We start from the raw sequence: 115,343 nt of genomic DNA on the forward strand, positions 1-115,343 counted from the left end.
ATGGCAGGGATTTTCTTAGCTTTAGGCTATGAGGCAACAGATTCAGTCGATGACGCCAATGTTATTCTTCTTAATACTTGTGCGATTCGTGAAAATGCAGAAAATAAAGTATTTGGTGAATTAGGACATTTAAAGCATTTAAAAACGGAAAAGCCAGACCTTTTAATAGGTGTTTGTGGATGTATGTCACAAGAAGAATCTGTCGTAAACAAAATCTTAAAAACATACACACAAGTAGATATGATTTTCGGTACACATAATATTCACCGTTTACCAAATATTCTTCACGAAGCATATATGTCAAAAGAAATGGTCGTAGAAGTTTGGTCTAAAGAAGGGGATGTGATCGAGAACCTTCCTAAAGTACGTAATGGAAAAATTAAAGCATGGGTAAACATTATGTATGGCTGTGATAAGTTTTGTACCTATTGTATTGTTCCATATACTCGCGGAAAAGAGCGAAGCCGCCGTCCAGAAGATATTATCCAAGAAGTGCGTCATTTAGCAGCACAAGGGTATAAAGAAATTACATTGCTTGGTCAAAACGTAAACGCCTATGGAAAAGACTTTACAGATATTGATTTCCGTTTCGGAGATTTAATGGAAGAAATGCGCAAAATTGATATTCCGCGTGTTCGTTTCACAACAAGTCACCCACGTGATTTCGATGATCATTTAATTGAGGTGCTTGCTAAAGGCGGTAACTTAGTGGAACATATCCATTTACCAGTTCAGTCGGGTTCATCTGATGTGTTGAAAATTATGGCACGTAAATATACAAGAGAGCAGTATTTAGAATTAGTTCGCAAAATGAAAGCGGCTATTCCTAATTTAACTCTTACAACAGATATTATTGTTGGTTATCCAAATGAAACAGATGAGCAATTTGAAGAAACATTATCTCTTTATAAAGAGGTTGGTTTTGAAGCTGCTTATACATTCATCTATTCTCCACGTGAAGGAACACCTGCAGCACGAATGAAAGATAATGTTCCGATGGAAGTCAAAAAGGAACGCTTACAGCGCCTAAATGCTTTAGTTAATGAGTATTCTGCTAATTCCATGAAGAATTATCAAGGCCAAACGGTAGAGGTTCTTGTAGAAGGAGAAAGCAAGAATAACCCAGATGTGCTTGCTGGTTATACACGTAAAAACAAGCTAGTAAACTTTGTCGGACCAAAATCGGCTATTGGCAAACTTGTTTCTGTGAAAATTACCGATGCAAAAACATGGTCATTAAACGGAGAAATGATTGAGGTATTAGAAGCAGAAGCTGTTGAGGCAAACTAATGGCGAAATTCACACGAGAAGAAATTATCGAACGAACAGAGCAGCTTGCCAAAATGATTCGTGAGACAGAAGAAGTGGAATTTTACCAACGAGCAGAAAAACAAATCAATCAAAACCAAAAAGTAAATGATCGAATTGCCCAGATTAAAAAGCTTCAAAAACAAGCAGTTAATCTTCAGCACTATGGCAAAATTGCTGCTTTAAAAGATACTGAAGCAAAAATTGATGCCTTACAAAAAGAAATCGATGAACTGCCAATTGTCAGTGAATTTAAAGAATCACAAGAAATTGTTAACGATATGCTGCAAATGGTAACAAAAACGATCGCAGACACAGTAGAAACAGAAATCCTTTCTTCCGTTGAGAAGAAGAAAGAACAATAAGAGGCTGAGATCCAAGAACGAGCGATCGTAAAGATTCCTTGTGGTGTAATGCAATGGGTAGCATACTTTTTAAATAGAATGTTAACAAGTAAAACCAAGCATATCTTTGCTTGGTTTTACTTGTTTTGATTATTTAAAATATTGATCGCTCGTAAGAATGCTTTCCGATATTCTTGCTGTTCCTTCATAGCTGTTTGCAAGGTTGAAAGCAATGCTTTATTAAGCTGCTTTGTTTCTTTATCTTTGGCATTTCCGTTATTAACTGTTTGCAATAGAAATGTATAAACAAGAAATAAGACAGAGTAATTGTCTACATAAGTTAAGCTGACGGCACTTCCACCATTTCCTCCTTCTGCATGGGTGTTAACAGAAGGACCTCCTGTTTCTAGAATTTTATCAATAAGCTCCTCTGGTACCCCAAGCTCTTTTAGTTTCTCAGCAGTTAACCCAATATTTTTATCTTTTGCCATTCTTTAGCCTCCTTCTATTAGGTATGTAAAAGAAAAGGGCAATCATCAAGAAGATGTTGCCCTTTATTATATGCTTATCACTTATAGGAGTGCTTATTTTAAAGGTGATTAACCTTCGTTCACCATTTCAGGGCTATTTTGGTTGAAAGATACAGCAGTAGCAGCACCAGCAACGTTAGCATTAACTAAAATACCACCAACAAAGAAGTTTAATAAGTTAACACCTACAGCAGCACCACCAGCAGCACCAGAAGCAGAAAATTGGTTAGCTAGGTTACCGTTACCTTGAGTAGCATTAGTAAATCCGCGAAGTTCTGCTCCTTTGTTTCCAATGCCTTTACCTTTAGCAGTAACATCAGTACCAGCAACGCCAGAACCGTTACCTTTGTGACAATCAGATGTGCATTTAGACAACATTTGACTTCACCTCCTTTCAAAGAAAAGATTGATTACTTATTTTTTGATAAAATCTGAAAGATCTAGTGAAAAAATAGGCTTGCCGTTAACATTTAATTTAAGGTTCCCATCATCATTTGAAGCATCAATGACAGGTAATTTCTCTTGTAGCTTGCTTAGGGTGTCTTCACTTACAATGCTTTTTAGCGTTTCAGGATTAAGATGTGGTTTTACTTTTTCTTTAATTGAATCTAAATCAACCGTACTTGCAACTTTCTCCTTCATTGCATCCATTGTAGTTCCAGCTACATTCTCAGAAACACCTTTGGTTAACTTTTGGACTAATCCACCCATCTCTGAAGATAATTTAGTAATTAATTCTTGTGCGTATTTAGCTCTGTCCTCGCCAGTAACCTCTTTACCATTAACATTGAATTTAAAATCAAACTGATCGTTTTTATTAAATAACCCTGCCAACTTCCTCACCCCCTTACCGTATACTACAGTATATAGAGATTAGAACAAGCTGTATCCGCGAATGTATTAATACAAACGCATATTTTTTTAAAAGCAAAAAAAAGAGCTGAATAGATTGGACTTACCCCTGTCAAGTAGACAGCTTTAAAAAGACTAAGCAGCCATCTGGTGTCGATATTCTATCGGTGCCAGGTGGTTGAGTCGTTTTTGGAAGCGTTGGAAGTTATAGAAATAGATGTATTGTTCAACAGCTTTTCTCACTGCTACTTCCGAATTATCGTGTAACAGATACAAGCACTCACTTTTAAAGTGAGAGAAGAATGACTCTATACAAGCATTATCGTGGCAGTTTCCTTTACGAGAATGACTGCCTATCATGCCAAGTTGTTCTACTGTTTGATGATATTTAATTGATGTGTATTGAAAGCCTTGGTCCGAGTGAATGATGCTTCGATACACATTTCTTTTTGCCGTCAATTCCTGTAGCGTATCCATAACTAGTTCTAAATCGTTACGTTCACTAATCTTCCAAGCAACAATTTCGTTGTTATATAAATCTTGCACAGCCGATAAGTAGAGAAAACAACCTTTCGTTGGTAGATACGTAATATCTGTCACGAGTACCTCATTTTCTACACGCTCTTTAAATTGACGCTCTAACACATTATCAAATACACGCGATGTACGATTTCGCCATACTCTACGCTTTTTACGGATAATCGATTGAATACCAAGCTCAGTCATTAACCGATAAACTTTCTTATGATTTACATGAAATCCTTTATCTCGTAAAGCGATTTTCATACGTGGGTAACCATACATTTTATGCGTTTGATGAATCGCTAAAATGTGCTCCTTTAAAAGGATATCATCCTGTTTACGTAATGATACCTTGCCATTTTTGAGCCACTTATAATAGCCTGAACGTTCTACTTTTGCCATTTCAGTGAGCCAAGTAATTGGATAACGATCTTTCATTTCTTCGATAATGTGATAACGATCTGGGAAAGTAGGCATTCCTCCGTTTACAGATTTGGATACTGCTTTTTTAGGTATTCAACCTGAGCCTTATAATAATCACGTTCTTCTTCTACATGCTTAAAATGAATTCTTTTACCTTTTAGTGGATTCTTCACACCTTTTGCGCCAGAACCTACCGATGGTAGGCGTTCAAAGGCTTCAATGGAGCCTACTTCTTTGAATTTCTTAACCCAAGCCTTCACTTGAGAAACATTACGAATTTCATAACGATCCGCAATTTTTTGCATACTCTCATTGCCTGTTAAATAGGCTTGTACAATTTCTAATTTCAAATCATTTGAATACGTATTATTTTTTCTAGACATAGAAAAATCCCCTTTAAGTAAATGTTTATCTACAGCGTACTGTAGTTTTTTTAACATTGTCTACTTAAAGGGGATAATATCAGATAAGGTTTTTTTCATTAATAAAGAAATAAGGAAAGTGCTTTTTAGAATTGATAAAAAGAAGGATAGATGTCTAGAAAAATGGCTAATATCGGCACACTTACCCAAGTTTTACATACAATGAAGTAGATTTAAGCATTACTTATCGTCTTTAAAAATTGTCGCACACTAGACTCCTATCCCGCATAGGATGAAATGAAAATGAATGAGGAGGTTTCGCTCGAACATGGGAGAATATAGAGAGATTATTACAAAGGCAGTCGTAGCGAAAGGACGTAAATTTACAAAATCCAATCATACTATCTGCCCAGACAACAGCCCATCAAGTATCTTGGGCTGCTGGATTATCAACCATACGTATGAAGCAGAAAAGGTTGGTAAAACAGTAGAAATTTGTGGATACTTTGATATTAACGTTTGGTATTCTTATAATGATAATACACAAACGGAAGTAGTAACAGAGCGTGTGAAATATACAGATGTCATTAAATTAAAATATCGTGATCCTGACTGCTTAGAAGACCATGATGTTATTGCACGCGTTTTGCAACAACCAAACTGCATTGAAGCAGTGATTTCGCCAAATGGCAATAAAATCATTGTCCATGTAGAAAAAGAATTTATCGTGGAAGTTATCGGAGAAACAAAAATCTGTGTGGAGGTTTGCACAGACGAATGTGGCAAGGAAGATGACGATGCCTGGTTTAAAGATGAAGTAGAAGATGAAGAATTTGAGGAATTAAATCCAGACTTCCTTGTAGGCGGGGAAGAAGAGTAAAGGCTAGGAGCTTTTCCTAGTCTTTTTTTCTATTAATGATTCATTAATAATCAATAATAGAAAAGCCTTTTTCCAATTCGCATAAGAAAAAGGCAGGAAGATTATCTTTCACAAGCAATTCCGTCTTTATCACGGTCCATTTTTTTGTTTGCGTTATATAAGGCTTTAGATACATACGGTTTGTACTTTGTTTTTCCACCCTTATTTTTGGTGCTTTTGGATTTAGCAACGCCACCCTTATAATCTTTGTTTAGGGCTGTACAATTTTTATACGTTTTAACCTTCGTTTTTGCTTCAGCACTTGAATGTGGCATAAAACTGACCATAAGAACAATTGTTAAAAGAATAGATAGAATACGTTTCAAGATAATTGCTCCTTTTCCTAAAATTAACTTTTATTGCAAGCTAAATTATAAAAGATTTGCTCGCGAATTACTAGTATTATTTTTAAAAATAATACTGGAATGGAGCACAATGGAATGAACTAGTTATCACATCTAACTTCATACAAAAAAGCAAGTGTTTTTTCAGAGATATTCATAGTCTTTTCCCAATACCACCCACTGAAATATTCTATTTCTTTATGTTATAATGGGAGAATAATAGATTTGGACAGGATTTTGGAGGAAGTTATGACAACATATACGCCCATGATACAACAATACTTACAAGTGAAGGCAGATTATCAGGATGCCTTTTTATTTTTTCGTTTAGGAGACTTTTATGAAATGTTCTTTGATGACGCCATCAAAGCATCACAGGAGCTTGAAATCACTTTAACAAGCAGAGAAGGCGGAGGAGCAGAGCGAATTCCCATGTGCGGTGTTCCGCATCATTCTGCTGCCAACTATATTGAACAGCTAGTCGAACGCGGCTATAAAGTGGCTATTTGTGAACAAACAGAAGACCCGAAACAAGCAAAGGGAGTTGTGAAAAGAGAGGTCGTTCAGCTGATTACCCCTGGAACGATGATGGAAGGAAAGAACCTTTCCGATAAAGAAAATAACTATATTGCCACTATCTCTTTATTTGCAGAAGAGCAATTTGGCTTTGCTTATAGCGATTTATCGACAGGGGAAAGCAAAGCAACTCTTCTTAAGGGAATAGACTCTTTATTAAATGAACTATCCTTATCGGGAGCAAAAGAAGTAGTAATTTCTGACGATTTCTCGAAAGAGTATCAGAAACGGTTACAGGAAAGAGGTACATTAACCCTTTCGATTGAAAATGAGCTGGATGAAAAAGATGTGCATCTGCCATTATTGCAAGGTATTCAAGAACAGCAGTTAAGAAATACGGTTGTCCGCTTGTTTAATTATCTATATCGTACACAAAAGAGAAGCTTGGATCACTTACAACCGGTTTCGACCTATGTGATTGATCAATTTATGAAGATTGATTATTTTTCTAAGCGGAACTTAGAATTAACGGAAACGATTCGCTCAAAAGGAAAAAAAGGATCACTTCTTTGGTTATTGGATGAAACGAAAACCGCGATGGGCGGACGACTTTTAAAACAGTGGATTGATCGTCCACTCTTAAATAAGGAAGAGATTGAATATCGTCAAAATCTCGTCGAGACGATGATCGGACATTACTTTGAACGCCAAGATTTGCGGGAAAAATTAAAAGAAGTATATGATTTAGAACGTTTAGCAGGACGAGTTGCTTTTGGAAATGTTAATGCGAGAGATCTTGTCCAGCTAAAAAAATCGTTACAACAAGTACCGATTATTCAGCAAATTGTTGCATCGTTTGGTTCAAAGGAAGCTATAAAATTGGCTGAAGACCTAGATCCTTGTGAAGATATCACTGATTTACTGGAGCGAGCTATTGTTGAAAATCCACCGTTGTCTATTAAAGAAGGAAATATTATTTTAGACGGCTACCATCCTGAATTAGACAGTTACCGCGATGCAAGTCGAAACGGCAAAACATGGATTGCTCAGCTAGAAAGAGAAGAACGGGAAAAAACAGGCATTAAATCGCTGAAAATCGGCTATAATCGTGTATTCGGCTACTATATAGAAGTAACAAGAGCAAACGTCCATCTTTTACAAGAAGGACAGTATGAGCGTAAACAAACCCTTGCTAATGCGGAGCGTTATATCACGCCAGAATTAAAAGAAAAAGAAAGTCTAATTCTGCAAGCTGAAGAAAAAATGGTTGAATTAGAATACGAGATTTTTACAACCATCCGGGAGACCATTAAAGAGTATATTCCACGCTTACAAAACCTTGCAAAAACTGTAAGCACACTAGATGTGCTCCAATGTTTCGCAACAGTAAGTGAGGACCGCCGCTATGTGAAGCCTGTCTTTTCAAATGATCGTACGCTCTCTGTCAAAAATGGCCGACACCCTGTAGTAGAAAAGGTAATGAACGCGCAAAGCTATGTAGCAAATGACTGCACCATGCATAAAGATAGAGAATTGCTGTTAATTACTGGACCAAATATGTCTGGTAAAAGTACGTATATGCGCCAAATTGCCTTAACAAGCATTTTAGCGCAAATCGGCTGCTTTGTACCAGCAGATGATGCAGTGCTGCCGTTATTTGACCAAGTATTTACGAGAATAGGAGCGGCAGATGATCTTATTTCTGGCCAAAGTACGTTTATGGTGGAGATGCTGGAAGCAAGAAACGCACTCCTGCATGCTACTAATAATAGTTTAATTTTATTCGATGAAATTGGTCGGGGCACAAGCACATATGATGGAATGGCACTGGCCCAAGCGATTATCGAGTACATTCATCATGAAGTTGGCGCAAAGACTTTATTCTCTACTCACTATCATGAGCTGACTGTGCTTGCAGACGAACTTCCATCATTAAGCAATGTTCACGTCAGTGCAATGGAGCAAAACGGAAAAGTTGTTTTCCTGCATAAAATAAAAGAGGGCGCAGCAGACAAGAGTTACGGGATTCACGTTGCACAGCTTGCTGAATTGCCAGAAGCATTGATTGAACGAGCACAAGAGCTATTAACAAGCCTTGAGCAAAAGGATCAATTTGCTGGAGAAACAGCAGTGGCAGTAATCGAAAAATCGGTTGTGAAAGCTGAAATAGCCGAAGAAGAGGCACAATTATCCTTCTTTGAAACAGAAGAGAAAAAACCGCAAAAGGCGATTTCTACGAAAGAAAAGCAAATCGTCAATAAACTAAAAGACTTAGATATATTAGAAATGACGCCAATGCAGGCATTAAATACATTATATGAACTTCATAAAAAAGTCCGAAATGATCGATAAAGTGGGTTAGGGTGATAGAGTGTACAGTCAGTGGTATGAACGCATAGAAATGGAAATACGTTGGGGGAAAATGGTGTTCATAAGGAGAATGAAAGTCGAAAAATCTAGGAACATTGGAAAAAGTGGTGTTCATAAAGAGAGTGAAAGCCATGAAACCAAGGAACGTTGGAAAAAACGGTGTTCATAGGCAAGAAGATAGCTACAAATTCGACCATTTCAGCTGATACACTGCCCAACACATGAAAACAGAAAAAAGTAAGAAAGAAAAGAGGAGAAAAAATGGCAAAGATTATTCAACTGGATGATGCACTTTCGAATAAAATTGCTGCAGGTGAAGTTGTTGAGCGGCCAGCCTCTGTTGTAAAAGAATTAGTAGAAAATAGTATCGATGCAAAAAGTACTTCAATTGAAATTTTTATCGAAGAAGCTGGTTTACAAAGCATTCGTATTCTTGATAATGGACAAGGAATTGACGAAGAGGATGTTTTAACTGCTTTTTCCAGACATGCAACAAGTAAAATAAAAGACGAAAATGACTTATTTCGAATCCGTACCCTTGGATTTAGAGGCGAGGCACTACCGAGTATTGCCTCTGTCTCTCAAGTCACCTTGACCACTTCTACCGGAGAAAAAGGGACAACAGTAGAGCTTAAAGGCGGACATTTAGTGAAACAGGAAGGAGCGCCGGGAAGAAGGGGAACAGAGATCATTGTCAGCGATTTGTTCTTCAATACGCCAGCAAGATTGAAATATATGAAATCGATTCATACAGAGCTAGGTAATATTACCGATATCGTCAACCGCCTTGCCCTTGCGCATCCTGATATTAGTTTTCGCTTAGTGCATAACGACCGCAAGCTCCTTCATACAAATGGTAATGGGGATGTAAGACAAGTACTTGCGGGTATTTATGGCTTAAATATAGCCAAAAAAATGATACCAATTTCAGCAAGTACTCTTGATTTTAAACTAAGCGGCTATATGGCGCTGCCAGAAATTACGCGGGCATCACGGAACTATATTTCCACAATGATTAATGGTCGCTTTATTAAGAACTATTCTCTTGTCCGCAGTATTCAGGAAGGCTATCATACGTTATTGCCTATTGGCAGATATCCGATTGTTCTTTTAAATGTTGAAATGGATCCAATCCTTGTTGATGTTAACGTTCATCCATCGAAAATGGAAGTGCGCTTTAGCAAAGAACAAGAATTATACGAACTTGTCAGTAATACGATTAAATCGGCATTTAAGAAAAAGGAGCTTATTCCAGCAGGACTTATCCGCGAGAAAAAGCCAGCTCCGAAAGAAGAGCAAGCGGCCTTTAGCTTTGATACGATTCGCGAATCGGCAATGCCAGTATCTGTTCCCAAAATGGAGCCTACTTTTTCCAATCCAACAACAGAACAGGGAGAAAAGCCGAGTTGGAGCGAACCTCTTGAAGACACACCAAGCAGTTGGCCATCTGGAGAAAGTGAAGAAGAATCAACCATAACAGATGGCACAGCCTTTTTCTTTGGACAGGAAGGGAATAGTAGTATCCCTCCTGCAACAGAAGAAGAGATAGAGGAAACATGGGAAGAGGAAGAAATAGCTGACGTGGCAGAGGGTCCGAGAGTTCCGCCCCTTTATCCAATTGGGCAAATGCATGGAACTTATATTTTTGCACAAAACGAAAGAGGCCTATATATTATCGACCAGCATGCAGCTCAAGAACGAATCAAATACGAATTTTTCCGGGAAAAGGTTGGCGAAGTCCATAAGGAATTACAAGAAATGCTTATCCCATTAACATTAGATTATTCCTTAGATGAATGGATGAAAATAGAAGAAAATAAAGCTGAGCTCGAAAAAGTCGGCGTATTTCTCGAACCATTTGGCCAGCAAAGCTACTTAGTACGCTCCCATCCACAATGGTTCCCTAAAGGAGAAGAAAAAGAAACAATCGAAGAAATGATTGAACAAGTACTCTCGATGCGAAAAGTAGATATCAAGCTTTTACGAGAAGAAGCTGCCATCATGATGAGCTGCAAGGGATCCATTAAAGCAAATCGCCATTTGCGAAATGATGAGATTCAAAGTTTATTGGACGAACTTCGAACAACATCCGATCCATTTACCTGTCCGCATGGTAGACCGATTATTGTGCATTATTCTACTTATGAAATGGAGAAAATGTTTAAGCGTGTGATGTAATTTATTTAGTAGAAAAACCCTTTGTTTATAAGGGTTTATAGTTTGGCTAAGTTGAATTTGACCACATTTTGACCACTTTTACTTGTCAGAACTAGATTTAAGGAATGCTTTCGTGAAATTTTCCACTGATGAGTCTTGCATATTAGGTGACAGAGATTTGTTATCATAATTAGTCTAACAAAATGTTTACCTCCAAATCTTATCTTTCAGAATAAGCTATACCAAAATCATTATCAGAAATTATAAAGCGAGAACAAATTAATAATACTATTACTGTCCCCCGCTCATTTAAGTGGGGGTTTTTTAATTTCTATGTGTATAAAATGAATAATTGTAAGTTAAACTATTCAAAAAAAGTGGTGATTGTTTTGAGCAAAATTATTGAAAATCTTGACATTCATGCTAAAGGGATTTGGGTTCCTATTGTTTGGGCAGTATTATTATTAATTATGGTATTATTTATGCCAAAGGAAAAAATGAATGGGCTGCAAATTTATTGTACTTATGGCGTAATTAGTGCTATTACCTGGATTGCCAATAGTGTATTTGCAATATATTTAGATTGGGTAGATTTTGGGAGAGGGGAATCTACTGGAATTGGGGAGCTGCTAACATACGCACTTATTCCATCGTCATTAGCAATATGGTTTCTAAATAAATTGCACAGAGATAAACGTATGAAACGAACACTATTATTTGCATTATTGTCTTTGTTCATTGAGTGGACATGCCATATATCAGGATTCATGGAATATAAAGGATGGAATTTGCTTTATAGCATACCTGTATATATAATCATTTATTACTTTTTCTTACCTTTCCACTATAGGTTAATAAAAGATATAAAAGTCAGCTGAATCTAGTATTGTGATGATAAGCCCTATTCTTTGGAGTAGGGTATTATTATTTGTGGGTTCTTTAGTGGTTTCCGATGTTATTAAGGATTCCCAAACTATAAGGGGACCTTTAGTTGAGAAAAAAAGGTGTTTAAGGCTAGGAAATATCTAAAGAATTTAATGTGATTGTTGCGGAATAATTATGAGAAATAGTTTTAACAGATTGCTTCATTGACAATAAGTATTTAATGGCACTACTCGTATTCTTCTTACAAAAGAGAAAAAACAGATGATATGCAATATGGTTCAAAATTCCTATAAAATGGTCAAACTTAAAGTCGAACCTTATTTTCACTTGTGCATAAACTACAGTGAATTTAAATGGGGAGGCTAATGCCGTGGAAAATAATAGAGATATAATGGAATCATCTTCAAGTCATCATGAACATCACCATCATCATCATAAAAAGGATCATGATCATTATAAACACAAATTTCATCCGAAATGTCACAAGCACTTATTTGAATTTATTCAAATAGAAACAAGAGATGGTGAAGTTCACCAAGGGATTCTCCATAGTTATGATGATGAAAACGTATACTTATTGGTAACGGGTCATAATCAAAGCGAAGATAGTCGATTAATATTTCCGTTCAGAAGATTTGGACTTTTTGCATTCCCATTCTTTGGAATAAGAAGATTCGGTCCATTTTTCCCTCTTTGGTGGTAAAATTGAGTTTATAACAAATAATTATGAATATGGAGATACAATAATTGCTCGTTATAAAGAGGGGAAGGAATGATCAGTTTCTTCCCTCACTTTCTCCCTGCTTATTGAGCAGGGCATTTTTATGCCTGTGATTTTCGGCTTTTCTCAAATCGAAATAGGATAATTATGAAGTATGATTCCTCTGTTCTCTTAATGTGGGTATAGGTGATATCCGTAAGAGAAGTAGATGGAGTTTTTAAAATAGAGTAAAATGTGTTAAGCTGCTTAAAAGCTATTCTATGCTAAAAATATAAATAAGCATAAAATTACTAAAGAGAGTATACATAAAACGAGCAATAGCAAGGAGAAGTTCTCTATTTTTAGATTCCATGTTCTGCTTAATAAGCTTAAGATATAGGATCCTAAAAGGAGATATACAAGGATTAATGGCGCAAGATCAATAAAAGTTTTCAATAAGAGATAAAAATAATAATAAAAACGTTAAAAAAGCTTACTAATAACACTTTGAATTGACTAAATATAACATGAAAATGACATCCAAGGGAGTGAAACATATATCTTCAGTAGTTATCTTGATCTGTTCTGCTATTATCTACTAATTTTTGTTGTAACATTTAACATTACTGTCTCTTCTCACATTAGGAGACAGATTTTTTTCTTCATTCTATCTGATTGATTTGTTCCATACAAGTTTATTATCCATAGTGGAATGGCCAGGTCTATTCCAAAAACAACAAAGTCTGTTTTTGTATAGTCCTTTTATTTTCGATTGAAACTTTTTGATTATTCAAACGTATTCCTATAGAGAGAGGAGAGGGGAAAGCGAATAAATTCTTTAGTAAATGTCCTTCTATTTTACTAATTGGCATGGTGACAGGAGTAGTGACTGTTCGGCTGAAGCGGATTCAAAAGACAAAAACATTACTACACTTGAAACTGTATTGAATGAAATATTTACAGTGCCTAATAAAGAACTTCACGATATTTTAGAAGATCTAAATAATTACACGATGATTGAGGATGGCAAAATTCAAATTCATCAAGTGACGCGTATTCTTACATAAAGAGGAAGTATAAGGAATCTTTTACCGAAGAAATGCATGATACAAGAGCCTACGCATTCAGCTATATAGCAACTAGTCCAAAAAACAGTGAAATGAAGATAAAGGACTTTAAAGTAGCCCAAAAAGAAAAACAGCAAAATATCTATGATGACACGGCTATTATTGGTTATAAAAAGGACGATGGCTCTCCAATAGAAAAATATGAGGTTAAGGGACAATTGAATTTTTCGGAAAGCGGAAAGATTGCGGATAGTAATTTATCTATGGATATAAGAAAATAATTAGGAAAAGGCAGGTACAACCTTATGATTCAAACAAAAGTTATTTCGGAGAAAAATAAAAAATTCGAGAAACATTTAAATAAAGTGTTAAAGGAATTGGAAAATCATGAAGTAATGGATATTAAGTTCGCTGTGAACAATGACCCTATAACAGAAGAGGGAATTTATACAGCCGTTATATTATATAAAGCATAAGTTTACGAAGAATGTATCCTGTCTAGGATGCTTTTCTTGTCGGAGAAAAGTTGGGAAGTGTTATTCTGCCTTTTTAGCATCAATAATAATGCCTATATTTTATTTAATTTTCTTGTAAAAATAACCAAATTTAAAAGAGGACTTAAGAGGAATGTTTGGAGTGAGGAAGAGAGCAGCTATACGTTAAGTAATTTAACTAATAGAGATATAGAAGTGGCAGAAAACCACTTCCAAGTGAAATTACCGAAAGCATAAATTATAATTCTAAAGAAGAACGGAGGAGAGTTGCAATACAATGCATTACCGATATCCCTAAATCGAATGGAAAGGTGATGATAATATTTTAATAGAGCATCTATTAGGGATAATCTGTTACGCTTACGATGCCAACAGGAAATACAACTGTCAAAGAGGTAAATGTGCTGGGGGAATCTGCCAAAGCAGTAACCTATTTAGAGCATTTTACTGATGATTTTTCAAGAGAATATAGATATTGAAGTGATTACGGAATAGAGAATACCAAAGAAGAGGAAAAGGAAGTTAATTAGAATTGGATGATCGCCTTGCACAAAAGCAATGTGAATGATTTAGAATACTTGCATAACAGGCCAGCTTATTAATTGCAAGGCTTTTTATTGTTTATTTTGCATAAGTGTTTATTTAAATAAATAAAAAATAGCTTTTAAAAGCTGAGGATAATATGTTCCTATGTAAATAATAGGCATTATTTTTATATGTAGGCCATTCCCTATATGCGTTAGCATTATTGATTCATACAGTGAACAACACACTCCCTAGTAAGATAGAAAAGTGCATGGTCATCGAGTAGAAGAACACTCTTTTTAATGAATCTTTTTTATATGAAAACTCGTATAAATGATTATCTTAAAAATCGAGTGAAATCAAATCTCGTCATTTCAATTCATTATGCATTTAAAGATAATTCAAAAAATGGGAGAATAGAATGGAACAGTTAAACAAAAATAAAGAAATGGAAAATCAAAAACTGCTTAGAAAAAAATTAAAGAATATTGAAAAATGGGAGAAAAACCAAAAAGGTTTGTTCTTTTGGGAAAAAATCGGAAGACTCCCATTTGTGCTGTTAGATAAATTGACACCGACATACATCCAAGAGAAAATACATATACTATTAGATGAAATTGCCGTATATATTGATAATGGCGGACAGTATCTAGTGGATAATGAGAAAACATTGTATAAAGTTAAAAAAGAATTATCGTTAAAGGAAGATGTGAAATTGGAAGATATAAAACATTTTCCGATTGATTCTATGGAACAGACAGCAGAAGCCTTTATCAAAAATCGTGCGAAAAATGCCCAAATTCAAGGGGCTACAACTGGTTTTGGCGGTATTTTTACACTTGCTGTTGATATCCCCCTTATCTTTGGAATTACGTTAAAAACCATCCAAGAAGTAGCAGTAGCATATGGTTATGACCCTTCAAATAAGGAAGAGCGAATATTTATGATTAAATGTATGCAATTTACGTCTTCTGATATAGTTGGAAAAAGAGCCATTTTAAATGAATTGACCAATGCCTCTAAGGAGGAAGGTTTCGCACAGCTGCAAGGGTGGAGAGAGGTGTTTGCTTCTTATCGGGATAATTTCGGATGGAAAAAACTCTTTCAAATGATACCAGTAGCGGGAATGATTTTTGGTGCCTATATGAATAAAGCGGCCATAAAAGAGGTAGGGGAAGTTGCTAATATGCTTTATCAAAAACGGAGAATATTGGAAAGATTAGGGTGAATTGCTGAACAGTTAGAAATCCAACCATATGATAGGGGAGGAAAGGGCAAAAGAAGAGCCCCCTTGATGGAACTAGAGGGCAGCTTTTAAATTATTTTCTTTTCGATTCCTGGATGGATACATGCTTTGGCCTTTTTGGATAGGATGCTTTTCCTGAATCATCTGGACCAGTAAGATCATTTCGCTGATCGAGAACCTTTCCCGTAAACTTAACTGGAATTTCCTTTTTCATCTTAACCACCTCCATTTAATAGGATGGGTAAAAACAAAAATCCAATGACAGGTAAATTTTCCATTTTCGATTTTAACAATAATCTTGATAGCGGGGTGAGCCCGATTTATGTTGAAGGAAGCCAAGAGGTATTGCTATAATTCACTTAATCTATAATACAGGAAAAAGAAACTAGCTCCATTATGTTTTAAATACACGCCGGAGCTAGTCCCTGTTTAACTATTGTACCTTCACCTTTTTTCTTTTTACAATGAGCCAAATAATGAATAGTGCGATAGGGATTAACAAATAGTTGGCATATTGACTAAATACTTCACCAGCTTTTTCCCATTGCGGGCCCAATTTATAGCCTAAATAGACATAAATGGCCGTAACAGGAAGCATAGCTAAATAAGTATAAATGATAAATTTCCATACATTCATTTTGGCCATTCCACAAGGAATCGAAATCGCTGTCCGAACTCCAGGAACAAAGCGGCCTAAAAAGGCAATACTCCCACCATATTTTTCGAAAAATTGATCTGATTTACTAATATGTTCATCTTTTATGAAAAAATATTTCCCGAACTTTATAATGGCTGCTCTTCCACCATAACGACCTATTGCATATAAAGTGAGTGGTCCCAATACACCGCCAATAGAACCTGCAAAAATAGCGCCATATAGATTCATATCTCCCTCAAATACCCAATAGCCAGCTAACGGTAGTACCAGTTCTGCTGGAACAAATTCAAAAGTTAATGCAAGCATAATACCAAAATATGAAAGTCCTTTAAAGGCCTCTATCATTTGTAAAATCAAATCTTCTATGGAAATCTCCTCCTATTATTTATGATAACGCAGAATTCAAACTACATCTTTATATGTAAGGCGAAAGTAAGTCTTTTACGTTATAGGTTATGTATTATTGCTTTAATATCAATAAAGGAAAATTATACTATACAATTGTAAACCTGTCGAATAGGATTTAGCATAGCAAAGAAGAGTGAGGAACAGTTATCTCAAAATTGCTATTGTTATATGTCGAAAAATATAGTTTTGACGAAAGGTCTCGAAGACAGAAGTATGGTGAAAGGAAAGATTTACAGCAAAATACGTCATTAAGAAAGGGGATTTATATTAGCGATAGCCTGTTCAGGAGCATAGATTTGGAATGGAAAAGATGATGTAAATGAGAAGTATTAAAAAGCCTCCTTTTTAATGGTTAATAATACAAATATGGCTCATATTAAATAGATAACATACCTAATAAAAGGAGCTAGATGGATGCAAAGTGTAAGAGCAAATCTAATCAAGTTTTTTACGCAACTGCCTATATTTTTACAAGCATTATTGAATAGCTGTTTGTTTCTTATAGGGATAACATTGAGTTTTCTTCTTATAAAAGAAACTTGGTTTATCTTTTCCTATGTCGCTTTTGTAACAGAGGATGAAAGAGATTATTATTTATTTACTGAGGAACTGCTTACTTTCTTTTTATACTTTGAATTTATAGCTTTAATAATCAAGTATTTTGATTCACATTTTCATTTTCCATTACGCTATCTCATTTATATTGGTATTACAGCTATAGTAAGATTAATTATTGTGGAGCATGATGCGCCCATTAATGCCTTCTGGTGGGCATTGGCTATTCTTATTTTGATTATTTCATTATTATTAACGAATTTAAGAATTCTCAAGAGGGATTATTAGTAATACTTTTGAAAGAAGAAAAGAAGAGATCTTTTACCAATAAATAGTGATGGATATAGGCTAAGCCTTTTTGAACCACAATACCTTTGCAAAAAGATTAGGGCCAGCATTTTTACTCATAAATAGGAGAGAACACTATCTGAAGTTATTTATAAGAATATCCATAGAATAGAAGTTAGGATTGATGGGAAACTCTCTCTATCCTAACTACAAGATAGGATAGAGAGAGGAATAGTTATTTTCCTTCGTGGTACTTTTTTAAATATTCTTTTACTTTATCAGCATCAGCGTTTAATTCATTGCCAGTCTCTACTAATGGACTTACGGTCGAAACTGCTTTAATTTTATTGCCTTGATAATAGTTAATAAAGTCGTCTTGATTAATAGAATACAATACTGCTTTTCTTAACTCATCACTATTCGCTACTTCTCTATTTTTCGTATTGAATAATAAGTAGGTTACAGCGTTACTTTCTTGACGTTGCAGAGTAAGCTTGCTATCTTCTTCCACTAAATTATATTTCGTTTCAGGTACTCCGTTGAAAAGGTGAATTTCTCCATTTCGTAAAGAAGAAAGGGCGCTATCAGCATCTGCTATAAAGCGTACTTGAACAGTAGAAATTTTCGGCTCAACATCGGTACCTTTTTGGTATGCTGGATTCTTTAAGAATACTGCTTCGTAATCATTTTTATAAGAAAGAATATAGGGGCCGCTAGCAAATAATGTATTATTATATTTGTCGCCTTCAGTTACTGTATTTTGATCCCCATAAGGAATGTCTTTATTGATGTCAAAGGAAGCTACATCATACGTATTAATGCTTTCTACTTGTTTCTTAGAAACGATACCTGCCGATTGATGGGCTAAATAATTTAAAACTTGTGGGAATGGCTCAGTAGTAATGACTTTAACTACTTGATACTTGCCTTCCTTATTATTTGCATCTTTTTTATCAGAGACTAATTCTGTAATTTCCTTGTCAAGATTTTTTTCTAGTGCGGCTTTTATGGTTGTGCCGCTTCCAGCTTCTTTCGCATTTAATTCTGCTAAATCTGTCACAAGCTCCGTTGTTTTAATATGTTCATGAAGGCTGTAAGTACGGTGATCCGGAACAGAATTTTTGTCTTTGGCGCGGTCAAGCGAGAAGATAACATCGTCTGCACCAACTCTTTCTCCAGTATCAACAGCTTTCTTGTCTTTGATTTGTGCAAAATTAATATCATCTCTTAGTAAGAAGTAATATTCAGAATTTCCATCAGCGATACTGTAATTATGAGATAGAGATCCTTCCGCAGTGACTTGGTCATCATCTGTTAAATTAATTAAACGGACATACATATTTGTATTTAATGTATTAATAGATCCATCATTTCCTTTAATCGGATCAAGAGAAGTTAGTGTAGAAATAGCTTGTTGAACAATTAATGGATCTGTATTTCTTTTGGAAGTATCTTTAAAGTCAATTGTTTCCCAAGCGATTGCTCTAGATTTTGCAAGTCGAACAGTTGCTGGATTCAAGACTTCTTTATTTACTCCTTGGGCTTTATAAGAAATGTATAAAGGAGCGATATAAGCTTTATCATATACTAGTTTTTGTTCTAATTCCTTATATGTTTCTTTATATTCATCCGGTGATTGCGTACTTGCCTTATCAATTAAAGTATCAATTTCTTCATCTGCTAAAATACTATAATCTCCGCCTGTTTTAAAGAGGGAGCGTACTGCATAATCTGGGTTACCTGTTACAGTCGTCCAGCTAGATACCGCAACATCATAATTTCCAGCATCTTGTTGTGCTTTGAAGCTCGCATAGTCTGGTTGAAGATTTAATTTAACGTCAAATCCATTTTTTATTAATTGATCTCTTAAAATATTGATGTCAGACTCACTTGTGCTGCTACCCAAGATTTCAATAGTAGGTTTGGCACTTGTTTTCCCATCATTCCCTTTGTCTTCCTCAACACTTGATTTCGTATTGACACATCCTGCCGCGACTAAAACAAAGACAAGCAAAAAGGCTAATAAACTCTTTTTCATGCAAAATTCCCCCTAAATAATATGTTTTAATTAATCTAACTTAGGATCTAATGCATCTCGAAGACCGTCTCCCAAAAAATTGAAGGAAAGGACTAAGGCTATGATGCATAATCCAGGATAAATGGCAAGATAGGAATGGGATTCAAGATAGGCACTTCCGATTTTTAGAATATTCCCCCATTCTGGAATATGCGGTTCAACCCCTAATCCAAGATAGCTTAAACTGCTTGTAGCTATCACAGCACTGCCAATAGTAAGAGTTGACTTAACAATCATCGGTGCAAGCGAGTTTGGAACTGCGTGCCTAAACAAGATGGTAAAATTATTTGCTCCCAATGCTCTTGCAGATTCAATATATTCGAGATTCGTAATCATGAGAATATTTGCTCTCATCGTTCGCGCATATGTTGGGATAGAGCCAACACTTAAAGCGATAATGAGAGTGATTGTATTCGAACCGAATGCGGCAATAATGACAATTGCAAGTAAAATACCAGGAATAGCATACAATACATCCAATAGCCTCATGATTACGTTATCTGCTCGATTACCATAATAACCAGCTAAGGCACCTAAGAACCCACCGATAAATAATGGAATAATAGTAGAAAGAAACCCTACAGTTAATGAAATTCTTGCTCCGAAAATAATTCTAGAAAAAAGGTCTCTACCAAAATCATCTGTACCTAAAGGATAGGCAAGACTGGGTGTCTGAAGGATGGCAGCGTAATTATTCTCCATTGCCATATCTTTATCGAATGTTAGATAACTGCATATAGATAAAGCAAACAGAAAAATAATAAAGAATAGGCCAAGCATGGCAGAAGCATTGTTGGTTATTTTCCTCCACGTTGTATTCCATCCAGCTTTCCCAGACAGTTTTTCTTTTCTTAAATCACGCAAGAAATTTATTCCTAAAAAAAGGGCAAATAAGTTCCCTGATAGTCCAGTAAGGAACAAGATTATTGAAAGTACGATAATTTTTGTAGCGTTTAAAGTACTTCTGTCTTTTTTGGATAGAAAATAAAAGACGTAAAGATAAAAAAAAGAAATCGCAATGAGAATATACATGCCTAGTAAAAACGTGTCTGCTACATATGGTTTAAACAAATTTAAAGCAGAAACAGCAATCACAAAAAACTGTGTTAATAGCATGTAAACAGCAAATATATAGTCAATTGATTTTTTTTCTTTAATCAGTAAAAGTCCAGATGAAGCAGTAAATACATTTCCAAACAGTACACTTAATAACTGAATATATCCCCATTTTCTTGTTGATTTTTGAATAGAGCCAAACTGCTTCAGGTTTTGTTTAATCTTCCATGTAATCAATACCTGTATAATCGATACGAATAGATAGGCAGCAAACGCACTAAAGAAAAATGGCTTAATCGCAGCCGATGAATAATCAAAGCCATTGATTAAGAAAATGACGGTCAGAATAAGAGAAACGATTAAGGAAAAAACTGCTTGTGAATATTCTAAAGATACTTTCTGTGCTTGTTTTCTTCGGTAATGTGGTGTATCTACCGTATTATTGGACATCGTAACACCTGCTTTAATATTGTTTCATTTTCGTACGTATACGTGGGTCAAAGAATGCATACAATACGTCAATTAATAAATTTACTAGGGAAATCGTTATGGCAATATAAACCACTCCGCCCAAAATGCTCGGAATATCAGGTATGAATTGCTTGTCAACAATAAAGCTTCCTATTCCGCTAATATTAAAAACTTTCTCTGTCACAGCTGCTCCACCAAGCATTCCGCCAAACAATAGACCGATAACAGTAATGACGGGAATCATGGCATTAGTGACAGCGTGCCTCCATATTACAGTTGACTTACTTAAGCCCTTTGCCTTTGCCGTAATAATGTAATCTTCATTAATGATTTCAAGTGTAGAAGAACGCATCATCCTGGCAATAGAAGCAGTAAGACCTGTTCCAAGAACGACTGCAGGCATGATAATGGAAATCCAATTATCAGGTACGTATGTAGCTGGAAACCATTTTAATTTAATCGAAAAATTAAGAATAAAGATTAACCCTTGCCAAAAATTTGGAATAGATAAACCGATTAAAGCAATAAACATAAAACTATAATCAAAAATAGAGTTAGGTTTAGTTGCTGAAATAATGCCTATAGGAATCGCAATAAGGATTGCCATAATAAGCGAAATAAAAGCAAGTGTAAATGTGATTGGAAACTTTCTTGCAATACTGTTTACGACTTCCTCATTTCCTGTGTAGGAATTACCTAAATCAAAGGTTAAAATTCCTTTAAAGGCTTGTATCAATTGGTGAAAATAAGACTGATCAAGACCATAGATATGATTAAAGTTGGCAATCTGATCTTTCGTTGCTGTTTCCCCAAGGATATTAACTGCCGGATCAAATGGTGAAAAATATAAAATAGTAAAGACAAGAAGTGTTACGCCAAAAATGACGAAAATGCTCATTATTAATCGCTCTAGGATGAACTTTAGATAGGGATTGATACAGATCAGCATAAATACATACATCAGTAAACCAGGTAAAAACAAAAGGGAAATTATCTTTTTGTTTGTAATGAAAGCTAGGAAGGTTTCTGAAAAGGTTACCTTCTTGTTTCCTAACGCAAGCATTTTTTCCTTGCTTCTTTCCATTATGTCCGTTTGAAATTGCTCATTTGCCCATTTTCTCGCTTCTTTATCTAGTTCAGAGGGTGTATGTGCTTGATTGAAAAATTGTATCTTCTTTTCTAGTTGTAAGCGAAATTTTTTATGTAAGCTTTCCCAATGCCCCTCTTTACGTAATTGCTCTTCTATTTCTTCCATAAATTTTTTTGAAGGATCATTCTGTTTCTTGAACAAATACAGGAACAAGGCGAAGAGTGTGACAGGCAAGCCCAAAATATAGATTGCCCAGTGATAAACAGGTCTTTTTTGAAGCTTAATAAAGCTTTCTTGTACAAGATTACGGACTGATCTAGTACGATTTCTGACTTTGCTGCTTTTTACATGAACAGGTTCCAAAATATTGTTTCCCCCCTTTTTCTTTAAATTGCATTATTCCGACCTGTATAGTATATTTTATTTGTAGATATCAGAAAAATCAATACATAGTTTGAAAGAAAAAGAGAAATAAGAAAAAAGATAGTGGGGGAGATTATGGAAGTAGTATTAAAGGTTGATAATCTGAGAGTCTCATTTACTTCAAATGAACAAGAGCTTGAAGCGGTAAGGGGAGTTAGTTTTGATATTAAAAAGGGAGAGACATTAGGTATAGTTGGGGAGTCCGGTAGTGGAAAGAGCGTAACAGCTCGTTCTATTATGCGACTACTTCCATCCCCGTCATCTCACTTGAAAAGTGGCGATATAACATTTTTGGGAGAAAATCTAGCAGAAAAAACGGAAAAGGAAATGGAAGGAATTCGCGGGAAGGATATTGGAATGATATTTCAAGATCCAATGACTTCATTAAATCCTACGATTAAAGTTGGGAAGCAAATTGCAGAAGGGATTTCTAAGCATCAACGTCTGTCAAAATCACAAGCGAAAAATCAGGCGATGGAATTACTGCGGCTTGTTGGCATAAGGCATCCCGAAGAAAGATTTAATCAGTATCCACATGAATTTTCAGGTGGAATGAGGCAAAGAGTAGTAATCGCAATGGCATTGGCTTGCCGTCCAACTTTACTTATTGCAGATGAGCCAACTACGGCATTAGATGTTACTATTCAGGCTCAGATTCTTGCTTTAATGAAGGAGATGCAGCAACGATTTGGCACTTCTATCATTCTAATTACACACGATCTCGGTGTAGTGGCAGGAATGTGTGATCGTGTAGTAGTGATGAAAGAAGGAGAAATAGTAGAGACTGGCACAACAGAGGACATATTTGAGCAGCCAAAGCATGTCTATACAAAAAAGCTGTTAAATGCTTTACCAAGACTTGATGAGAAAAAGAAGGTGAAACGAAAAGTCAGTATAACTTCAGAAGCCCTTGTTCACCCAATCCTTGAGGTTAATTCATTAAACAAGCATTTTGATCTTGGCAAGGGGAAGATAGTAAAAGCAGTAGATGACATTAGTTTTCATATCCAGGCTGGTGAAACATTAGGGCTTGTGGGAGAATCAGGATCTGGTAAATCAACGACAGGAAGATCGATTTTACGCTTGCATGAGCCAACTAGCGGTGAAACCCTATTTCAGGGAATTCCTGTTAATCGACTAACTAAGAAAGAGTTGAAAATGCTTCGACGTCATATGCAAATTATTTTTCAAGATCCTTATGCAAGTCTTAATCCAAGGTTTAAAGTTCTTGATATTATTGGCCAGGCGCTAGATATCCATCAGCTATATAAAGATACTCATCTCCGTTTAAAAAGGGTAGAAGAGTTATTAGAACTGGTAGGATTGGAAGCAAGTCACGCTTACCGTTATCCACATGAATTTTCAGGCGGACAAAGGCAAAGAATTGGCATTGCAAGAGCACTGGCAGTGGAGCCATCTTTCATCGTTTGTGATGAACCGTTATCTGCGTTGGATGTATCTATTCAAGCACAGATAGTAAAGCTTCTAGAAGAACTGCAACAAAAACTGGGTCTTACGTATTTATTTATTGCTCATGACTTAGCTATGGTGAAACATATTTGTGACAGAGTTGCCGTCATGTATGCGGGGAAAATAGTAGAAATTGCCGAAAGCGAAGAACTTTATTCCAATCCTTTACACGATTATACAAAGGCATTACTTTCCGCCATCCCAATCCCTGACCCTAAGATAGAGAAAAATAAGAAGATAATGAATCCAATAGATAATCGACAAATAAAATATGAGGTGGAGAATACACAACTTAAAGAGGTTTCAACTGGACATTGGGTAGCGATGCCTGTTTAGCATTGCTGCTCTGATAGGAAAATTCATAATATTATACACTTTGAGGTACTCCTAATTCATTAGATAGCTTTCATAATTTTTAATTTAAAAAAATAATCCATAAAGGTAATAGACGTTTTTGTTACATTATAATTCCGCAAACGCTTCTAACTATAAAGGACAGTTTACCTAAACAAAAGATAGAACTTAAAAACATTTAGAAAAAATGGTATTCTTAATAAGTGATATAAATTCTTTAGAAGAAGGTTGAAAAGTAGTGAGAATAGGATTTTTTGATTCTGGGATTGGTGGAATGAGTGTTCTTCACCAAGCAGTGCGGTTGCTTCCAAATGAAGATTACATATTTTATGCAGATACCTTACATGTTCCGTATGGTGAAAAATCAAAAGAAGAAGTACGAGATTATATTTTTAGTGCAGCAGATTTTTTAGCTGATCAAGGTATTAAAGCATTAGTGATTGCCTGTAATACGGCAACTAGTATCGCTGTAGACGATCTTCGCCAGAAATATGATTTTCCTATTTTGGGAATTGAACCTGCAGTAAAACCAGCAATTCAAAGCTGTGAAGGGAAACAAAAAAAGGTATTAGTATTGGCGACTAATTTAACACTTAAGGAAGAAAAGTTTCATAATCTTGTCAGAAGTTTGGACCAGCATGATATTGTGGACAGTTTAGCTCTTCCAGGTATTGTCCAATTTGCCGAGAACTTTGAATTCAGGGAAGAGAAAGTAATCCCTTATTTAGAAGAACAATTGGCTTCGTTCGATCTTAGGCAATATGGAACAATAGTGCTTGGATGTACCCATTTCCCATATTTCGAAAACAGCTTAAGAGCAATATTCCCTGGGAATACGAATATCATTTCTGGAAGTATTGGAACGGCAAAGAACCTGAAAAGAACTCTTGAAGAAAAGAATCTAATTAATATAGAGGGAACTGGCGATATTACATTTTTCCAATCAGATATTAAGATAGAAGCTCAAGAAACATTAGCAAAGTATAAAAAATTATTAGGAATATTAGATAAAGTAATATCTTGATGCATTTCGAAGGTTGTCTTTATTAATTTAGTCAATATAATAGGGTAAGGTAAATAGAAAGGTAAGCCTGTTTATTCGGCTTACCTTTAATCTTGTAGTTATTTTTGCTATTTTTCTTTTTGCGTAATTTTATGAGGTTCAGGGAGGAATATGTTTAAGATGGCTGCTCCTACAAGGATTATAATGGAAAAATAAAAAGAAATAGTATAACTACCTGTTTCATTATAAAAGAAGCCTGGTAAATAAGCGCCCAATGCTGATCCTATTTGATGACTAAGAAATAGCCACCCTAAAATGAATCCAATGGAATATTCCTCAAAATACTGTGTTGCCAGCAATTGCGTTGGAGCAACAGTAGCAAAGTCGACCAATCCAAAGATTACTGCAAAAATAAGTAATAAAGTGGAATTGTGACTAGACAAGAGAATCGCAATAGATAATGCCCTTATTCCATATAAAAGGAATAACATTTTGCGACTGCTCCAGCGGTCAGCAATTATACCTGATAGTAAGATACCAATAATATTAAACCCAGCTAGTATACTTACGGCAGCACTAGTAACACTTGTTGAAAAACCATGATCATGCGAAAATGGTATAAGATGTGTATCCATTAATCCTGTGGTAGTAAAACCACAGATCGCAAAAGGTAAAATTAAAAACCAAAACTGTCTTTTTAGAAAGACATTCCATATGGAAGTGTTTGTATCTAGAGTCTTTTTTGGAACTGAATCGTCTTCGGCAATTTCGCCGCCAATAGGAACTAACCCTTTCTCTTTAGGATGATTTCGTAAAAATAAAAGGACGATAGGAAAGACAAAAAGCACTAAAAAGGCGCCTAAGATAACAACGGTCATTTTCCAATTTAGTAAGTGGATCAGCAAAAGGGATCCAGGGACGAGAAGCATTTGTCCCGCACCAAAGCCAGCCTCCATAATTCCAAACGCTAGTCCACGTTTTTCATTAAACCAATTGGTTACAACTACTGTTGCAGCTACATTAGAGGCTCCTCCCACACCGAGAGAAACCATAATTCCATAGAGAAAGAATAACTGCCAGGGATGTGTTACAAAAGCCGTGAGAAAAATACTTATACCTACTAAGAAAGTGCTAAAAGATAAAATGAGCCGAGCCCCCAATTTATCTACTAGTCTCCCAATAAGTGGTTGAGACAGTCCATAGATGATAAAACTCAACGTGGAGATAAGTGAAATGGTTCCTCTATTCATGGAAAATTCTGTTTCCCACGGCTCAACAAAAGCTCCAAATGAAAGACGAACACCTTGGACGGCTAGAAAAGTCAAAAATGTAACAAAAACAATAATCCATGCGTAATGAAATGTTCTTTTCATATTTACCCCTCAAATAATAGTAATTAGCTTTTTTTTAGATCTAAATCCCAGCGTTCTTCTATTAAATCGGCTCCCCACAAAGATTTTTCCTCTTGTATTTCCGTTATTTCAAACCCAAATTTTTTATATAGTGGTCTAGCTGTAACCATTTCACTAACGGTCCAAAGAAAAATTTGCTCATAATCATGTTCTTTACAATATTGGATAAGAGCGTTAATAAGTTGAGTGCCGATTCCTTTTTTGTGAAAGGATGGATTTACTAAGAACCATCTTAACTGTCCTATGTTATTGCCATCATTCACTAAGCCAATACAGCCTGCAAATTCGCGATTTATTTCTGCAATCCAGATTCTTTCGATATCAGCACGAAATGTCTCCTCCAGATAGGCTAAAAAACTGTTATCCCATTTATGGACTTGATTATAAAATAACCATTGATGTTCAATCATGTTGTTAATATCTTCTAAAGTATAATAACTTCTAATAGAAACGGTCTCCTCGTTTTTTTCGTTAAATGAGGCAGAAAGAATTTCTTGGATTGTACACATGGAGGCTATTAGCTTTTGCTGCTGCTCAGGGTTCAAAGATTCACGTATGTATTCTACTTGCTGATTAGCTTTTTTCTCCAACTCTTTGTAAATCAATTCCCCATGACTGGTAACATATAAAAGATGATTACGGCCATCATCTTTACACTTTTGCTTATAAACCATTTTCTCTTTTTCGAATTTTTTGACAATTCTACTTACATAACCGCCATCTAAATCTAATCTTTCTTGAATATTTTTGGCTGTACAATTTTCTGTGTTATAAATTTCAAAGAGAATACGAGTTTCTGTTAATGAAAAAGGGCTATTATAAATATGTTCATTTAGAAAGCCTAACACATCTGTGTAAAACCTATTGAATTTTCTGAATTCAAACCCAAACTTACTCTGCACATCTATCATTTTTAACACCTCAATTAATAGTATAATGTCATTATTTTCTTATTCTAGTCAAAATACTTGCTGAAGTCAACTATTTATTGAGCGTTATTTTTTAAAAGATAAATAGGTTAGTTTGCATGTAAAGTAGGAAAAAACGTTCCTGCAGGGATAGGAACGTTTTTGTTAAAGGGAGACTAATAAGTTTTCGATCAGCCGTCAAGTTCTTTCGACTTTCATTTTTCACTTTTCATGCTAGTACTTATGCTGCTCAGTGATAGATTAGTATGGTGAATGTTATTTTTATAGGTGGCATTGGTATTTTCCACGTGATGGTAGTACTTTAAAACATCCGTGTCTTTGAGAATATTTCCAGTCAGAATACATAAGGCGGATTCTTCTTTATCAATTACCTGTTTAGAAACTAAATTGCGCAGTCCGGCAATGGTTGCTGCTGAAGCAGGCTCACAGCCAATTCCGCTTTTATCAATCATAGCTTTAGCATCAAGAATCTCCTCATCTGTTACAGATATAGTAACTCCCTGTGTTTGGAATAGAGTATGCAATGCTTTTTTCCAGCTTGGTGGATTACCGATATTCAACGCAGAAGCACGAGTGTATGGAACAGGCTCAGGAATAAGTTCCTTTTTTTGTTGGGATACCATTTTATGAAATGGGCTAGCGCCTTCTGCTTGAACAACTGCCACTCGCGGCATTTTCTTAATTAATCCCAGCGTATATAAATCAGATAAGCCTTTTCCTAATGCTGTTGCATTGCTTAAAGCACCACCAGGAACGATTATCCATTCAGGTAATTCCCAGTTTAAATACTGTGCGATTTCATAAATAATACTTTTTTGACCTTCAATTCTAAATGGATTGATAGAATTACAAACATATAATTCAAGCTCATGGCTATATTTTTCTAAAAATTGAATGCCGTCGTCATAAGTCCCTGGAAAACTAAACACTTTTGCACCATAAGAAACTGTCTGTAGAACTTTATTTAAAGAGATATCTTTATCTGGGACGAATACATAAGAATTTGCGCTAGCAATGGATGCGTACATCGCTAAAGAAGAAGAAGTATTTCCGGTCGACGTACAAGTGAACTTCTTATATCCTAAGGAGTTTCCATGAGAAACAGCAACAGTCATGCCGTTATCCTTAAATGAACCACTAGGGTTCTCACTTTGTGCCTTGACAAAAACTTGTTTAAGCCCTGTATAAGTTTGTAGTAATTCTGAAGCATATAATCCTGTATTCCCTTCATATTTTGTGACAATAAAGTTATCAGGCAACTCAGGAAAGATTAACTCTTTGTATCTCCATACTCCACTTGCATAAGGTGTCATCCGTTCTGAAAGTCGTTCTTTAAATAAATGCTTTAAAAAATCAGCATCGTAATGTTGGAAATCATGCACGATATCAAGCAGACCGCCGCATGAACAATGATAGGCAAATTCACTTGAAGTAAATACTTTCTTACAGTCAATACATATAAATTTCATCGTTGTGGGTATCTTCTAGATCCCATTCACCTCTTTAAAAGAAAATTTTTATTGCGAATTAGCTTTTGTAATTTTAGAATAAAAGAAAATAATAAATAAATCTAATATATATTTATTTGACATTGATAACTTTTATCTATGAATCTAGAGGTGTAATATGAATCTTCACGCATTGAAGCTATTTCACATCGTGGCTGAAAAAGGAAATGTTACTCGCGCTGCAGAGGAGCTGAATATAAGTCAACCCGCTGTAACAGCGCAAATAAAAAAATTAGAACAAGAGATAGGGATGACTTTATTAGCACCGAAAGGAAGAGGGATTTTATTAACGGAAGTAGGAATAGAACTTGCCAAACACTCTAAAAGAGTATTTTCCCTTGAAGGAGAAATGGAAGCATATCTTGACCAATATAAAAATGGTTCGATTGGAAAGCTGCGTATTGTTGCAACCTATCTTCCAGCAAATTTTCTGTTGCCTAAATGGCTTGCAAAATATAAGCGAAGATATCCTGAGGTTGAAGTAGAATTAACTACTACTAATTCGCTTAAAGCGATGGATCAAATAATTAATTATCAGGCAGAAATAGCTTTCATTGGTGGGAAAAGAGAGTCCCATCCATTTCTAAACACAAGCGAATTATTTGAGGATGAAATGTGGTTTGTAGTGCACAAAAACCATAAGTTTGCTGCAAAAAAGGTTACATTAGGACAAGTTATGTGCGAGCCATTTGTATTTAGAGAAAAGGGTAGTTCTGCGCGGGAAAAGTTGGTTTCGCTATGTACAATAAACAGCATTAATCAACCAACCGTCGGCTTACAAATTAATGGATTAAATGAAGCGATTAGGGTTGTCATGGAAGGTTATGGGGTTACTTTTGTCTCATCTCTAGAAGTTAAAGAATATATTGCTCGCGGAGATTTAGCTATAGTGGATGTAGAAGGGGTTGAGTTAAAAAACCCTATCTCCATCTGCAGGAGAAGAGAAGATGAACTTTCAATGCCTGCCCAACATTTCATACAAATGGTTATGAATGACGAGAATAATTAACTCGCAGTTAAAGAGGAAGAAGGATGGATGGAGTTATGTTATTAATACAAGGGGGAGAGAAAAAGAATGAAAAAAAATAAAAGCAATGCGGAACATTACCTATGGGGAGATAATTGTGATGGATGGCATTTAGTGAAGAATCAAGATTTGAGTATAATTCATGAACGTATGCCTGCTCATACATCAGAAGTAAGACATTATCATCAACACGCGCGCCAGTTTTTCTATGTTTTATCAGGAGTAGCAACGATTGAAGTTGACGGCAAAGAAATAACTTTAAAACCGCACGAGGGAATAGAGGTTCCACCTTTAGTGCCACACCAAATGTTTAATAAATCAAATAATGAAGTAGAGTTTTTGGTGACTTCTCAACCGACAAGTAAAGGAGATAGGGTTTTAGTGGATTAAAAAGATTCATGAATTCAAGAAGAATTCATGTTATTTTGTTAGAGTAGGATTGCTAAGAAGGAAAGATGCGCTTTTGTAAATGGGGGGGTACTGAATTATATGGAGAACAACTTATCAAAAATAGAACAGGTTGAAAAAGCTCTGTATAAATCTTGGTCTTTAGAATCAAGTTCAAAATGGAGGGAGGACAATCCAGCTAAGGGACATTGCGGTGTAACTACATTAGTAGTAAATGATATATTAGGTGGAGAAATTAAAAAAACTAAACTTCCTGATGGATGGCATTTTTATAATGTTTTGGATGGGAAACGATACGATTTTACAGCATCTCAATTTAGAGAAGCTATCGTATACATGGATTTTCCTTCAAACAGAGAAGAAGCATATATGGATACAAATGAGAAACAGTATAATTATTTAAAACAAAGAGTTTTGAAAAACTTGGATATTACTTGAATTAATGATTCTTTCCTTTAGAGTTTGGATGGCATTTTCTTATGGTGTACAACGAAGTATGTCAGTTTCACAGGAAAAATTTTACAGGAAATATAATTGTGGATTATATTGGTAAATGAAGAGGGGAATTAATATGCTATTAGATTTAAAGGGCGATTCGCAAATGGATCCAATTTTCGGAATGCTATATTCCATGGTAGAAAATAATTATCAAAGACTCAAATCGATTGTGGCTGGTATGAATCAAGAGGAGCTAGAATACAAAGGTCCTAGTAAAAATGACAATAGTACTGCGCAATTACTGAGACATTTAATGTATGTTGACTTAAATTGGGTCTACCGAATAAGAGGAAAGCTAATTCCCAAAGAACTTGAAGATAGATATGGACCAATGTTAGATAAAAATAATCAATTACCGCAAGTTACAGATATTTCATTAGAAGTACTTCTAAACGAATATGATTATGTTTTATCTTTGCTTAAATCTTTATGCTGCCAGCTAACGGATAAAGATTTACTTCAAACAGTGGAATATGAGGATGGAAACGATGCAACTATTCAATGGGGAATTTGGCATCTGGCAGATCATAACAGATATCATCAAGCTCATATTAATCAATTGCGCAAATGGTTTAGTACATACAATTAAAAGGTTTATGTTCCATAAAGAGATAATAATAGTGGATTTCAATAGAAGAGGGTGGAAATAAAAGAGATAATGGGTAAAGAGAACAAGTGCTAATTTAGTAGTGAAACCAATTGGTTTCATTAGTTCCATATTTTTTCAACCCTTAAACATTGTTAGTAGGAAAAATGGAGCAGACAGAATACACAGGATTCCTTGGAAGCTGTGAGGAAGACTTTAGAGCCTGCAGGTGAAGAAAGACCGTGTCTTAAAACTTTAAAACCTATAAAAGCGAAGTGTAACCAATCTGCAGGGATTACCACCAGCTTTCTTTCTTAAAATAAAATAACCGAACAGTTATGCGAAAATTCTTCGTATAATTGTTCTTTTTTTATTTGGTTGGAATATTACTCCCAAGAACCTTACAGTTACTTGTTCCCTTTTTCTTATTCGACTTGAAACCGGTATAATAGGAACAATCGTTTAATTGTAAACCAACTTATCCACAAGAGAAAATCTCTACCGGATTAAAACATAATAAAGCTAGCAAATAATATCAAAAAATATAATTGGCTATCCTCTAATATTATAAGTGAGGTGAGTAAGGTGTATCGCAAAGTAGCTCAAGATGTAATTTGTTTTCTAGAAGACTATTTGTTAGAAGATTGGCATTTAGAGGATTATGCATCAAAAATCGGTTATTCAAAATTTCATTTATCACGGATCTTTAAAGAGGAAACTGGATTGACGATAAGTGAATATATTCGAAAACGAAGACTGGCAACAGCAGCAATGCAATTATTATATTCAGATGATTCACTAATTGACATTGCGTTTAAATTACATTTTCAGTCACAGGAAGCTTTCACACGTTCTTTTAAAGAGCTATATACAATGCCGCCAGGAAAATACCGCAGAGTAATGCGAATACTTCAAGGAATGGAGGAAAAAGTGATGAGTGATCATACAATAATTAAAGGATGGAATTTAAGCGGTTCAAACCCAGCATTATATGAAATGAGAACAGATGAACAAGTATTTCATACAGGTACGAAATCAGGCTTGTTAATTTCAAAAGCAGATATAGGAGAAGGGCAATTTGGAACAATGATGCAAAGTTTTTCTGCAGATAATTGGAAAGGAAAACGTATTAAAATGTCTTGCTTTATAAAGACAGAAGAAGTTAGAAAGTGTGGAGTTTGGTGTCGAGTAGATAATGCTTTAAGCGATGTAATCCAATTTGATAATATGGACGATCGATCGATAGAAGGTACAACAGATTGGAATTTTTATACGATAGTTTTAGATGTTCCAAAAGAAAGTAAATCGATCCATTTCGGAGTCTTGCTAACAGGAACAGGTAAAGTATGGGCTGATGGTTTTAAATTTGAAGAAGTAAATCTTTCTGTGCCATCGACTAATATGCTGATACGAGATACTTTACCGCTAGAGCCAATTAATTTAGATTTTAATGAAGGCTGATGATTTTTTCTATTAGTTATTGATTTACTGCTACTTTCTACGTCAAGGCTGATCGGCCTATTATTACTGGAAAGATTGTATTAACTCATCTTAATGAGTTCCCTGATTACTACAAAAAATTAAAGGCACTGGAAGGGGAAGCTAAAGCATTTGGAATAAAGGATAAAGCTGGGGCTTATATTGCAGAACGGAATAGCCAAATTGTAAAGATGAATAATCGTTCATAAAATTAATTAGTTCAAAAAAAATAAAGCAGCTTGAAGACAAGATTCCTATTGGTATCAGGGCAACAGCGTGAACTACACGAGGGTTTAGCATTGATTTAGTAGTAAGATAAGTGTATTCACGCTGTTGGTATTAGAAATAAACCTTCCTGAAACTGCCTTGAAAAATCTGAAAGATTATGAGAATCCTTCTTTAGTCTTTCGTTGAAATAATTTAGAAGCTAAAATAATTATGTCCTAATCTCTTAATATCTGAATATATTATTTAGCTCACTGCGTGTCTTTTTGAATGGAGCGAATTGTTTCGGCCAAACCTACTTCAAATGAAGTTTGGATTAAGGAACCAATTGTCTTTTGATACTTGCTGCCATCTAAGTAAACAGGAGTTTCTGTTAAATAAGACATTTCAACCATCTCTTTCATGACGGGGCTGAATATTTCAATCAGCTTTAACATGTATCTTGTTAAGGGGATTACCGGAGCTGATTTTTCTGCTGAAGATTGGGCTATCTGGATGAATCTTTTTCCGGTTATAATGTTTCCTGGAATATTCCAGTTTTGACCATATGCATCATTATTCATAGCAAGTTCTATAATCATTTTTGCTGCATCAGGTAGATATACATACTCCCTTGGAATAGAAAGAGAACCAATATAAGAAGATATTTTTCCTTTCGCTATATTTACCAATGTCATCCCCAAATAGGAGTTGAAATTTGCTGTAGGTCCATAATAATCTGGAAGTCTAATAATCATTGGTTCGGCCTTTGTCCACTCATTACTGAAAATTAGTTTTTCTAATTCAAGTTTAATTTTCCCCTTCTTTGTATGGGGATTTTTTGGATGTTCCTCATCGACTAACGGGGTTATTGCTTTTCCATAGGGATATATTCCATCAATAAATACGATTTTTTTGCTAAGTTTATTTGCAGCAGTCATGACACCTTCTCCTAAAGGAATTTGAGAACGATGCATTTCCTCATATGGAACAGCTGCACATTGAAAAATTACGTCAACATCTTTAGCAGCCTCATAAATACTGTTATAGTCAAAGGCATTTCCTGCTTTCAATGTCAATAAATTGCTATTACTCAATTTTTCTTTTAAGCTACGAAGTTTATCCATCGATCTACCAAAAGCGATTGTTTTAATTCCTCTATTTAGTAATTCCTCTGTAATGGCAGCTCCAGTACCGCCGGTTGCACCTAATACAATAACATTTTTCATAATAAGTTCAGCCTTTCTATTTTATTTAGTAATTGATCAATAACTAAATTTTAATAAAATAGACGATAGTTAGTCGTCTATTTCCATTAATTTTGGCAAATTTAAAGCTAGTGATATGTTACACAACATTCCACGGGCTAAAAATAATAAAGTTTTTTCAGAGGGGTTAGAGACACCAGCTGTTTGAAAGGCCGTATATACGATGGAATGTACCTTTAAAAACTCCTCTTGCATAAGTGTAACTATATTAGTTTCTCTTATTGTTTGAGCCTGCATTTGTAGCAAGATTTCATTTTCATAATTCCTCATAATTCCTTCATAAGCCTGAATAAGTTCCTTTTCTAGATTTTCTGCAGAAGCAGCTTGGATAACTTGTGTAAAAGCAGCTTGAATTCTAGACCATGATAATTTTAAGGCTTCTTCTAGTAATAGTTCTTTTGAAGAAAAAAAACGGAATATATAAGGCTGAGAAATCTCCGCTTTATTAGCAACCTTCATTGTTGTTGCCCGATAATATCCTTCTTGTGCAAACACTTCGATGGCAGCAGATAAAATTTCATCTCGGCGATTACTTCTATTTTGTTTTTCTTTCAATAAATTCCCATCCTTTTATTTAGTGATTGATCAATTACTAAACAAAATATAATGTATAGTTGGAAAAAAATCAAGCATAAACAGTAAAGATATAAAATCAGTTAGACATGACCTATTCTTAGTTAAAAAAATCAACTTTAAGAGGGGGTGTGGCAGGCAATAAAAAGAAATAAAAAACAGTACATTATAACTGTGACCTACAGAAACCTTTCCCAGCTAATAGGGGAAGCCGATATTTACTTATCAAGGTCTATAAGGTGTTTTTTTCTCATAAAATACTTTGGAGGTGAAAAAATGGCAAGAATAGCATACAGGGATGCAGATATTGATTTAATGGCAAGAATGATGAGAGCGGAAGCGGAAGGTGAAGGAAACCAAGGAATGCTCTATGTCGGAAATGTGATTGTTAACCGTGTTGTTGGAGATTGTTTAGACTTTAAAGATTTACGGACTGTTGAACAAGTCATTTTTCATGTTCAAGGGGGAAATTACTCTTTTGAAGCTGTTCAAAAAGGAAATGTCTTTTATCAAAGAGCAAGAGAATCGGAAAGACGGTTAGCGCTTCAAAATGTGAAATACTGGAGAGATCATCCCGCAAAATTTGCTTTGTGGTACTTTAATCCATATGGCCCTTGTCCATCCACATGGTATGATCAGCCTTTTACTGGTCAATTTAAACAACATTGTTTTTATGAACCAAAGGCCGGAACTTGTGAAAGTGTTTATAGAGGATGAACATTTATAAATAAGCTGAAAATATGCATGTTATTTGCATATTTTTGGCTTTTTTAGAGGGGAAGATTTAAATATACCCCATATTTTAAGCTGCCAAACTAGTTATGGAAGAAAATAGGCATGCATTTATACAACGGATAAGCTACCTAAAAATAAAGAAAACATACAATACTTTAGACATTGATAGAAAATAAGGTGGTTATGTTTGTATGTATAATCAAGAAGTATATCCTACTACGAATGCCTATCAACAATCAGAGAGACTGAATTTTCTATTCCCATCAGCGCCAGGATCTATAGGAACTCCAGGTATCCCAGGTCCTGGATTTGGAGGCCCTGGAGGTATACCTGGATTCGGAGGACCATCAGGTATACCTGGATTACAACCTTCACAAGCTCCAACCGCACCTCCTCCCGCATTTATTCCACAGCAAGCAGCGGCTTCACCATTTGCGATTGATCCAGGTGCCATTAGCTTGTGCATGTTTCGAAATACTTATATATGGCTAAGTAATGGAGATAGCTTTTGGTTTTTTCCTGTTTTCATAGGACCAAGATCTGTAGCTGGTTTTAGATGGAACGGCAGGTTTTGGATGATTTTTGGTATTGATACAAGAAGAATTGTTTCGTTTACATGTTTTTAAATGATTTTTTAGGGTGATGCTTCCAAGCATTGCTCTTTGTTTTGTTTAAGTATACATGCTATTTATACTTTTACAATGCCAATAGCAAAAAAGATTGGGCGAGAAATATCGGTGACAGACTATTTGCTTCTTAATAGCCAATGAGAATTAAGTACATTTTTGAGCGGGAAGGAGAATATCTTAAATTATACCCAGCAAGAAAAAGTGTTGAATGGAGGAGCAAATGATACAAATAGCAGGAACAACCTTTCAGCTTCAAGAAAATTGGCCATTGGATCAAATCGAAAGAAGTATTTTGCAGTACATGCAAGATGATCATAACATCTATTCATATTCTTCTTTAGCGGAATTGCAGTTCGAATTGACAATGCGCAAAAATATCATTAATAGTGCAAGAGCAATGAATGAAACGGAGGCACAGTTTACTGTTTTCGAGCAATCTCGGTGCAACCCTGCTTACTGGCAACTAACTTCGGCTGGGGGGTTCTTACTGAGACCGGATGTGATGCCTTCTGATGCCATTATGGATATTTATTCGAACAGTTCGCTGTATGCATTTGAATGTGCAACTGCTGCTGTTATTATCATTTACCATGCTACACTACAGACGATCGGAAAACGTGCATTCGATACTCATTTTCGAAATCTTTATCTATACAGCTGGCATGTTGACACAGACCTCGGCCTTGTTACGTTCAATTCCAATAGTTTTTTGCCTGGTGACATTGTCTACTTTGAAAATCCCGATTTTGACTTGGCGGCACCATGGTTTAGAGGGCTAAATGCCATACTTCTGGATGATGGGAGATTTTTCGGACATGGCTTTTCCATAAGAACTGATCAGGAAATTATTCAAAATCTTAATGAAATAAGAATACCAGCAAGTAATCGATCTGCCTTTCTGTCAAGTTTGGTAACGAGACCATCATTTACCCATTTATCCAGATTGACCCAGGGGCAGACAAGAAGCACTACGTTCAAACTACAACTACCTGTTGTTCATCATAACCGCAGTTCTATTTCAACTCTAAGGTATCAGAACTATCTAGTGCAGCTTGGATATATGTACAAAGGATAATTTGTTTTTATTCTGCATGGTGGCTGCTGGGTACATACCCATTTTTCAATAGACGGGCTCCATTTTCATTTTTGAGAGTATGATGTAGGGATAGCCTTACTCAAAGAAAGGATGAATGAAAATGTACGCAAACGTAAATGCACCTCCAACTTTTGGTGCAAATGCTGCACCTCAGCCGAATGTATCACCTGAATTTTTTCCGAGTGCGCCATCTTTCCCTACCTATACAGCACCAGCTTTTACAGCGCCCGCCTACGGTTATTGCGCACCAGATTGTCCAAAGAATGACTTTGTTTTAATTGTTGTATTGTTTATTCTATTGATTATTGTAGGAGCATTTATTTGCTTCTAATTACCATGGCGCTTATTTTATAAGCTATAGTAAAGCATTTCCCTAAAAAGTAAGGTAGTGACACTTACTTGATAAGCGGTGCTGATTAATGGTAACAATCGTCTTTGTTCCTTGCCATTAAGGAGAAGAACTGCTAAATCGAAAGAGACAAGGGCAGGAGCACTTGGCCAGACCCAAAAAACAGAACATATATATGAAGTGGTGTGCATTCCTTCTTACAAATAAGGAGTGCTTTTTTTGTTCCTTTCAACCTCAGTCAAATAATGATATAGTAAAGCCGTAATTGGAGGCGCTCATGTGAATGAATTAGAAGGGATTTTAGAAAGAACTGAATGTAGGTATGAAATCGTCCATCATCAAAAACCGATTCTTTCTAGAGAAGATGGCATGAATTATTTTGGGATTGAGGCAGGACAGACTGCTCCCACGTTCATTTTGAAAACAGATAAAGGATACTTTGTTTTTATCATGTCGGATAAGCGTGACAAACTTGATTTGAAAAAAATAGCAATTCTATTAGACTGTAGCAAAGTAAAATTAGCATCTCCAAAGGAAGTTAAAACGGTGACAGGATTTGAGGTTGGTAGTGTTCCGATGGTCGGTTTAGATTTGCCTTGTGTCCTTGATAAGAGTCATTTTAAATATGATTTTGTCTATGGAGGTACAGGAAAAGCTGCATGCACATTAAAAATCGAACCCCAAGCCTTGCAGGAATTAAATCATGTAGTGGCAATATTAGAATCATGAAAAATGAATGATTGACTAACACCTTAGGGGTTAGCTTAAGCTTTAGTTGAGAGGTGGTAGTATGTTAATAAGTGAAGCAAGTCAGATAACAAATTTAACGAAAAAAGCGATTGAGTATTACATCGAACAAAAATTAATCATTCCGAATACGTTAGAAAATGGCTATCGGGATTTTAGCGAAAAGGATATTGAATGTTTAAAGAAAATTTATGTACTTCGGAAACTGGGGCTGAGTACAGAAGAAATTAGGTCCGTGCTTGTTGATAAGACAAACAACACATTACAGAGGATGTCCATCCAAAAAGAATTGACGTTACAGAGAGAACAAGAGAAAAAATCCTTACTGAACGAACTCCGCATTTGTAAAGATTATGCAGTAATAAGTAAGCAGCTGAGAATGATAGAACAGCATGAAACTGTAACGGAAAAGATATTAGAGGCTTTTCCAGATTACTACGGTCGATTTATTTGTCTGCATTTTGCACGATTTTTAAAAGAGCCTATTACTACTGCCGTGCAGGAATCGGCATATGAAGAGATCATTGCGTTTTTAGATAATGTTCCGCCACTTCAGTTAGCGGAGGACTTACAATTATTCTTAATGGAAAGTACAAACAATATGGACACAGAAAGTATGCAGGACATGCTGGCGAATATAAAGCAGTCTATTGAAGATCCTGATCAGTTTTTAACTGTAAGTAAGGATTTTATAGAGCGATACTTGGAGTACATAAAATCTGAGGAATACAAAAATTCTCCCATTAATAAAATCCAACAAATTTTCAAAGAGTTTAATAATACAAGTGGCTATTATGATGTATTTATTCCTGCTATGAAAAAGCTGAGTGCTTCTTATGCAGCATATTGCAAGCAACTGGAATCAGCAAATGAAAAATTATTGTTACAGTACCCAGCATTAGATAGCTTGAAAGACTAAAAGGAGCCATTCTGCTCCTTATCACCTAGTTGATTTATTTTATCTGCTTCTGCCATTATGTTTTGGATTAATATTTTTGCAGATTGTTGTTTAGCTAATCTTGGACTTTGACCAGACCAAAGTGACATAAATTCTTTGTTATTTTTAGAGACAGCGCTTTTTCTAATAGCGCGAGGGGGAGAGAAAGTGTACAGGGTTTTTGGAGAAAAAGTTGATGGACTTGATTATCAAATAAGAAAGGGTGTGTATGCTGTTATTTTTAATGACGCGAGGGATAAGATATTAACTGTGCAGAATTCCAGAGGGCATTATTTTTTACCTGGTGGCGGAATAGAAAATGATGAAAGTTATCAAGAATGTCTAGAAAGAGAAATGCTGGAAGAAACGGGATATAAAATATCCATAGGTACTTTTATCGGTGATGCAAAGAGATATTTTCAATCGAGTAAGAATGAACCATTAATAAACGAAGGATATTTTTACATGGCGAAACTGTTAGAAACAATACAAGAACCTATCGAAAATGACCACTTTATTAAGTGGATAGATATTGGTAGTGTGAAAGGCCAGCTTTTTCACGAACATCATTGTTGGGCAGTGTATCAGGCCTTAAGCAGAGTTGGTTAATCTCTTTCGGCTGAATTAAAGGATTTTTTTCAGTCTATATATTAATAAAAAACATACTAAGATTAATAGCACAAACCAAGGCCATGGTTTGTGCTATTATTTTTTATAATAGAAGTGAAGAAAGGTCGACCACCCTCTGGGATCATTTAGAATCCGTATTAAAAACAGACCAACTTCACCCCTTATTTGAATCAGTTTAGTATGTTGGGTCCGAGAGATCGTGTATAAGAAAATGGAATCGATAAGGTACTGTGAAGACTTCTATGATTGGGTATGAAGGAGTAGATTTTATATGAAACATGTTATCGCACTTGATGTAAGTAAAGGGAAAAGTACCATCGCTATTTATGATAGATATAAGCAATGTGAATTTGAAGGTGAGTTAGAACATACACGTATTGATTTTGAGCAGTTACACCAACGTATTGAGAAAATAACCGCTCTTGATGGACAAGCCCCTGAAATTATATTTGAAGCAACAGGCGTCTATTCAAAATCAGTTGAAAAGTTTCTGCGTGATTACAACCATGCATACTGTCGCATGAATCCACTTGAAGCGAACCTACAAATGACTTCCATGCGTCGTCATAAAACCGACATAAGTGATGCACATGAGTTAGCCAAAACTCATTTTAAAATGGATCGAAAAAAGACGTATGTGCAGGACGATTACTATGAACAAATGCGAGCGACTACACGTTATTATGACGAGGTGGAGGAAGAAATTATTCTTTTACGCAGTCGGATGCATGCGATTTTACATCTATCGTTTCCAGAATTGGAAAAGCTAATTACACCTAGTTCAGCACTATTTTTAAATATTGTGCAGTTGTATCCACATCCAGCACTTTTATTAGCTCATTCAAAGACAATTATTAAAAATCGTTTAAAAAGTAATACACGTAAAAACCTTTCCCTAGAACGTGCCGAGAAAAAAGCTAGCGTGTTATTAGAAGCTGCGGAAAACTCATATCCTGCCATTGAACCAACGGATGTTCGTTGTGATCAAGTACGTGATTATGCAGGATGTATGGCGAATTTAATCGAGAAGAAAGAAAAGCTTGTGAAACAAATGGTGGCTATGTCTGAAGGAAGAAAGGAATATAGAGTATTACGTTCTTTTCCAGGTATTGGCGATACAACAGCGTGCCGACTTATTGGTGAATTAGGTGATATCCGCCGATTTAAAAACGCAAAACAACTAAACGCTTACGTCGGCATCGATGTCATGCGCTATCAATCTGGTAATACTCAATACCGTGATCGTATTAATAAACGAGGAAATAAGAAGTTACGAAAGATTTTATTTTTTATGATTTGTGCAATGCTTATGGCAAAAGGAAAACCTAATCATTTAGTAGACTATTATTACAAATTAAAAACGCAACCCCAGAGGAAGCCTCATAAGGTCGCGATTGTAGCGTGTATCAATAAGTTTCTGAAAGTGACGTTCCAGTTACTAACACACGGCATACTTTACGATTATGAATCAGCACTACCAGATCAAAAATCGTAACTAAGTTCCTATTTACTATAGCACACTGGCCTTTCGAAAAAAAGAAAATCGTGAGGTCTTTTCGTCATGCGGAAATTTAGAGGTATCTGGGAGGGGGCCCCCTCCCAGATACCTCTAAATAAAAACATAAAAGAATTTATTAAAAAACACTTGACTAATCGTAAGAAAAGAGGGTGGGACAAAGCAAAATAAATAATGGATAAAGACGAACAATCTCTAATTTAGTGGTGAATCCAATTCGTTCCATTGCGTTACAGACACTCCCTTTCCGCGGGGAGCAACCTAAGCCTCCTCGGCAAGCCTGTGGGGTCTTAGGCTTTGCTCTATTTCCCGCAGGAGTTGAGTGTCTTCCACTCCATTTCACTCCGTTTTTAAAGAGTATTTCGTTCCAACATTTTTTTCAAAAGAAACTAAATGGAGCAGACTGAATACACGGAGACTCCTATGGGAGCTGCGAGAAAGTCCAAGACCCTGCAGAACGAGGAGGCTTGGCGCTCGCCCCATGGAAAGCGAAGTGTATTCAGGCTGCGGGTGATTACCACATACCTTCTTTCTTAAAATAATAAAAAAACACAAACAATTATACGAATTTTTTTTAGTGTGTACGTATAATTGTTCGGGGTTAGATTTGGTTGAAATACTTATGTCCCACTCTCTTGTAGCTTGAATAGGGACAATTTTGCTATTTTATTTTTTTAAATGATAAGGTACGGTTGTTATTACAACATTTCTTCGGTACAATAAAAATGTTCTAATCAATAAACTAGATTGATTATGAAGGATATTGTGCCAGCCTTTCTTCGGTATAAATTGCGGAATCACCACTGTTACCTGATAGTTTCCTTCTTTTGCTTTATGTTCAATTGTATCAACAAATTTTCTAAGCGGGTTAATAATACTTCGATAATATGAATGAAGTGTCACAAGCCTAATTTCGGGCTGCCATTTATTCCATTTCGCTTCGAATACTTTTTCTTCTTCTCTCTCAAAAGAAACATAAACAGCAATAATTTGTTCGGGTTTAAGTGATTTAACGTAATTTAACGTATTTTCCACGACATGTGTCATTCCTGCTATTGGTACAATCATCACATTTCCCTGAATAGTCAGTGGCGGTTCAGAAGTAGTAAGTCTAAGCTGATCACCAACTGCTAAATAGTGCTTATTTATTTTATAAAAGATAAACACGATGATAGGCAAGAAAATTAAAATCGACCATATTTGCGAGAATTTTGTTATAAAGAATACCATTGTAACGATGAAACTGATCGCTGCACCAATGGTATTAATAATAAATTTCGGTACCCAGCCTTTTGGTTTTTCTCTAAGCCATTTAACCATCATACCACTTTGAGACAAAGTGAATGGGAGGAAAACACCTACAGCATAGAGTGGAATTAAATGCTCTGTTTTTGCGTTAAATACTAATATTAATAGGATGGAAGCTAGACCAAGAATGATTATCCCATTGGAATAACCTAGACGGTCTCCTCTAATGAGAAACATCCTAGGAACAAATTTATCTTTTGCAAGATTAACTGCAAGTAAAGGAAAAGCAGAATATCCAGTATTAGCAGCAAGAATTAAAATCAAGGCTGTAGTTACTTGAATAAAGAAATACATAAAATTACGCCCAAAGACTCCCTCAGCAATTTGAGAAACAACGGTCACTTCTGCTTTCGGTGTGATTCCGTAAAAATAGGCGAGAGTAACAATCCCTGCAAATAATACCGCTAGTAAAGCTCCCATCATGACTAGTGTTTTAGCAGCATTGTTAGGCGCTGGTTTTTTGAAATTAGGAATCGCATTTGAAATTGCTTCGACTCCTGTTAAAGCAGAGCTTCCTGAAGCAAATGCTTTTAATATAATAAATAAGCTGATTCCCGCTACAGGAGTACCGATTGGCGTATGCAATTCAGATGAAACATTTCCGGTTAATATATTATAGATACCAACACCAATTAGAATAAATAATGCTAAGACAAATAAATAAACGGGATAGGCTAATATAGAAGCAGATTCCGTCACTCCTCTCAAATTCAAAACAGTGAGAAGAAGTACAAATGCAATGGCAATCTCTGCGTTATAACCATGTAAAGCAGGAAAAGCAGATGTAATGGCATCTGTACCAGCGGAGACACTTACTGCAACCGTTAAGATATAATCTACTAACAAGGAACCTCCAGCAATTAAACCAGGAGTTACCCCTAAATTGCTTTTGGACACCATGTAAGCACCGCCGCCATTTGGGTAGGCAAAGATGATTTGTCTATAGGATAAGATAAGGGCGCTTAAAAGAATTAATACTCCTATCGCGATCGGTATAGAATACCAAAATGCAGTCGCACTTATTGTTATTAAAACGATTAAAATTTGTTCAGGACCATATGCAACCGAAGATAACGCATCGGAAGATAAAATCGCTAAAGCTTTTGTTTTGTTGAGTTTTTGTTCACCTAGTTCATAGGATTTCAATGGACGTCCAATTAATAATCTTTTAATGGAACCTAACAAGGGAATTCACCGCCTGAGTGTATATGTTATTAATGTTTACTTTGAATAATGTCGCTGCACATCTATTTATTTTTAAAACAAAAAGCCTACAAGCCATTATTAATAGACTTGTAGGCACGTTAATTTTCTTGTGTCACAAGTTCCACCTTCCTTCTCATATTAACGCTTACGAGGTTAGCTGTCGGATTCGGGCCTTGAGTAGCCCTACCTAAAAAAGGATTCACCCCATGGTCATAATAAACGCCCAGTAAAGAATGGTTCCCCCGTACCGTATGGTTTCAGCGATCTAGAAATTTGAAACAACGATATTATCTTACTCTCGTACTTGGGAAATGTAAATAGTTATTTTGTGTAATAATTGTGAAGTTGGAAAAGCTAATTAATAAAGGAGCAATTTTATGAACAAAGAAAACAAATTTATTATTTCAGATGAATTTTTAGATCAATTAGCAAAAGAAATTAATCGACTTAATGGAGATCCGGAAGAGGAAGAAAGTAAAGATGATGAGTCGGAGGGGTAATGGCTTTAAAAAGAAATAAAAGGTATTACAGACTTTTTTACTAAAAGGATGATTTGAATTATTTTATAGGAAAAACATCAAGAAAAAATCACCTGTATATTTGAGAAATAAGGAAAAGAATAATAATAAGCGCGTATCCGGCAAAAAATTTACGAACAAAGTCTGGTTCAACACCGTATCCATATCAGTAAATTAGTTGTTTTCTATCGCGCTTATGTCGGAATGAATAATTTTTTAATACTTACAAACTTTAATTCTCTAAAACTAGCTTGTTTCTGTTTTTCTATATTTACCATAGATATCAAATAACAATATAAAAAAACGGAATATTAATCCCAAATTTGCGGTCGTTCAATCCCCATTGTCCTCATATAACCCAATAACTGTCCTGTATGTACCGATTCATGATAAGCAATACGCAAGAGCATATCCTCAAGTGTTCTAATATAACCAATATCTGAACGGTCAATCATTCCATTTTCCAGCTCGTAATTACTAATTGATTCAATATATGTCAAAAATTCCTCACGATAGGGTTGGGAGAATTTTAATTCTTCCTCAACGGTTGTGAATTCCTTTTGATCGAACGGATTGTGAAAAGAATTAGATTCGATACTGCCTTTGTTAATAAGCATTTGATGATAAAGATACTCTCCTTCAACAACATGTCTAATCATTTCTGCACAAGAAAGGGCTTTTTCATCTGGCTTCCAATTTAGCAGCTGAGGAGGTATTGCTTTCCAAACTTTTATACTTCTACGACGTACCTCTTTAAAATTTAAGATTAATAAATCTGTTTTACCCATTATTTGAATCTCCTTTCAAATTGATATTTAAAATAGTAGCATATAAAAACTTCGGTTATAATCGAACTATCGATGTAAAGGGAGGATGGTCATGGCTATTAGCCCGGATTTTTCATATGTTGCAAAACTAATGGCTGATTCTTCAAGAGCGGCTATGTTGGAGGCCCTTCTTGGACTTGATGGACTTCCAGCAAATGAACTAGCAAGAAAGGCAAACGTTACCTTACAAACAGCAAGTAGCCATCTTTCTAAAATGGTTGAAGGAAAACTGATCCGTGTAGAAAAACATGGCAGACACCGTTATTATAGTCTGGCAAACACCGATGTTGCTAAAGCAATAGAGACATTGATCGTTATAGCTCCACCTGTGCGCATTCGTTCATTAAAAGATTCGTCACGAGCAGAAAAGATTAAAATCGCTCGAACTTGTTATGATCATTTGGCAGGGAGACTTGGTGTAAAGTTAACGGAAGCCTTTATTGTAAAAGGATATATGATCGAGGATCAGGATAATTTTAGTATAACGGAAGAGGGAGAAACGTTTTTTCGTGATTTTGGAATTGATCTTGACACTTTGAGAAATAGAAGAAGACATTTCGCTAGAAAGTGTCTGGACTGGAGCGAAAGGCGTTATCATCTAGCAGGGGCATTAGGTCATGCAGTTTTATTAAAGTTATTAGAACTTAATTGGATTGAAAAGCTGCCTGATCGAGCAGTGAAAATTACCATTGAAGGAAAAGAAAAATTATATAGCATCCTAGGTATCGAAATATAATTTATCTAGCCTTTTTTGTTTGGTGATATATACAAATAAAGTAGTTATGGAGCATTTAGATGATTTCTAATAGATACAATAAGGCGGAAAGAAAGGATAAAAGCTCTGCTTAAAAAAATGGTAGAATTCTTTTATTTTCATACCATTTGTAGGATCACAATTGAAACTAAAAGTATAAAAAGTGATTCGTTTAAATTAAAAAGCCTCTCATTAATGTTAATGGGAGACTTTTGCTGTATCCATGAAATAACAGCATGAAGGGAATGGATAGAAGTTTACCGCTGTTTATTCAGCTTGAGCTGTTTTCTATTTTCAAAATAATATTGAAGAAAATATAACAATGGTGCTTTTACAAAGAAATACATAAAAAATTGAGCATGATTAAATCGAACCAATGAATAATATTTTATGTTCTTTGCGAGTGATGAGAAAGGGAATGCAAACAAGGCGTTTACAATTGCATTGATTAAAAGATATTTTTTGAAATTCCCATATGCCAGCTTAAGCGTCCACAAAGAGATAAAGATAAATGGCCCTAAATTGAATGGAAATTCGTTAAACTTGTATGAATTTGGTTTATTATAGAAAACCCACCACCTACGTTTTTCCCAATTCGTGCTGTTAAAATTTCGATGACACCGATTAGTAGTGTTGCTGGAAAAAATCTTTTTATATCTCGAAAGCCTATAAGCGTTAACGAGAACCATGACAGAACAAGCATTAAGATATTGAATAACCGTTGTAGTTGTATTGACATCCGAGAATCCTCCCTGTTTTTTATAGGATTCTTTTTAAGATTATTTATTATTCATAAAAATATCCCTATATTTCTAATGAGATTTCTACAATTAATAAAGTGCATTCTCTAGCTTTTATAAATGTTTCAACTGATAAGATAAGGATTTACGAGAAGAACGAAAATAATTCTAATAAATCACTAACTATAGACTGTTCTTAAAGAAAAGGAGAGTGGATATTGAAGTGTTATTCGTTAGAGGATGATTGAGAAACATTATGGAGATTCAAAGGCGAGGAACGTAAAAAAAATCGATTGATTGTTACACCAATCGAAGAAGATATCTGGAATTAGCTATTTACCCATACGAATATTCTTTACAGTCTTCTTTTCAATGCTCAAGTTTTCATAAATTCTCATTCCGCCACTTCCTAAGGGAGCTTGTGCTAATAGTCCGACCTTTACAATCTCATCAACAGGCAAGCTGAAAAATCTCATCATATAATAATTTTCCCCATCTATGGAATAATGGAATGCAAAAGAATGTCCACTTCTACAAACTTGTAGCCATACAGCATTACCATCAATATTGCAACCGTTCGCATCATCTGACTCTTCCTTCGTTACAACGCTTACAACTGCATGGGTATCAAAATCAGTTAATTCAAAACATGCCTTTGCCCAATAAGTCATATCCTTCATCACCATTATGGAAGCAGAATCATAAGTGTCCTTAAAATCATGAGAAACTTTAACTTTCATGATAAAATCTCCGACCACCTCTGTATAATAAAACGGAGCATTACACAATGATTGAGGCGTGATACCTTCTGCTCCAATTGCGCCATTGTTACAGAAAAAATCAGTTTCTTGTGGAGCGTATATTTTTATTCTGCCGTCTTCTTCCATGATAGTGCTTTCGTTAATCCAGTTGAAATTTAACATGTTTCCCTCCTTTAAAAATAGAGCTATTTGTAATCCATCATATTACCTCCTCGTCTAATATTATAGACTAAAAGTGACTTCCAATAAATAACAACATTATTACATAGAGGTCCTATTGGATAAAAAATGTATTTCATAACAGTCCAAAAAGAGCATAAAAAGACAGGAAATTATCTTTCTTTTTAAGTATAGTCAGATTTAGAAACAAGAATGGAGAGGATTTCATGATTAATTTTGAGGTGGATATAATTCAAATTAGGGATCGATCTTTTCATATTGGTTTAAAAACTGCTGAGAGAATATTGGATCGTTCTATTATTAAGATGTGGAGTGAGGTTTTCGAACAAGACATTGATTATGAAAACATGCATTCCATCTATTCCACTTATGCTCCACATCTTTTAGAAGAATTAGAAGGGTTGGCACAGGGGCTGGGGATTTCGTCTATCAGAGCTGCATCCATGTTCAGCGGTTATCAAGTTCCCAAGATAGATGCGATGGGATGCACGGCTATTCTTACAGATGAAACATATGTTCGCAACTACGATTTTTCCCCTGATCTATACGATGGTATTTTTAGTTGTATCCAAGCGGAGGATGCGCTGACCACCGCAGGATATAATTTGCAAATTTTAGGGAGACATGATGGAGTAAATGAGGAAGGGCTAGTAATGGGGTTTCATTTTGTAAGTTATAGTGGCTATACAAAGGGTATTTCCCCATGGGCTGCAATACGGATGGCCTTGGATACTTGTTCTTCGGTCGATGATGCATCTGCTCTGCTAAAAGAAATCCCTCATTCAGCCTGCTATAATTTTTCGGTGGGAGATAAAAAAGGAAACATCGCGGTGATAGAAGCTACTCCAGAAAAAGTGTGCATTAGAAAGGATGAGAAGCTCTTATCATGTGTTAATCATTTTCAAACTTCGGAACTCCAAGATAAAAACAGATTAGCCATTGATGGTTCCGTCAAAAGAAATAATTATTTACAATCATTTCAAGGGAAGAAACGGACACAGCAAGAGATGTTTAGCATTTTTGCAAAGAAAAGTTCTCCTTTATTTTTTCGGAATTATGACCAACTATTCGGAACACTACACACATTTTCCTACTCTTTCCAAGAATCAAGAATTCTTACTTCTCTAGCGCAAGGAAGGGACGTTCTCGATTTTAATTTTCATGATTGGACAAATGGAGAAGATCTTGTCAGCAAAAAGATGACAGGTTATATCGAGACCATTAATTAGTTTAATTACTTTTATTAATAAACGTCTAAAACATTGGTATATAAGGGATTAGACGTTTTTAGGATTAACTTTTATTTAGAAGTTACGATTGTTCTATTTTAAAAAAAGAAAGTGGTCTTATATAACTATCGGGGCAGTTTATGTATTGAATGAAAGGGAGCATAAAGATAAAGTTTGACCGAAAACACAACATAAAACGATTTCACCTTAAAATCAAAAGAAGCCATTTTGAATAAAGAATAAATAACATGGCTTCTTTCTTTGGAAAAACTTATCTATTTTAACATACTTTAATAATAATCATCAGTTGCTATCCCGTTATATGTCCAAGTAACGAGGTTCTTACCATAGATAGTAAAGAGCCATAATATCAAGCATTCTCTAGTTTGAATGCTTGATATTATGATTTAAAGGTAATGAATTATAGTATTTCTACATATCCTTCTGTCCCATTCACCCTGATCCTTTGTCCGTCTTTTATTAGTTTCGTGGCATTTTCTACTCCAACCACAGCTGGTAATCCGTACTCCCGTGCAATAACGGCTCCATGCGTCATAAGTCCACCAACTTCGGTGATGAGACCCTTTATTGATACAAACAATGGTGTCCAGCTAGGATCAGTAAAGGTGGTGACTAGTATATCTCCATCTTCTAAATCTGCGTCTTCCAAGTTTAAGATAACGCGAGCGCGGCCCTCCATAATTCCTGAAGAAACAGGTAGACCTGCAATTGCTTCTTCTGGCAGATTTTCACGTTTATACTTACCTTCAATGATTTCGCCATCAGATGTTATCACACGTGGGGGAGACAGCTTTTCATATATGTTGTAATCTTCTTTTCTCTTGCTGATAATTTGATAATCCAGCTTATTTGTGCGTACTACATTGTGGAGTTCTTCGAATGTGAGATAGAATATATCTTCTTTTTCATGAATAACTCCCGCTTGCACGAGCTGGGTAGCTTCATTCAATATGGCCTGCTTGTAAATGAAGTAACGGCTGATCATACCGAATTTCGGATATTCACGATAACCGATGAAATTTCGGATTAGGTCAATCATCTGTTTTGTTTCGTTTGCTTTTTGTTCACCATCCGGTAATTGTTTTAAACGCTCCAATAACTCTTTTTCTTTTTGCATAGCTTCATGAAGCCCTTGTTCAAATAACTGCTGACTAGCATGGGGTTCAAAGTTTTTGATATTACCAAGAATCATGGGAATAAGTGTAAGTGGTTTTTCACTCCAACGTGGTCTCGTAATATCAATTTCTCCAGCACATCGCATTCCGTATTTGTTGAGAAATGCCCTTATGGCATCGCTTGCTTCCTGACCACCATGTAACTTGAGCATTTCATTCAAAAAGTTATCATCTTTTACACTTTGCAAATAATCAATTACTTTTGGAAAAGGTCGAATCACATCTGCGACATCCAAGAGAGCTAAACCCATTTCTGAAGTAATATTATTCGAGACAGATTGGGAAATGGTGTCCGCCGCGTTTTTTTCTCCCAGCCATTCGTTCATCTTCTCATTGAGCCATGTTGCTGCATTCATAGCACCCATAAATACAGCAGTGCTTTGCGGATCAAATAATATCCTCTTTAATTCCTGAATATCTTCCAGAATAAAATCAAATAACGCTGATCCTGATTTAGTTTTAATGTTATGTTTTAACTCTTCAATGGATATTTGGCTACGCTTTATGAAATCAGCAACGATGGATGGATTATTATTTTCTAATTGTGCCTGCCTAGCCGTACTGCCTCTTCTCTGACTCGGAGCTTGATCATTATCAGGTAATCGCTCTATAAAATCTTCCCGCTCCAAGATGGTCATGAGTGCGTCTTTTAGGAGTGGATCGTGCTGTCCCATGCCATTTAATAACACGTTTCTGCTAGCAGGTGAAGCAAGCTGCTGGGTGACATCAACAAACAACCTTCCACCCGCTTTACGCATAGGTGCGTTTGTCGTTAACAGAAAAAAAGACAATCCAAGTGGTTTAATTGCATCAGTCATCATTTGCTGATGACCGACAGAGATATAGACATGGTTTTCTTGATCATTCGCCTCCGGAATTGGGAAAAGCGTGGTAATGGGACGACTCTGAACCATATAAAATTTATCATCAACTAAACACCACTCTATATCTTGAGGACAGTCAAAATAATCTTCAATCTTTCTTCCGATGCGTGCCAGTTGCAAGATTTGCTTATCAGCCAGTGTTTGTGTTTTTTGTTGTTCAAGGTTAACGGCTTGCGTCTTTGTTCCGCCGCCTTTAACAGCAGTTACAGCCAACTTTTTAGCAGCGATCTTTTTATGGACAATTTCATTTTCTTGAATCTTATAATTATCGGCTGATACCAAGCCAGAGACTAGCGCTTCTCCAAGTCCAAAACTGGCATCAATCGATAGTATTTTTCGGTTGGAGGTAAGGGGATCAGCTGTAAATAAAATCCCAGAAGCCTGTGGAAAAACCATCCTTTGAATAATGACAGATAAATAAACTTGCTGATGGTCGAAGCCATTTTGCATTCGGTAGACTACAGCGCGATCTGTAAACAGAGAAGCCCAACATTTCTTGATATGCTCCAAGATGGCTTCTTTGCCGATGATATTTAAATAAGTGTCTTGCTGGCCGGCAAAAGACGCATGCGGCAAATCCTCAGCAGTTGCGCTAGAACGTACTGCATATGCATGTTTCTCGCCAAAACGGGCGAGATAGGTGACAACTTCACTAACAACATCGGAGGGAATATCCGTTGCCATGATGATTTGTCGAATTTTCCTAGAAATCTCACTTATTTGCTTTTGATTTTCTATTTTTAAGCATGTAAGCTTTTCTACTAATGTTTGAAATGTTTCGTTATGTTCGATGCTTTTTTGATAGCCTGCTGTTGTAACACAAAATCCATCTGGTACTTGTATTCCATGAATTTTTGATAATTCTCCTAAATTAACTCCCTTTCCACCAACGAGCATATATTCTGTTTTTCCAACTTCTTTCAGATCGAGGACCAAAGAACTCATTCGCATCTCTCCTAACCATTAATGTCTATTGATTTTAGCAGTAATAAAGGAGAATAAATAGTCTATAATAACCATTTTTTGTATGGTATAATTAATATAAAGGGTACTATAAAAATAAATTCTAGCTTTACAATAACTTAATTCATGTCATTTCTTATTTAACTTTATATTCTAATATTTAATAGGAGATATTAAGCCTTTATCATACACACTGTGCGATACTTAATAATGAAGTATCGTATTTTAATTGAACAATAGGTGTATGAAAAAAACGCTATCTCATGATATATAATGGACAAGAAATAAGGAGGAGATTCATAATGCTAAGCAATAAATTTTGTAGAATCGGTATTTTGGCGGGGATGGGTCCACGTTCGACTGCTCCATTTATTGAGTCGGTTTTAGATGAATGCGAACGACAATATGGTGCAAAAAATGACATTGATTTTCCCCATATGATTATTTATTCATTACCTACACCCTTTCATCCAAAAGAACCTATTATTAAAGAAGATATGGTGAAAACTTTACAAATAGGAATACAATCTTTAACAGAAGCTAATTGCGATTTTATTGCTGTTCCTTGTAATGTAGTCCATCAATTTTATGAAGATATGACAAAGATGACCAATGTACCTATTCTTAATATTATCCAAGAAACAATAAACGCTATTGGTGTCCAAAGTTCAAAAGTTGGTTTAATTGGTACCAGAAGTACAGTAGAAAATCAGCTATACCAGCCTTACCTACACAATAATAATAAAGATATTTATTGGACAGAACGTATTCAAAGCCAGGTTGATCAATTAATTTATGATGTTAAACAGAATCGCGAAATGGAAGAGCTTATTCAACAATGGAAAAATATAGAAATGGATCTTGCGGAAAATGGTGTAACAGATGTAGTTTGTGTATGTACTGATCTATATTTTTGTGGATCTTATACTTCTTTAAATTTCTTCGATTCATCAAAAATTCTTGCTAAAAGTTTAGTAGAAAGATATTTAGCCTTTAAATAGGTGATATTCGTGTTCAACTATAGGGTGGTTTATTTAGAGGATAAATAGTTGCACGGAGGGGAGTATAGGAAGTTCTATTAAATAGACATCTTTATTTTATGATCATAAATAGAGTGCGTTTATATAATACATATTAATGTAATACTTCAAAGATTTATAATAAAAAACGTCTAAAACCTGATATATAAGGAATTAGACGTTTTTTATTTCAGTTTAAAAAGGAATAACATGTACTTCATGTAAAAAGAAGAAGACTCCTGTGTAACTTCGTGAGCATTCCTTTAGTAAGTAAAACCTTACTTTTGATAGAAGGTGCAGTTTACTAGAAGTGGTTTCTTAATTAAATAGCACTTAAAGGACTGTTTTGTTATTAATTTGAGTGTATTATGTCCATAATTCTTTCTGGGTGGTGGAAGTGCCGTTAATTAGTATAAAACAAATGTTTTTTAGTAAATAATACAATGGTTAAACAATATTATTTAAAGGGGGATAAGTATGCAGCACCATCGAAAAGCAGAACTTCAAAATGATACATACGAAGAAAAAGAGATGATTTCAGATAATTCACAAAGTCTACCTCGTCACATGCAAATGGAGCTGCCGCATGAATTATCGGTAAATCCTCTATTTGCCCGTGAAGGGGAATCGGACGTTCCGCGTTTCCACATGGCTGATAAAGGCATGTTACCAGAAACAGCCTATCAAATCGTCCATGATGAAATTGCACTTGATGGCAATGCTCGCTTAAATCTTGCCACATTTGTTAGCACATGGATGGAACCAGCTGCAGAGCACTTATATACTAAATCATTCGATAAGAATATGATTGACAAAGATGAATATCCACAGACAGCCGAAATTGAGGAGCGATGTGTCCGCATTTTAGCCAACCTCTGGCATTCGCCCAACCCACTTACGACGATGGGTGTTTCTACAACTGGTTCATCGGAAGCCTGTATGCTCGCAGGGCTTGCGTTAAAGAGACGCTGGCAGAACATACGCAAAAGCAAAGGGAAATCGGTGGAGCGTCCCAATATTGTATTTAGTTCTGCTGTTCAAGTTGTTTGGGAAAAATTCGCGAACTATTGGGAGGTTGAACCACGTTATGTGAAGGTTAACCCTGATCATCCCTTATTAGATCCTCAAGGGGTCCTCGCCGCAGTGGATGAAAATACAATTGGTGTGGTTCCAATCCTCGGTGAGACCTATAGAGGGCTTTACGAACCGGTTGCTGCTATTGCAAAAGCGTTGGATGATTTACAAAAAAGAACGGGTATTGACATTCCCATTCATGTAGATGCGGCTTCTGGAGGATTTATAGCGCCGTTTCTTCAACCAGATTTAGTTTGGGATTTTCAATTGCCAAGAGTGAAATCAATCAATGTATCTGGACATAAATATGGGTTAGTATACCCTGGGCTTGGCTGGATAATTTGGCGGGAAGCTGCAGATCTCCCTGAGGATCTCATCTTTCGTGTCTCTTATTTAGGTGGGAACATGCCGACTTTCGCCTTAAATTTCTCTCGTCCTGGCGCACAGGTGCTCCTTCAATATTATAATTACCTGCGTTTAGGGAAAAGTGGCTACTATGAAGTTCAAAGGGCTTCTCAGAAAGTCGCTCTTTTTCTAAGTGAGGCTATTCAAAAGATGGGACCGTTCGAACTTTTATCTGATGGTTCGGATATTCCAGTTTTTGCTTGGCGACTCAAAGATGGTTATACATTGAACTGGAATCTTTATGATTTATCCCGACAATTACGCGTGTTCGGCTGGCAAGTACCCGCCTATCCATTGCCTCCAGATATGGAAGAAGTGACGATAATGCGCATTGTGGTTCGCAATGGATTTTCCATGGATCTCGCGCATTTGTTTATGATGAATCTCAAACAAGCTGTTGCTTTTTTAGATTCTCTAGACGGACCCATGCCACATGATTCAAAGTCTAATAATGGGTTTCATCACTAAAAGGGAATAGGTCCCATTGTCCTTAAGTTCAGCTAACTATTAATGAAATTAATATACTTAGATAATCCCCCCAAGCAGAAGTTTATTGGAGGGATTTTTTATGGAGATTACGTCAATCAGGGAAATATGCATTTGACAGCTTATAAAACATAAACATAGCTGATTCACTTGGAAAGAAAGGTTTCTAATCGACCCTTATAGTATATCTTAATAACCAAATAGTTTATGATAGTAATAATTACAATGAAATATTAGTTAATAAAAATATTGAAAGAAAGGAGTGTTAAAAAATGCTCGAAAATAGAAAAGTTATAATAACAGGTGCAGCCTCTGGGATTGGAAAGGAAAGCGTCAGAAAATGTTTAAATGAAGGTGCTTCCGTCATTGCTTGCGATATTAATAAACACTCCTTGCATAGCTTGAAACAGTCAATGGGTGACTGCTATGATCTACATACGTATCATTTGGATATAAGTAACTTTGAAGAGGTTCATAAATTTTTTGTATATATTGATAAAGAGCATTCTGATATAGATGGTTTGGTCAATAATGCAGGAATTTATTTAGCTAAAAATATCTTGGATTATCAAGTAAATGAAATTGATAAAGTTTTAGATGTAAATGTAAAGGGATTTATTTATTTTTCGCAAATGTTTGGTAAGAAATTGATGGAAAGCAAGTCAAATGGAGTAATCGTAAATATGTCTTCCGTGTCAGGCATGGAAGGCAGTTCAGATGCAATTTACGGGCTCTCCAAAGCTGCCATAATAGGGTTAACTAAAAGCTGTGCCATGAATTTCTCACCGTTTATTCGAGTTAATGCCGTTGCACCCACGATGGTAGATACATCTATGATGGATACAATACCGAATTGGAGAAAAGATGCATATCTAAGCCACCAGCTTATTGATAAGCCTGTCTTACCGGAAGATGTGGCTAATACGGTTGTTTTTTTATTATCAGATAAAGCTAAACATTATACTGGTGCCACATTTGATATTAATAATGGAGGATATTTAAGATAAAATATAATATTATGCTTTTGTAGTCTTTGCTAAACAAATAAGGGAATGGCAGTTATAGGAGTATTGTAAGTTATAGGCAAAAGAGAACCTAATATAGTTAAGAATTAATAAAATTTGATTTATGTAATTATAAGATTCGATTTTATTTAGGAGGGGAATCATTGAAGCATAAAAATTGGATATTATATGAGGATTTTGCAGATAAGAGTTTAAATGAAAATCTGGAGTGGCGTTGTGAACCAAAGAAATGGTTTATAGACACGAAATCTTCCCAACTTGTTTTAGAAACAGATCAAGAAACCGATTATTGGCAAAAAACTCACTACGGTTTTGAAGTAGATAATGGCCATTTTCTCTTTACCAAAACTAACAAGAATTTCAGAATGACAACAAGAGTTAAAGCTATTCCAAAATCTAAATATGACCAAGCTGGACTGATGATTCGATTTTCGGAAGAGGTATGGGTGAAAACTTCTCTAGAGTACATTCCAGATGGGTTAAGCAAGCTGGGTGCAGTTGTCACTAATAAGGGCTATTCCGATTGGTCTACTCAATATGTAGACTGTGAAGAAGTTCAAATATATTACCGTATATCCAAAATTGGACAAAATTGTTATGTGGATTTTTCATGGGACGGGGAAGTATGGAACCAAATTAGAATTGCCCACTTAGATGTGGCAGAAAATTCAACTATTTTAGCAGGAGTCTATGCTTGCAGTCCTCAAGGAAGAGAACAAGAAGTTCGTTTTGATTTTATAACAATTGAAGAGCTAAATAATGACCCAGCAACGGCATATTTGTAAGTCAACGATATTTACTATAAAGTATAAGTGTTTTATTTAGATTAGATAAAAGAATTACTATGGCGCATTAATCCAATAAGGGATAATGCTTCTTTTTTGTTCTTGTACGAACGGGGTGTAGTATAGCGCAAGAAGAATGATTTAAAGCAATCTAGAATAGTAAAACGGAGTTAATTGTAGGATAGAAAAGAGAAATTCTTCTTGAAAATAGATAAAACCAATGCGGCTTTACATCAACAAGTGGATACTGAGCTTAAAGAGCTAAATGTCGTTTAAATGCTGTCCATGTGGATGAACAGACTTAATTCCTTTCAAATAATAAGCATACAGCTAACGAAAATTTTATAGATTAAAGTACTTTAATCATTTGAAGAGTCATGTTATAGTAAATACTACAAATGTAAAAGATGGGAAGTGATGAATGTAATTTTAAAAAATCTAAACATAGAAAATAAGCTAATTATAGAATTTTACGATCATTAAATGACTAACGAATTATTTTAAATAATTTTTTTAGTTTTAAAAACTACAAATGTAGTATTTAGAGAAAAGAGAATCTATATCCAATATGGAAGAACAAATGTCAAAATACGTATATTCATTGTTATGAAAGGGAGGGTGCCGTTGAAGAAAAAAAAAGAGAGGACAAAGCCATTTGTTTTCTCCTTCCGAATAAATATATTATTTTTAATTGTTTTTTTGCTGTTCTCGCTTCTTATTTTAAGGCTTGGAATTGTGCAAATAGTAAATGGAGAGGACTATAAGCGGGAAGTTGACAGAAAGGAGAATGTAACTGTAAAAATTGCTATGCCGCGTGGGGAAATATTAGATCGAAATGGGAAGTTAATTGTAGGGAATAAGCCGTCTAACGCCATAACGTTCACAAGAGCACAAAATAGTAAAACTGAAGAAATGTTAAAAATTGCAGAAAAGCTAGCGATATTTATTAAAAAGGATTCTAAAGAGGATTTAAAAGCAATAACAGAAAGAGATAAAAAAGATTACTGGATGATAAAACACCCAAATGAAGCAGAAGCGAAAATTACTGTAGCTGACAAGAAAAAGCTTAAACATGATGAACATTACGATACAAAAATTTATCAGCTAACCTTAGACCGTATAACAAGTAAAGAAGTAAACTCATTTACTAAGCAAGAACTAGAAGTATTAGCTATTTATCGTGAAATGAGTAGCGGATATCCGTTAACACCACAGATTATCAAAAAAGATGCTACAACTAAAGAAGTTGCAATGATTAGTGAAAATTTAGATTCCCTGCCTGGTGTTGATACAACGATAGATTGGGATCGCTATAATCTTTATAAAGATACAGAAGGGAATGAAACTTTAGACTCAGTCATTGGTAAAGTCTCCTCTTCTAAAGAAGGCTTGCCTAAAGATTCTATTGATTATTATTTAGCAAGAGGCTATAGCAGAAATGATCGAGTAGGAAAAAGTTATATTGAAAATCAATATGAGGATGTATTGCAAGGGCAGAAAGAAAAAATCAAAAACATAATCGATAAAAACGGAAATATATTAGAGTCTGAAGTCGTGCAAGAAGGAAAACGAGGTGATGATTTAATCCTTTCAATTGATATCGATTTACAGCGTGAGATTGAAAAGATAATTGCAGAAAAAATAGGTAAAGCTAGAATTGGTGAGCCTTATCTCGATCGAACATTTGTTACTGTTATGAATCCGTATTCCGGTGAAGTTCTTTCCATGGCGGGAAAACAATTTGAGCAAAATAAAAAAACAGGTAAAACGGAAGTAAATGATTTTGCATTAGGAAATATAACGACCTCATATGAAATGGGATCAGTTGTGAAAGGAGCTACTGTATTAACGGGTTATCAAACAGGTGCAATTGTTCCAGGTGAGGTACTTAATGATCGACCTTTAAAATTTTTAGGAACGAATGCAAAAAAATCTTGGAATAAGACAGGATTCGGTCCAATTAATGATCTTTATGCATTGAAACGATCTTCTAATGGATATATGTTTTTAACGGCCATGAAATTAGGTGGACAGCAAACCTATATTCCCAATGGACTATTAAGTATTGATAAAGTGTCTGCGATTGAAACATTCAGATACAATTTCTCTCAATTTGGGCTAGGAGTAAGAACAGGAATTGATTTACCTGGTGAACACAGTGGTTATGGTGGCGGTCAAATTCCTCCTGAATCCGGAAAAGTATTAGACTATGCGATTGGGCAGTATGATACATATACTCCATTGCAAATTGTCCAATATATTTCCACTATTGCAAATGGGGGATATCGAATCCAGCCGCATATTGCCAAGGAAGTACGTGAACCTAACCAAGCAAATGAATTGGGACCTATTATTCAGGAAATGAAACCAAAGGTGTACAATAAAATTGACATGAAGGAAGAGTGGATTAAACGTGTGCAGCTTGGCTTTAAGCAAGTAGTGAATGAGCCACTTGGAACCGGATATGGAATAAAGAACAAAGAATATAAGATTGCTGGGAAAACAGGGACTGCACAGGCGTTATATAATGGCCCGCTACCACATAGCCAAGGCCTAATGCTCTGGAATATTACATTTGGAGGGTATGCACCTTATGATCACCCGGAAATTGCTGTTTCTGTCACTGTCCCTTGGTTACGAACAGACCAATCACATGTTAATTTAGAAATAGCGAATGATGTGTTTAAAGCTTACTTTGAACTAAAGGAAAAGCGGTATGATTCTGAATAATTATTGTGTTTAATTTACCTTAATTACTACAAATGTAGTAATTAAGTGGAAGGAAATGAGGGGAAGAGAGTTGAGTAGCAGAGTAGAAAGAAAAAAGAGAAGAATCAGACCCTATATCATATTGATATTGATCTCTTTAGCTGGGATTATCAGTTTAAGTCTATATATGATTACAAATAATAGTGAGAATAGCCAAGGACAAAAAGCTGCTAATGCCTTTATTCAAATATTAGTGAACAAAGAGTATGAAAAATTAGGAGAAGTTCTCGAAAAAGACTCATACGACTCATTAGGTTATACGTTGAAGGAAGTGATCGACAAATATGATCATATATTTAATGGAATTAATATTGATGGGATTCACGCATCCAATATGGACCTAAAAAAAATTAATCGCAATGAGCAAGAGTTAACCTATCAATTAAGCTTAACAACTCCTTTAGGTAGATTAGATAAAATTAATTACCAAGCAAGGATTATCAAATCAGGAGATCAGTATTTGATAAAATGGGACCCTTCATTAATTTTTCCTAATATGGAGGGAAAAGATAAGGTAGCTTTTCATCAATGGAGAGCAGAACGTGGAGAAATTAAAGATCGCCTTGGCAATGGCATTGCCGTGAATGAAAACTTTAAGGAGGCAGGGATTGTTCCGAAAGACTTACTCAAAGGAAATGAAAAAACGAAGCGACTGCAAAACATTAGCAAACAATTAAATATATCTATAAAAGAGATTCAACAAAAACTGAAACAAGGATGGGTAAAGGATAACCTATTTGTTCCTCTTAAAATTATCGAAGCCAATAATGCGGAAGTCATACCTGGGATTTCCTATCAAAATACGAACCTCCGTTATTACCCTTTAAAAGAAGCTGCGGCACATTTAATTGGTTATATCGGAGAAGTAACAAGGGAAGATTTAGATAAAAATTCTGATTTGAAAGAAGGAGACATGATAGGGAAAGCCGGATTAGAAAGAGCTCTTGATAAAGAGCTGCGTGGGAAAGATGGTGGAGAAATTCTGATTGTCGATGAAAATGGCAAAACCAAGCAAACAATTCAAAAAGCTGAAAAAATAGATGGAAAAGATATTAAACTAACCATTGATGCTTATATTCAAATGGAGGCATACAATCATTTGAAAGAAAATCCAGGTTCTACTGTAGTCATGAATCCGAAAGAAGGTGGTCTTTATGCTGTAGTTAGCTCTCCTTCATACGATCCGAACAAAATGGTTCGTGGCATATCACAGAATGAATATGATAAATATGCTAAGGATGAAAACAAGCCATTTCTTTCAAGGTTTGCTTCAGCTTATGCTCCAGGCTCCACTTTTAAAACGATTACAGCTAGTATCGGGCTTGATGCGGGTGTGACATATCCAGAAAAGCGAAGAATAATAAATGGGTTTAGTTGGCAAAAGGATAAATCTTGGGGAGGGTATTCCGTTACTCGTGTTTCTAATGTACAACATGTCGATATGAGAAAGGCACTTATTTATTCCGATAATATTTATTTTGCTCAAGAAACGTTAGAACTGGGAGAAAAAACGTTTCGAAATGGGCTGGATAAATTTATCTTTGGCGAGGAATTAGATTTACCAATCGCAATGAATCCAGCGCAAATTTCAAATCACAGGACATTTAATTCAGATATCCTTCTTGCTGATACAGGATATGGACAAGGAGAATTATTACTTTCACCTATTCAACAAGCTGCTATGTATTCTGTTTTCCAAAACGAAGGAAAAATCGTTTATCCGAGATTGCTAGAAGACAATAGCAGGCCAAAAACTAAATCAGCGATTACCCCTTCAACAGCAAATGAAATGAGAACCTTTTTAGAAGCTGTTGTGAGCAACCCAAATGGAACGGCCCATCTACTCTATAATCAACAGTATCAGTTAGCAGCCAAAACGGGTACCGCTGAATTAAAGATGAACCAAGGAGAAAAGGGGGATGAAAATAGCTTTTTACTAGCTTTTGATACAGGGAATAATCAGTTTCTTTTACTTTCATTAGTGGAACACTATTCAAAAGGCGGTTCGGCTACTCAATTAAATAAATCATTCATTGATGAGTTGTATGAATATTTTCAGTCCTTCTGATGCTTTAATAATTTGGGTCAACCTGCTATAATAAATACTACAAATGTAAAAGCAGGAGGGTCATGATGAAGGAAATTCCGCAAATTTCTGAAGCTGAATATGAAGTGATGAAGGTAGTCTGGAACTATGAACCGATTTCCACTCCTGAAATCGTGGAGAAAGTATTAAAAAATAGCGATTGGAAGCCGAATACAATTCATACAATGCTTGTACGTCTAGTGAAGAAAAAAGTATTACAAACAAGAAAAGATGGCAGAGCATTTATTTATACATCACTTGTTAAAGAGAACGAATATGTGAAACAGAAAAGTAAATCTTTCCTGAAACAATTTTTTGGTGGTACATTAAACTCAATGGTATTAAATTTTATTGAAAATGAACAGCTATCAAAGGAAGACATTTCAGAACTAAAGAGCATCTTAGCTGAGAGGGATAAGAAAGAAGGGGAAAAATAATGGTTGTAACCCGGTTATTATTAAGTACGCTTGTTGTATCCCTCCTTATTTTAATAATTCTGTTAATCAAAAGAGTATTTTACAACCAGTTATCCCAGCAATCACATTATAAAATTTGGTGTTTTCTTTTTGCTCCAATAATTACTTGCGTGATTCCATGGGATTTTTTACGGTTTCAAGAAATATTTCAATATATGCAAAACTTACTATTCAACGAGAAAGAGATAACTAGGGGCAATCAAAGGTTCAGTGGTTTGGACATTTCACAGACATCCAATCATGATTTTTTGAATGATTTCTCTATTTCTGTGAATAAAACAAATACAGAATTTTTTCAACAGTTCTTTTTTGTAATTTGGATCATTGGAATCATGGTTTTCATTGCGAGTGCCATTTATGCAATTTATCAAATTAGGCAAATTAAAAAGTCATCTACGAGCATTAAAGATCAAAATATAAATGAATTGTTAGAAGAGTGCAAGGAGATTGTCGGGGTAAAAAGAAAAATAATTTTACGGGAGACCGCGCTTATTAACTCTCCTATTACATTAGGATTGTGGAAGCCATATGTATTTTTACCCCAAAAAACAAAAGAAGAATTCTCGTTAAGTAAAATAAAATATGTCTTTTTACATGAATTATGCCATCAAAAAAGTAAAGATAGTTTCGTTAATTACCTAATGTGGTTAGTTCAAATTATTTATTGGTTTAATCCATTAGTATGGCTGGCTTTAAAAAAAATGCGAATCGATCGAGAGTTAGCATGTGATGCTTCTGTTCTAAGTCTTTTGGATGAAAGTAGATACACCGAATATGGCTATACAATCATTCATTTTGCGGATAAAAAGTTTAACCGACCATATAAACAGTTTTCCACTGGAATAGGAGGAACGAAAGAACAACTTAAACGACGAATTCAGAGTATAGCTAACTATAGAGTGGATTCTCCATTACTAAAATGGAAGAGTAAAGTTATTTATGCACTATTGGCAATGGTTGTGTTACTCTTTACTTCGCTTTCCTCTGCACTCGCTAGTTCAGACGATAAGTATCATTTTAATGAGAAAAATGTTACTTATGAAGATCTTAGTTCTTATTTTAATGGGTATAAGGGTAGTTTTGTTCTATATGATCCTATCAAAAAACAATATCAAATATATAATCGTGAAATGAGTGAACAGAGGGTTTCCCCAAATAGCACATATAAAATTTATTCTGCATTATTCGCTTTAGAAACGAATGTAATTTCCACTACAAGCAACGAGCAATTGTGGGATGGAACGGCATATCCTTTTGAAAAATGGAATACCAATCAGAATTTATCAACCGCTTTGGAGAATTCTGTTAACTGGTATTTTCAACAACTTGATCGTGAAGTTGGGAAGAAAAAGCTACAAAGTTATTTTCACAAACTAAACTACGGGAATGAAAATTTGTCAGGTAATATAGATCACTATTGGATGGAATCTTCTTTGAAAATTTCTCCAATTGAGCAAGTTCAATTATTATTTGCATTAGAAGAAAATAAATTGGGCTTTAAAGAGGAAAATATTCGTTCAGTAAATAATGCTATTTTCATAGATGAACAAAAGCAGGCACAGCTATATGGAAAAACAGGAACTGGTACAATTAATGGAAAAGAAATAAATGGTTGGTTTGTTGGCTTTGTGAAAAAAGATGGCTATAGTTATTATTTTTCGATAAATATTCAAAATAAAACTGGAAAAGCCAATGGAAAAAAGGCGGCTAATATCGCAAAGCGAATATTACATGACAAAAATATTTTCTAAATAAACCTAGTATGATACATGAAAATTATAGCGGCTTGAATATTTTAAAGATGACTAGATTAGGAGAATTTAATACTAGATTAAATACCTTTACTTTTTTGGAAGAGTCTGTCGCTAAGGGATACAAATGTCTCTTTAGTGACAGGCTTTTTTCTGAATTATGTTTGGTTTGGGACTTTAATCGATTTTATCATCTGTCGTATTGATCCGAGATGGTAGGCGGAGTGAGCGAGCGCCCCCAACAAACCATTCGATGTTTGTTTATCTAAGGAGCGAAGAGAATCAATCTTTTTTAGTAGTTTAGTGTATTCTTGTTGAAGTTCGTCAGTAAATTGAGCCCATGTGATTTTATCAACGGTTGTAATTTTCCATGATGCTCCCCAGTCCTTACTGGGTACTTCTCCATTTAAGTAAGAGTTCGCAACCCATAAGTAATAGCGGGTATGATCTGTTTGTGCGGCGATTGTCGTACCGTTGACAGGCAATGAAGCATCTTCTGCCGATATCTTTTCAAGTGTTCCGAATAAACCACTACCAGGTTTCGCTTCTGTGTACCAGCTTGCGTTTTTTTCAGGTCCATCATATGTTTCCTTCAACAATGTTCTAACAGCTACCAACATCGGATTGTCCATCTCAGTACCTCCTAAATTTAGTGTTTAACCATCAAAAATACTTTTGATGGTTAAATTATAGCTGGGTTGATTCTAACTGTCAATTTGTATTATGATAGTTATAGTAAAGGAGCTTTGAATATGCCGGAAATGAATTCTTATATGATGGTCGGAGAACGTTTGTGTATGGATTTTATCAATACCGTCAGTTGGCGTGAAAGTGATGAGAAAAGGCGGGATTGGTTTACGAGTTACGCTAAAATAGTCGACTGGTGCATCCATGCTGACGTCTTGACCGAGCAACAAGCAAAAGTACTTCTTTTAAAGGCTGAGGAGAAACCGTCTGAAGCGGGAGAAGTTCTAAAGCAGACTATCGAAATGCGGGAAGTCATGTATCGAATCTTCAAGTCCGTTTCAAAGGGGACATCGCCACAACCGCTTGACCTTGAATGTTTCAATGAATCTGTAAGTAAATTCTATCAAACTTTGCGTGTAATCCAGGAAAAGGATCATTACACATTGAAGTTCATGGATAACGAGGAAAACTTGGACACTATGCTGCCTCCAATTTTGCAATCTGCTGTTGATTTACTTGTTTCTAAAAACGATTTAGAAAGAGTCAAAAAATGTGAGGGAGATTCTTGTGGATGGTTATTTTTTGATACGAGTCGGAACAGGAGCCGCCGCTGGTGTTCAATGGCTGATTGCGGCAATCGAGCTAAAGCCCGCCGATTTTATCAAAAAGAAAAATGATTAAATTTTCTCTGTCTAGAAATAGTAATTGGACAGGCAGGAAATAAAAGTGGTTTTCAATGATTATTGACTTGCTTAATAAATAAATCGTAGCTTATAAGCTATATCATCAATTTTGGTGATTGCCCCTTGGGTGAAGCGTTAGAAATACGAGCAAACCATGAAGGCATAATTATCCATTCTGATCAATGCAGCGTCTACGCTTCTTATACATATCAAAAAATAGGATTAAAGAAAAAATTTAGTCATTAGTATGTCACGCCGAGGGACTATTGGGAAAACACAGTCATTGAGTCTTTTCATTCGAATGTAAAATTAGAGAGGTTTCAAAGAAGTAACAGAACATGTAGAACAATTTATGAGGATCATAACGAAAAAACATAGGCTGCCCCATTTGGCTAGGTCAGTCTAATTTAAAAATATAATTTTTTTAACTTTTGCAGTTTCTAATAACCTCTGTTATAAAGTTGCCGGATATCCTAGACTAGAACTTTCATTAACTGCCCGAAAGGAATCCTGAAAAGTGTACGCTATTTAATCTATATCTTTTATGCTTCTTTTTTGTTCTGGTACTACCAGGGATAGTTAGTTACACAAAGAATATAATAAATACAATCATAATTTAAGTATTATAGGGGGAATTTATATAAATCCCATTTTATTAGATATTCCGTTACGAATCGAAACAGATAGACTTATTCTTCGAGCACCACATCAAGCTGGTGACGGGGATGTCGTATTTCATGCTATAAAGGATTCATTTCATGAGTTAAAGCAATGGTTAAGCTTATTCCAAACAATTCCTACTGTGGATGAAATTGAAATTATCTTGAGAAATGCCCATATTGATTTTCTGAAAAGAGAAAGCTTTCGTTATCTTATCTTTCATAAGGAAACTAAAGAATTTATTGGAACTGCTAGCCTTCACGGAATTAATTGGAAGATTGCTAAAGGTGAAATTGGATACTGGATTAATACAACATATACTGGCAATGGATATATGACAGAAGCAGTAAGAGCGTTAATTAATCATGGCTTTCAACAACTCAAATTTAGCAGGATTGGAATAAGATGTGAATCAACAAATGTTAAAAGTCGTTCAATTCCAGAAAAACTAGGTTTTAAATTAGAAGGAACCTTAAGAAATGATGATTTGTCTGCGGATGGTAGCAGGCTAACTGACATTTGTATTTATTCAATAATAAAGGAAAATCACCCTTGAATTAATGGGTGATTTGGTCAATAAACTAGGCTGTTTTTTGATATAGTAAAGCTATATTAGTTAATTTAATGATGTGTTCATTATACGAGTTTGATAGAAAACTAAGATTACTTCTGAGTGAGAATAAAATTAATAGGAAGCTAAATAAAACTAAGTAGGTAAAAACAACTGAAGATCGTTTGTTTTCACCTACTTAGTTTTTGTTAATAACCGGAGTCTTCTGAGGTAAGGTTATCGGTCATTTTATAATCATATTTTTTTAATGGCTTTTCAGCGGGTCCTTCAAGCACTTCCCCTGTATACGAGAACCTAGAACCATGACACGGGCAATCCCAAGATCGTTCACCATCATTCCATGCAACCTCACACCCCATGTGCGTACAAGTTGTATCGACAATATGAAGCTTACCCTCTTTATCTCTATACGCTCCTTTTTTGTGCCCATTAATTTCAATAACAGCTCCCTCATCATGGGATAGGTTATTAATATCGTTCTGAGGAATTTCCAACTTTCCTTTAATTAGGTGACTAACAACGTTCGCATTTTGCGTTAAGAAATTTTTTAGACTTGGATTCAAATTGAAACGGGAAGGAGTATACAATTTCTGGTACTTGCTCTTTTTACCAAGTATAGTGTCTCGGAATAAAAGCGCAGCTGCAGTTCCGTTTGTCATTCCCCATTTCCGGTATCCAGTAGCGATTAAGATATTTTTTTGACCGGAAGTAATTTCGCCAATGTATGGAATTTTATCCAGAGTAGTTAGATCTTGCGCTGACCATCGGTAGGTAATATTCTCAATTCCGAATACTTTTTGACCAAAAGTCTCTAAGGCCTCGTAATGCTTCAATGTTTCTCCACCTTGTCCTGTTTTATGACTTTCTCCAGAAATGAGAATCATTTCTTCTCCATTAATTATTGCATAGCGTAGAGATCTTTTCGGCTCATCTGCACTAATATACATACCACCTGGATAGTCTGTTTTTGCTTTTGCAGCAATAATATAAGAACGGTCTGCATGCATTCTTGTAGAATAAAGTCCAGCACCTTCATAAAAAGGGAAATGAGAACAGGCAAGAACATATTTCGCTGTAATTCGTGCTCCTCCACGGGTAAGGACTGCGGGGTGTTCGCCAGTATCGATATTTACAGCCGTTGTATTTTCAAAGATGTATCCTCCTTTTTCGGTGATTATTTTGGTAAGATGAGCCAAGTATTTAAGTGGATGGAATTGAGCTTGATCTTCCATAACAAGTGCATTATATATTTCTAAATCGAAAGGAAGTTTGTTTACGAGTTTTCCTTCAATATGAAGCTCTTCATAGGCTTCTGCTTCTTTTTCTAGTTTACGGGCATATTCTTCTGTTGTGCTATACACATAGGCATCTTGATGAGTGAAATCACAATCAATTTGATGCTTATTAACCGTTTCTTGAATGAATTCTAAAGCATCGGTGTTCGCCTCATAATATAATCTTGCCGTGTCTTTCCCAGCATAGCGGATTAGTTCCTCATAAATTAAATCGTGCTGGGCAGTGATTTTAGCTGTGGTATGTCCCGTTGTTCCGTTCAGTAATTTGTCTGCTTCAATTATAGCAACTTTCAGCCCTTCATTTACCAACAGATAGGCAGAAGTAATGCCTGTAATTCCGCCACCTACAATAGCTACATCAACTTGCATGTCATCCTCAAGGCAGGGGTACTCTGGTAAATGAATAGTGTTTGTCCAATAAGATTCAGCGTTAGGTGGTAATTTTTCCTTATAATTAGCGTTTTCGGCCACTTTAACTCCTCCATTTAATAGTTTTTAACATTATTATTTCCGTTTACTAGAAGGATAAACTTTTAGTTTGGAAAACCGTGAACTTTTTCACCGCTTGTAATGTGGAATAAATGATTTTATGACCTATTTTTATGCGTATCTTGGCTGTATCACTATAAGTCCTAATATGTAAACATGACTAAAAGAGAAGGATAAAAAATATTAACAGCTTGTTATTAAAAAAAATCAATTCGTTAAAAAATGAGATATGTTAGTCAAAATTGTTGGAATTTTAAAAAGAAGAGAATAAAGAATATGGTGGATTTATACATTTGTTCCGATATTATTGATCTTATCTAAATAAAAATAGGTTGGTTAAAAACAGGAAGAAGTTTCTGCTATAACAGATATATAATAAATAAAGGAAGTAAAAGATAGGAGGTAATGAATGGATGATTTGGGAAGAAAAATGAAAAGCAGTGAGTACCTGTAATAATTATTATGATGGCATGTTTTACTATGCAGTCATTACAACAGGAATCTTCTGTAGGCCATCCTGTAAAGCCAAGACACCCTTGCAGAAGAACATTATTTTCTTCGATTCCATAAAGGATGCACTAAAGAATGGGTTTAGACCATGTAAAATGTGTAGACCAGATCTTAGTGAAACAATTTACGACCCAAATAAAGATTTGGTAGAGAGAGTAAAAGAACTAATTTCTAACAACTACAGTAAATCTTTTGAAACTAAGAAAATAGCACCGATGCTTGGAGTGAGTAATAATCATCTAGTTAGACTTTTTAAACAGTATTATGGCAAGACAATTTCTGAATACTTAATTGAGTTGAGATTAAAAGAAGCAACTAGGTTGTTGACTCGTACAGATACAGAAATTACGAAAGTCGCCTTTGAAGCTGGCTTTCAAAGTATGTCTAATTTTTACAAGATTTTTAAAACGAGAACAGGCTTAACACCAAAAGAATATAGAATGAAGTGTTTATATGGTAGTTATTCCATATAATGCATTATTCCCTCTAGATAAATTTAAACTGAAGGAGATAAGTATATGAGAAATAATTTTCAATTCATTGCGTTACAAGATAATGAGTTTAATGACCTATTCTTAATGGATGAAGAAGAACTAATAAATATTGGAGCAGTCAAAATGATAGCAGATAAGAAGCCTGGATTTCCTTGCAGGGTAAGCTTGAAGGATGCAGAAATAGGAGAAGAAGTTATATTATTGAATTACCAATATCATTTTGTTAATTCACCTTATAAAGCAAATGGACCCATATTTATACGAAAAGAAGCAACTACCGCTATGTTAGATGTAAATGAAATTCCGGATATCATATATCATAGGCTTCTTTCTTTACGCGGTTACAATATTGACGCAATGTTAGTAGATGCTAGGGTTACAGAAGGTGTGAATGTGAGGAAAATGATAGATGATGTATTTGATAATGAAGAAGTAGCATATATTCACATTCATTACGCTAAACCAGGATGTTATAGTTGCCTCGTTAAAAGAATGTAAAATGATATGAATCATTTTATTACTGAAACTCAAGCTTCAAAAATTTCTAATAATAAGCGTCTAAAACGCTGATACATAAGGGATTAGATGTTTTCTTTATTATACCTTATTTAAGGTTAAGAAGGAAAAGAAGGAGTCCGGTTAATTCTATTAATCTAAGACTTTCTAGCTAGTGAGGATTCTAATTGGTTAACAGAGCAAACCATTCGGTATAAAGGAGTTATAGGTAAACAATTTTTCGGAGAGATTGCTTTTTTAGCAGTCTCTTTTGTTGAAATAATTAGCATAGTTAACGGATCTTTTCTAATACAATTTCCTTTAGTAATCTGTATCGAATTATGTCTTAACTGGCAAGTGTTAAGGGGAATTAATCCTCTGAATCAATAATTAGGCAGGAGCGGATATCAACTGGAGGATTCCATCATATAGTAAACAGAATAAAAACCCAATTATAAAGAACAACCCTAGATATAAATGGAGGTACTTTTCTATGAATGAATCACTTATTGTTCCAAGTATATATCAACCTAATTTGAACTTTATCGAAACCCAAATCGCTATAAATAAATTAAAACATCACTTTGAGAATCACTTTTCTAAAGAGTTAAATTTAACAAAGATTTCCGCCCCGATTATATTAAAGGCAGGAAGTGGTATTAATGATAATTTAAATGGAGTAGAGCGCATTGTTACTTTTAATGCAATGGATGTGGAACATTCACAAATAGAAATAGTTCAATCATTGGCCAAGTGGAAGAGAATGGCCCTAGGACAGTATGGATTTAGTTATGGTGAAGGGTTATACACTGATATGAATGCAATTAGGAGAGATGAGGTTTTAGACAATCTACACTCTATGTTTGTTGATCAATGGGACTGGGAGAAAGTTATCAGCTTCGATGAACGTCAGTTAGCGACTCTAAAATTAGAGGTCCAAAAAATTTATAGTGCTATAAAGTCTTCGGAAGATTTCTTATATACGTTATATCCTCGTATCGAACCCACACTGCCAGAAAATATTCATTTTATTACGACACAAGATCTTGAGGATATATATCCATCTCTAACACCAAAACAGCGGGAAGATGAAATAGCCAAGGAGTTTGGGGCAGTTTTCATTATGAAGATTGGAGGGGAATTGTTATCTGGTATCAAGCATGATGGACGTTCGCCTGATTATGATGACTGGAATCTAAACGGAGATATTATTTTATGGTATCCTCTGTTAGAAAAGTCTATCGAGATATCTTCTATGGGGATACGTGTGGATGAGAAGACACTTTTGCAGCAATTAAAATCCTCAAAGAATGAAAATCGGAAAGATCTAGAATATCACCAAGGCATACTAAATAAAAGACTTCCGTATACAATCGGTGGCGGGATAGGCCAATCGAGATTAATGATGTTTCTGTTAAAGAAAGCACATATTGGCGAAGTTCAAGTATCTGTTTGGAATGATGCTATTATTACTGCTTGTAAAGAAAGTAATATACCGCTTTTGTAATTTTTTTTAGGCAAGGGCAGAATATCAAGTTTACACAACCAGAGTTAGAGAATTTTGCTAAGCTGCGGATTAGATACTAAAATAATTGCAGGTGAATTATATACTTGGAGAGATAAACTTAAAAGATTTATAATAGGCTGAAGGGAACGTAATGCTAAAGGTAGGGAACTATCCATATGATTGGAATAAAGTATTGAAAAAGAAAAAACATCCACTCGAAAATCAGAGTGGATGTTTTTTGGGGATAAAAAAGTAATACTAATGAAGAAAGGTGGTGTAATAATGAAACATGTTAAAGCTTTTGCGATAAAATTTCTTTCAACACTTGTTCTATTATCGTTAATTTTAATGATTCTATTTAATTTGCCATTTACAAATGTCTTCATGATTACGGTTGTATTAGGAGTTTTAGCATACATTATTGGCGATTTACTTATTCTTCCGCGCACCAATAATCTAGTTGCTACCCTTTCGGATTTCGGATTAGCTTTCTTTGTTATATGGCTAATGAGTGAAAATTTCACATATAGAGGGAATACGGTTATGATGTCGTTAATTGCCTCTATAGGCGTTTTAATTTTCGAATACTTCTTTCATAAGTACCTTATTCAAAACTTTATACAGGAAGCGAAATCCAATCCACGACAGGAAAAACTGCAGTTTCAAACTGAAATGGCTGAAGAATTTCATCCAAACTCAAAAACAGATAATGATGAATCTATTTATACAATCGTTTTCTTCACTATAAAGGTTGTGCTTAAATAATTGGGTGCATTTGTTTAAGCACGGTAAACATTACCTAAGAATGATCAATCAATTTAGATACTATTTAAGACTTAATAGAAAATATGGAGAGGAATAATAGCAATCCGATAAAAGAGAAAATACTTTAAAATATAGCTGAAAACGAAAAAAAGAAGCAATCTATTATCTTTGCAAGAAAATGATAAAAGGATTATGATTACTTTGAATAAAATTATGTCTAAATCGCTGGTGCTTAAACAGAGTTTGGGTTTGATTTGTGCGAACAAAAATTAAGCGAAAAAGAGGTTATATCGATATCTTCTTCTGGAGGGAGGTGCGAGAATATGAATAAAACAGACATTGAATATAAAATTTTGGAATTAAAGAACGAATATTTACAGGTACAAGACAATCTAGAAAAATTGGAATATGTAAATGGAAATATACGCCCTTTAGAAAATAGACTTACTAAGATTGAAGAAGAACTGAAATCTCTTTATAATAGGCTAAAGACAATTTAGAAGAATCTGCTAAATCTATACAAATGGTGAATAGAATAAAGATATTTTTCATATGTTATGATTAAGACTCCAATGTTTAAAAAAACTTCTAAAATCTTTATACCATAAGGCTTAGACGTTTTTTGTATACCATCATATGCTTATGATGAATTAAAGGAAGAATATGAATGGGTAAAACAAACAATGATTCGCTTACGCGGATACATACAAAAAAACACAGATATACTTGCGTTACTAGAGAGCTTTCATTATACAAAAATAAGATTTTAGCTTGTTTCATATTAAAATTGAATACACCTTTAAAAAAACAGCTGCCAGAGACAGCTGGTTTTTTGTTATGGAAGGACACTACAAGAGAAGGAAAATATTTTACCAAAAAAATTTTATTTATTTTTTTTGATTCCGCTTGCAATTATTAGATAATTATAATAAGATTTACTTAACTTAATATATTAACATATTAACCTATTAAGTTAAGTCATACATATTTTAATTGGATCGGGGGGATTAGGATGCCTAAGTACCTAAAAATAAAAAATAGTTTGCTGGAAAGATTGACAAATGGTGAATTTCAACCTGGTGATAAGTTTTATAGTGAGTCGGAGCTTAAAAAAGAGTTTAATGTAAGCAGTATCACTGTAATTAAAGCAATTACAGAGTTAGTGAATGATGGGTATTTGGTACGTTACCAGGGAAAAGGCACTTTCGTATCGAAGGCAAGACGGGGGAAAATTGTTAAATTTACGGAAAAAGAAAATATTCAGTATGATGAAGAGGATGTAAAAGTAATAGAAGTGGAATTAATGAAAGACCCACGGATCGCAAAAGAATTACGGATTGCAGAGGATGAGCTTTTTTATTCCGTAAAACGGATTCGGTATAGTGATGGGTGTGCTTTTATATTGCAAAATACCTTTATTTTACCGGAATTCATCGGGAATGAAGAGATCGAAAATCTGGAAAACTTTAAATCAATTTATGAAATGATAAAAAATAAATTTGGCATCAATCTATTTCAGGCAGAATTTACGGAAACAACCGAAATAATCTTTCCAGCTCCACATGAAATTTGCGCAGAAATAGATCTTAAAGAAGCTGCTCCTGTTGTTTTTACAAAAAGGCATACGTATCTTGCAAATGGTAGAGTGGTGGAGTATATCGAGAGTTACAAACGTTGGGACTATTTTAATATAAGAATTGATTCCGTTTAGTATAGGGAGCTAAAAAAATGAAAAATATTGTTATACTTTCTCATCAAGGCGTTGCATCAGGGTTGAAAAGATCTGCACAAATGATAGTAGGAGAATTCAACCCTCTCATAACAATTGAATTAACAGAAATGGGTGTAGAAACTTTTACGAATGAAGTACAGCAGTTTCTGCAAAATGAGGTCATAGATAAACAAAAGGAATATTTAGCCTTTGTTGATTTAAAGGGGGGCACCCCCTATAACCAAATTGTAAAGGAAACATTGAGATTAAACCTTGCTGATAAGGTGAGTATTATCTCAGGTGTTAATTTACCATTAATTTTAGAAGCGTTTTATTTCGAAGAGGATGATCTGACCATTTTAGAGAAAAAAGGAAAAAGAGCAATTGAATTTTGTCAGTTGGAAATGAATGTATCTAATTTAGATGAATAGGGGAATGGTATATGGCTGGTATTGAATGGTGGCAAATAATTTTATTAACCCTTTATGCTGCATTTGCAATTTATGATGGAAATAACACGACGTTTGGATTTGTTAAACCTACGATGGCAGGATTTTTTGCAGGATTAATCTTAGGTGATATCCAAACCGGGCTAATTGTTGGTGGTACATTAAACCTTCTTGTTCTTGGCGTTGGAAATTTTGGCGGAGCATCGATTCCAGATTATATGACAGGTGCGCTTCTTGGTACAACATTTGCAGTATTGAGTGGGGAAGGTGCAGAGTTTGGGGCAACATTAGCGGTACCAATCGGTTTGTTAATGGTTCAATTAGATGTATTAGCCCGTTTTACGAATACTTTTTTTCAACATCGTGCAGAAAAGTTAGTCAAGGAAGGGAAAACAAAGAAGGCAACGTATATGAATATTTGGGGAATAGTACCAACTTCTCTTTCGCGAATGATCCCTGTTTTTTTAGCACTTGTACTAGGATCTCATTTTGTTCAAGATGTTGTGGATTGGATTCCTACATGGTTAATGAAAGGATTATCAGTTTCGGGTGGCATTTTACCAGCATTAGGTATAGCAATTTTATTACGTTATTTACCGATTAAACCAAACTTTGCATTTCTGTTAATTGGTTTCTTCTTAGCAGCCTATCTAAAAGTACCGGTACTTGGAGTAGCGATTGTTGGGGTAGCACTTGCGCTTATTTACTTACAATTTTTTGCGAAAGCAGAGAAAGAAGAACAAGTAACACCAGTAGGAGGAATGGGTGATGAGTAATAATCAAAAAGAATTAAACAGTGTCTTTTGGAGATGGTATTTCCTAGGGCAGGCCGGCTGGAATTATGAAAAGATGCAAGGTTTAGGTTATTATTATAGCATTTATCCATTATTGGAATCGGTTTATGGGAAGCAAGAGAATAAAGAAGAATTGAAAGAAGCATCATTGAATCAGCTCCAGTTCTTCAATACCAATAATACTATGGCTCCGATGATATTAGGGGTAAATACAGCTATTGAAAGTGAAGAAGGAATTAAGGCCAAGGAAGCAGTAACATCTATTAAAACAGGCTTAATGGGACCACTTGCTGGTATTGGAGACACCCTGTTTTTTATGATTCCAACCACTATAATAGGTTCAATTGCTTCTTATCTTGCTCTTAAGGGGAATCCAGCAGGATTAATATTGTGGGTAGTTTTCGGAATAGTCCGACTAACATGTATGCGTTTGTTTGTAAAGGCTGGACATAGAGAGGGCACGAAACTTATCAGTGAACTAGGAAATCGCTTGAAGAAAGTAACAAGTGCAGCCAATATTCTTGGAATAACAGTGGTTGGTGCGCTCATTCCAAGTGTTGTTAAAGCAACCTTTGGCTATCAATTTACACAAGGTGAGGTCAAATTAAACTTACAGGACATTGCTGATCAAATAATGCCAGGGCTTGCTCCTGCATTAATTGTCTTACTAACTTACTGGGTTTTAGGTCGTAAGAAGATGAATTCAACAAAGGTTATTTTTATGTTAATTGCTTTTGGTATTATTGCTTATAATTTAAAAATTTTCGCTTAAAAAGGAGTGTGCAGGATGGAAGGAATCGTTCATATCCGTGTAGATGATCGTTTAATTCATGGTCAAGTGGCTACACGATGGGCAACAGGTTTAAAAGTTAATCGTATTATGGTTATTGATGATAAAGTGGCAGCGAATGAATTGGAGAAATCGGTGTTAAGAATGGCAGCTCCTTCCGGTGTAAATACATCGATTTTAGATGTTGAAAAGGCTGTAAATAATATTAAAAATGGAAATTATCAAGAACAGCGTGTTCTCGTTGTAATCAAAACTCCTGAAGTGGCAGTTCAGCTATTGAAGGCAGGATTAAATTTGAAAGAAGTGAATATTGGAAATCTCTCGAATCGACCGAATACGGTACAAATTAAGAAATCTGTTAGTTTGTCAGAATCAGAGAGAAAAGCAGTAGACTTCCTAATCGAAAAGGGTGTTGAGGTGACAGCCCAAATGGTGCCTGATGATCCAGCAGCCAATATTATTTCCTACCTATGAGGTGAATAAATGGCAGAGTTACAAAGTATCAAAGAAAAGTTATTAGAATCAGGCAACCTATTAACAAATGATGATATCGAGAAAGAGCTTGATTGGATTTGCGAAAAGCTAAAGTCGAATCTAGCGCGATATCAGAATAAATTTCCCTCTGCAGAAGCGACAAATGGAAAATATCGTTTGAAAGACAATGATGACTGGACAAACGGATTCTGGACAGGGATGCTGTGGATCGCCTATGAATATACTCAGGATGCAGCCTTTAAAAATGCTGCACTTGAACAAATAAAAAGCTTTGAAATTTGCTTAAAAGAGAATATTGTGTTAGATCATCATGATCTCGGCTTTTTATATAGTTTATCAGTAGGTGCTGGTTATCGTGTTACTAGTACGGAAGATTTTATTCCACTGTTAAAAGGAGCAGCAGATAAATTATTAGAGAGATACCAGCCCAAGGGCAAGTTTTTGCAAGCATGGGGTGCATTAAACAATGAAAAAGAATATCGCCTTATTATTGATTCCTTAATAAATTTGCCCTTATTATTCGATGTCTGGCGGTTATCAGGGGAAGAGAAATATTATCAAAAAGCAGTGAACCATTATCACCAAGTGTGCAACCACATCTTTAGAGAAGATTATTCAACATACCATACGTACTATTTTAATCATGAAAATGGGGAACCTCTATCTGGAGCAACGCACCAAGGTTATCGTGATGATTCATGCTGGGCAAGAGGGCAAGCTTGGGCTGTTTTAGGATTGCCGCTTAACAGCTTATACAATCCATCACTGCGAAATGAATTCGTCTATGAAAAAACGGTTGATTATTTTTTGGCAAACCTTCCTAATGATATAGTACCTTACTGGGATTTTTCCTTTACAAAGGAAGATGGTCAAGTACGCGATAGTTCGTCATTGGCTATAGCGGCCTGTGGTCTTTTATCTGCGAAGAAAGTCAGTCTTTATCCGGATGCAGACAAATTAGCTGCTGGAATGGTGAAAGTGCTACGAGATTCGTATACTTCTCAAAATGTGGAAGGGAATGAAGGTTTACTATTACATGGTGTTTATGCATATCAAGAGGGCAAAGGCGTAGACGAACCTAATCTATGGGGAGATTACTTCTATATGGAGGCATTATTTCGTTTATTAAGACCTACCTGGGAAACATATTGGTAATAAAATGTTTAACGATGTTCATGAAATAAGATGGGAGGATAAGATGACAAGCTTTCAAATTGGTAAAGAGTTCTTGTTAAATGGAGAGGAATTTAAAATTATTTCAGGTGCAGTTCATTATTTTAGGATTGTGCCTGAATATTGGGAGCACAGCCTCTTTAATTTGAAAGCACTCGGCTGCAATACGGTAGAGACTTATATTCCTTGGAATTTACATGAACCACAAGAAGGAATATACAACTTTGACGGGATTGCAGATGTTAAAGAATTTATAAAGACAGCTGAAAGGCTTGGATTATATGTCATAGTAAGACCTTCTCCTTATATTTGTGCTGAATGGGAATTTGGAGGTTTACCAGCATGGCTTTTAAAAGATCGGACAATGCGAATTCGCAGTAGTTCATCCGATTTTTTATCAAAAGTAGATACTTATTATCAATCACTATTTGATGTGATTAGACCACTTCAAGTTACAAAGGGTGGACCTGTTATTATGATGCAAGTGGAAAATGAGTATGGATCCTTTGGAAATGATAAAGAGTATTTAAAAAGAATAAAAGATTTAATGGTTAAGCATGGGGCGGAAGTACCACTATTTACTTCTGATGGCACATGGCATGAGGCTTTAAAAGCGGGAAGTCTTTTGGAGGATGATATTCTACCTACAGGAAACTTTGGATCCAAGTCAGGTCATAATATCAAAGAGTTAGCTGCTTTCCATCAGGAAAATAATAAAGCATGGCCGTTAATGTGTATGGAATTTTGGGATGGCTGGTTTAATCGCTGGGGAAACGAAATTATCAGACGTGACCCAGATGAGCTAGCTGGTGAAGTGGAGGAACTACTGCAACTTGGAAGCATCAATTTTTACATGTTTCATGGTGGAACGAACTTTGGTTTTATGAATGGTTGTTCAAGCCGTAACGGCATTGACCTTCCGCAAATCACCTCCTATGATTACGATGCCCTTCTAACGGAGTGGGGAGAACCAACAGAAAAATATTTTGCTGTCCAAAAGGCCATAAAAAAAGTAGTTGAAAACTGCTGGCAAGATCAACCGCGTGATTTAGTCAGAAAAGATTTAGGGAGGGTCAAACTAAACCGGAAAGTCTCTTTATTTAGTACGCTTCCAACTTTAAGCCAAAAGATAACTCATTCACATACACTAACAATGGAAGAATTAGATCAGAATTATGGCTATATTCTCTATCAAACAAAAATAGATAATAGAGAGCAAATCGACAACTGTCAAGTCGTTGAGGCAAACGATCGAGTACAAATTTTTGCGAATGAAAAATGGATTCACACTGAATATCAGGAAACACTCGGTAGTTCTTTTGTTTTACCAAAAGAAACAAAGGAATTGAGTATTTTAGTGGAAAATGTTGGACGGGTAAATTATGGAGGAAGATTACTCTCGCCAACCCAGCGAAAAGGAATTCGTTCTGGAGTGATGATTGACATTCATTTTCATCATTATTTTGATCATTATCCATTAACATTAGATGACTTAAGCAAGGTGGACTTTTCTCGCAGCTGGGAGAAAAATCAACCAGGTTTTTATGAATATGTGTTTGAATTAGAGGAGTGTGTAGATACATTTCTAGACTGTTCGGGTTTCGGGAAAGGGATGGCAGAATTAAATGGTTTTCATTTAGGGCGTTTTTGGAATGAGGGCCCAACCGGTTCATTGTATATACCGGCTCCTTTGTTAAAAAAAGGAATGAACCGTTTAATTATATTTGAAACAGAAGGTATCTACTCAGAAGAAATCCATTTTGCTGATAAACCAATATATATATAATAATTTCAGATTATCATATAATTTATCTCCCCTGATTAGACAGATAGAAAATAATAAATGTCAAGATCAGGGGACTTTTTTGAACAAATTCCTCATAGAACTTGTTTTGCTCTAATGACAATTCAAAGATTACTTAACTGATAACCAGTTAATGTTGAGCTTAATAATACCTAGCTTAACTCTCATAATTTTATCTAATAAAAATACGCTTCTAACTAAAAGCTATAATCCACGTTTTGATTACAAAACTGTATTTGGAGGATGGGAATATGCAAAAAGGAATTAGTGTTTTTTTATTCACTTTCATGATAATTAGTTTCTTACTCCCTGCTCGTCACATCACAGCTGAAGAAACGATAAACGAGAATTGATCCAGAATGGTGGGTTTGAGACGATAACGAGTAATAGTTCTTGGACAAATAGTGAGGGACCAGAAAATTGGAGTTTATGGATTCCAAGTGGTAATCCAGAACTGCGAATAGACAAAACTGTATTTCATGAGGGGGAAAAGTCTATTTCTATCAATGCCTCAGAAACTAGCAGAGCGGATATTCTCCAAGATGTTTCCGTCAAACCTGGTTCCACTTATCAATTATCTTTCTGGGTCAAAACAGAAAATATTGAAGCATCTGGTGGAGGTGTATTTGTCCGAACGCAATATTTAGATAGTGCAAACAAAAAAATCAGCGATGGACCTTCTACTGAAAAATTAAAAGGTTCACAGGATTGGAACACAAAACGGCTTGGTTTAACGATTCCTAATAATGCAAGTAAAATAAGAATAGAGTTATTTTTTGAAACAGCAAAAGGACAGGCTTGGTTTGATGAAGTGGCTTTGAAAGAATCAGATAAAACAGTAACGGATTTTTCGTTAAAGCAAAATGCCGTTAAGGTAGGAATAGGAGAGACAGTGACCTTGGAGCCTGTTTTTACACCGGCTGATGTGACAGACAAAACGGTAACTTGGACATCCTCCAACCCTGAAATCGCCTCTGTTAATAGCGCGGGCGTTGTTACAGGCGCAGAGTCAGGATTTGCGACTATTAAAGCAACATCAAAAGATGGCGGTTTTACGGCAGAATGTCTAATTAGTGTAGATTCTGTGGAGGACATTGGGTACTATGAGGAGCTCCGATTAAGTTGGTTCCATAAACTTACAGGAAATGAGCTTTATAATCCGGCTGATCAGGATGCAGCCGTCTATATGAGTGGCTTAGAAAAGAAAGTTACAAATGAGGATGGAACAGGTATATGGGATATGATGAATAAAATGGAGAACCGAAAATCCTTGTGGGCAGATAATGAAAGTACAACTAATTCAGCTCAAATTACTACCTCCTATCAACGCTTAAAGGATATGGCTCTTGCTTATTCAAGTAAAGGTTCAGCATTGTTTCGCAATCAAGCTTTAAAGGCTGATATTATTAGTGGATTAGATTGGTTGCATAATAATCGATACAATGCCGATAAAGAAGAATACGGAAATTGGTGGGACTGGGAAATTGGAATTCCCCAAACGTTGAACGATATTATGGTGTTAATGTATAACGATTTATCATCGCTTCAAATTAATAATTATATTAAAGCAATTGACAGGTTTGTTCCTGATCCTGCGAAACGGGTTTCACTTGGTGACCCAAACTTCCTCGAAACAGGCGCAAACCTTTTGGATAAGGCTTTAGTTGTTTCTCTTCGCGGTATTATCGAAAAAAATAGCGGAAAGGTATTGCAAGGGCGTGATTCCATTAGTAAAGAATATATCTATGTTAACAGCGGGGACGGTGTATACAGAGACGGTTCACTTGTTCAACACTTTAATGTTGCATACACAGGGGGATATGGAGCAACATGGGTCGGCCGAACAGCTGATATGTTGTATTTATTAAAAGATTCACCATGGGAGGTCAAGGATTCAAACGTTGACAACGTATTTAACTGGGTGAGCGATTCGTTTGAACCACTTATTTATAAAGGCGCCATGATGGACATGGTGTCAGGCAGAGGTGTTTCGAGGCAGAGCAACAATGATCATGCAACAGGCAGATCGACGATTTTGAGTTTGCTTCGGTTAGCAGATGCAGCTCCACAAGAACATGCATTGTCCATTAAACAAATGGTCAAAGAGTGGATTCAAACAGATACGAGCTTTAGCAATTATGTTAATGGTTTATCCATTTATCAAATCCATCTTGTCCATACACTGGTGAATGACACAACGATCGAACCGAGGGGTGAGTTAATCAAGAATCAAGTGTTTGCAGGCATGGACCGTGTTGTTCATTTGCGTCCTGGTTTTGGTTTTGGAATCAGTATGTTTTCTGATAGAATTTCAGGTTTCGAATATGGCAATGGAGAAAATAAAAAAGGCTGGTACACAGGGGCTGGTGCTACATATTTATATAACAATGATTTAAAGCAATTCAGCAATGATTACTGGCCAACTGTGGACAGCTATCGATTAGCAGGAACAACAACCGATCAATCGAAAGGAACACTAAAAGATTGGGAAAGCTACTATAACCCAAGGTCATGGGTTGGCGGTTCTAATCTGGATGATCTTTATGGTGTAGCAGGAATGGATTTTTCCCTTGAGAAATTAACGGGAAGTTCATTAAAAGGAAAAAAATCATGGTTTATGTTTGATGATGAAATTGTGGCATTAGGTGCAGCTATTAATAGCACGGGAGAATCTGAAGTAGAAACAATTGTTGAAAATCGACAATTAAATGCCAACGGTAATAATAAGCTGCTGATCAATGGAGAAGAAAAGATAAAAGAACTTGGTGATTCAGAGGTCTTAAATGATGTTCAATGGGCTCATTTAGAGAAAAATGTTCAAGGATCAGATATAGGCTATTATTTTCCCAATTCACCTAGTCTCCGTGGTTTACGGGAATCAAGAACAGGATCTTGGAATGAGATTAATAATGGAGGATCTACCGAATCCATTACAAGAAATTATTTAAGTTTAGCCTTTGACCATAGCAAACAGCCTGTAGATGCCACTTACTCTTATGTTCTTTTACCTAATAAGGATGTGGAACAAACAAAAAATTACAGCGAGAAACCTGATGTTACTATTCTTGCCAATACAGCATCTGTTCAGGCAGTTAGAGAGGAAACACTTAAGCTAACAGCAGCAAACTTTTATCAAAAAGACACAGTAGGTTTCATTAAAGCAGGGAGCGCTGCATCTGTAATGGTAAAAGAAGAGAAAAATGGTCTGACACTTTCCGTCTCAGATCCGACACAAAAACAGGATAAATTGGTGATCGAGATGAATAAAACAGGACTAGAAGTAGATAAGAAAGATGATACAATAAAAGTTCTGCAGACTTCCCCAACCATTCAGGTGGAAGTGAATGTGGCCAATTCGATTGGCAAAACACATTCTATTCAATTTATCGATAAAGAATCTCCAACTATTTCAGCGCCAAAAACGGATGATATTTATCGAACGGACACAGTCAATTTAACATTTGCGATGTCTGATTCTTATAGCGATATAGCAAGTAAAGAGTTTTACTTAGATGATGTGGCTGTAAGCAACCCGATAGAAATCAAACCGTATTCTCTATCTTTAGGAGAACATACCATTAAGGTAATCGCTACCGATCAGGCTGGAAATGTGGCTGAAGAAACATATCAGCTAAACGTTATAATGGATATCAATCATTTAAGGGAAGCGATTAATTATGGAAGAGACAAAGAATGGATAAATAATGAGATCGCTAATAATCTACATGTAAAGATTAACCATATTATTCAAAAGGAAAAGATGAATAACAAACAAATCAGGAATAATTTACATGCCATGACAAAATTAATTCAAGCGCAATCCGGTAAAAAGATCGATGACTCCTTTGCAAAGTTACTAATGGAGGATATATCTAATTTACTTACCTTATATAAATAAAACATATATGTGAATAAGCATAAATATCTTTATAGTTATGAAAGAGACGGTATTTGATGATATTATAATCCCTAATTTACTTACTTGTTGTAATCGTTTTCGTTATATAGATGAAAGTGAAATTATCAATATTCTTCTCTTATGTTGGAAAAGCTATGGAAGTGCGAACGGACGCACTAACTATAGAGTTACTAAACATGAAGGAGGATTATTAATGGGGATTTTATCTGGAAATCCAAAGGAAGAGCCGTTACACTATGGGGAAGTTTTTGATATTTGGGCATCGCAACTAGTCGGAAATAGTATGACAGCAGGCTATCAAACGATGTTGAATCATGCTGGTGATGGGGATTTAAAGAAGTTATTAGTCGAAGCTATTGAAACTTGCAAAGAAGAAAAAAAGCAGCTGGAAGAGCTTTTAAAAGAAAATGGTGTCGGTTTACCACCGGCTGCACCCGAACCTCCTGATGCTTGTTTAGAGGATATTCCAGTCGGTGCAAGAATACCAGATCCTGCAATAGCCGCAACACTTTCTGCTGATATTGCTGCAGGTTTAGTAACTTGCAGTCAAATAATTGGTAAATCCATCAGAGAAGACGTTGCTGCTATGTATAGTCAATTTCATACCAAAAAGGCAGCTCTTGGAGCAAAAGTTCTTCGCTTAAATAAAGAAAAAGGCTGGCTTATCCCACCGCCATTACATCTTAATAAACATGGTGATTGTTAATTCTCAAACACGGTTAATACTAGCCGTGTTTTTTGTTTTGCTAGCTAACGAGCTATTCACAAAATTAATGCTTTAGATCGATGAGAGAATTGTAAATACATAAAAGATAGTATTGTTTAATAATATAGTCTCTGTTTTGTTTACTTTTTTTGAAGGAGAGGAAATGAATAAAAAAGGTTTATTACAATAATAAAAGAGAAAAGGAGTTTAATACCACGTATTTTCAAGTAGAGTTGTGTATGCGAAAGGCGTATTCATCTAATCTTTGAACAGACTAGAAAAAGTTACCGGTTGTTTCTGCTCTTAAAATATATAACAATGATATAGCAAGATAGCAGTCAACCAAACAGGGAGGAATATCATGAAAAAAACTAAACTATTATTATCACTAACTATGAGTATCGCGATTATCATTTCTGTTATGGGTATGAATCCAACTGTTTTAAAAGCTCAGACAACTGGACATGATCCAGTAATTTATGTTCACGGAACTGGCGGCAACAGTACAAACTTTCTTGCAATAAAAAATTATTTACTTAAGCAAGGCTGGTCTTCTGATGAATTATTCGCTATTGAATTAATTGATAAAACAGGCAACAGCTTGACGAATGCTAAGCAGCTTGAATCATATGTAGATAAAGTGTTAAAGGAAACTGGAAAAAATAAAGTGGATATTATCGGTCACAGTGCTGGTGGAATCAATACCCTTAAGTATATCCAAAATACGGGCGGAACGAAGGTAAATGATGTGATTACATTGGGATCTCCCAACAAATTCATCACATCAAAAGCACCTGTAGGGAAAGATCCTAATCACAAAATCCTATACACTTCTATTTACAGCAAAAATGATTATTTAGTTCCTAATATGCTTTCAAAATTGGAAGGCGCTAAAAACGTACAAATAAGCGGTGTTGGCCATTTGGGATTAGTTGTAAATAGTCAGGTAAATGAGTTAATTAAAGAAGGTTTAAATGGTGGAGGAAAAAACACCAATTAAGATAAGAACAATAAAGAGCCCTTCGATGTGTAGTATAAGCATGGAAGGGCTCTTTTAGTATGTTTTTGTTTTGATTACTTACGGTCTACATCCTCTTTAAATTTTCCTGCGGCTTCTTGCATTTTTCCTTTCAGTTTATCTTTTTTACCATCAGCTTGCATGCTTGTATCGCCTTTTGCATTACCAAGCTGGTCTTTTACTTCGCCTTTTACTTTCGATACGCCACTTTTAACTTTATCCGCTATACTATGTTTATTTTCTGCCATGATTCAACACTCCTTATTTCAGGTTATGTTTAATTTGTACCCTGTTGTTTTTTTCGTTAAACGTTTGTTTGATTAATTTAGCGATAAAGGTATAGCCTATATAGATGCTCAACAAATTCCAACATCAATTATACAAAAACGCTCATAAACACATCCTCTGAAACATGATTTTTCGAGGGGATTGGTGACCAAATTTGAAAATTGCTTGAATTCAAATGATTTGATTTTTATTTTATAGTTTATTAATATAATAAAGTGACAAAAAACTGATTTTTCAGTAATAATTTATTACAAGAGGTGTTTATTCAATGAGTAAAGTTGCAGTTATTACAGGTTCAGCCGGTGGTTTAGGGCGTGGTATTGCAGAACGTTTACTTAAAGATGGTTTCAAAGTAGTAATACATGACATCAATCAAGAGTTATTGAATGCCACTCTGGAAGAAATGAAAGCTCAAAATGCTGATGTAATTGGTGTTGTGGGAGATGTTTCAAAACGAGAAGATCAGTTTAATCTTGTCCAAAAAGCAGTAGACGCATTTGGACGTTTAGATGTATTTGTAAACAATGCAGGTATTGATGCAGTTAAACCTTTCTTAGAAATTGAAGAAAATGAATTAAACCGCCTATTTAACATCAATGTAAATGGTGTAGTTTTTGGTACACAAGCTGCTGCTAAACAATTTATAGCGCAAGGGTCAAAAGGTAAAGTCATAAACGCTTGCAGTATAGCAGGTCATGAATCTTTTGAAATGTTAGGTACTTATTCTGCTACAAAACATGCAGTACGTTCATTTACACATTCTGCTGCGAAAGAACTTGCCAAATATCAAATTACAGTTAATGCTTATTGTCCAGGGATTGCGAAAACAAAAATGTGGGATCGAATTGATGAAGAAATGGTACGTTATAGTAATGGTGCTTTACAACCAGGTGAAGCATTTGCTCAGTATAGCGCAGATATTGCATTACAACGTTACCAAACACCAAGAGATGTAGCAAACTTAGTATCATTTTTAGCTTCTGATGATGCCGATTATATTACAGGACAAGCAATCTTAACAGATGGTGGCTTAGTTTATCGTTAATTTTCTAAAGTTTGATTAGATAACTTTTAGAGAGGCTGCTGTTTGTAAATGCAGACAGCAGCTTCGAAATTCATTGTCCAGCTGTTTTCTACTTATTCTTTCTATACTCGTTATTATCGATACTATTCTTTTCAAACGGTTGTCTACCTTCTAATTATTAGCGCACAGAAATAGTCTATTTATCGTAACCGTTAAATTGGCGCCATTCTAGATAATATTAATAGAGCCATAAACCGTTCCATTATCCTCCAATAAAATCTTCATTTTATCTCGCTTTCTATTACAACTACAAAATAGATTAGAAGAAAAGGAATTTAGCCCCAAAAAAGCCAATCCACCAATCAATTTTCTCGTATCCGTATTTTCTTTTCACCAGAAAGATTCAATCAACAGTCACTTTATTTAATATTGCGTTTTCAGTACCTTTATCAGGAGAAAAAGTGAATTAAATCCAAGAATAAACATTTTCCTCCGCTATCCCAAACCATTGTCAGAGTAAAACATTGTTTTATGAATCAAAGACATGTATAAAACTCCTTTTCTATCATTTACACAGTTATTTATTAGCGAAAAAGGAAAAAATATGGGAATCTATGTTAAAATGAATAGGGAGGTTAAATTTTTCGGACAAGACATAAAGAGATTGGAGTTTTAAAAAATGAAAAAAAGCAGTATATTTTTTGCAGCAATCCTGCTTGTTCTTTTATTAGCAGGCATGTCTGCATGCAGCAATGCATCTGAAAGTGATTCAGCGAACAACACAAATAATAAGCAGTCAGAAACTGATCAAAAAGCAGAAAACAAAGACGTTTCTTCTCCGTCTAATGAGTCACCTGCAGATAGTACAGAAACTGCTGAAAATAGTAAGGGTAGCCAGATGGATGAACCGGCCAGCGAAGATAAATCGCAAACTGGCGATAAAGTAGAGGGAAGAAAAGCGGAGTTTATCAAAAAATTAGATAACATCCAAAAAGAAGTAGATGCAATGCCTGATAAGAAGGATTCAGATAAAGGCGTAACAAATGCAATGAAAAATTACTATGGCGTATCCTATGAAAAGTACGATGAGGCCCTGAACGAGATTTATAGCATTTTAAAAGCAGAGTTAGCACCAGAGGTAATGAATAATTTGAAAGCAGAACAAATGAAGTGGATTGAACAAAAGGAAGCGGCAGCAAAGGAAGAGAGAGCAAAATATAGTGGCGGTACGTTTGAGAATGTTGCCAATTATATTTCTTTATACGAATCAACTAAGAAAAGATGCTATGAATTAGTGAATGAATATATGGCAGATTAGCCGTCTTTATCAATGCCACCTGGATACGACATTTATAGGCAACATATGTCGGACGAAATGTCTCTAATTTTTATAATATAGGAAGTGAAAGGAGGGAATCTATGGACTGGCTGGATAGAATGAATAATGTACTAGACTACATAGAAGCAAATCTAGAAGGAGAGATAGACTACAAAGAATTAGCCAAAATTGCGTACTGTTCCGAGTTCCATTTTTCGAGAATGTTTGCATCTATATCTGGATTTACCCTATCTGAATATATTAGACGCAGACGTTTAACGCTTGCTGCTTTTGAATTACAACAAAGCGATAGGCGGATTATTGAAATTGCTCAATTATATGGTTATGAATCGGCTGATTCTTTTTCTCGCGCTTTCAAGAAACTGCATGGAATAAAGCCTTCTGAATGCCGCCATCAAGGAACACAGCTAAAGGCCTTTCCAAAAATCTCCTTTCAAATCGCTATGAAAGGGGACACAGAAATGGAATATCGAATCGAAAATATAGACTTTGAAGTAAAGATTGTTGGGAAAAGCAATCCGGTTCAAACAAGTAAAGCTTTTAAAAAAATCCCGACCATCTGGAGCAAAGCGAAAAAAGATGGATTTATGCAGGAATTGATTGATCTATCTTGGGAAAATCCGAAGTGCTTACTGGAAGGCATTTTAGGTATTTGTGGGAAAGAAGCCGCCATAATGGACGAGGAATTCAATTATTTTACGGGTGTCCGGTATGAGGGAGAAGTAAAAAATGGGATGGAAACCATCTTAATTCCTCCAGCAACATGGGCTGTTTTTCCCAATATTGTTGAAGCATGGAAACGATTATATTCCGAGTGGATTCCTACCTCTGGATATGAGCTTGCTAATTTACCATGTATAGAATGTTATTATGGCCCAGGACATAAACCTCGCCATGAACTCTGGGTGCCTATTATTCCTAAACCATCCAAGTAAATGGCTATAAAAGTAGCTATTAAGAAGGATAACGATGTTTCTTCTCTAATATCTTTATATCGACAAACCGAAAGCCCTGCTTCTTACACAGGGCTTTTTTTAAAATCTCCATTAAGGATCGAATACATATATAAATCATCAAACTTTCCGCGTGTATACTCATAATGCCTTAATAGGCCTTCTTTTAAGAAGCCGTGTTTTTCGACTAATTTTTGGGAGGCTGTATTGGCTGGTTCGATTAAGGCCTCGACTCTTTCTAAGCTAAGCTGTTGAAATCCATAGGCGAGAACAGCGTTGAGGGCTTCGCCTGCGATTCCTTGCCCCCAATAGCTTCTGCTTAATTCATAGCCAATTTCTGCTTTATAATGCTTTGGCTCTCTATTCAGAAAGCCGCAGCTCCCTATAACGGTGTTCTCCTTTTTCAATGTGATGCACCAGCGTATGCCAGTGCCTTTTTCCCAGATTGATTTGTACCAATTTATTTCTTCTAATACATCATATGCTGACTTGTAAGGTTCAAGCCCCATATGCTGCACTACCTCTTGATCCGATAAGTAGATATACATATCTTTTGCATCTTCATTTGTTGCCTGTCTTAAATGCAAACGCTCTGTTTCTATGATAGGGAATGGCTGCTTCATTGACAATACTCCTTTTTTCTAAATACAATGGATAGGTGTATACTTCAACAAGAAACAGATAAATTCCTGCAATTGTCTTCTAAAGATGGAGAAAAGTCCGCAGAATATATATTTGAATTAAAATAATAGAAGAGGAAGTGAAACAATGGATTTAGAAACAGTTATGCAGGAACTAGAAGCACTAGGGAAGGAAAGAACGAAAAAGATTTATATGGGAAACGGAGCGCAGGAGCCGGTTTTTGGGGTTGCAACAGGTGCGATGAAGCCACTTTCCAGGATAATTAAGAAAAATCAGCCCTTAGCAGAAGAACTATATGCAACGGGTAACTATGATGCCATGTATTTTGCAGGGGTTATTTGTGATCCAAAGAGCATGACAGAGGAAGATTTTGAACGGTGGATTGATGCAGCTTATTTTTACATGATTTCCGATTACATAGTAGCCGTTTCTTTAGCGGAAACTGATTTTGCCCAAGCTGTTGCTGATAAGTGGATCGAAAGCGGTGAAGAATTTCGTATGTCAGCCGGATGGAGCTGTTATTGCTGGCTGTTAGGAAACCGCAAGGACGAGGAATTTAGTGAAACCAAGCTTGCAAGCATGTTGGAGCAAGTGAAAAATACGATTCATCAAGCTCCAGATATTGTGAAATCCTCTATGAACAACTTTATTGCCACTGTGGCCATTTCCTATGTTCCCTTACATGAGCTGGCAGTAGAAACAGCTAAAGCAGTAGGTCCAGTGGAAATCAAGAAAGGCAAGAAAAAAAGCACGACCTCGATTGTAGCAGACAGAATACAAAAAGAGCTGGACAGAGGAATGCTTGGGTTCAAGCGGAAATATGTAAGATGTTAAAGAAAAAGGCCAAATTCCTTCATGTTCAGGGGGAATTTGACCTTTTGTTTATCCTTTGTATTTATGAAAAACCTTTTCTAAACCAGAAGGCAAATGTCTTAGTCATATATAAAACGAGGAAGTCGATACTGACAGCAAGCCACCAATGCCAGTTTAGATCATGTATAAGATTGCTATTTTTCTCTACTAAAAACATATAAAGATGTATGCCATTGCTAAAGATTAAGTAATAGAGGAAAATTTTTAGCCGATGTTTCTTTTCCGGATAATAGAGAAGAAAAAGAACAGCGAAGGTTGGCAATACTATGTAGTAGAGGGAGAAACTCATTTTTGTTGCATGCGAAAATTCTCTATATGGAAATCTCACCAAGTCCATCGATACTTGTATATGTGTAAAGATCCAAGCAGTTGCATGGGCAAATAAAAAAACAATTTGAAAATATCTTTTTCTCTCTTTCGGAATAAAGCGAATGAGTAAAAACAAACAGACAACCCATGAAACAATTAAAATAATTAGTTCCTTATTCATTGTATTTCAGTTCCTTTTTAAACCAACTATAGTAAGTATGGTTAATATACAATGTGACTATAACACTTAGCAGCGTATAATATCCGTGCCAACTAAGATAGTCCACGAGTTCGGTGTAGCGCTCTATTACTACTTCAAGACAAGTAAAGAATCCAGCAAAGAGAAAATAATAGAAGAATTTTCCTGTTTTTTTAAATTTTTTGGGAAAGTATAAACTAAACATAATCGCTGTCACAGGGAAAAGGAAAAACTCAAATGTAAAGCTAGACCGGTTAAATTCGTTTGCGGAGGAGAAGAGTTGAACAGGGTAGTCAATCATATTCCATTCCACAGCAAGTAACCCGGCAGGCCAGGTAATAATCTGCAGAGATAAAAATATCACCCACGCATCTCTCGTTTTCTGTTTGGGAACAAGTAAGAAAATGGCAAGGATACTGATTGCGATAATCCCGACTAAAATCCATCTTTCCATATTCATGGCAATTTCACCTGCTCAAATAGATAGTTATTCATAGTATTGCCGCGGGGACAGAATTTATCCAGAAAAATAAAATGGAAGACTTCTAGATTATTCTACCCTTAACAAGTGAAGGCAGGTGGAAAGCAACTGTCCATTGGCAGATAGAGAAGTAATAGCAGCAAACAAATTTATTGCTTGCGTTCTCTGGCTTTCCCGTAATGTTTCCAAACATAATAAATGCACCAAAATACAATCGGCAAAGATAAGGGAATATAACTCTTTTCTGGTGGAAGAAAGAGAATAAGTACAATTCCTATTATTAAAAAAGAAGGCATTAATAGCCAATACTTTTTATCTATGTTCATTTGTACCACTCCAAATAGTTTGTTTATTACATATACGCGCTAGTGGATGAGAAAGTTTCCTTTCGTTATCAAACTTTCCCCAAGAATGAGAAAAATGCTGTTTTTTCTATAACCAAATTGTTAAGACTGCATATGATAAAGTGGATGGACAACCAATAACTTGCCAGCTAGGAACGCGAAAAACTCTGCTCATTTCATCCTGAGCAGAGTTTTTTTTAGCAAAAAATTAATAATCAATCTGTTTATGATTAATTTGGATAGATATTTTATCGGGAACTTCTTTTTTTGTTTGTTCCAGATTGGAGACGGAGGAAGTTTGGAGGCGATGGGAATCTGGTGGACCAATGACAACAGATTCCTTCAGCGCAGAAAAAGCATTGGCAACCTTTTCTGAATCCACTCCATATGCTGCTTCAAAAACCTCTGGTGGAGTTAAGCGTAATGTATCGGAGCCTTCCGCACTTTCAAACTGGTCATTATTAAAGAAGAGATGTAAGTGCAATTTCTCTGTCGTCGGCTGTATCCAATGCCACCATGCCATTGGAATAAATACGACATCCCCAACCTTCGCATGGTAATGATGAAGTTTTCTTGTATCTGGATCAACAATCGAAATCATTGCTTCTCCGGATACAATGACATCTAATTCCCATGCGTTTGGATGCCAATGTGGCTCTCGCATATGTCCTCTTGTTAAAAATAAATCGACAAAGGCTCCACCGATCATAGCTGGTAATTGTGTGGAAGTAACTTTATAGGCAATGTTTTCGGGATTTCTTTCAAAAAATACATTATCACGACTGTTATAAATAAGATTAGGAGTGCCACTTGATGAATGAATATTCGTGTTATCAGGAATATAGCCTGACTTTGACATGCGTTTTTCCTCCAATACATAATTTTTAAGGAATAGATCCTATTTTTTAATATGCACATGGAATGACGATGGTGTTAAGGAGAGCAAGAAAAGAGGAAGAAAAAATGGAAGATGCCATAATGCATCTCCCATTTTTTAAGCTTAATTATTTAAATCCATAAGGCCTGATGCATGCTCATTTGGCATATCTGGCAGTTCTGGAACTGGATAGCCTTGCGGTGGTGGAACGACATTTAAATCGCCATTATTTCGGCTAGGGGTTGTGCCTTGAAAAATCTCACCGATTCTCGTGTCGTCTAGGCGGAAATTAAATTGGGCATTGTGGAAGCCCATCTCTACATATTTGCGGCATTCAGGATATTTATTAATATCGTAGTTTGGAACAGGCAGAATTTTCCCCCAATCTACTCCTAATGTTTCTAATGCTTTGGCAAAAGCATTTTGATGAGCATTATCACGAACGATTAAAAAAGCAATCGTTTCTCTTAATGTCTTATTATCGCTCATTTCATAAATTCTTGATTTTTGAAGAACTCCTGTTGATTCTAACATTACATTATTGAGAAGATTAGCAACGAGGTTTCCATGGTCGTACACCCAAGAACCATTCCATGGATTTCCGCCTGCATCGACAGGAAGAGAAGCTTTTGCACCAATTATATAATGGTGAGGGTTTGCCCCGCCTTTGATGACATCATCTAAAGGAGCTCCATCACTTGCCATATTTCCTGGCATGCTACCACCAGAATCGTTTAGAAGCTGATTGATAGTGGATTGTACAAGCTCTACATGGCTAAGCTCTTCCAAGAATACGCCGCGGATAAGATCACGATACTGTTTTGCTTTTCCACGGAAGTTAGCGCTTTGAAAGGAGAACTGCATTAGTGTTCTCATTTCTCCAAACTGTCCGCCTAATGCCTCCTGCAATACTTTTGCTGCATTTGGATCTGGTTTGTCTGGGACGATCATATTGATTAAATCTTCTTTATAAAAATACATACATCATCTAGCTCCTTTTTGATAATCTGCATATCGTTTTTATGATTCCAAAAGTAGCTGAATCTATTCTGTACTAGAGAGAGTTGGAAATTTTTTGATAGGAAAAGATGATGATTTTTGTTAGAGTGAAGGAAGCATTTTGCTAATGGGGGAACATGAAAAGATTAGTCATCATGACAGTGGGCGTGACACATAGCGGAAAGTCCACTTTTTACGCAAACGTTAAAAGCAGACTTGAAAACGCGATTGTCATGGATCAAGATAATCATGCAGAATTTTTGCAGACCTATTATGAAAAGCTTTTGCCAAAGAAGTGGCCTAATCTTATTAAGCATGCTCTCACAAAAACAATTGTTGATTATGCCGTCCATCACTCTGACTGTCATCTCATTTTGAGTAATAGCAATCGCGAAAGTCGGATGGAACTGCTTCAATAGTATAAAACACATGGTTTCACGACGATTCTTGTCCATTTTGATCTGCCGATAGAGCTGCTAAAGGAGAGAATTGCGAGAAGCAAGCAGGGAAAATTACGTTTGAGAACAGCAGCCACTTACGAAGTCGCTTCTTGAGCGTCAGCATAAATAAGCAGCGAAGGGGTAGCGGATTATTTATATAGGGTAAAGCAGGAAGCAGATATCTCAGTTACGAGGGATTTGATTGTTAGTATATTTAAGTAGGCTAAAAAAATTGATTCCTGAGATGAATGGAGTCCATTTTTCATGACCATTAATCTCAGGATTTTATTTATTTAAGGCAACTTAAAAAACAGCATTTTCCTTAAATAAATAGTAAGATAATAGCTTTTCTGTATTTGCTTTTAATTCTGTATTAGCAAATCGGTGAACTTCGTGATAGTTGGCTACATAGTAATGATACTCGGTAAAGTTTTTATCCATATTGCCTTTTATTAGTTTTAATTTCTTTCTATCCATTTTTTCTTTGAAGCCTTTTAAATCATCTTGGACTTTTTTCATCGTATGTTCGATTAAGTTTAGATAGACTTGATTAAGTTTAAAGGGAGTTGTTTTTGCTTGCTGGTAATCTCTTTCTAAAACAGTTAGCAAGAGAGGCAAATAAATGAGATGTTCCAGTATTTTTATGTCTTCCTTTGATAGTCTATTCATGGTGATTTCCTTTAAATTATAGGCGTTCCACATCGATTAATAGATGGAATGGAATGTAGTGAATAACATTGGTTTCGTCTTCTATCCGAAGTTCCTTTTTTAAGTAGTCAATAAAAACAGTTCTGCCAATGAATGTTTCGATAAATCCATTTTTAAATAATGAAAATTGCAGAAATAAATGATATTCCATTCCCTCGTGAATAAGTAAATCGATATCATTTAATTTTTCTTGATCTAATTCTGGCTTTTTTATTTTTTTTTCATTTAATAGCTCTTCTTTCACAGCAGCAACATGTTCTGGCAGCATCATTGCTACCCATTTTTTTGTTCCACGGTCTTTAATCATGTAAACACTCTCCTTATATTATTATAATAAAACGAACAGACGTTCTTTTCAATACTTTTTCGAGAACGTTTGTTCGTTTTATAATATGCACATAATGATTATATATATGTGAAGTTAGAAAAAATCGTAGCGTATAGGAAACCACTGGTTAGGTGAGTGCGTATAAAACATAAAAGCGAGGGTGATCGAAGAGAGTAGGGGATTTTCGGTTTCGCTAATAAACGTGGAGGAGCTGATTATATGTTTGACTATCAATTTGTTTCCATTCCCGTTAAAGGATTGAGTGGAATACTCAAAATGGATTATCAACCAATTTGTTCATGAATATGCAAGAAACGGTGGAGTTGCTTTTAACAATGGAGCTAGTTTTTGAAAAAAAACGAAAAGAAGGGGAAGGCAGTGGGCCTTCCCTTTTTATTTAATCGGTCTTTCCAGTGTCAATAATTCGTCTTCAAGAGAGCTGGCTCTTTCTTCCACGATTTTTCTTGCATCTTTTACTCCAGCATTATAAAAATGGGGAGCAAGGGAGTCTTTCACAAAGTCTAACACTCGTTCGGCAGCAAATTCCGAAATCTCTTCTTCTCGCTCTTGAGAAAAAAAGAATTGAATGTCTGCAATCATTGCTTTTTGTTGTTCTCTAGTCAATTTATAAAACATGGTATCCCGTCCTTTATTTTGAGTTTTCCCATTCTTCACGCAACAAACCATAGATAACATGGTCGACATAATGGTCATAAAGCCATTCTGCTTGTCTAATAATCCCTTCTTCTGTAAATCCAAGTCTTTCTGGAAGTGCTCTGCTTTTTTTATTTTCGCTTGCTGCTGCAATTTGAATACGATTAAGCTTTAATTCAGTGAAGCCATAATGGATGATTGCTTGGCATGCCTTTGTCATAATTCCCTTTCCCTGATATTCTTCCCCTAACCAATAGCCAATTTCACCAATCTTACTTGTACGGTTAATCACGTTGAAACCAATGGTTCCGGCAATTTTTCCTTTATAGAGAATGGCTGTGGATTTTGGATAGCCGCCCATTTCAATAATTTCTTGCAGTCTTTGCCGAATATTTTCTTTTGTGTCTTCTACTGTTCGCGTATAATCGAGCCAGCCGAGCCATTCCTTTAAATAGGCTTTATTTTTCATCGTTAATTGGAAAAATTGTTCGGCATCATCTAAACGGAACATTCTCAGTGCTAAATCTTCATCAATTGTATGTTCAAACATATGTATCCCTCCGCGGTTAGATTATGTATATTCTTTCATTGTAAGGGAAGTGAATCAGAAGTTCATTACTTTTTTCTTCGCTAACACAATAGTTGTAATTCGAGACATCTCCTGTTTTAATAGAGAAGAAGATATGATTTTTGTGTCATTATTAAGGAGGATATATTCATAGTGGAGATAGGTATTAGTACGTTTGTAGAGACAACTCCAGACCCGCATACAGGGAAGGTAGTAAGCCATGCAGAGCGAATTCGTCAAGTAGTGGAGGAAATTATTTTAGCAGATAAAGTTGGGTTAGATGTTTTTGGCGTAGGAGAACATCATCGAAAAGATTATGCCGCGTCCGCACCTGCGCTTATTTTAGCAGCAGCAGCCACACAGACAAGTAAGATTCGGTTAACAAGTGCGGTGACGGTTCTTTCTTCTGATGATCCGGTTCGGGTGTTTCAAGATTTTGCAACATTGGACGGGCTATCAAATGGACGTGCCGAAATTATGGCCGGCCGAGGTTCTTTTATTGAATCATTTCCGCTCTTTGGCTATGATTTAAATGATTATAATGAATTATTTGATGAAAAATTAGATTTGCTTTTAAAATTGCAAGCATCCGAGAAAGTAACATGGAGTGGAAAGCATCGTGCAGCTATTCAGAATCGTGGTGTTTATCCACGGCCAGTGCAAGATCCACTGCCAATATGGATTGGAAGTGGAGGAAATAGTGAGTCTGTTGTACGAGCTGGGATTCTTGGATTACCACTAGTGTTAGCGATTATCGGAGGAAACCCGGCAAACTTTGCCCCGCTTGTCGACCTGTATTACCGTGCAGTGGAGCATGCCGGTCATGATCCGAAAAAGTTAACGGTCGCGTCTCATTCTCATGGATTTGTAGGAGAAGATCCACTGCTTGCAGCAGATGCATTCTTCCCATCTACTCAATATGCCATGAATGTGCTTGGGAAAGAAAGAGGATGGGAACCATATACTCGAGAAACTTTTGATGCCGCTTGCAGTGAAACTGGAGCCTTATATGTCGGAGATCCGCGTACTGTCGCAGATAAAATTATTGCACTGCGCAAAAATGTGGGAATCACACGATTTATGCTCCATGTTCCTGTTGGCAGCATGCCACACGACCAAGTGATGCGTTCAATCGAATTGCTTGGAACAGAAGTTGCCCCAATTGTCCGCAAAGAAATTGCCGAATGGGAAAGTAATAATTAAAAAGATAAGGACTGCTCGTTAAGAAGCAGTCCTTATCTTTTTATCGGAGATGATAAATTTTTGAAACCAGTAATTAAGAAAAGAGAGGCCATATGCAATTAAGAATAAATGAATGGATGTGAATTTTTTTAATTTATAAAAGCCTACTTTTTGAAAAAAGGAATTTAGTGGAAACGAAAAAATAAGATCCATGATTAAGTTTACTAATGTGTACACAAGGAATCTTTTTTGTGTTAAATGAAATATCCAAATATTAATGGCGGCGAAAGGTCCGAATATAAACCCTAATGCGTCTGCGACCAATGATTTTAATCCGCCTTTGACCTCCCACCATTTAAAGATAAGTGATAAGAGCGTTTCAATTAAGAGGATAGAAGCAGAGAAAAAAGTAACCGGAAGAAATTTTTTAATTGCTGATTTTGGAAGAAAAAACAAGCTTCCCCAACTAATCAGAACCATAAAAATTCGTAAAATAACAATCGACATTGGATTTCATCTCCATTTTGAAATTTTCTTAAATATGAAATATCTTTAGTTTTCTTCTATAATAATAATTTTATTCTCAGTAGAGTCGGAAAATTGCAGAATAAAGTTTGATTTGCTAAAGGGGATGGAACAGCAGAAAATAAAAAATCCATCATTAATTAATGATGGACTGGCAGTAAGGACAGGTGATATCAGTTAACTGCTTAAATTCAATTCGTTTAAAGTCTGATTTTTTAAAGGTGGAGTATGATTTATACTTTGATCCACACATACAATAATTTTTGTCCTTTACAACATGTCTAAGACAAGGCTTTTCATCCGTTACTACAGTTGGGTAAAACATTAACATTCCTCTTTTCTAATTTTATAAGGCAAATTAGACAGGAAGATTTATTAACAAGATATACAATAATCTTGGCAACCCGGCTGCCATAGCATTTCGCTTTAGGCCCGTGGCTTTGCGTCTTTTACTTTCGTAAAATTTGCCCAAACTTAATTCTACCATGTTCCTCTGTTAATTCAAGGTATAAAGTCATGATTTTTTAATGTTTTTTGTAAAAAAAATGAGTTTATAGTCCTATTTGCTGTCAAATAGGAAATATAGACGCGCGTAAATACTAATTTCAGATATATATTCGATTATATTCATGAATGTGGCAGAGGAAAACGGGATGGATTTTTGGGTATACGGCCAAAAGTGGAAGGGAAACGGGATGGATTTTTGGGTATATCGCCAAAAGTGGCGAAGAAAGAGGATGAATTGCCACTATATCAGCTAAAGTGGAGGGGGAATCAGCCAAACTACAGAATATATCAGCCAAAGTGGAGAGAAAATCAGCCAAACCACAGGGTATATCAGCCAAAGTGGAGAGGAAATCAGCCAAATTACAGATATATCAGCCAAAGTGGAAAGAAAATCAGCCAAACCACAGGGTATATCAGCCAAATTACAGATATATCAGCCAAACCAAATAAAACCCCAACAAAAAAGCCGAGTAGCAATCCAATAGGGCGCGCTTTCTTTATAATTACGCCAAAAAGGATTTCTTCTCGAGCTTATTTATTAGCTTATAATATTTAATTAAAATAAATAATAAGAACGGATTAATAAGAAAGGAGTAGGCGAGTTTCCACCAGCCGTAATGAAAGAATCCCCATGGGGAAGGGAGTAAAGTAAGCCACTCGTATCCCACAATGATAAAATTCCATAGGAAAATAAACAAAATTTTATTTAGAATCCGCTTTTTCATCGGATAAAGGTTTAAGAAAATAATATTTACAGGCGGTACTAAAAATAGAATATGAATGATGGATTCCCAATCTACTTCGGTTTTGCTGAAGTACCAGTAGGCATGATATCCAATATCAATATATAAGTCAAATAGCTGTTGAAATGCAATCGTGAAGATCCATATATGTAAGATTTGATTTACTGTTAACTTTTTATTTGTTTTATAAGCAATCAAGTTAAATAAAAAGACAGAGAGTAATAATCCAAGCATAACATCCTCCTGGAAGTAATTAGATAGTTATACTATTTACTTACTTTGATTAGATTATCCTATATATGTTTTTTTACATTTCTTCTTCTGTAAATATATCTTTTAACATTTTCTCCCGATATTGCAAAAAGTATTTAGTAATTTGATAATGTTCTGTATCCTCATATGCTATTTCTTCGATTTGATCCCCATCGAAGCTTAGAATTGTTGCATTTGGATACCCTAATAGAATCGGAGAATGGGTGGCAATAATAAATTGACATTCTTCTGTTTCTGCTAAATCATGGAGGATGCGGAGAAAGCTTAATTGCCGCTGCGGCGATAGCGCTGCCTCAGGCTCATCGAGCAAATAAATGGCTTCCCCTCTAAAACGATGGAGAAAGAGGGATAAGAAGGATTCGCCATGAGATTGCTGCAATAAGGACTTTCCGCCATAGCTCGCGAATTTTTTATTACTATCGAACTCATCTAGTTGATCAATATGGGTGACAAATTGATAAAAGGATTCGGCCCGCAGAAAGAATCCATTGGTGAGCTTAGTCGGGGACCAAGATAGCTGCAGATATTCTCCTAAATCTGATTGAGAAGCATGAACCTCATAGCGGTTATTTCTTCCGCCGCCTGCTGTGTTAAATTGACATTGATAGGCAATTGCCTCAAGCAAGGTCGACTTTCCAGAACCATTTTCCCCTACAAAAAAAGTCACTTTATTTTGAAAATCGAGGGAGCTGAAATGGCTAATAGCAGGGATTGTAAAAGGATAGCTATTTTTTGATGGGATATTTTCTTCTTTTAAGCGAATTTGTTTTAGCATTTGAAACACCTCATTTTTGTTTATTTTTTATGACCGCCAAGCAGCTGTGCGCGCTGCAAGGCTGTACCGCCAGAAGTGTAGGAAACAGCACGTAAAAGGGCGGTCGATCCATAGCGATTTCGAATAGTATCGACAACATACCCAAGCTTTCTTTTTTTCCAGCCTCCTGTATCAAATAAATCTAATTGCATTTCATTATCATTCTCTAATTTTGTAATAGAAACAGAAATTTGTCTAACGGTTTGTCCTCGGTGATGCTCATGAAATAATTCAAGACAAACTTGATAAATAATCATGGTTACATTGGTCGGATTTTCGATTGTTCGCGAGCGCTGGAAACCGCCGCCGAACTCATCTTTGCTGTAGGAAATGCCTAATGTAACGGTGCGCCCTGCATGGTGATTACTTCGTGCTCTTTTGGCAACATCTTCGCACATTTCAAGAAGAACTGATTTGATTTCATCAATCTCTTTATAATCCCGTAATAAAATCTGACTTTTCCCATAGCTGATTTGTCCCTGCATAATAGGTGCGCCAATTTCCGATAAATCAATGCCCCAAGCATGATGGTAAAGTTGATTGCCCATAATTCCAAATTTTTTCTCTAGTAAGCCTAAATCATAGTGTGCAAGTTGACCAACAGAGAATATGCCCATATTATTTAATGTTTTTTCCGTTCGCTTCCCAATCCCCCACATATCGCGTAAAGGGGAGATAGGCCATAGTTTATCTGGAATGTCTTTATAAGTCCATCTGCTTATACCACCATCTGCTTTTTTTGCTTCTAAATCGAGGCAAAGCTTCGCCATCAGCATATTGGGACCGATGCCGATTGTTGAAGGCAGCCCAAACTCACGCATAATATCAGCTTTTATTTTTTGTGCTATTTGGAAGGGAGTGCCCAAGCTTTTTTCCATTCCACTGACATCCAGAAAGCTTTCATCGACAGAATAGGTATGGACAGCAGTCACAGGGACATATCGAAAAAATAATTTCGTTATTTCCGTTGACACCCGAACGAATAGTCCCATTTGGGGATTACTTACAATAATTCGTGGATCATCTGGTATTTCAAAAAGGCGGGAGCCAGTCTTTATCTTAAAATCCTTCTTCATAGCAGGAGATGCCGCAAGTACGACACTGCCTTTTTGATCGGTATTGCCGACAACAACTAGATGACAGGTTAGAGGGTCTAAACCTTTAGTGACCGCTATAATACTTGCATAAAAGCTTTTCATATCAACGCAAAGAATCGCTCTATTGGCCAATTGGTCATAATCAAACACGGTAGTGCTCCTTTTTTTATTGTTTTGTATGTTTACTAAGCTGTGAAAAGGAATAGAGTGCATATGATTATTCTTATCCTTGAATACGAAACTCTTGTTTTAGATGGTTTTGCCAGTTAAACGATCGATCGTTCCATGGTTAAAAAGATCGTAGTGAAGCAAAAGATTATATTCGAGTCCTTCTAGTAAGAGTAGTTCTATTCTGTATTTTATCTTTTTCTAAAATGAGAATTGATATTTTTTCGGGTTACTCTAAAATCTCTTTTATACTTTGAACATGCTCCGGCGGCAGCATCGCTGTCCATTTAATCGAACCTCGATTACGTATTCATCATCTCCTTAATGGTTTTATCATATCAGAACAAACGTTCGTAAACAAGAAGGGGAACAAGAAAAATAAGAGGTAAAAGAAGGAAATGAATTATTAGAGAATAAAAATTTTACGTATCCAAAAAGTAAAAAAACTTTCAACGTCTATAAAACAAGAATTGACAACAAGAAATTATCGTGCTAATATTTTGTTAATTCAAAATCGAATAAAAACTCTTATATAGAGAGGTGGAGGGACTGGCCCGTCGAAGCCTCAGCAACCATTCTTTTTAAAGAAAAGGTGCTAATTCCAGCAAAGCTACTATGCTTTGAAAGATAAGAGGGGGATAAGGATACAAGGTGAAACCTCTCTTTTTTTTAAGGGAGGTTTTTTATTTTTTACACAGGACAATTGAATAGCGCAAATAGGTGCTGTGAATGAAGTATTCATAGCTTAAAAGGGAAGACCGGTTAGAATCCGGCACGGTCCCGCCACTGTAAAGAGGAGCAATTTCTCAATATCCACTGTCTTTTTAGATGGGAAGGGGAGAAAGAGTGATGATTCTAAGTCAGGAGACCTGCCTATTTTGTAAGTAAGCTACTCTACGTGGATATAGAGGAGGGAGACCATGTGTTGGGACAAAGCGTATCTCAACTCTAGTTAGTGCTGACTAAAATGAGAGAAAATCTCATAAGAGTCTGACTCCACTGTTTATCCAAGAAGCAAGAATGTAGGAAGCTTCTGTAAAGAGAATGTGGATGTCAGACTCTTTTTTTACTAACTTTCGGCTGAGAAAAAATAAGAAATGGGGAAAAGAAATGTACAAAAGTTCTAATTTAGGCTATCCGAGAATTGGAGAAAAGCGAGAATGGAAAAAAGCATTGGAACGTTATTGGAAGGGAGAGTGTTCAGAAGAAGAGCTTTTACAAGAAACGAAAAACCTTCGATTGAAAAACTTACAAAAGCAAAAGCTTCAAGGAATTGACTTGATTCCAGTTGGCGATTTTAGTTTCTATGACCATGTATTAGATACGGCTGCAATGTTTGGGCAAGTGCCAGCTAGATTTGCTTATGATGGGGGCAGGGTCCCGTTACAAACTTATTTTCAGATAGCTCGCGGAAATCCGGCTGCTGTAGCAGCAGCCATGAAAAAATGGTTTAACACAAATTATCACTATATCGTGCCAGAGCTTGGGGAGAGAACACCAACATTAACGGAGAATCGCCCGCTGTTTTTTTATCGGGAAGCAAAAGCAGCATTAGGAATCGAGGGGAAACCAGTATTATTAGGACCGCTGACCTTTGTCAAATTAGCAAAAGGCTATGAAGAAGATAAGCTTGCAGAAACAGTGGCATCCTATCTTCCTTTATATGCGCAGGTTTTAAAAGAGCTAGAAGCAGAAGGGGTACAATGGCTTCAAATTGATGAACCATATTTAGTAACAGATGTCACAGCAAGAGAATGGGAGATCACGCAGCAAATATATCAAACATTGCGAGAAGCGGCTCCAAACTTAAAAATAATTCTCCAAACCTATTTTGATTCTGTAACAGATTATAAAACAATTGTTTCGTTGCCTGTTGCAGGAATCGGTTTAGATTTCGTTCATGATGATGGAGAGAATTTAGTATCCATCCAGCAATACGGATTTCCCCAAGATAAAATCCTAGCGGCAGGCATTATTGATGGTAGAAATGTATGGAGAGCTAATTTAGAGGAAAAGTGGAATCTGTTTACAGAGATACAGAAAGCAATCGGAAGTGATAAGTTAATTGTTCAGCCGTCATCCAGCTTACTTCATGTACCGGTAACAGTGAAGGAAGAGCAAATCACTCCCATTTTAAAAGAAGCACTTTCTTTTGCAGATGAAAAACTACAAGAATTAAATGCATTAACAGAAGGAATTAGAAAAGGAAAAGCAGTCATTCAAGCAGAAATCAATAAAAGCGTAGAAGCAATCGGTCAATTGAATGCCTCCTCAGCAAGAAATAATCAACGCCTTCAAGAAGAATTAAAATGGCTTCCTGATAAAGTGGAAAGAAGCGAAAATGCAAAAATCAGACAGCAAGCACAACAAGAAGCTTTTAAACTCCCTATTCTTCCAACCACTACAATCGGAAGTTTTCCGCAGACAAAGGAAGTAAGGAAGGAACGCTTGCGATGGCGAAAAGGAGAAATAACGAATGAGGAGTACGAGACTTTTATTCAAGCAGAAATAAAAAAATGGATGGAAATACAAGAAGACTTGGGATTAGATGTATTGGTACATGGAGAATTCGAACGAACCGATATGGTTGAATATTTTGGCGAAAAACTAGCTGGTTTTCAGTTTACAACATTCGGCTGGGTTCAATCCTATGGTTCCCGCTGTGTGAAGCCGCCTATTATATATGGAGATGTGGCCTATGTGAATCCAATGACGGTGAAAGAAACGGTTTATGCCCAAAGTCTGACGAATAAGCCTGTGAAAGGAATGCTGACAGGGCCCATTACGATTTTAAACTGGTCTTTTGTAAGAGATGATATTTCACGAGCAGAAGTTGCCAAACAAATTGCCTTCAGCCTTAAGAATGAAGTAGAGGAGCTTGAGAAAAACGATATACGCATGATCCAAGTAGATGAACCGGCACTTCGTGAAGGGCTGCCATTGAAAAAAGAAAAGTGGCAGGGCTATTTAAATACTGCCGTCTATTCTTTTAAACTTGCTACCACTTTTGTGGAAAAGGAAACACAAATTCATACCCATATGTGTTATTCGAATTTTGAAGACATTATCGATGCTATTGATGCCCTGGATGTGGATGTCATTTCTATTGAAACTTCGAGAAGTCACGGTGAATTTATTCAAACATTTGCAAATAAAACATATGAGAAAGGAATTGGCCTTGGTGTATATGATATACATAGTCCTAGAGTGCCAACAAAAGAAGAAATAATGCAAACAATCGGAAACTCCTTAGGTGTTTTGGATCCACAATTATTCTGGATTAATCCTGATTGCGGCTTGAAGACTAGAAATGAAGAAGAAACGATTCGTGCACTTGAAGTAATGGTAGAGGCAGCGAAAGAAACAAGAGAAAAGCTATTTGTGCAAAAACAGTAATTGATCGTAAAAACTTGTAACCTTGGTTGCAAGTTTTTTTTGCATTCCCATTAAAAATGTCCAAGGTTTGCCACAAAGTTTTTTTCAAAAAGCTGAATAAAATGGTCATTTCATGTATAATATTAGTGGCTTTAAGTAATGACAGATAGATAAGCGCTTAAATACAGTAACTAAAAGTTGAAGAAGTACCGTGTTTTTATCTATAATAAATAAGTTGAATGTATAAGCAGAAAGAGAGTGTTCATAATGGGTCGTAAATGGAACAATATTAAAGACAAAAAAGCTTCAAAAGATGCAAATACTAGTCGGATTTATGCAAAATTCGGACGTGAAATTTATGTAGCGGCTAAACAAGGGGAACCAGATCCAGAATCTAATCAAGCATTAAAAGTTGTACTAGAGCGTGCAAAAACATATAGTGTACCAAAACACATCATTGATCGTGCGATTGAAAAAGCAAAAGGCGGTTCCGAAGAAACATATGACGAGCTTCGCTATGAAGGCTTTGGCCCTAACGGTTCGATGGTAATCGTTGATGCTTTAACAAATAACGTAAACAGAACTGCTTCAGATGTTCGTGCCGCATTTGGCAAAAATGGCGGAAACATGGGAGTAAGTGGATCTGTTTCTTATATGTTTGATGCAACAGCTGTTATCGGTGTAGAAGGAAAAACAGAAGAAGAAGCATTAGAGCTACTAATGGAAGCAGATGTAGATGTCCGTGATATCATGGAAGAAGAAGATTCTGTTATTGTATACGCAGAGCCAGATCAATTCCACGCTGTCCAAGAAGCATTTAAACAAGCTGGTGTAACAGAATTCACTGTAGCCGAGTTAACAATGCTTGCTCAAAACGATGTAACATTAGATCCAGAGGCACAGGCGCAATTCGAGAAAATGATTGATGTAATCGAAGATTTAGATGACGTGCAGCAAGTATACCACAATGTGGATTTAGGCGAGTAAGCTGGATAAGAATAAATGATACCCCCCACTTTTGGATGGATGAGAGCCATTCAGAAAGTGGGGTTTATTTGTTGTTAGAAGAAGTATATCCACAGTCTATAAGCTGGGGAATTTTTAACTTATTCCCCAATAGCCAACCATTAGGTAGAATTTTTCCAATTCTCCCTTGAACCTCCAGTTACTTGAGGAGTTATAATGAGATTAAACTTTGAATAGGGGGAATTTTAATGGACAAAAATAACAAGTTTTCGATTGGGGAATTCTCAGAAAAGACAGGAGTATCAATTCCTACATTACATTATTATGATGAGATTGGTATATTACGACCCGAAAAGAATCCATCATCCGGTCACCGAATTTACAATTATCAGGATATTGTAACCTTACAGAAAATTCTTAGCCTAAAATTTCTAGGATATAGTCTAGATAATATTGCTAATTTGTTATATGAATCAAGTTTTACTACTGATTTGAATGAAAGTTTGTCTCTCCAATTGCAAGTGTTAGAAAAAGAACAAGAACAAATTGAACAATCCATAAAATCTATTAAAAGAGTAATTAAGCTAGTCAAGGAAGAAGGAGAAGTAGATAGTGCTGTTTTATTTAGCCTCATTCATAGCATGCGTACCGAATATATCCAAGAAGAGTGGATGGAGCGTCATATGTTAACAGATGTTGTTGAAGAGCTATCAAAGAAATCGGAAGAAGATAAAATCACTTTAGATAAAACATATATTCAGATGTCTAAAAAAGTAAAACGATTATATGGTAAACCAGTAGAGGATCCAGAAGTCCAAGAAATGATAAAGACCTATATAGAAGCATCCTTGGCATTTCTTGGGGAGGATTTGATGCAAAAGCTGGCTGATACTAATATGGAAGAGCTTGATATTCAAGAAATTGAAAATATGACACCATCTCCTTTTACAGAAGAAGAACAACAATGGATTAATCAAGCAATGGAATTTTATATGAAGCAAGAAGAATTGGAATAGATAGATTTAACCTTGAAGTTAGAGAGAGAGAGAACTATTAATAGGGTATGCTTGCGGGATTTAACAGGTCTTTCCTTAAATAAAAGGGAAGCCTTTTTTTATGCTGGAATAAACAAAAAAATATTAGTAGAGGTAAAACTTCCCTTGGTTGAGAATCGTCTAATCATTGAAAGAGAGTAAATAAAGGGATGTACCAGCTTACAAAACATAGCAAAGTAATGGAGGGGAAAATGAAGAAAATAGGAAAAGTAGTTTTAAAGATAAGTTTCGTGTTTTATTTATTAGCACTAGTTTATTTATTATTCTTAGGCACAAGAGCGATCTTCTGGTCAGATATATCATGGATAGAATATATAAAATACTCATCCAATTTTGTCCCATTTAAAACGATCACTACCTATATTCTAGCAATGTTTAACGGAAGTATGAATATGTATATACCTATCGAAAATCTTTTTGGTAATTTTATGATGTTCATGCCAATGGGTATATACTTACCTTATTTATTCAAGCATTTAAACAAATTTAGCAAATTTATTATTTCGATGTGTTCCTTACTAATAGTTATTGAAGTAGTACAAGTAGTTACAAGATTAGGGAGTTTCGATATTGATGATTTTATCTTAAATATGTTAGGTGCATGGATAGGATATGGTATTTGGAAAACAAAAGTTGTCCAATATGTACTTAAATGACTTATGTTGAAGAAGGAGTACAACGAGAGAACAAAGAATATAAAAGGCGAGAATTTACAAGGGGATGATGTACGATGGAAGGGATACTGCAATCATTTTTAGAAGCGGAAATTTCAGATCAAGAGTTTTATGACGGCATTATTGATTTTATTTATAATGGCAATATAAGATGTGGAGAATATGAATGCAATGAATTTGTCATTCGGAAAATGGATCTTTTAAATTTCGTCGTTTATGTAGAGTATGTTATAGATGATAAGAGAGAAATTCACGGGTCTTTTTCTATCGCTAAAAATAAATTACTTCAAGCTATTAATGAATATGCACGAAAGCAAGGATTTGCCATAAGAAATTTCGAAGGTTATCCTAAACATAAAGGACATTGATCTAAAAAAGATTAATGTCTTTTTCATTTGGATGTTTTATGGAAGAAAAGAGACGGTTTAGTAAAATAAAAGCAAGGTGATAAAAGGAGGAATGTTGTGAATTATAAAATATGGACTGTAAGAAATAAATCAATGGAGGCATAGTAAAACCCTCACTAATATTGCTATTGAAAAATGCTGGGATTTTTTCTTGTCCTTATAAAGATGATGGTCATCATATGTTAGTAGTTCAAGATAGAGCAAACATTTGGAATTTCCCAGGGGGCAGACAGGAATTAGGAAAGGAATGTGCGAAATGAGAAACACAAGAAGAAATCGGTCTTTATATTCATCAACTTACAGAGATTTTTATTTCGGACATACTAAGTGGAAGGGCTATTTCTATTTTGTAGAGTCTGTTAGCGGAATACCTGTGATGAATGAAATGGATAAAATAATAGGAATTAGATTTGTAAATAGTAAGGAAAAGATTAATTTTCCAATTTAGTTATCTTCAGCAATAAAAACAGTATTAGCTAGTAATCTTGTCCACGATAAAATAACTAAATGGAATTAACGTTTAGGTGGTTTCCTTTAAATAAAAGGGTGCTTTTTTACGTTGCAATGGGACAGAATAGTGAAAATATTATTCAAAGCAGCGGAGAAATCAACCAAACTAAAAATTTATCAGCCAAACTAGCGGAGAAATCAGCCAAACTAAAAATTTATCAGCCAAACTAGTGAGGAAATCAGCCAAACTAAAAAAATATCAGCCAAAGCAGCGGGGAAATCAGCCAAACTAAAAAAATATCAGCCAAAGTAGCGGGAAAATCAGCCAAACTAAAAAGAAATCAACCAAAGCAACCAAATATCAGCCAAACCACATACAAAGAAGAGGATATATTTTCCTTTTCGTCGAATATTAAAGCAAGCTATTCTATCGAAAAGGAGAAAAAGAATGAATACAATCATCCACAGAGTGGGAACAATTTATCTGCCAGTTGAAAATCCAGAATTAGCCTCAAACTGGTATCAAGAAAAATTAGGAGCAAGAGAAAATTTCAGAAATGAAGATAAAGCTATTTTAGATTTTGCGAATCAAAGTTTCTTTCTTGTTAAAGCAAAAAAAGGAGAAAAAGCAGCCTTTCAAGATGATGCAGGAAATGAGCATTTTTTTCTGACATTTGAAGTCGATGGGATAGACCAATTAAAGAAACTTCATTACTCCTTAAAAGAAAAAGGTGTTACGGTTGACGATATTGAGGATAGAGGACATCCAGGCAACAATTTTGTCTTTTACGATCTTGATGGAAATAAATTTGATGTGTGGAGTCAGTTAAGCCCGAACTTTAAAGAAAAATACTTGCTTAACGATAGTGAAAGATAGATGATACATAATTCGAAAACTCCAGAGCATACTAATGTTTTGGAGGTGGCTGTAATGGATGAAAAAGACTATCAAAAAATTTACGATGATTATTTGCAGCAAGCAAGTAGCGAAGCTCAAATAGAAGCGGCCGAAGAAATCGATCCCAATATAGAACAAATTGTGGCTGTTCGTAAAAATGAGGATGATGATATTATTGCTTTTAAAACAAACAGTGGTAGAGAATTAGATTATATTACTGCCCTTGATGAAGCTAAAGCAGGAAAATTAGCGCATGTGGATGTTTTTCATAAATATGGCAGGGATATTATCCGTAGTGAACCAGATGGGATTAAAGAAAATAACTTAGATAATTTGCCTACTTTTTAAATAGGGAAATAAAAGAGAATATTCAAGTGGTGGATATTCTCTTTTAACATTTGGGAGGAGAGAGCTATAAATATACATACATATATATTTAATTCAAAAAGAGAAAAAATAGCTATCTCAGAAGAGAAAGCAATAAGCATAGCAAATAACTATCAAGTGCGAAATAATGGCTATATAGACGGCTTCATCCAAATAACGTATTATGATCATAATATAACATCAGAGGAAAACAATGATGATGTAGAATTAATATGGATTGGTCTCCTGCGAATGACGTTAGAATACTTGGAAAATGGCAGCGGAGAAACGAGTTATTTTATGAACGATCAGACTTGGAAAATGGAAAGAATCAACACAAAGCCAGAAAATCAAATATTGTTCAGTATCAGAAACAAGCAGGGGAAATTCGCAGTTGCAGAGCAAATGTTTCTAAAAGAATTACTAAAAAGTGGGGAAGAATTCACGAAATTTATAAGTGAGTTATCTCAGCCAAATAGTATAACTGTTTTAGAGCCAGTAATAATGAAAATAAAAAAACTAGTATACTAGCTCTAACTATTGACTATAAATTTAATTTAAGGTAATATTTTCTAAAATAAATACGGAATAGTTGGCTAAGAAGAGAAGAGTAATTTTGATTCATTATTTAAAGAGAGCTCCAGCTGGTGAAAAGGGGTAATAAGAATCTTAATGAAAAAAGACTTGGAGCTTTCGCACGGATCAAAGAAACCCTCTTTGTGATACTGCGACGGGATCTCCCGTTATAGAGATAGGGTATAATCAATTTTTTAATTGCCGTACCCGAAGAGGTTGATATGGCAACATATCAATAAACTGGGGTGGTACCACGAAGTTAATAATAACTCTCGTCCTCAAGATGAATAATCTTGGGGGTGAGAGTTTTTTTATTTTATAAGTATAAGTAAATAATCCAATAAAAGGACTGGAGGGCCATAGAATGAGCCAGGAACAAACAACGCGGAGAATAGAAAAATTAGCGGCATTAAGATCACAGGGAGTTTTCGTATATCCAGAAAGATTTGCGACAAATTATGAACTTTATGAAGCAGCTTTACTGGAGGATGGCACAGAAGCAGTGCGGGTGGCAGGAAGAATCATGGGGATTCGCCAGTTTAGTAAATTTAGCTTCCTGACGATTTCAGATATTCAAGGAAGTCTGCAGCTGCTTTTGAAAAAAAAAGAGGTCGGAGAGCAGTCAGCTAATGATTTCGCTTACTATTTAGATGTAGGAGATTTTATTGGTGTGGAAGGGAGAATGTATTCGACGAAAACAAAGGAAAAAACGCTGCGAATAGAAAAATATGTTTTACTAGGAAAAGCTCTGCATCCTCTGCCAGAAAAATGGCATGGGTTAAACAATGTAGAAACCCGTTATCGACAACGTTATTTAGACCTAATGATGACAAAGGAAACAAAAGAAAGAATGTTAACACGAACAAAGTTAGTGCGTGCGATTCGGAGATTTTTAGAAGAAAGAGATTTTCTAGAAGTGGAGACACCTGTGTTACAGCATACTTCTTCCGGGGCATTAGCTCGTCCATTTAGAACGTATCATCATGCATTGGATTCGGAACTAAATTTACGAATTGCACCAGAGACTTACTTAAAAAGATTAATAGTAGGAGGTTTTACAAAAATATATGAGTTTGCTAAGTGCTTTCGAAATGAAGGAGTCAGTCCTCAGCATCTTCAAGAATTTACAATGGTAGAAGGCTATGCGGCTTATTGGAGCTATGAAGATACAATGGCACTTATGCGTGATCTACTTCTATATGTTCTGAATGAGACTTTTCAAACAACCGTTATTCCAGTCCAAGGAAAAACAATTGATTTTTCTTTAGACTGGAAAGTCGTCTCCTTTAGAGAGCTAATCCTCCAAGATACAGGCATTGATATTGATTTATATCCAAATGTAGATGACTTGTATGAAGAAACAAAGCGGAGAAATATCTATTTAGAACAAGACAATATCGAGACCTTAGGGAGAGGGAACTTTATCGATTTGCTATATAAAAAAATGTGTCGTCCGCAACTAATAGAGCCAACTTTTTTAATCAATCATCCTATTGATTTGTCACCCTTGGCAAGAGCAAATGATCATAATCCCGCAATTACGGATCGCTTTCAACTAGTAGTAAATGGGGTTGAAATTATCAATGCATATTCAGAATTAGTGGATCCTCTTGAACAAAGAAGAAGATTAGAGGCACAGGCTGTGTTGAAAAGCGGCGGTGATCTGGAGGCGATGGAAATGGATGAGGACTACCTATTGGCAATGGAATATGGAATGCCGCCAATTTCTGGTTGGGGATTTGGAATTGAACGGCTTTTAATGATATTAACGGACAGTGAGACAATTAAAGATTGTGCACTATTTCCATTAACGAAAAAAGTTTAATGGAATTTTACAAAAGAAAAGCAGTAAGCATACCTTTTTAGTAAAATAGCAATAGAGACCAAAAAGTTTTGGTCTCCATTGCTTTAGATTAGGAAATTTAAAACGCTTATTTAATTGAAGTAGGAGAGGTCAGCTGATAAAAAGAAAAATAATTGATTTCTAGATTGAAAAAAGAGATACCTAATAGGTGATATGTTTTCCAAAAAACTGGATGGAATCAGATTGGTCTGTTAAAATCTAATGAAAAAGAAGAATGAGAGAATGATAACAAATATAGTGAAACAGCTGTAAAGGAAAAGAGGGACTAATTTTGCAAGATCATATAAATGCTATCGCAGCAAGCATCCCAACACCCGCAAAAGGGAAAAGAGTTGTGGTTGGGATAGATGGGCTAAGCCGGTCTGGAAAAACAACCATAGTGAAAAAACTACAAGCATGTCTCCATGAAAAAGGATTTTCTGTAACAGTTTTACACTTAGATGATTATATTGTACAAAGAAATCGGCGTTATCATACCAGCTATGAGGAATGGCATGAATACTATCATTTACAATGGGATGTCCAAGCTTTACAAGAATCACTTTTTAAGAAACTAAAAGATAAAACAGTATTACAGCTGTGTAAATATAATCCGGACTCTGATACCCACCAAATAGAAAAGATTTCCTTATTGCATACCGACTTAATCATAATGGAAGGAGTTTTCTTACAACGAAAAGAATGGAGAGAATTCTTCGATTTTATCCTCTATTTAGATTGTTCCAAGGAAACTAGATTTGCTCGAGAAAGCAAGGAAACACAGCAGAATCTAAATAAATTTAAGAATAGATACTGGAAGGCAGAGGATTATTATGTAAACACAGAATATCCCAAAGAACGAGCAAATATGGTGTTTAAAGTTTAAGGAAAAGTAGCGATTACATAATATGGAGACAAGATTGTGCAATCGATTTTTGCATAAGCGAGGCGGGGGATTACTTGAATATGATCTGATGTTGATTACTTCAATAGCTATTATCGATGTATAGTAAACATGGAGTATACGGGACAGTAGATTAGGTGCTTGTATGCCTTTTGCTAATAGTTACTTGGAGGATAATGAATAAGGTAAAGCACAATGATGTGCGGAAAGGGTGATATAGGATGACAGGTAATATAGAACAATTTGTTACACTACTTCCGGTAAACAAGAATATGCTGGCTGATTTTAAGCAGGAATTACACGAAGCCTTTTTAAAAGGGTTAAAAGATAGTTTTCCAGAGCATGACAATCCAACCGAAATAGCACCGGTTCCACCTGAAAAGGATGTTGACAAAATGCTCACAGAACCAGATGCAGAGATTTATCATCTCGTAATGAACGGAGAAAAGCTGGGTGGGGCAGTATTAAAAATTGATGAAGACACACAGCATAATGAAGTTGTATTTTTATATATGAATGCGAATGCACATGGAAAAGGTATCGGGACAAAAGCATGGCAAGCAATAGAGGCGGCATACCCAGAAACAAAAGTTTGGGAGCTATATACACCTTATTTTGAAAAACGCAATATTCACTTTTATGTGAATAAATGTGGTTTTCATATCGTGGAATTTTTGCATAGAGGTAACCCAGGCCCAGACTTTGAAGTGGATGAAACGAAACCAGATACAGAATATGAATTTTTCCACTTTAAAAAAGTCATGAAGAAGTAAGAGCGTAATTTTATAATTTAACTAAAAAGTTGACTATTTAGTTAAATTAACTTTCAGCTTATATAAAAGCTGCGTTTTTATGCGTTGGAATGGATATAATCTTTTGATATGTGTGTAATAAACAAAAAGAAGAAGGCAAAACTTGCATTTCCAATGATATAATCATAGGGTTGTTTTCGATTAATCAAGAGAGGAGATAGTATGAATAGTATACGTTTTTATAGTTTCTGGTTTGCTAAGACAAGCATAGCCTTAGCAGATGTCATTTACATTATGGTTATTACCACATACATATATCAAAAAACGGACTCTGCATTAATGTCTTCGTTGTTTCCTTTATTCAAAGCTTTGGCTAATTTAACTGCTGGTCTAACATCCCCATTAATTTATAGAAAGTTTGCTTTCGCTAAATTAATGGTAAAGTTTCAGGGGTTGAAGGCATTATTACTTACTTTTTTACTACTCGGTTTTTTGCCGATAACGAATCATATTTATGTTTTGCTGCTATTTATTTTAGTTATATCTTTTATGGAAGGATGGGGGAACCCATTACTTAACTCTGTTACACCTAAAATTGTATCAAAGGAAAATCTTGTGAGAGCTAACAGTTCTTTATCCATCACAACTCAATCTGTTCAAATAGCTGGTTATAGCTTTACAGGTTTTGCGGTAATAAATTGGGGGCATAATTCTACTTTGGCGTTTAATGTAGTATTGCTCTGGCTTTCTGTATTGGCTTTATATATTACATCAAAACATTTCGTTTCTAATATGGAAGTTCCTGTCGAAAATAAATCCAAGTGGGCGCTGATGAATGAAGGATGGAAGATTTTATGGCATAATCAGACGCTTAGAATGGTTACTTTAATGGATGTTATTGAGGGAATGGCAGGTTCCATTTGGGTTGGAGCAATAACATTGGTGTATGTAAAAGAAGCCCTAAACCAAGGAGAGCAATGGTGGGGTTTTATTAATGCAAGCTATTATGTTGGCGCTATTTTGGGGGGGATAATCACCATATTCATAGCTAAAACAATTCAGAAGCATTTGATATTTAGTATGGCGATTGGTTCGTTAGTATTTAGTATTTTTACTTTAATTTATGGGCTGACCAGTAGTCCTATATTGGCTCTTCTGCTTTGTATTGCAATGGGTCCAGCCTACCAAATAAGAGATGTGGCTCAACAAACTGCATTTCAAATAAATATTCAAACCATAGACTTACCCAAGGTGTTTGCATCCCAAAGTATTCTATTATCAACTGTTTCAGGTTTATCCATTTTTCTAATAGGTTTCATTGCTGACTTTGTTGGAAT

General features: G+C 35.6%; 116 protein-coding genes, 1 pseudogene, 4 riboswitches and 1 other annotated feature (2 of these 122 cut by a window edge). Of the genes and pseudogenes, 76 read left to right on the forward strand and 41 right to left on the reverse strand.

The genetic code is table 11. From position 1 onward, the window contains the following. Nucleotides 1–1,290 carry the 3' portion of a tRNA (N6-isopentenyl adenosine(37)-C2)-methylthiotransferase MiaB gene (miaB, locus tag NX902_RS10275; protein ID WP_095329319.1) on the forward strand. The gene continues 261 nt to the left of window position 1, outside the view, so the window shows 1,290 of its 1,551 coding nt (coding positions 262–1,551); the start codon falls outside the window, past its left edge; it ends in the stop codon at nt 1,288–1,290. After that, on the forward strand, nt 1,290–1,673 hold the full coding sequence (locus NX902_RS10280; protein ID WP_123257485.1) for a RicAFT regulatory complex protein RicA family protein: 384 nt from the start codon (nt 1,290–1,292) through the stop codon (nt 1,671–1,673). The genes miaB and NX902_RS10280 overlap by 1 nt, the downstream gene beginning before the upstream one ends. A 116-nt stretch (nt 1,674–1,789) precedes the next feature. Here the strand turns inward: NX902_RS10280 and NX902_RS10285 are convergent, their stop codons facing one another. The 5 genes from NX902_RS10285 to NX902_RS10305 form a co-directional block, all read right to left on the reverse strand. Further along, entirely contained in the window at nt 1,790–2,143 is a 354-nt protein-coding gene (locus NX902_RS10285) for a hypothetical protein (RefSeq protein WP_095329251.1), read from the reverse strand. A 108-nt stretch (nt 2,144–2,251) separates the two neighbouring features. Further along, nucleotides 2,252–2,560, reverse strand: coding sequence for a hypothetical protein (locus NX902_RS10290; RefSeq protein ID WP_095329252.1), 309 nt, complete (start codon nt 2,558–2,560; stop codon nt 2,252–2,254). Between the two features lie 36 nt (nt 2,561–2,596). Next, nucleotides 2,597–3,016: a hypothetical protein gene (locus NX902_RS10295; protein ID WP_095329253.1), complete on the reverse strand. Its 420-nt coding sequence runs from the start codon at nt 3,014–3,016 to the stop codon at nt 2,597–2,599. Nucleotides 3,017–3,169: 153 nt separating this feature from the next. Continuing rightward, complete coding sequence (locus NX902_RS10300; protein WP_341160561.1) at nt 3,170–4,033, reverse strand: IS3 family transposase; 864 nt, start codon at nt 4,031–4,033, stop codon at nt 3,170–3,172. Nucleotides 4,034–4,041: 8 nt separating this feature from the next. Continuing rightward, a complete protein-coding gene (locus tag NX902_RS10305; protein WP_340461236.1) occupies nt 4,042–4,419 on the reverse strand; it encodes a transposase in 378 nt (125 codons plus the stop codon). A 250-nt stretch (nt 4,420–4,669) separates the two neighbouring features. On the opposite strand from NX902_RS10305, the gene NX902_RS10310 reads away from it, so the two are divergent. After that, entirely contained in the window at nt 4,670–5,221 is a 552-nt protein-coding gene (locus NX902_RS10310; RefSeq protein WP_095329254.1) for an outer spore coat protein CotE, read from the forward strand. A 101-nt stretch (nt 5,222–5,322) separates the two neighbouring features. Here NX902_RS10310 and NX902_RS10315 read toward each other — a convergent pair whose 3' ends face one another. Further along, nucleotides 5,323–5,547: an excalibur calcium-binding domain-containing protein gene (locus NX902_RS10315; RefSeq protein ID WP_370999621.1), complete on the reverse strand. Its 225-nt coding sequence runs from the start codon at nt 5,545–5,547 to the stop codon at nt 5,323–5,325. A gap of 306 nt (nt 5,548–5,853) precedes the next feature. Here NX902_RS10315 and mutS point away from each other — a divergent pair, with 306 nt between their 5' ends. The 9 genes from mutS (at nt 5,854) to NX902_RS10360 (ending at nt 15,546) form a co-directional block, all read left to right on the forward strand. Continuing rightward, a complete protein-coding gene (gene mutS / locus NX902_RS10320; RefSeq protein ID WP_171509530.1) occupies nt 5,854–8,472 on the forward strand; it encodes a DNA mismatch repair protein MutS in 2,619 nt (872 codons plus the stop codon). A 279-nt stretch (nt 8,473–8,751) separates the two neighbouring features. Beyond that, nucleotides 8,752–10,668 (forward strand): DNA mismatch repair endonuclease MutL, encoded by a 1,917-nt coding sequence (gene mutL / locus NX902_RS10325; protein WP_095329257.1) that lies wholly within the window; start codon nt 8,752–8,754, stop codon nt 10,666–10,668. 368 nt (nt 10,669–11,036) lie between these two features. Further along, entirely contained in the window at nt 11,037–11,525 is a 489-nt protein-coding gene (locus NX902_RS10330; protein ID WP_141231329.1) for a hypothetical protein, read from the forward strand. Between the two features lie 377 nt (nt 11,526–11,902). After that, nucleotides 11,903–12,235, forward strand: a complete 333-nt coding sequence (locus NX902_RS10335) for a hypothetical protein (RefSeq protein ID WP_095329259.1) — start codon at nt 11,903–11,905, stop codon at nt 12,233–12,235. Between the two features lie 842 nt (nt 12,236–13,077). Next, nucleotides 13,078–13,299, forward strand: coding sequence for a hypothetical protein (locus tag NX902_RS10340; RefSeq protein ID WP_341160709.1), 222 nt, complete (start codon nt 13,078–13,080; stop codon nt 13,297–13,299). 32 nt (nt 13,300–13,331) lie between these two features. Next, nucleotides 13,332–13,580 (forward strand): hypothetical protein, encoded by a 249-nt coding sequence (locus tag NX902_RS10345; protein ID WP_172860310.1) that lies wholly within the window; start codon nt 13,332–13,334, stop codon nt 13,578–13,580. Between the two features lie 24 nt (nt 13,581–13,604). Next, entirely contained in the window at nt 13,605–13,775 is a 171-nt protein-coding gene (locus NX902_RS10350) for a sporulation protein Cse60 (RefSeq protein ID WP_235973417.1), read from the forward strand. 36 nt (nt 13,776–13,811) lie between these two features. Then, entirely contained in the window at nt 13,812–14,030 is a 219-nt protein-coding gene (locus tag NX902_RS10355) for a hypothetical protein (RefSeq protein ID WP_172860309.1), read from the forward strand. Nucleotides 14,031–14,766: 736 nt separating this feature from the next. After that, the gene (locus NX902_RS10360; RefSeq protein ID WP_172860311.1) at nt 14,767–15,546 is read left to right on the forward strand and encodes an EcsC family protein; all 780 of its coding nucleotides are present in this window, start codon (nt 14,767–14,769) and stop codon (nt 15,544–15,546) included. Between the two features lie 91 nt (nt 15,547–15,637). Here the strand turns inward: NX902_RS10360 and NX902_RS10365 are convergent, their stop codons facing one another. Both NX902_RS10365 and NX902_RS10370 read right to left on the reverse strand, forming a co-directional pair. After that, nucleotides 15,638–15,778, reverse strand: coding sequence for a hypothetical protein (locus tag NX902_RS10365; RefSeq protein WP_171509537.1), 141 nt, complete (start codon nt 15,776–15,778; stop codon nt 15,638–15,640). A 219-nt stretch (nt 15,779–15,997) separates the two neighbouring features. Then, complete coding sequence (locus NX902_RS10370) at nt 15,998–16,588, reverse strand: DedA family protein (protein ID WP_171510311.1); 591 nt, start codon at nt 16,586–16,588, stop codon at nt 15,998–16,000. A gap of 456 nt (nt 16,589–17,044) precedes the next feature. Between NX902_RS10370 and psiE the strand changes: the two genes are divergently transcribed. After that, entirely contained in the window at nt 17,045–17,473 is a 429-nt protein-coding gene (gene psiE, locus NX902_RS10375) for a phosphate-starvation-inducible protein PsiE (RefSeq protein WP_047940088.1), read from the forward strand. 235 nt (nt 17,474–17,708) lie between these two features. Here the strand turns inward: psiE and NX902_RS10380 are convergent, their stop codons facing one another. From NX902_RS10380 to NX902_RS10390, 3 genes are read right to left on the reverse strand one after another with little or no spacing between them, the layout of a single operon-like run. Then, nucleotides 17,709–19,511: an ABC transporter substrate-binding protein gene (locus NX902_RS10380; protein WP_171509538.1), complete on the reverse strand. Its 1,803-nt coding sequence runs from the start codon at nt 19,509–19,511 to the stop codon at nt 17,709–17,711. A gap of 30 nt (nt 19,512–19,541) precedes the next feature. Continuing rightward, nucleotides 19,542–21,056: an ABC transporter permease gene (locus NX902_RS10385; RefSeq protein WP_172859354.1), complete on the reverse strand. Its 1,515-nt coding sequence runs from the start codon at nt 21,054–21,056 to the stop codon at nt 19,542–19,544. A gap of 13 nt (nt 21,057–21,069) precedes the next feature. Beyond that, on the reverse strand, nt 21,070–22,530 hold the full coding sequence (locus tag NX902_RS10390; RefSeq protein WP_235973194.1) for an ABC transporter permease: 1,461 nt from the start codon (nt 22,528–22,530) through the stop codon (nt 21,070–21,072). A gap of 135 nt (nt 22,531–22,665) precedes the next feature. Between NX902_RS10390 and NX902_RS10395 the strand changes: the two genes are divergently transcribed. Both NX902_RS10395 and murI read left to right on the forward strand, forming a co-directional pair. Then, nucleotides 22,666–24,396 (forward strand): dipeptide ABC transporter ATP-binding protein, encoded by a 1,731-nt coding sequence (locus NX902_RS10395; RefSeq protein WP_163186555.1) that lies wholly within the window; start codon nt 22,666–22,668, stop codon nt 24,394–24,396. 256 nt (nt 24,397–24,652) lie between these two features. Then, nucleotides 24,653–25,438 carry a glutamate racemase gene (gene murI, locus NX902_RS10400; protein WP_341160710.1) on the forward strand — a complete coding sequence of 262 codons (786 nt, stop codon included), beginning with the start codon at nt 24,653–24,655 and terminating at the stop codon, nt 25,436–25,438. Between the two features lie 107 nt (nt 25,439–25,545). Here the strand turns inward: murI and NX902_RS10405 are convergent, their stop codons facing one another. The 3 genes from NX902_RS10405 to thrC form a co-directional block, all read right to left on the reverse strand. After that, complete coding sequence (locus NX902_RS10405) at nt 25,546–26,790, reverse strand: MFS transporter (protein WP_095329275.1); 1,245 nt, start codon at nt 26,788–26,790, stop codon at nt 25,546–25,548. A 23-nt stretch (nt 26,791–26,813) separates the two neighbouring features. Further along, nucleotides 26,814–27,740, reverse strand: a complete 927-nt coding sequence (locus tag NX902_RS10410) for a bifunctional helix-turn-helix transcriptional regulator/GNAT family N-acetyltransferase (protein ID WP_095329276.1) — start codon at nt 27,738–27,740, stop codon at nt 26,814–26,816. 212 nt (nt 27,741–27,952) lie between these two features. Then, nucleotides 27,953–29,227, reverse strand: coding sequence for a threonine synthase (gene thrC / locus NX902_RS10415; protein WP_341160711.1), 1,275 nt, complete (start codon nt 29,225–29,227; stop codon nt 27,953–27,955). A gap of 157 nt (nt 29,228–29,384) precedes the next feature. Between thrC and NX902_RS10420 the strand changes: the two genes are divergently transcribed. The 6 genes from NX902_RS10420 to NX902_RS10445 all read left to right on the forward strand — a co-directional run bounded on the left by NX902_RS10420 (nt 29,385) and on the right by NX902_RS10445 (nt 33,473). Next, on the forward strand, nt 29,385–30,275 hold the full coding sequence (locus tag NX902_RS10420; protein WP_163186561.1) for a LysR family transcriptional regulator: 891 nt from the start codon (nt 29,385–29,387) through the stop codon (nt 30,273–30,275). A gap of 66 nt (nt 30,276–30,341) precedes the next feature. After that, the gene (locus NX902_RS10425) at nt 30,342–30,683 is read left to right on the forward strand and encodes a cupin domain-containing protein (protein ID WP_163186563.1); all 342 of its coding nucleotides are present in this window, start codon (nt 30,342–30,344) and stop codon (nt 30,681–30,683) included. A gap of 99 nt (nt 30,684–30,782) precedes the next feature. After that, nucleotides 30,783–31,139: a YunG family protein gene (locus tag NX902_RS10430; protein ID WP_163186566.1), complete on the forward strand. Its 357-nt coding sequence runs from the start codon at nt 30,783–30,785 to the stop codon at nt 31,137–31,139. 133 nt (nt 31,140–31,272) lie between these two features. Next, complete coding sequence (locus NX902_RS10435; protein WP_341160712.1) at nt 31,273–31,788, forward strand: DinB family protein; 516 nt, start codon at nt 31,273–31,275, stop codon at nt 31,786–31,788. 582 nt (nt 31,789–32,370) lie between these two features. Then, a complete protein-coding gene (locus tag NX902_RS10440) occupies nt 32,371–33,246 on the forward strand; it encodes a helix-turn-helix domain-containing protein (RefSeq protein ID WP_163186568.1) in 876 nt (291 codons plus the stop codon). Nucleotides 33,247–33,308: 62 nt separating this feature from the next. Next, complete coding sequence (locus NX902_RS10445) at nt 33,309–33,473, forward strand: DUF5661 family protein (RefSeq protein ID WP_341161075.1); 165 nt, start codon at nt 33,309–33,311, stop codon at nt 33,471–33,473. Nucleotides 33,474–33,740: 267 nt separating this feature from the next. Here NX902_RS10445 and NX902_RS10450 read toward each other — a convergent pair whose 3' ends face one another. Together NX902_RS10450 and NX902_RS10455 are read right to left on the reverse strand one after the other, a co-directional pair. Next, complete coding sequence (locus NX902_RS10450; RefSeq protein ID WP_341160713.1) at nt 33,741–34,697, reverse strand: NAD-dependent epimerase/dehydratase family protein; 957 nt, start codon at nt 34,695–34,697, stop codon at nt 33,741–33,743. A gap of 69 nt (nt 34,698–34,766) precedes the next feature. Continuing rightward, nucleotides 34,767–35,291, reverse strand: coding sequence for a TetR/AcrR family transcriptional regulator (locus tag NX902_RS10455; RefSeq protein ID WP_095329285.1), 525 nt, complete (start codon nt 35,289–35,291; stop codon nt 34,767–34,769). 294 nt (nt 35,292–35,585) lie between these two features. On the opposite strand from NX902_RS10455, the gene NX902_RS10460 reads away from it, so the two are divergent. The 4 genes and pseudogenes from NX902_RS10460 to NX902_RS25825 all read left to right on the forward strand — a co-directional run. After that, nucleotides 35,586–36,026 carry a cell wall hydrolase gene (locus NX902_RS10460; RefSeq protein ID WP_047940108.1) on the forward strand — a complete coding sequence of 147 codons (441 nt, stop codon included), beginning with the start codon at nt 35,586–35,588 and terminating at the stop codon, nt 36,024–36,026. 209 nt (nt 36,027–36,235) lie between these two features. Further along, the gene (locus NX902_RS10465; RefSeq protein ID WP_328587981.1) at nt 36,236–36,670 is read left to right on the forward strand and encodes a collagen-like protein; all 435 of its coding nucleotides are present in this window, start codon (nt 36,236–36,238) and stop codon (nt 36,668–36,670) included. A 223-nt stretch (nt 36,671–36,893) separates the two neighbouring features. Beyond that, complete coding sequence (locus NX902_RS10470) at nt 36,894–37,748, forward strand: protein-glutamine gamma-glutamyltransferase (protein WP_163186572.1); 855 nt, start codon at nt 36,894–36,896, stop codon at nt 37,746–37,748. 280 nt (nt 37,749–38,028) lie between these two features. Next, nucleotides 38,029–38,100: pseudogene (locus NX902_RS25825) on the forward strand (YjcZ family sporulation protein); the annotation flags it as partial. A gap of 17 nt (nt 38,101–38,117) precedes the next feature. Here NX902_RS25825 and NX902_RS10480 read toward each other — a convergent pair. After that, on the reverse strand, nt 38,118–38,309 hold the full coding sequence (locus NX902_RS10480; RefSeq protein ID WP_164463867.1) for a hypothetical protein: 192 nt from the start codon (nt 38,307–38,309) through the stop codon (nt 38,118–38,120). 88 nt (nt 38,310–38,397) lie between these two features. Between NX902_RS10480 and NX902_RS10485 the strand changes: the two genes are divergently transcribed. Together NX902_RS10485 and NX902_RS10490 are read left to right on the forward strand one after the other, a co-directional pair. Further along, nucleotides 38,398–38,847, forward strand: coding sequence for an aminoacyl-tRNA deacylase (locus NX902_RS10485; protein ID WP_163186574.1), 450 nt, complete (start codon nt 38,398–38,400; stop codon nt 38,845–38,847). A 61-nt stretch (nt 38,848–38,908) separates the two neighbouring features. Then, nucleotides 38,909–39,784, forward strand: a complete 876-nt coding sequence (locus tag NX902_RS10490) for a MerR family transcriptional regulator (protein WP_171509547.1) — start codon at nt 38,909–38,911, stop codon at nt 39,782–39,784. On the opposite strand, the gene NX902_RS10495 is transcribed toward NX902_RS10490, so the two are convergent. Beyond that, nucleotides 39,781–39,912 carry a hypothetical protein gene (locus NX902_RS10495; RefSeq protein WP_286167734.1) on the reverse strand — a complete coding sequence of 44 codons (132 nt, stop codon included), beginning with the start codon at nt 39,910–39,912 and terminating at the stop codon, nt 39,781–39,783. The two genes, NX902_RS10490 and NX902_RS10495, sit on opposite strands and share 4 nt — an antisense overlap. 58 nt (nt 39,913–39,970) lie before the next feature. On the opposite strand from NX902_RS10495, the gene NX902_RS10500 reads away from it, so the two are divergent. Both NX902_RS10500 and NX902_RS10505 read left to right on the forward strand, forming a co-directional pair. After that, nucleotides 39,971–40,411, forward strand: coding sequence for an NUDIX domain-containing protein (locus tag NX902_RS10500; RefSeq protein WP_163186578.1), 441 nt, complete (start codon nt 39,971–39,973; stop codon nt 40,409–40,411). A gap of 292 nt (nt 40,412–40,703) precedes the next feature. Then, a complete protein-coding gene (locus NX902_RS10505; RefSeq protein ID WP_341160714.1) occupies nt 40,704–41,927 on the forward strand; it encodes an IS110 family transposase in 1,224 nt (407 codons plus the stop codon). A 687-nt stretch (nt 41,928–42,614) separates the two neighbouring features. Here the strand turns inward: NX902_RS10505 and NX902_RS10510 are convergent. Beyond that, on the reverse strand, nt 42,615–44,441 hold the full coding sequence (locus tag NX902_RS10510) for an APC family permease (RefSeq protein ID WP_123257515.1): 1,827 nt from the start codon (nt 44,439–44,441) through the stop codon (nt 42,615–42,617). A gap of 148 nt (nt 44,442–44,589) precedes the next feature. Next, nucleotides 44,590–44,735, reverse strand: a riboswitch (cyclic di-AMP (ydaO/yuaA leader). Nucleotides 44,736–44,839: 104 nt separating this feature from the next. Between NX902_RS10510 and NX902_RS10515 the strand changes: the two genes are divergently transcribed. Beyond that, nucleotides 44,840–44,962 (forward strand): hypothetical protein, encoded by a 123-nt coding sequence (locus NX902_RS10515; protein ID WP_123257516.1) that lies wholly within the window; start codon nt 44,840–44,842, stop codon nt 44,960–44,962. A 329-nt stretch (nt 44,963–45,291) separates the two neighbouring features. On the opposite strand, the gene NX902_RS10520 is transcribed toward NX902_RS10515, so the two are convergent. After that, nucleotides 45,292–45,768, reverse strand: coding sequence for a DinB family protein (locus tag NX902_RS10520; protein ID WP_163187580.1), 477 nt, complete (start codon nt 45,766–45,768; stop codon nt 45,292–45,294). Between the two features lie 91 nt (nt 45,769–45,859). Between NX902_RS10520 and NX902_RS10525 the strand changes: the two genes are divergently transcribed. Beyond that, a complete protein-coding gene (locus tag NX902_RS10525; RefSeq protein WP_123259552.1) occupies nt 45,860–46,543 on the forward strand; it encodes an ArsR/SmtB family transcription factor in 684 nt (227 codons plus the stop codon). A gap of 535 nt (nt 46,544–47,078) precedes the next feature. On the opposite strand, the gene NX902_RS10530 is transcribed toward NX902_RS10525, so the two are convergent. Together NX902_RS10530 and NX902_RS10535 are read right to left on the reverse strand one after the other, a co-directional pair. Continuing rightward, on the reverse strand, nt 47,079–47,300 hold the full coding sequence (locus NX902_RS10530; protein ID WP_235973399.1) for a hypothetical protein: 222 nt from the start codon (nt 47,298–47,300) through the stop codon (nt 47,079–47,081). 333 nt (nt 47,301–47,633) lie between these two features. Next, nucleotides 47,634–48,224 carry a DUF1349 domain-containing protein gene (locus NX902_RS10535; protein ID WP_123257521.1) on the reverse strand — a complete coding sequence of 197 codons (591 nt, stop codon included), beginning with the start codon at nt 48,222–48,224 and terminating at the stop codon, nt 47,634–47,636. Between the two features lie 224 nt (nt 48,225–48,448). Here NX902_RS10535 and NX902_RS10540 point away from each other — a divergent pair, with 224 nt between their 5' ends. Beyond that, nucleotides 48,449–49,471 (forward strand): C45 family autoproteolytic acyltransferase/hydolase, encoded by a 1,023-nt coding sequence (locus tag NX902_RS10540; RefSeq protein WP_163187578.1) that lies wholly within the window; start codon nt 48,449–48,451, stop codon nt 49,469–49,471. 421 nt (nt 49,472–49,892) lie between these two features. On the opposite strand, the gene ppsA is transcribed toward NX902_RS10540, so the two are convergent. Next, complete coding sequence (gene ppsA / locus NX902_RS10545; RefSeq protein ID WP_341160715.1) at nt 49,893–52,496, reverse strand: phosphoenolpyruvate synthase; 2,604 nt, start codon at nt 52,494–52,496, stop codon at nt 49,893–49,895. 320 nt (nt 52,497–52,816) lie between these two features. Here ppsA and NX902_RS10550 point away from each other — a divergent pair, with 320 nt between their 5' ends. The 8 genes from NX902_RS10550 to NX902_RS10585 all read left to right on the forward strand — a co-directional run bounded on the left by NX902_RS10550 (nt 52,817) and on the right by NX902_RS10585 (nt 64,390). Beyond that, nucleotides 52,817–53,515 carry an aspartate/glutamate racemase family protein gene (locus tag NX902_RS10550; RefSeq protein WP_163187574.1) on the forward strand — a complete coding sequence of 233 codons (699 nt, stop codon included), beginning with the start codon at nt 52,817–52,819 and terminating at the stop codon, nt 53,513–53,515. A 495-nt stretch (nt 53,516–54,010) separates the two neighbouring features. Next, complete coding sequence (locus NX902_RS10555) at nt 54,011–55,480, forward strand: glutamate decarboxylase (protein ID WP_095329299.1); 1,470 nt, start codon at nt 54,011–54,013, stop codon at nt 55,478–55,480. Between the two features lie 290 nt (nt 55,481–55,770). Further along, nucleotides 55,771–56,505 (forward strand): SDR family NAD(P)-dependent oxidoreductase, encoded by a 735-nt coding sequence (locus NX902_RS10560; RefSeq protein WP_163187572.1) that lies wholly within the window; start codon nt 55,771–55,773, stop codon nt 56,503–56,505. Nucleotides 56,506–56,666: 161 nt separating this feature from the next. Next, nucleotides 56,667–57,308 (forward strand): DUF1349 domain-containing protein, encoded by a 642-nt coding sequence (locus tag NX902_RS10565; protein WP_123257527.1) that lies wholly within the window; start codon nt 56,667–56,669, stop codon nt 57,306–57,308. Between the two features lie 624 nt (nt 57,309–57,932). Further along, nucleotides 57,933–60,038 carry a peptidoglycan D,D-transpeptidase FtsI family protein gene (locus tag NX902_RS10570; protein ID WP_235973324.1) on the forward strand — a complete coding sequence of 702 codons (2,106 nt, stop codon included), beginning with the start codon at nt 57,933–57,935 and terminating at the stop codon, nt 60,036–60,038. 70 nt (nt 60,039–60,108) lie between these two features. Further along, the gene (gene pbp4 / locus NX902_RS10575) at nt 60,109–62,145 is read left to right on the forward strand and encodes a penicillin-binding protein PBP4(5) (RefSeq protein WP_172859950.1); all 2,037 of its coding nucleotides are present in this window, start codon (nt 60,109–60,111) and stop codon (nt 62,143–62,145) included. A gap of 65 nt (nt 62,146–62,210) precedes the next feature. Beyond that, nucleotides 62,211–62,600, forward strand: a complete 390-nt coding sequence (locus NX902_RS10580; protein WP_163187566.1) for a BlaI/MecI/CopY family transcriptional regulator — start codon at nt 62,211–62,213, stop codon at nt 62,598–62,600. Further along, nucleotides 62,600–64,390: a BlaR1 family beta-lactam sensor/signal transducer gene (locus tag NX902_RS10585; protein ID WP_163187564.1), complete on the forward strand. Its 1,791-nt coding sequence runs from the start codon at nt 62,600–62,602 to the stop codon at nt 64,388–64,390. The genes NX902_RS10580 and NX902_RS10585 overlap by 1 nt, the downstream gene beginning before the upstream one ends. A gap of 158 nt (nt 64,391–64,548) precedes the next feature. On the opposite strand, the gene NX902_RS10590 is transcribed toward NX902_RS10585, so the two are convergent. Next, nucleotides 64,549–65,022: a hypothetical protein gene (locus NX902_RS10590; protein ID WP_163187562.1), complete on the reverse strand. Its 474-nt coding sequence runs from the start codon at nt 65,020–65,022 to the stop codon at nt 64,549–64,551. Between the two features lie 120 nt (nt 65,023–65,142). Between NX902_RS10590 and NX902_RS10595 the strand changes: the two genes are divergently transcribed. Further along, nucleotides 65,143–65,754: a CGNR zinc finger domain-containing protein gene (locus tag NX902_RS10595; RefSeq protein ID WP_095329307.1), complete on the forward strand. Its 612-nt coding sequence runs from the start codon at nt 65,143–65,145 to the stop codon at nt 65,752–65,754. Between the two features lie 646 nt (nt 65,755–66,400). Beyond that, nucleotides 66,401–66,976 (forward strand): GNAT family N-acetyltransferase, encoded by a 576-nt coding sequence (locus tag NX902_RS10600; RefSeq protein ID WP_095329308.1) that lies wholly within the window; start codon nt 66,401–66,403, stop codon nt 66,974–66,976. Between the two features lie 203 nt (nt 66,977–67,179). On the opposite strand, the gene NX902_RS10605 is transcribed toward NX902_RS10600, so the two are convergent. Next, nucleotides 67,180–68,757 carry an FAD-dependent oxidoreductase gene (locus tag NX902_RS10605; protein WP_095329309.1) on the reverse strand — a complete coding sequence of 526 codons (1,578 nt, stop codon included), beginning with the start codon at nt 68,755–68,757 and terminating at the stop codon, nt 67,180–67,182. 458 nt (nt 68,758–69,215) lie between these two features. Between NX902_RS10605 and NX902_RS10610 the strand changes: the two genes are divergently transcribed. The 15 genes from NX902_RS10610 to NX902_RS10680 all read left to right on the forward strand — a co-directional run bounded on the left by NX902_RS10610 (nt 69,216) and on the right by NX902_RS10680 (nt 85,387). Then, a complete protein-coding gene (locus NX902_RS10610) occupies nt 69,216–69,758 on the forward strand; it encodes a bifunctional transcriptional activator/DNA repair enzyme AdaA (RefSeq protein ID WP_095329310.1) in 543 nt (180 codons plus the stop codon). 45 nt (nt 69,759–69,803) lie between these two features. Next, nucleotides 69,804–70,277 carry a DUF1203 domain-containing protein gene (locus tag NX902_RS10615; protein WP_123257531.1) on the forward strand — a complete coding sequence of 158 codons (474 nt, stop codon included), beginning with the start codon at nt 69,804–69,806 and terminating at the stop codon, nt 70,275–70,277. Nucleotides 70,278–70,794: 517 nt separating this feature from the next. Further along, nucleotides 70,795–71,781: an aspartate--ammonia ligase gene (gene asnA / locus NX902_RS10620; RefSeq protein WP_370999619.1), complete on the forward strand. Its 987-nt coding sequence runs from the start codon at nt 70,795–70,797 to the stop codon at nt 71,779–71,781. A 282-nt stretch (nt 71,782–72,063) separates the two neighbouring features. Then, nucleotides 72,064–72,546, forward strand: coding sequence for a DUF2512 family protein (locus tag NX902_RS10625; RefSeq protein ID WP_163187558.1), 483 nt, complete (start codon nt 72,064–72,066; stop codon nt 72,544–72,546). A 323-nt stretch (nt 72,547–72,869) separates the two neighbouring features. Continuing rightward, nucleotides 72,870–73,046, forward strand: a complete 177-nt coding sequence (locus NX902_RS10630; RefSeq protein WP_164463616.1) for an SE1832 family protein — start codon at nt 72,870–72,872, stop codon at nt 73,044–73,046. A gap of 512 nt (nt 73,047–73,558) precedes the next feature. Next, entirely contained in the window at nt 73,559–74,257 is a 699-nt protein-coding gene (locus NX902_RS10635) for a UTRA domain-containing protein (RefSeq protein ID WP_163187556.1), read from the forward strand. 17 nt (nt 74,258–74,274) lie between these two features. After that, nucleotides 74,275–74,688: a PTS sugar transporter subunit IIA gene (locus tag NX902_RS10640; protein WP_163187554.1), complete on the forward strand. Its 414-nt coding sequence runs from the start codon at nt 74,275–74,277 to the stop codon at nt 74,686–74,688. 11 nt (nt 74,689–74,699) lie between these two features. Continuing rightward, nucleotides 74,700–75,482, forward strand: coding sequence for a PTS mannose/fructose/sorbose/N-acetylgalactosamine transporter subunit IIC (locus tag NX902_RS10645; RefSeq protein WP_095328285.1), 783 nt, complete (start codon nt 74,700–74,702; stop codon nt 75,480–75,482). Further along, on the forward strand, nt 75,475–76,272 hold the full coding sequence (locus tag NX902_RS10650; RefSeq protein ID WP_163187552.1) for a PTS system mannose/fructose/sorbose family transporter subunit IID: 798 nt from the start codon (nt 75,475–75,477) through the stop codon (nt 76,270–76,272). The genes NX902_RS10645 and NX902_RS10650 overlap by 8 nt, the downstream gene beginning before the upstream one ends. Nucleotides 76,273–76,287: 15 nt before the next feature. Beyond that, nucleotides 76,288–76,764, forward strand: coding sequence for a PTS sugar transporter subunit IIB (locus tag NX902_RS10655; RefSeq protein WP_163187549.1), 477 nt, complete (start codon nt 76,288–76,290; stop codon nt 76,762–76,764). 9 nt (nt 76,765–76,773) lie between these two features. Beyond that, nucleotides 76,774–77,940, forward strand: a complete 1,167-nt coding sequence (locus NX902_RS10660) for a glycoside hydrolase family 88 protein (protein ID WP_341160716.1) — start codon at nt 76,774–76,776, stop codon at nt 77,938–77,940. A 43-nt stretch (nt 77,941–77,983) separates the two neighbouring features. Next, entirely contained in the window at nt 77,984–79,744 is a 1,761-nt protein-coding gene (locus NX902_RS10665; RefSeq protein ID WP_341160717.1) for a glycoside hydrolase family 35 protein, read from the forward strand. Nucleotides 79,745–80,111: 367 nt separating this feature from the next. After that, nucleotides 80,112–83,660, forward strand: a complete 3,549-nt coding sequence (locus tag NX902_RS10670; RefSeq protein WP_341160718.1) for a polysaccharide lyase family 8 super-sandwich domain-containing protein — start codon at nt 80,112–80,114, stop codon at nt 83,658–83,660. A 214-nt stretch (nt 83,661–83,874) separates the two neighbouring features. Continuing rightward, entirely contained in the window at nt 83,875–84,387 is a 513-nt protein-coding gene (locus tag NX902_RS10675; protein WP_171509564.1) for a DUF3231 family protein, read from the forward strand. Nucleotides 84,388–84,748: 361 nt separating this feature from the next. After that, complete coding sequence (locus NX902_RS10680; RefSeq protein ID WP_163187540.1) at nt 84,749–85,387, forward strand: esterase/lipase family protein; 639 nt, start codon at nt 84,749–84,751, stop codon at nt 85,385–85,387. Nucleotides 85,388–85,461: 74 nt separating this feature from the next. On the opposite strand, the gene NX902_RS10685 is transcribed toward NX902_RS10680, so the two are convergent. After that, entirely contained in the window at nt 85,462–85,653 is a 192-nt protein-coding gene (locus NX902_RS10685; protein WP_095328295.1) for a CsbD family protein, read from the reverse strand. Nucleotides 85,654–85,961: 308 nt separating this feature from the next. Between NX902_RS10685 and NX902_RS10690 the strand changes: the two genes are divergently transcribed. The 3 genes from NX902_RS10690 (at nt 85,962) to NX902_RS10700 (ending at nt 88,991) form a co-directional block, all read left to right on the forward strand. After that, the gene (locus NX902_RS10690; RefSeq protein WP_163187538.1) at nt 85,962–86,738 is read left to right on the forward strand and encodes an acetoin reductase; all 777 of its coding nucleotides are present in this window, start codon (nt 85,962–85,964) and stop codon (nt 86,736–86,738) included. Nucleotides 86,739–87,396: 658 nt separating this feature from the next. Continuing rightward, a complete protein-coding gene (locus NX902_RS10695; RefSeq protein WP_163187536.1) occupies nt 87,397–88,035 on the forward strand; it encodes a lysozyme inhibitor LprI family protein in 639 nt (212 codons plus the stop codon). 101 nt (nt 88,036–88,136) lie between these two features. After that, a complete protein-coding gene (locus NX902_RS10700; RefSeq protein WP_163187534.1) occupies nt 88,137–88,991 on the forward strand; it encodes an AraC family transcriptional regulator in 855 nt (284 codons plus the stop codon). 83 nt (nt 88,992–89,074) lie between these two features. Here NX902_RS10700 and NX902_RS10705 read toward each other — a convergent pair whose 3' ends face one another. Continuing rightward, the gene (locus NX902_RS10705; RefSeq protein WP_163187532.1) at nt 89,075–89,632 is read right to left on the reverse strand and encodes a GNAT family N-acetyltransferase; all 558 of its coding nucleotides are present in this window, start codon (nt 89,630–89,632) and stop codon (nt 89,075–89,077) included. Nucleotides 89,633–89,777: 145 nt separating this feature from the next. On the opposite strand from NX902_RS10705, the gene NX902_RS10710 reads away from it, so the two are divergent. After that, nucleotides 89,778–90,485: a DNA alkylation repair protein gene (locus NX902_RS10710; RefSeq protein ID WP_341160719.1), complete on the forward strand. Its 708-nt coding sequence runs from the start codon at nt 89,778–89,780 to the stop codon at nt 90,483–90,485. Nucleotides 90,486–90,546: 61 nt separating this feature from the next. Here the strand turns inward: NX902_RS10710 and NX902_RS10715 are convergent, their stop codons facing one another. The 5 genes from NX902_RS10715 to NX902_RS10735 form a co-directional block, all read right to left on the reverse strand. Then, nucleotides 90,547–91,014 (reverse strand): CBO0543 family protein, encoded by a 468-nt coding sequence (locus NX902_RS10715; RefSeq protein ID WP_095328301.1) that lies wholly within the window; start codon nt 91,012–91,014, stop codon nt 90,547–90,549. Next, complete coding sequence (locus NX902_RS10720; RefSeq protein WP_341160720.1) at nt 91,007–91,492, reverse strand: CBO0543 family protein; 486 nt, start codon at nt 91,490–91,492, stop codon at nt 91,007–91,009. The genes NX902_RS10715 and NX902_RS10720 overlap by 8 nt, the downstream gene beginning before the upstream one ends. 170 nt (nt 91,493–91,662) lie before the next feature. Then, nucleotides 91,663–91,839 carry a hypothetical protein gene (locus tag NX902_RS10725; RefSeq protein ID WP_164463618.1) on the reverse strand — a complete coding sequence of 59 codons (177 nt, stop codon included), beginning with the start codon at nt 91,837–91,839 and terminating at the stop codon, nt 91,663–91,665. Nucleotides 91,840–92,065: 226 nt separating this feature from the next. Beyond that, a complete protein-coding gene (locus tag NX902_RS10730) occupies nt 92,066–92,716 on the reverse strand; it encodes a cupin domain-containing protein (RefSeq protein ID WP_095328303.1) in 651 nt (216 codons plus the stop codon). 141 nt (nt 92,717–92,857) lie between these two features. After that, the gene (locus NX902_RS10735; RefSeq protein WP_123257539.1) at nt 92,858–93,715 is read right to left on the reverse strand and encodes a manganese catalase family protein; all 858 of its coding nucleotides are present in this window, start codon (nt 93,713–93,715) and stop codon (nt 92,858–92,860) included. A 155-nt stretch (nt 93,716–93,870) separates the two neighbouring features. On the opposite strand from NX902_RS10735, the gene NX902_RS10740 reads away from it, so the two are divergent. Beyond that, entirely contained in the window at nt 93,871–94,152 is a 282-nt protein-coding gene (locus NX902_RS10740) for an AAA family ATPase (protein WP_235850182.1), read from the forward strand. A 324-nt stretch (nt 94,153–94,476) separates the two neighbouring features. Here NX902_RS10740 and NX902_RS10745 read toward each other — a convergent pair whose 3' ends face one another. The 4 genes from NX902_RS10745 to NX902_RS10760 all read right to left on the reverse strand — a co-directional run bounded on the left by NX902_RS10745 (nt 94,477) and on the right by NX902_RS10760 (nt 96,413). Then, a complete protein-coding gene (locus NX902_RS10745; RefSeq protein WP_095328305.1) occupies nt 94,477–94,842 on the reverse strand; it encodes a hypothetical protein in 366 nt (121 codons plus the stop codon). A gap of 16 nt (nt 94,843–94,858) precedes the next feature. Next, entirely contained in the window at nt 94,859–95,188 is a 330-nt protein-coding gene (locus tag NX902_RS10750; RefSeq protein WP_095328306.1) for a YolD-like family protein, read from the reverse strand. 414 nt (nt 95,189–95,602) lie between these two features. Beyond that, nucleotides 95,603–95,845 (reverse strand): DUF2164 domain-containing protein, encoded by a 243-nt coding sequence (locus NX902_RS10755; RefSeq protein ID WP_095328307.1) that lies wholly within the window; start codon nt 95,843–95,845, stop codon nt 95,603–95,605. 13 nt (nt 95,846–95,858) lie between these two features. Continuing rightward, nucleotides 95,859–96,413 carry a GNAT family N-acetyltransferase gene (locus NX902_RS10760; RefSeq protein WP_163187528.1) on the reverse strand — a complete coding sequence of 185 codons (555 nt, stop codon included), beginning with the start codon at nt 96,411–96,413 and terminating at the stop codon, nt 95,859–95,861. Between the two features lie 171 nt (nt 96,414–96,584). On the opposite strand from NX902_RS10760, the gene NX902_RS10765 reads away from it, so the two are divergent. Then, nucleotides 96,585–97,634, forward strand: coding sequence for an LLM class flavin-dependent oxidoreductase (locus tag NX902_RS10765; protein ID WP_123259536.1), 1,050 nt, complete (start codon nt 96,585–96,587; stop codon nt 97,632–97,634). 18 nt (nt 97,635–97,652) lie between these two features. Here NX902_RS10765 and NX902_RS10770 read toward each other — a convergent pair whose 3' ends face one another. Both NX902_RS10770 and NX902_RS10775 read right to left on the reverse strand, forming a co-directional pair. After that, a complete protein-coding gene (locus NX902_RS10770) occupies nt 97,653–98,120 on the reverse strand; it encodes a hypothetical protein (RefSeq protein ID WP_123257541.1) in 468 nt (155 codons plus the stop codon). A 154-nt stretch (nt 98,121–98,274) separates the two neighbouring features. Continuing rightward, a complete protein-coding gene (locus tag NX902_RS10775; RefSeq protein ID WP_141231309.1) occupies nt 98,275–98,463 on the reverse strand; it encodes a hypothetical protein in 189 nt (62 codons plus the stop codon). A gap of 70 nt (nt 98,464–98,533) precedes the next feature. Beyond that, nucleotides 98,534–98,617: riboswitch (cyclic di-GMP riboswitch) on the reverse strand. Between the two features lie 182 nt (nt 98,618–98,799). On the opposite strand from NX902_RS10775, the gene NX902_RS10780 reads away from it, so the two are divergent. Continuing rightward, complete coding sequence (locus NX902_RS10780) at nt 98,800–99,201, forward strand: hypothetical protein (RefSeq protein ID WP_341160721.1); 402 nt, start codon at nt 98,800–98,802, stop codon at nt 99,199–99,201. Here NX902_RS10780 and NX902_RS10785 read toward each other — a convergent pair. The 3 genes from NX902_RS10785 to NX902_RS10795 all read right to left on the reverse strand — a co-directional run bounded on the left by NX902_RS10785 (nt 99,149) and on the right by NX902_RS10795 (nt 101,674). Beyond that, nucleotides 99,149–99,622, reverse strand: coding sequence for a hypothetical protein (locus tag NX902_RS10785; RefSeq protein ID WP_095319988.1), 474 nt, complete (start codon nt 99,620–99,622; stop codon nt 99,149–99,151). The genes NX902_RS10780 and NX902_RS10785 overlap by 53 nt on opposite strands. Nucleotides 99,623–99,695: 73 nt before the next feature. Then, the gene (locus NX902_RS10790; RefSeq protein WP_341160722.1) at nt 99,696–100,436 is read right to left on the reverse strand and encodes an AAA family ATPase; all 741 of its coding nucleotides are present in this window, start codon (nt 100,434–100,436) and stop codon (nt 99,696–99,698) included. 20 nt (nt 100,437–100,456) lie between these two features. Next, the gene (locus tag NX902_RS10795; protein WP_217279845.1) at nt 100,457–101,674 is read right to left on the reverse strand and encodes a Y-family DNA polymerase; all 1,218 of its coding nucleotides are present in this window, start codon (nt 101,672–101,674) and stop codon (nt 100,457–100,459) included. Nucleotides 101,675–102,265: 591 nt separating this feature from the next. Further along, nucleotides 102,266–102,374, forward strand: a riboswitch (SAM riboswitch). A 67-nt stretch (nt 102,375–102,441) separates the two neighbouring features. Then, nucleotides 102,442–102,631, forward strand: a riboswitch (cobalamin riboswitch). Nucleotides 102,632–102,850: 219 nt separating this feature from the next. Here NX902_RS10795 and metE point away from each other — a divergent pair. The 12 genes from metE to NX902_RS10855 all read left to right on the forward strand — a co-directional run. Beyond that, nucleotides 102,851–105,136, forward strand: a complete 2,286-nt coding sequence (gene metE, locus NX902_RS10800; RefSeq protein WP_341160723.1) for a 5-methyltetrahydropteroyltriglutamate--homocysteine S-methyltransferase — start codon at nt 102,851–102,853, stop codon at nt 105,134–105,136. Between the two features lie 246 nt (nt 105,137–105,382). Further along, nucleotides 105,383–106,102, forward strand: coding sequence for a YebC/PmpR family DNA-binding transcriptional regulator (locus NX902_RS10805; protein WP_095328315.1), 720 nt, complete (start codon nt 105,383–105,385; stop codon nt 106,100–106,102). Nucleotides 106,103–106,329: 227 nt separating this feature from the next. After that, on the forward strand, nt 106,330–107,097 hold the full coding sequence (locus tag NX902_RS10810) for a MerR family transcriptional regulator (protein WP_123257547.1): 768 nt from the start codon (nt 106,330–106,332) through the stop codon (nt 107,095–107,097). Nucleotides 107,098–107,327: 230 nt separating this feature from the next. Further along, complete coding sequence (locus NX902_RS10815; protein WP_123257548.1) at nt 107,328–107,792, forward strand: VanZ family protein; 465 nt, start codon at nt 107,328–107,330, stop codon at nt 107,790–107,792. 74 nt (nt 107,793–107,866) lie between these two features. Next, complete coding sequence (locus NX902_RS10820) at nt 107,867–108,178, forward strand: hypothetical protein (RefSeq protein WP_123257549.1); 312 nt, start codon at nt 107,867–107,869, stop codon at nt 108,176–108,178. 937 nt (nt 108,179–109,115) lie between these two features. Continuing rightward, complete coding sequence (locus NX902_RS10825; RefSeq protein WP_341160724.1) at nt 109,116–109,544, forward strand: VOC family protein; 429 nt, start codon at nt 109,116–109,118, stop codon at nt 109,542–109,544. A gap of 54 nt (nt 109,545–109,598) precedes the next feature. Continuing rightward, entirely contained in the window at nt 109,599–109,913 is a 315-nt protein-coding gene (locus NX902_RS10830; RefSeq protein WP_095257469.1) for a DUF3892 domain-containing protein, read from the forward strand. A gap of 156 nt (nt 109,914–110,069) precedes the next feature. Further along, the gene (locus tag NX902_RS10835) at nt 110,070–110,462 is read left to right on the forward strand and encodes a hypothetical protein (RefSeq protein ID WP_095328326.1); all 393 of its coding nucleotides are present in this window, start codon (nt 110,070–110,072) and stop codon (nt 110,460–110,462) included. A gap of 58 nt (nt 110,463–110,520) precedes the next feature. Then, nucleotides 110,521–110,790, forward strand: a binding site (T-box leader). Nucleotides 110,791–110,871: 81 nt separating this feature from the next. Next, complete coding sequence (gene lysS, locus NX902_RS10840) at nt 110,872–112,332, forward strand: lysine--tRNA ligase (RefSeq protein ID WP_095328327.1); 1,461 nt, start codon at nt 110,872–110,874, stop codon at nt 112,330–112,332. 310 nt (nt 112,333–112,642) lie between these two features. Then, on the forward strand, nt 112,643–113,236 hold the full coding sequence (locus tag NX902_RS10845; RefSeq protein ID WP_095328328.1) for a kinase: 594 nt from the start codon (nt 112,643–112,645) through the stop codon (nt 113,234–113,236). Between the two features lie 239 nt (nt 113,237–113,475). Continuing rightward, a complete protein-coding gene (locus NX902_RS10850; RefSeq protein ID WP_163188264.1) occupies nt 113,476–114,027 on the forward strand; it encodes a GNAT family N-acetyltransferase in 552 nt (183 codons plus the stop codon). Nucleotides 114,028–114,228: 201 nt separating this feature from the next. Next, nucleotides 114,229–115,343, forward strand: partial view of an MFS transporter gene (locus tag NX902_RS10855; RefSeq protein WP_095328330.1) — the 5' portion only. Its footprint extends 109 nt past the window's final position; the window shows 1,115 of its 1,224 coding nt (coding positions 1–1,115); its start codon is at nt 114,229–114,231; its stop codon lies off the right edge, out of view.

This window comes from Niallia sp. FSL W8-0954, assembly GCF_038005605.1.
Lineage (GTDB): Bacteria > Bacillota > Bacilli > Bacillales > Cytobacillaceae > Niallia > Niallia circulans_A.

Excerpts from the sequence above, each read along its gene's own strand:
- NX902_RS10825 (WP_341160724.1), top strand. The coding sequence starts at position 109,116 with ATGAATACAATCATCCACAGAGTGGGAACAATTTATCTGCCAGTTGAA.
- NX902_RS10580 (WP_163187566.1), top strand. The coding sequence starts at position 62,211 with ATGAAGGAAATTCCGCAAATTTCTGAAGCTGAATATGAAGTGATGAAG.
- NX902_RS10805 (WP_095328315.1), top strand. The coding sequence starts at position 105,383 with ATGGGTCGTAAATGGAACAATATTAAAGACAAAAAAGCTTCAAAAGAT.
- NX902_RS10850 (WP_163188264.1), top strand. The coding sequence starts at position 113,476 with ATGACAGGTAATATAGAACAATTTGTTACACTACTTCCGGTAAACAAG.
- NX902_RS10640 (WP_163187554.1), top strand. The coding sequence starts at position 74,275 with ATGAAAAATATTGTTATACTTTCTCATCAAGGCGTTGCATCAGGGTTG.
- NX902_RS10495 (WP_286167734.1), bottom strand. The coding sequence starts at position 39,912 with ATGTCACTTTGGTCTGGTCAAAGTCCAAGATTAGCTAAACAACAATCT.
- NX902_RS10650 (WP_163187552.1), top strand. The coding sequence starts at position 75,475 with ATGAGTAATAATCAAAAAGAATTAAACAGTGTCTTTTGGAGATGGTAT.
- NX902_RS10555 (WP_095329299.1), top strand. The coding sequence starts at position 54,011 with ATGCAGCACCATCGAAAAGCAGAACTTCAAAATGATACATACGAAGAA.
- NX902_RS10750 (WP_095328306.1), bottom strand. The coding sequence starts at position 95,188 with ATGATTAAAGACCGTGGAACAAAAAAATGGGTAGCAATGATGCTGCCA.
- NX902_RS10665 (WP_341160717.1), top strand. The coding sequence starts at position 77,984 with ATGACAAGCTTTCAAATTGGTAAAGAGTTCTTGTTAAATGGAGAGGAA.
- NX902_RS10795 (WP_217279845.1), bottom strand. The coding sequence starts at position 101,674 with ATGAAAAGCTTTTATGCAAGTATTATAGCGGTCACTAAAGGTTTAGAC.
- NX902_RS10660 (WP_341160716.1), top strand. The coding sequence starts at position 76,774 with ATGGCAGAGTTACAAAGTATCAAAGAAAAGTTATTAGAATCAGGCAAC.
- NX902_RS10450 (WP_341160713.1), bottom strand. The coding sequence starts at position 34,697 with ATGAAAAATGTTATTGTATTAGGTGCAACCGGCGGTACTGGAGCTGCC.
- NX902_RS10535 (WP_123257521.1), bottom strand. The coding sequence starts at position 48,224 with ATGTTAAATTTCAACTGGATTAACGAAAGCACTATCATGGAAGAAGAC.
- NX902_RS10505 (WP_341160714.1), top strand. The coding sequence starts at position 40,704 with ATGAAACATGTTATCGCACTTGATGTAAGTAAAGGGAAAAGTACCATC.
- NX902_RS10435 (WP_341160712.1), top strand. The coding sequence starts at position 31,273 with ATGCTATTAGATTTAAAGGGCGATTCGCAAATGGATCCAATTTTCGGA.
- NX902_RS10360 (WP_172860311.1), top strand. The coding sequence starts at position 14,767 with ATGGAAAATCAAAAACTGCTTAGAAAAAAATTAAAGAATATTGAAAAA.
- NX902_RS10315 (WP_370999621.1), bottom strand. The coding sequence starts at position 5,547 with ATGGTCAGTTTTATGCCACATTCAAGTGCTGAAGCAAAAACGAAGGTT.
- NX902_RS10745 (WP_095328305.1), bottom strand. The coding sequence starts at position 94,842 with ATGAATAGACTATCAAAGGAAGACATAAAAATACTGGAACATCTCATT.
- NX902_RS10380 (WP_171509538.1), bottom strand. The coding sequence starts at position 19,511 with ATGAAAAAGAGTTTATTAGCCTTTTTGCTTGTCTTTGTTTTAGTCGCG.
- NX902_RS10785 (WP_095319988.1), bottom strand. The coding sequence starts at position 99,622 with ATGCTTGGATTATTACTCTCTGTCTTTTTATTTAACTTGATTGCTTAT.
- NX902_RS10280 (WP_123257485.1), top strand. The coding sequence starts at position 1,290 with ATGGCGAAATTCACACGAGAAGAAATTATCGAACGAACAGAGCAGCTT.
- NX902_RS10770 (WP_123257541.1), bottom strand. The coding sequence starts at position 98,120 with ATGTCGATTGTTATTTTACGAATTTTTATGGTTCTGATTAGTTGGGGA.
- NX902_RS10685 (WP_095328295.1), bottom strand. The coding sequence starts at position 85,653 with ATGGCAGAAAATAAACATAGTATAGCGGATAAAGTTAAAAGTGGCGTA.
- NX902_RS10775 (WP_141231309.1), bottom strand. The coding sequence starts at position 98,463 with ATGTTTTACCCAACTGTAGTAACGGATGAAAAGCCTTGTCTTAGACAT.
- NX902_RS10680 (WP_163187540.1), top strand. The coding sequence starts at position 84,749 with ATGAAAAAAACTAAACTATTATTATCACTAACTATGAGTATCGCGATT.
- NX902_RS10470 (WP_163186572.1), top strand. The coding sequence starts at position 36,894 with ATGATACAAATAGCAGGAACAACCTTTCAGCTTCAAGAAAATTGGCCA.
- NX902_RS10630 (WP_164463616.1), top strand. The coding sequence starts at position 72,870 with ATGAATAAAACAGACATTGAATATAAAATTTTGGAATTAAAGAACGAA.
- NX902_RS10810 (WP_123257547.1), top strand. The coding sequence starts at position 106,330 with ATGGACAAAAATAACAAGTTTTCGATTGGGGAATTCTCAGAAAAGACA.
- NX902_RS10420 (WP_163186561.1), top strand. The coding sequence starts at position 29,385 with ATGAATCTTCACGCATTGAAGCTATTTCACATCGTGGCTGAAAAAGGA.
- NX902_RS10350 (WP_235973417.1), top strand. The coding sequence starts at position 13,605 with ATGATTCAAACAAAAGTTATTTCGGAGAAAAATAAAAAATTCGAGAAA.
- NX902_RS10465 (WP_328587981.1), top strand. The coding sequence starts at position 36,236 with ATGTATAATCAAGAAGTATATCCTACTACGAATGCCTATCAACAATCA.
- NX902_RS10710 (WP_341160719.1), top strand. The coding sequence starts at position 89,778 with ATGGATTTAGAAACAGTTATGCAGGAACTAGAAGCACTAGGGAAGGAA.
- NX902_RS10700 (WP_163187534.1), top strand. The coding sequence starts at position 88,137 with ATGGACTGGCTGGATAGAATGAATAATGTACTAGACTACATAGAAGCA.
- NX902_RS10305 (WP_340461236.1), bottom strand. The coding sequence starts at position 4,419 with ATGTTAAAAAAACTACAGTACGCTGTAGATAAACATTTACTTAAAGGG.
- NX902_RS10525 (WP_123259552.1), top strand. The coding sequence starts at position 45,860 with ATGGCTATTAGCCCGGATTTTTCATATGTTGCAAAACTAATGGCTGAT.
- NX902_RS10720 (WP_341160720.1), bottom strand. The coding sequence starts at position 91,492 with ATGAATATGGAAAGATGGATTTTAGTCGGGATTATCGCAATCAGTATC.
- thrC (WP_341160711.1), bottom strand. The coding sequence starts at position 29,227 with ATGAAATTTATATGTATTGACTGTAAGAAAGTATTTACTTCAAGTGAA.
- NX902_RS10730 (WP_095328303.1), bottom strand. The coding sequence starts at position 92,716 with ATGTCAAAGTCAGGCTATATTCCTGATAACACGAATATTCATTCATCA.
- NX902_RS10690 (WP_163187538.1), top strand. The coding sequence starts at position 85,962 with ATGAGTAAAGTTGCAGTTATTACAGGTTCAGCCGGTGGTTTAGGGCGT.
- NX902_RS10790 (WP_341160722.1), bottom strand. The coding sequence starts at position 100,436 with ATGCTAAAACAAATTCGCTTAAAAGAAGAAAATATCCCATCAAAAAAT.
- NX902_RS10410 (WP_095329276.1), bottom strand. The coding sequence starts at position 27,740 with ATGATAGATGTGCAGAGTAAGTTTGGGTTTGAATTCAGAAAATTCAAT.
- NX902_RS10615 (WP_123257531.1), top strand. The coding sequence starts at position 69,804 with ATGAGAAATAATTTTCAATTCATTGCGTTACAAGATAATGAGTTTAAT.
- NX902_RS10625 (WP_163187558.1), top strand. The coding sequence starts at position 72,064 with ATGAAACATGTTAAAGCTTTTGCGATAAAATTTCTTTCAACACTTGTT.
- NX902_RS10585 (WP_163187564.1), top strand. The coding sequence starts at position 62,600 with ATGGTTGTAACCCGGTTATTATTAAGTACGCTTGTTGTATCCCTCCTT.
- NX902_RS10550 (WP_163187574.1), top strand. The coding sequence starts at position 52,817 with ATGCTAAGCAATAAATTTTGTAGAATCGGTATTTTGGCGGGGATGGGT.
- NX902_RS10755 (WP_095328307.1), bottom strand. The coding sequence starts at position 95,845 with ATGTTTTATAAATTGACTAGAGAACAACAAAAAGCAATGATTGCAGAC.
- NX902_RS10395 (WP_163186555.1), top strand. The coding sequence starts at position 22,666 with ATGGAAGTAGTATTAAAGGTTGATAATCTGAGAGTCTCATTTACTTCA.
- mutS (WP_171509530.1), top strand. The coding sequence starts at position 5,854 with ATGACAACATATACGCCCATGATACAACAATACTTACAAGTGAAGGCA.
- psiE (WP_047940088.1), top strand. The coding sequence starts at position 17,045 with ATGCAAAGTGTAAGAGCAAATCTAATCAAGTTTTTTACGCAACTGCCT.
- NX902_RS10590 (WP_163187562.1), bottom strand. The coding sequence starts at position 65,022 with ATGGACAATCCGATGTTGGTAGCTGTTAGAACATTGTTGAAGGAAACA.
- NX902_RS10740 (WP_235850182.1), top strand. The coding sequence starts at position 93,871 with ATGAAAAGATTAGTCATCATGACAGTGGGCGTGACACATAGCGGAAAG.
- NX902_RS10490 (WP_171509547.1), top strand. The coding sequence starts at position 38,909 with ATGTTAATAAGTGAAGCAAGTCAGATAACAAATTTAACGAAAAAAGCG.
- NX902_RS10345 (WP_172860310.1), top strand. The coding sequence starts at position 13,332 with ATGCATGATACAAGAGCCTACGCATTCAGCTATATAGCAACTAGTCCA.
- mutL (WP_095329257.1), top strand. The coding sequence starts at position 8,752 with ATGGCAAAGATTATTCAACTGGATGATGCACTTTCGAATAAAATTGCT.
- ppsA (WP_341160715.1), bottom strand. The coding sequence starts at position 52,496 with ATGAGTTCTTTGGTCCTCGATCTGAAAGAAGTTGGAAAAACAGAATAT.
- NX902_RS10430 (WP_163186566.1), top strand. The coding sequence starts at position 30,783 with ATGGAGAACAACTTATCAAAAATAGAACAGGTTGAAAAAGCTCTGTAT.
- NX902_RS10385 (WP_172859354.1), bottom strand. The coding sequence starts at position 21,056 with ATGTCCAATAATACGGTAGATACACCACATTACCGAAGAAAACAAGCA.
- NX902_RS10560 (WP_163187572.1), top strand. The coding sequence starts at position 55,771 with ATGCTCGAAAATAGAAAAGTTATAATAACAGGTGCAGCCTCTGGGATT.
- NX902_RS10530 (WP_235973399.1), bottom strand. The coding sequence starts at position 47,300 with ATGTCAATACAACTACAACGGTTATTCAATATCTTAATGCTTGTTCTG.
- metE (WP_341160723.1), top strand. The coding sequence starts at position 102,851 with ATGTACAAAAGTTCTAATTTAGGCTATCCGAGAATTGGAGAAAAGCGA.
- NX902_RS10820 (WP_123257549.1), top strand. The coding sequence starts at position 107,867 with ATGGAAGGGATACTGCAATCATTTTTAGAAGCGGAAATTTCAGATCAA.
- NX902_RS10675 (WP_171509564.1), top strand. The coding sequence starts at position 83,875 with ATGGGGATTTTATCTGGAAATCCAAAGGAAGAGCCGTTACACTATGGG.
- NX902_RS10715 (WP_095328301.1), bottom strand. The coding sequence starts at position 91,014 with ATGAATAAGGAACTAATTATTTTAATTGTTTCATGGGTTGTCTGTTTG.
- NX902_RS10480 (WP_164463867.1), bottom strand. The coding sequence starts at position 38,309 with ATGCACACCACTTCATATATATGTTCTGTTTTTTGGGTCTGGCCAAGT.
- NX902_RS10695 (WP_163187536.1), top strand. The coding sequence starts at position 87,397 with ATGAAAAAAAGCAGTATATTTTTTGCAGCAATCCTGCTTGTTCTTTTA.
- NX902_RS10310 (WP_095329254.1), top strand. The coding sequence starts at position 4,670 with ATGGGAGAATATAGAGAGATTATTACAAAGGCAGTCGTAGCGAAAGGA.
- NX902_RS10515 (WP_123257516.1), top strand. The coding sequence starts at position 44,840 with ATGAACAAAGAAAACAAATTTATTATTTCAGATGAATTTTTAGATCAA.
- NX902_RS10405 (WP_095329275.1), bottom strand. The coding sequence starts at position 26,790 with ATGAAAAGAACATTTCATTACGCATGGATTATTGTTTTTGTTACATTT.
- NX902_RS10520 (WP_163187580.1), bottom strand. The coding sequence starts at position 45,768 with ATGGGTAAAACAGATTTATTAATCTTAAATTTTAAAGAGGTACGTCGT.
- NX902_RS10635 (WP_163187556.1), top strand. The coding sequence starts at position 73,559 with ATGCCTAAGTACCTAAAAATAAAAAATAGTTTGCTGGAAAGATTGACA.
- NX902_RS10735 (WP_123257539.1), bottom strand. The coding sequence starts at position 93,715 with ATGTATTTTTATAAAGAAGATTTAATCAATATGATCGTCCCAGACAAA.
- NX902_RS10760 (WP_163187528.1), bottom strand. The coding sequence starts at position 96,413 with ATGTTTGAACATACAATTGATGAAGATTTAGCACTGAGAATGTTCCGT.
- NX902_RS10645 (WP_095328285.1), top strand. The coding sequence starts at position 74,700 with ATGGCTGGTATTGAATGGTGGCAAATAATTTTATTAACCCTTTATGCT.
- lysS (WP_095328327.1), top strand. The coding sequence starts at position 110,872 with ATGAGCCAGGAACAAACAACGCGGAGAATAGAAAAATTAGCGGCATTA.
- NX902_RS10340 (WP_341160709.1), top strand. The coding sequence starts at position 13,078 with ATGTCCTTCTATTTTACTAATTGGCATGGTGACAGGAGTAGTGACTGT.
- NX902_RS10595 (WP_095329307.1), top strand. The coding sequence starts at position 65,143 with ATGCCGGAAATGAATTCTTATATGATGGTCGGAGAACGTTTGTGTATG.
- NX902_RS10725 (WP_164463618.1), bottom strand. The coding sequence starts at position 91,839 with ATGAACATAGATAAAAAGTATTGGCTATTAATGCCTTCTTTTTTAATA.
- NX902_RS10815 (WP_123257548.1), top strand. The coding sequence starts at position 107,328 with ATGAAGAAAATAGGAAAAGTAGTTTTAAAGATAAGTTTCGTGTTTTAT.
- NX902_RS10830 (WP_095257469.1), top strand. The coding sequence starts at position 109,599 with ATGGATGAAAAAGACTATCAAAAAATTTACGATGATTATTTGCAGCAA.
- NX902_RS10540 (WP_163187578.1), top strand. The coding sequence starts at position 48,449 with ATGATTAATTTTGAGGTGGATATAATTCAAATTAGGGATCGATCTTTT.
- NX902_RS10460 (WP_047940108.1), top strand. The coding sequence starts at position 35,586 with ATGGCAAGAATAGCATACAGGGATGCAGATATTGATTTAATGGCAAGA.
- NX902_RS10290 (WP_095329252.1), bottom strand. The coding sequence starts at position 2,560 with ATGTTGTCTAAATGCACATCTGATTGTCACAAAGGTAACGGTTCTGGC.
- NX902_RS10655 (WP_163187549.1), top strand. The coding sequence starts at position 76,288 with ATGGAAGGAATCGTTCATATCCGTGTAGATGATCGTTTAATTCATGGT.
- NX902_RS10285 (WP_095329251.1), bottom strand. The coding sequence starts at position 2,143 with ATGGCAAAAGATAAAAATATTGGGTTAACTGCTGAGAAACTAAAAGAG.
- NX902_RS10425 (WP_163186563.1), top strand. The coding sequence starts at position 30,342 with ATGAAAAAAAATAAAAGCAATGCGGAACATTACCTATGGGGAGATAAT.
- NX902_RS10705 (WP_163187532.1), bottom strand. The coding sequence starts at position 89,632 with ATGAAGCAGCCATTCCCTATCATAGAAACAGAGCGTTTGCATTTAAGA.
- NX902_RS10365 (WP_171509537.1), bottom strand. The coding sequence starts at position 15,778 with ATGAAAAAGGAAATTCCAGTTAAGTTTACGGGAAAGGTTCTCGATCAG.
- NX902_RS10300 (WP_341160561.1), bottom strand. The coding sequence starts at position 4,033 with ATGCCTACTTTCCCAGATCGTTATCACATTATCGAAGAAATGAAAGAT.